At 72.4% G+C, this 115,343-nt stretch carries 83 protein-coding genes and 3 pseudogenes (2 of these 86 running past the window's edge); 39 read left to right on the top strand and 47 right to left on the bottom strand.

Annotated features, from left to right (window positions below):
• The 5 genes from WMF44_RS23805 to WMF44_RS23785 all read left to right on the top strand — a co-directional run.
• A protein-coding gene (locus tag WMF44_RS23805; protein WP_437301396.1) for a DEAD/DEAH box helicase crosses the window boundary here: on the top strand, nucleotides 1-645 show its end. It extends 1,935 nt beyond the left edge of the window; the window shows 645 of its 2,580 coding nt (coding positions 1,936-2,580); its start codon lies beyond the left edge, outside the window; it ends in the stop codon at nucleotides 643-645.
• Nucleotides 646-741: 96 nt separating this feature from the next.
• Nucleotides 742-2,025 (top strand): AAA family ATPase, encoded by a 1,284-nt coding sequence (locus WMF44_RS23800; protein ID WP_437301395.1) that lies wholly within the window; start codon nucleotides 742-744, stop codon nucleotides 2,023-2,025.
• Entirely contained in the window at nucleotides 2,022-2,603 is a 582-nt protein-coding gene (locus WMF44_RS23795; protein WP_437301394.1) for a hypothetical protein, read from the top strand. Before WMF44_RS23800 ends, WMF44_RS23795 begins: the two co-directional genes overlap by 4 nt.
• 62 nt (nucleotides 2,604-2,665) lie before the next feature.
• Nucleotides 2,666-4,996 (top strand): alpha/beta fold hydrolase, encoded by a 2,331-nt coding sequence (locus WMF44_RS23790; protein WP_437301393.1) that lies wholly within the window; start codon nucleotides 2,666-2,668, stop codon nucleotides 4,994-4,996.
• 94 nt (nucleotides 4,997-5,090) lie between these two features.
• A complete protein-coding gene (locus WMF44_RS23785; RefSeq protein WP_437301392.1) occupies nucleotides 5,091-5,639 on the top strand; it encodes a DUF892 family protein in 549 nt (182 codons plus the stop codon).
• A gap of 175 nt (nucleotides 5,640-5,814) precedes the next feature.
• On the opposite strand, the pseudogene WMF44_RS23780 reads toward WMF44_RS23785, so the two are convergent.
• The 5 genes and pseudogenes from WMF44_RS23780 to WMF44_RS23760 form a co-directional block, all read right to left on the bottom strand.
• Nucleotides 5,815-6,492 (bottom strand): annotated as a pseudogene (locus WMF44_RS23780) (DNA alkylation repair protein); the annotation flags it as partial.
• A gap of 100 nt (nucleotides 6,493-6,592) precedes the next feature.
• Nucleotides 6,593-6,979: a hypothetical protein gene (locus tag WMF44_RS23775; protein WP_437301717.1), complete on the bottom strand. Its 387-nt coding sequence runs from the start codon at nucleotides 6,977-6,979 to the stop codon at nucleotides 6,593-6,595.
• 131 nt (nucleotides 6,980-7,110) lie between these two features.
• Nucleotides 7,111-7,794: pseudogene (locus WMF44_RS23770) on the bottom strand (chemotaxis protein CheB); the annotation flags it as partial.
• The gene (locus WMF44_RS23765; protein WP_437301391.1) at nucleotides 7,682-7,981 is read right to left on the bottom strand and encodes a response regulator; all 300 of its coding nucleotides are present in this window, start codon (nucleotides 7,979-7,981) and stop codon (nucleotides 7,682-7,684) included. The gene WMF44_RS23765 and the pseudogene WMF44_RS23770, both read right to left, overlap by 113 nt.
• Before the next feature lie 181 nt (nucleotides 7,982-8,162).
• Nucleotides 8,163-11,500, bottom strand: a pseudogene (locus WMF44_RS23760) (CheR family methyltransferase); the annotation flags it as partial.
• Between the two features lie 517 nt (nucleotides 11,501-12,017).
• On the opposite strand from WMF44_RS23760, the gene WMF44_RS23755 reads away from it, so the two are divergent.
• Nucleotides 12,018-12,773 (top strand): Uma2 family endonuclease, encoded by a 756-nt coding sequence (locus WMF44_RS23755; RefSeq protein ID WP_437301390.1) that lies wholly within the window; start codon nucleotides 12,018-12,020, stop codon nucleotides 12,771-12,773.
• Nucleotides 12,774-12,852: 79 nt separating this feature from the next.
• Here WMF44_RS23755 and WMF44_RS23750 read toward each other — a convergent pair whose 3' ends face one another.
• From WMF44_RS23750 to WMF44_RS23735, 4 genes are all read right to left on the bottom strand, one after another.
• The gene (locus WMF44_RS23750) at nucleotides 12,853-13,662 is read right to left on the bottom strand and encodes a lysophospholipid acyltransferase family protein (protein ID WP_437301389.1); all 810 of its coding nucleotides are present in this window, start codon (nucleotides 13,660-13,662) and stop codon (nucleotides 12,853-12,855) included.
• Complete coding sequence (locus WMF44_RS23745; protein ID WP_437301388.1) at nucleotides 13,659-17,465, bottom strand: serine/threonine-protein kinase; 3,807 nt, start codon at nucleotides 17,463-17,465, stop codon at nucleotides 13,659-13,661. Before WMF44_RS23745 ends, WMF44_RS23750 begins: the two co-directional genes overlap by 4 nt.
• A gap of 329 nt (nucleotides 17,466-17,794) precedes the next feature.
• Nucleotides 17,795-19,063 carry a hypothetical protein gene (locus tag WMF44_RS23740; RefSeq protein ID WP_437301387.1) on the bottom strand — a complete coding sequence of 423 codons (1,269 nt, stop codon included), beginning with the start codon at nucleotides 19,061-19,063 and terminating at the stop codon, nucleotides 17,795-17,797.
• Between the two features lie 387 nt (nucleotides 19,064-19,450).
• Nucleotides 19,451-19,795: a DUF433 domain-containing protein gene (locus tag WMF44_RS23735; protein ID WP_012236988.1), complete on the bottom strand. Its 345-nt coding sequence runs from the start codon at nucleotides 19,793-19,795 to the stop codon at nucleotides 19,451-19,453.
• 205 nt (nucleotides 19,796-20,000) lie between these two features.
• On the opposite strand from WMF44_RS23735, the gene zwf reads away from it, so the two are divergent.
• The 3 genes from zwf to pgl are packed head-to-tail and all read left to right on the top strand — an operon-like array spanning nucleotide 20,001 to nucleotide 23,415.
• Nucleotides 20,001-21,599 carry a glucose-6-phosphate dehydrogenase gene (gene zwf / locus WMF44_RS23730; RefSeq protein ID WP_437301386.1) on the top strand — a complete coding sequence of 533 codons (1,599 nt, stop codon included), beginning with the start codon at nucleotides 20,001-20,003 and terminating at the stop codon, nucleotides 21,597-21,599.
• A complete protein-coding gene (locus WMF44_RS23725) occupies nucleotides 21,596-22,666 on the top strand; it encodes a glucose-6-phosphate dehydrogenase assembly protein OpcA (protein WP_437301385.1) in 1,071 nt (356 codons plus the stop codon). The genes zwf and WMF44_RS23725 overlap by 4 nt, the downstream gene beginning before the upstream one ends.
• A 23-nt stretch (nucleotides 22,667-22,689) precedes the next feature.
• Entirely contained in the window at nucleotides 22,690-23,415 is a 726-nt protein-coding gene (gene pgl, locus WMF44_RS23720) for a 6-phosphogluconolactonase (RefSeq protein ID WP_437301384.1), read from the top strand.
• A gap of 2 nt (nucleotides 23,416-23,417) precedes the next feature.
• On the opposite strand, the gene thrS is transcribed toward pgl, so the two are convergent.
• Together thrS and WMF44_RS23710 are read right to left on the bottom strand one after the other, a co-directional pair.
• On the bottom strand, nucleotides 23,418-25,700 hold the full coding sequence (gene thrS, locus WMF44_RS23715; protein WP_437301383.1) for a threonine--tRNA ligase: 2,283 nt from the start codon (nucleotides 25,698-25,700) through the stop codon (nucleotides 23,418-23,420).
• A 245-nt stretch (nucleotides 25,701-25,945) separates the two neighbouring features.
• A complete protein-coding gene (locus WMF44_RS23710; protein ID WP_437301382.1) occupies nucleotides 25,946-26,989 on the bottom strand; it encodes a glucokinase in 1,044 nt (347 codons plus the stop codon).
• A gap of 199 nt (nucleotides 26,990-27,188) precedes the next feature.
• Here WMF44_RS23710 and WMF44_RS23705 point away from each other — a divergent pair, with 199 nt between their 5' ends.
• The 3 genes from WMF44_RS23705 to WMF44_RS23695 are packed head-to-tail and all read left to right on the top strand — an operon-like array spanning nucleotide 27,189 to nucleotide 32,067.
• Nucleotides 27,189-29,237 (top strand): mechanosensitive ion channel domain-containing protein, encoded by a 2,049-nt coding sequence (locus WMF44_RS23705; protein ID WP_437301381.1) that lies wholly within the window; start codon nucleotides 27,189-27,191, stop codon nucleotides 29,235-29,237.
• Nucleotides 29,234-30,571 (top strand): cation:proton antiporter, encoded by a 1,338-nt coding sequence (locus WMF44_RS23700; protein WP_437301380.1) that lies wholly within the window; start codon nucleotides 29,234-29,236, stop codon nucleotides 30,569-30,571. Before WMF44_RS23705 ends, WMF44_RS23700 begins: the two co-directional genes overlap by 4 nt.
• Complete coding sequence (locus WMF44_RS23695) at nucleotides 30,568-32,067, top strand: cation:proton antiporter (RefSeq protein ID WP_437301379.1); 1,500 nt, start codon at nucleotides 30,568-30,570, stop codon at nucleotides 32,065-32,067. The genes WMF44_RS23700 and WMF44_RS23695 overlap by 4 nt, the downstream gene beginning before the upstream one ends.
• A gap of 12 nt (nucleotides 32,068-32,079) precedes the next feature.
• Here the strand turns inward: WMF44_RS23695 and WMF44_RS23690 are convergent, their stop codons facing one another.
• The 8 genes from WMF44_RS23690 to WMF44_RS23655 form a co-directional block, all read right to left on the bottom strand.
• The gene (locus WMF44_RS23690; RefSeq protein ID WP_437301378.1) at nucleotides 32,080-32,751 is read right to left on the bottom strand and encodes a hypothetical protein; all 672 of its coding nucleotides are present in this window, start codon (nucleotides 32,749-32,751) and stop codon (nucleotides 32,080-32,082) included.
• A gap of 461 nt (nucleotides 32,752-33,212) precedes the next feature.
• Complete coding sequence (gene mltG, locus WMF44_RS23685) at nucleotides 33,213-34,499, bottom strand: endolytic transglycosylase MltG (RefSeq protein ID WP_437301377.1); 1,287 nt, start codon at nucleotides 34,497-34,499, stop codon at nucleotides 33,213-33,215.
• Nucleotides 34,500-34,605: 106 nt separating this feature from the next.
• Nucleotides 34,606-36,171 (bottom strand): vWA domain-containing protein, encoded by a 1,566-nt coding sequence (locus tag WMF44_RS23680; protein WP_437301376.1) that lies wholly within the window; start codon nucleotides 36,169-36,171, stop codon nucleotides 34,606-34,608.
• Between the two features lie 45 nt (nucleotides 36,172-36,216).
• Nucleotides 36,217-38,736, bottom strand: a complete 2,520-nt coding sequence (locus WMF44_RS23675; protein ID WP_437301375.1) for an NAD(P)-binding domain-containing protein — start codon at nucleotides 38,734-38,736, stop codon at nucleotides 36,217-36,219.
• Nucleotides 38,720-40,456 (bottom strand): DUF4215 domain-containing protein, encoded by a 1,737-nt coding sequence (locus WMF44_RS23670; protein ID WP_437301374.1) that lies wholly within the window; start codon nucleotides 40,454-40,456, stop codon nucleotides 38,720-38,722. The genes WMF44_RS23675 and WMF44_RS23670 overlap by 17 nt, the downstream gene beginning before the upstream one ends.
• Nucleotides 40,438-43,509, bottom strand: coding sequence for a vWA domain-containing protein (locus WMF44_RS23665; protein WP_437301373.1), 3,072 nt, complete (start codon nucleotides 43,507-43,509; stop codon nucleotides 40,438-40,440). Before WMF44_RS23665 ends, WMF44_RS23670 begins: the two co-directional genes overlap by 19 nt.
• 305 nt (nucleotides 43,510-43,814) lie before the next feature.
• The gene (locus tag WMF44_RS23660) at nucleotides 43,815-46,112 is read right to left on the bottom strand and encodes a cyclic nucleotide-binding domain-containing protein (protein WP_437301372.1); all 2,298 of its coding nucleotides are present in this window, start codon (nucleotides 46,110-46,112) and stop codon (nucleotides 43,815-43,817) included.
• Nucleotides 46,113-46,186: 74 nt separating this feature from the next.
• Complete coding sequence (locus tag WMF44_RS23655) at nucleotides 46,187-46,324, bottom strand: hypothetical protein (protein WP_437301371.1); 138 nt, start codon at nucleotides 46,322-46,324, stop codon at nucleotides 46,187-46,189.
• 318 nt (nucleotides 46,325-46,642) lie between these two features.
• On the opposite strand from WMF44_RS23655, the gene WMF44_RS23650 reads away from it, so the two are divergent.
• A complete protein-coding gene (locus tag WMF44_RS23650; RefSeq protein ID WP_437301370.1) occupies nucleotides 46,643-47,461 on the top strand; it encodes a hypothetical protein in 819 nt (272 codons plus the stop codon).
• A gap of 181 nt (nucleotides 47,462-47,642) precedes the next feature.
• Here the strand turns inward: WMF44_RS23650 and WMF44_RS23645 are convergent, their stop codons facing one another.
• Entirely contained in the window at nucleotides 47,643-50,879 is a 3,237-nt protein-coding gene (locus WMF44_RS23645) for a serine/threonine protein kinase (protein WP_437301369.1), read from the bottom strand.
• The gene (locus WMF44_RS23640; RefSeq protein WP_437301368.1) at nucleotides 50,876-52,102 is read right to left on the bottom strand and encodes a serine/threonine protein kinase; all 1,227 of its coding nucleotides are present in this window, start codon (nucleotides 52,100-52,102) and stop codon (nucleotides 50,876-50,878) included. The genes WMF44_RS23645 and WMF44_RS23640 overlap by 4 nt, the downstream gene beginning before the upstream one ends.
• Before the next feature lie 229 nt (nucleotides 52,103-52,331).
• Between WMF44_RS23640 and WMF44_RS23635 the strand changes: the two genes are divergently transcribed.
• The 5 genes from WMF44_RS23635 to WMF44_RS23615 all read left to right on the top strand — a co-directional run bounded on the left by WMF44_RS23635 (nucleotide 52,332) and on the right by WMF44_RS23615 (nucleotide 55,479).
• Complete coding sequence (locus tag WMF44_RS23635; RefSeq protein ID WP_437301367.1) at nucleotides 52,332-52,925, top strand: hypothetical protein; 594 nt, start codon at nucleotides 52,332-52,334, stop codon at nucleotides 52,923-52,925.
• A gap of 72 nt (nucleotides 52,926-52,997) precedes the next feature.
• Entirely contained in the window at nucleotides 52,998-53,231 is a 234-nt protein-coding gene (locus WMF44_RS23630) for a hypothetical protein (RefSeq protein WP_012236968.1), read from the top strand.
• Nucleotides 53,232-53,508: 277 nt separating this feature from the next.
• A complete protein-coding gene (locus WMF44_RS23625; RefSeq protein WP_437301366.1) occupies nucleotides 53,509-53,703 on the top strand; it encodes a hypothetical protein in 195 nt (64 codons plus the stop codon).
• A 276-nt stretch (nucleotides 53,704-53,979) separates the two neighbouring features.
• Nucleotides 53,980-54,672, top strand: a complete 693-nt coding sequence (locus WMF44_RS23620) for a DUF2914 domain-containing protein (RefSeq protein ID WP_437301365.1) — start codon at nucleotides 53,980-53,982, stop codon at nucleotides 54,670-54,672.
• Between the two features lie 18 nt (nucleotides 54,673-54,690).
• A complete protein-coding gene (locus WMF44_RS23615; RefSeq protein WP_437301598.1) occupies nucleotides 54,691-55,479 on the top strand; it encodes a hypothetical protein in 789 nt (262 codons plus the stop codon).
• A gap of 54 nt (nucleotides 55,480-55,533) precedes the next feature.
• On the opposite strand, the gene WMF44_RS23610 is transcribed toward WMF44_RS23615, so the two are convergent.
• The 6 genes from WMF44_RS23610 to WMF44_RS23585 form a co-directional block, all read right to left on the bottom strand.
• Nucleotides 55,534-56,577 carry a hypothetical protein gene (locus WMF44_RS23610; protein WP_437301364.1) on the bottom strand — a complete coding sequence of 348 codons (1,044 nt, stop codon included), beginning with the start codon at nucleotides 56,575-56,577 and terminating at the stop codon, nucleotides 55,534-55,536.
• The gene (locus WMF44_RS23605) at nucleotides 56,577-57,608 is read right to left on the bottom strand and encodes a hypothetical protein (protein ID WP_437301363.1); all 1,032 of its coding nucleotides are present in this window, start codon (nucleotides 57,606-57,608) and stop codon (nucleotides 56,577-56,579) included. The genes WMF44_RS23610 and WMF44_RS23605 overlap by 1 nt, the downstream gene beginning before the upstream one ends.
• Nucleotides 57,605-59,032 carry a serine/threonine-protein kinase gene (locus tag WMF44_RS23600; RefSeq protein ID WP_437301362.1) on the bottom strand — a complete coding sequence of 476 codons (1,428 nt, stop codon included), beginning with the start codon at nucleotides 59,030-59,032 and terminating at the stop codon, nucleotides 57,605-57,607. The genes WMF44_RS23605 and WMF44_RS23600 overlap by 4 nt, the downstream gene beginning before the upstream one ends.
• 303 nt (nucleotides 59,033-59,335) lie before the next feature.
• Nucleotides 59,336-60,193: a 1-acyl-sn-glycerol-3-phosphate acyltransferase gene (locus tag WMF44_RS23595; protein WP_437301361.1), complete on the bottom strand. Its 858-nt coding sequence runs from the start codon at nucleotides 60,191-60,193 to the stop codon at nucleotides 59,336-59,338.
• A gap of 527 nt (nucleotides 60,194-60,720) precedes the next feature.
• Nucleotides 60,721-61,572, bottom strand: coding sequence for a formylglycine-generating enzyme family protein (locus tag WMF44_RS23590; RefSeq protein WP_437301360.1), 852 nt, complete (start codon nucleotides 61,570-61,572; stop codon nucleotides 60,721-60,723).
• 378 nt (nucleotides 61,573-61,950) lie between these two features.
• Entirely contained in the window at nucleotides 61,951-63,366 is a 1,416-nt protein-coding gene (locus WMF44_RS23585; RefSeq protein ID WP_437301359.1) for a hypothetical protein, read from the bottom strand.
• A gap of 129 nt (nucleotides 63,367-63,495) precedes the next feature.
• Between WMF44_RS23585 and WMF44_RS23580 the strand changes: the two genes are divergently transcribed.
• Nucleotides 63,496-64,347: an MBL fold metallo-hydrolase gene (locus WMF44_RS23580; protein ID WP_437301358.1), complete on the top strand. Its 852-nt coding sequence runs from the start codon at nucleotides 63,496-63,498 to the stop codon at nucleotides 64,345-64,347.
• A 39-nt stretch (nucleotides 64,348-64,386) separates the two neighbouring features.
• Here the strand turns inward: WMF44_RS23580 and WMF44_RS23575 are convergent, their stop codons facing one another.
• A complete protein-coding gene (locus tag WMF44_RS23575; RefSeq protein ID WP_437301357.1) occupies nucleotides 64,387-65,142 on the bottom strand; it encodes a DUF192 domain-containing protein in 756 nt (251 codons plus the stop codon).
• Between the two features lie 66 nt (nucleotides 65,143-65,208).
• Here WMF44_RS23575 and WMF44_RS23570 point away from each other — a divergent pair, with 66 nt between their 5' ends.
• A complete protein-coding gene (locus WMF44_RS23570) occupies nucleotides 65,209-66,006 on the top strand; it encodes a peptidylprolyl isomerase (protein WP_437301356.1) in 798 nt (265 codons plus the stop codon).
• 61 nt (nucleotides 66,007-66,067) lie between these two features.
• Here WMF44_RS23570 and WMF44_RS23565 read toward each other — a convergent pair whose 3' ends face one another.
• Nucleotides 66,068-67,048 (bottom strand): lamin tail domain-containing protein, encoded by a 981-nt coding sequence (locus WMF44_RS23565; RefSeq protein WP_437301355.1) that lies wholly within the window; start codon nucleotides 67,046-67,048, stop codon nucleotides 66,068-66,070.
• A gap of 235 nt (nucleotides 67,049-67,283) precedes the next feature.
• Between WMF44_RS23565 and WMF44_RS23560 the strand changes: the two genes are divergently transcribed.
• Together WMF44_RS23560 and WMF44_RS23555 are read left to right on the top strand one after the other, a co-directional pair.
• Nucleotides 67,284-67,745 (top strand): hypothetical protein, encoded by a 462-nt coding sequence (locus WMF44_RS23560; protein WP_437301354.1) that lies wholly within the window; start codon nucleotides 67,284-67,286, stop codon nucleotides 67,743-67,745.
• On the top strand, nucleotides 67,736-69,403 hold the full coding sequence (locus tag WMF44_RS23555) for a putative metal-binding motif-containing protein (RefSeq protein ID WP_437301353.1): 1,668 nt from the start codon (nucleotides 67,736-67,738) through the stop codon (nucleotides 69,401-69,403). The genes WMF44_RS23560 and WMF44_RS23555 overlap by 10 nt, the downstream gene beginning before the upstream one ends.
• A 58-nt stretch (nucleotides 69,404-69,461) precedes the next feature.
• Here WMF44_RS23555 and WMF44_RS23550 read toward each other — a convergent pair whose 3' ends face one another.
• The 8 genes from WMF44_RS23550 to truD form a co-directional block, all read right to left on the bottom strand.
• Nucleotides 69,462-70,448, bottom strand: a complete 987-nt coding sequence (locus WMF44_RS23550; RefSeq protein WP_437301352.1) for a hydroxymethylglutaryl-CoA lyase — start codon at nucleotides 70,446-70,448, stop codon at nucleotides 69,462-69,464.
• Between the two features lie 32 nt (nucleotides 70,449-70,480).
• Nucleotides 70,481-71,920, bottom strand: coding sequence for an amidophosphoribosyltransferase (gene purF / locus WMF44_RS23545; RefSeq protein WP_437301351.1), 1,440 nt, complete (start codon nucleotides 71,918-71,920; stop codon nucleotides 70,481-70,483).
• A 257-nt stretch (nucleotides 71,921-72,177) separates the two neighbouring features.
• Nucleotides 72,178-72,864 (bottom strand): hypothetical protein, encoded by a 687-nt coding sequence (locus WMF44_RS23540; protein WP_437301350.1) that lies wholly within the window; start codon nucleotides 72,862-72,864, stop codon nucleotides 72,178-72,180.
• A gap of 116 nt (nucleotides 72,865-72,980) precedes the next feature.
• Complete coding sequence (locus WMF44_RS23535; RefSeq protein ID WP_012236950.1) at nucleotides 72,981-73,454, bottom strand: cyclic nucleotide-binding domain-containing protein; 474 nt, start codon at nucleotides 73,452-73,454, stop codon at nucleotides 72,981-72,983.
• A gap of 68 nt (nucleotides 73,455-73,522) precedes the next feature.
• Entirely contained in the window at nucleotides 73,523-74,542 is a 1,020-nt protein-coding gene (locus WMF44_RS23530; protein ID WP_437301349.1) for an energy transducer TonB, read from the bottom strand.
• Nucleotides 74,543-74,561: 19 nt separating this feature from the next.
• The gene (locus WMF44_RS23525) at nucleotides 74,562-75,065 is read right to left on the bottom strand and encodes an ExbD/TolR family protein (protein ID WP_437301348.1); all 504 of its coding nucleotides are present in this window, start codon (nucleotides 75,063-75,065) and stop codon (nucleotides 74,562-74,564) included.
• Nucleotides 75,065-75,832, bottom strand: coding sequence for a MotA/TolQ/ExbB proton channel family protein (locus WMF44_RS23520; RefSeq protein WP_012236947.1), 768 nt, complete (start codon nucleotides 75,830-75,832; stop codon nucleotides 75,065-75,067). The genes WMF44_RS23525 and WMF44_RS23520 overlap by 1 nt, the downstream gene beginning before the upstream one ends.
• 59 nt (nucleotides 75,833-75,891) lie before the next feature.
• A complete protein-coding gene (truD, locus tag WMF44_RS23515; protein ID WP_437301347.1) occupies nucleotides 75,892-77,154 on the bottom strand; it encodes a tRNA pseudouridine(13) synthase TruD in 1,263 nt (420 codons plus the stop codon).
• 148 nt (nucleotides 77,155-77,302) lie between these two features.
• On the opposite strand from truD, the gene WMF44_RS23510 reads away from it, so the two are divergent.
• Nucleotides 77,303-78,094 carry an SUMF1/EgtB/PvdO family nonheme iron enzyme gene (locus WMF44_RS23510; RefSeq protein WP_437301346.1) on the top strand — a complete coding sequence of 264 codons (792 nt, stop codon included), beginning with the start codon at nucleotides 77,303-77,305 and terminating at the stop codon, nucleotides 78,092-78,094.
• 43 nt (nucleotides 78,095-78,137) lie between these two features.
• Here the strand turns inward: WMF44_RS23510 and WMF44_RS23505 are convergent, their stop codons facing one another.
• Together WMF44_RS23505 and WMF44_RS23500 are read right to left on the bottom strand one after the other, a co-directional pair.
• A complete protein-coding gene (locus WMF44_RS23505) occupies nucleotides 78,138-78,461 on the bottom strand; it encodes a hypothetical protein (RefSeq protein ID WP_437301345.1) in 324 nt (107 codons plus the stop codon).
• A 49-nt stretch (nucleotides 78,462-78,510) separates the two neighbouring features.
• A complete protein-coding gene (locus WMF44_RS23500) occupies nucleotides 78,511-80,070 on the bottom strand; it encodes an HAD-IG family 5'-nucleotidase (RefSeq protein WP_437301344.1) in 1,560 nt (519 codons plus the stop codon).
• Nucleotides 80,071-80,383: 313 nt separating this feature from the next.
• Between WMF44_RS23500 and WMF44_RS23495 the strand changes: the two genes are divergently transcribed.
• Both WMF44_RS23495 and WMF44_RS23490 read left to right on the top strand, forming a co-directional pair.
• A complete protein-coding gene (locus WMF44_RS23495) occupies nucleotides 80,384-81,382 on the top strand; it encodes a ferritin-like domain-containing protein (protein ID WP_437301343.1) in 999 nt (332 codons plus the stop codon).
• 203 nt (nucleotides 81,383-81,585) lie between these two features.
• On the top strand, nucleotides 81,586-83,445 hold the full coding sequence (locus WMF44_RS23490; protein ID WP_437301342.1) for a response regulator: 1,860 nt from the start codon (nucleotides 81,586-81,588) through the stop codon (nucleotides 83,443-83,445).
• A gap of 18 nt (nucleotides 83,446-83,463) precedes the next feature.
• Here WMF44_RS23490 and WMF44_RS23485 read toward each other — a convergent pair whose 3' ends face one another.
• Nucleotides 83,464-84,282, bottom strand: coding sequence for an SDR family NAD(P)-dependent oxidoreductase (locus WMF44_RS23485; protein WP_437301341.1), 819 nt, complete (start codon nucleotides 84,280-84,282; stop codon nucleotides 83,464-83,466).
• Between the two features lie 334 nt (nucleotides 84,283-84,616).
• Complete coding sequence (locus WMF44_RS23480) at nucleotides 84,617-84,931, bottom strand: Mpo1-like protein (protein ID WP_012236939.1); 315 nt, start codon at nucleotides 84,929-84,931, stop codon at nucleotides 84,617-84,619.
• A gap of 104 nt (nucleotides 84,932-85,035) precedes the next feature.
• Between WMF44_RS23480 and WMF44_RS23475 the strand changes: the two genes are divergently transcribed.
• The gene (locus WMF44_RS23475) at nucleotides 85,036-87,072 is read left to right on the top strand and encodes a sigma 54-interacting transcriptional regulator (RefSeq protein WP_437301340.1); all 2,037 of its coding nucleotides are present in this window, start codon (nucleotides 85,036-85,038) and stop codon (nucleotides 87,070-87,072) included.
• Between the two features lie 75 nt (nucleotides 87,073-87,147).
• On the opposite strand, the gene WMF44_RS23470 is transcribed toward WMF44_RS23475, so the two are convergent.
• A complete protein-coding gene (locus WMF44_RS23470) occupies nucleotides 87,148-88,689 on the bottom strand; it encodes a Glu/Leu/Phe/Val family dehydrogenase (RefSeq protein WP_437301339.1) in 1,542 nt (513 codons plus the stop codon).
• Nucleotides 88,690-88,902: 213 nt separating this feature from the next.
• Nucleotides 88,903-89,709 carry a hypothetical protein gene (locus tag WMF44_RS23465; protein WP_437301338.1) on the bottom strand — a complete coding sequence of 269 codons (807 nt, stop codon included), beginning with the start codon at nucleotides 89,707-89,709 and terminating at the stop codon, nucleotides 88,903-88,905.
• Nucleotides 89,710-90,894: 1,185 nt separating this feature from the next.
• Between WMF44_RS23465 and WMF44_RS23460 the strand changes: the two genes are divergently transcribed.
• From WMF44_RS23460 to WMF44_RS23430, 7 genes are all read left to right on the top strand, one after another.
• Nucleotides 90,895-93,315: a right-handed parallel beta-helix repeat-containing protein gene (locus WMF44_RS23460; protein ID WP_437301337.1), complete on the top strand. Its 2,421-nt coding sequence runs from the start codon at nucleotides 90,895-90,897 to the stop codon at nucleotides 93,313-93,315.
• A gap of 760 nt (nucleotides 93,316-94,075) precedes the next feature.
• Nucleotides 94,076-95,794: an ABC transporter substrate-binding protein gene (locus tag WMF44_RS23455; protein WP_437301336.1), complete on the top strand. Its 1,719-nt coding sequence runs from the start codon at nucleotides 94,076-94,078 to the stop codon at nucleotides 95,792-95,794.
• Between the two features lie 48 nt (nucleotides 95,795-95,842).
• A complete protein-coding gene (locus WMF44_RS23450) occupies nucleotides 95,843-96,820 on the top strand; it encodes an ABC transporter permease (RefSeq protein ID WP_012236933.1) in 978 nt (325 codons plus the stop codon).
• Nucleotides 96,821-96,841: 21 nt separating this feature from the next.
• Nucleotides 96,842-97,798: an ABC transporter permease gene (locus WMF44_RS23445; RefSeq protein WP_437301335.1), complete on the top strand. Its 957-nt coding sequence runs from the start codon at nucleotides 96,842-96,844 to the stop codon at nucleotides 97,796-97,798.
• Nucleotides 97,788-98,747 (top strand): ABC transporter ATP-binding protein, encoded by a 960-nt coding sequence (locus WMF44_RS23440; protein WP_437301334.1) that lies wholly within the window; start codon nucleotides 97,788-97,790, stop codon nucleotides 98,745-98,747. Before WMF44_RS23445 ends, WMF44_RS23440 begins: the two co-directional genes overlap by 11 nt.
• A gap of 2 nt (nucleotides 98,748-98,749) precedes the next feature.
• On the top strand, nucleotides 98,750-99,808 hold the full coding sequence (locus WMF44_RS23435) for an ABC transporter ATP-binding protein (RefSeq protein ID WP_437301333.1): 1,059 nt from the start codon (nucleotides 98,750-98,752) through the stop codon (nucleotides 99,806-99,808).
• 181 nt (nucleotides 99,809-99,989) lie between these two features.
• Nucleotides 99,990-101,381: a GH1 family beta-glucosidase gene (locus tag WMF44_RS23430; protein WP_437301332.1), complete on the top strand. Its 1,392-nt coding sequence runs from the start codon at nucleotides 99,990-99,992 to the stop codon at nucleotides 101,379-101,381.
• 171 nt (nucleotides 101,382-101,552) lie between these two features.
• On the opposite strand, the gene WMF44_RS23425 is transcribed toward WMF44_RS23430, so the two are convergent.
• Together WMF44_RS23425 and WMF44_RS23420 are read right to left on the bottom strand one after the other, a co-directional pair.
• Nucleotides 101,553-102,737, bottom strand: a complete 1,185-nt coding sequence (locus tag WMF44_RS23425; protein ID WP_437301331.1) for a GspE/PulE family protein — start codon at nucleotides 102,735-102,737, stop codon at nucleotides 101,553-101,555.
• Entirely contained in the window at nucleotides 102,734-103,804 is a 1,071-nt protein-coding gene (locus WMF44_RS23420) for a CAP domain-containing protein (RefSeq protein ID WP_437301330.1), read from the bottom strand. Before WMF44_RS23420 ends, WMF44_RS23425 begins: the two co-directional genes overlap by 4 nt.
• A 146-nt stretch (nucleotides 103,805-103,950) precedes the next feature.
• Between WMF44_RS23420 and WMF44_RS23415 the strand changes: the two genes are divergently transcribed.
• The 5 genes from WMF44_RS23415 to WMF44_RS23395 all read left to right on the top strand — a co-directional run bounded on the left by WMF44_RS23415 (nucleotide 103,951) and on the right by WMF44_RS23395 (nucleotide 111,017).
• Complete coding sequence (locus tag WMF44_RS23415) at nucleotides 103,951-104,946, top strand: DMT family transporter (protein WP_437301329.1); 996 nt, start codon at nucleotides 103,951-103,953, stop codon at nucleotides 104,944-104,946.
• Nucleotides 104,947-104,997: 51 nt separating this feature from the next.
• A complete protein-coding gene (locus WMF44_RS23410; RefSeq protein ID WP_437301328.1) occupies nucleotides 104,998-106,011 on the top strand; it encodes a zinc-dependent alcohol dehydrogenase family protein in 1,014 nt (337 codons plus the stop codon).
• Between the two features lie 161 nt (nucleotides 106,012-106,172).
• A complete protein-coding gene (gene nagZ, locus WMF44_RS23405) occupies nucleotides 106,173-107,279 on the top strand; it encodes a beta-N-acetylhexosaminidase (RefSeq protein ID WP_437301327.1) in 1,107 nt (368 codons plus the stop codon).
• Nucleotides 107,276-108,559, top strand: a complete 1,284-nt coding sequence (hutI, locus tag WMF44_RS23400; protein ID WP_437301326.1) for an imidazolonepropionase — start codon at nucleotides 107,276-107,278, stop codon at nucleotides 108,557-108,559. Before nagZ ends, hutI begins: the two co-directional genes overlap by 4 nt.
• 55 nt (nucleotides 108,560-108,614) lie before the next feature.
• Nucleotides 108,615-111,017, top strand: coding sequence for a Tex family protein (locus tag WMF44_RS23395; protein WP_437301325.1), 2,403 nt, complete (start codon nucleotides 108,615-108,617; stop codon nucleotides 111,015-111,017).
• Between the two features lie 169 nt (nucleotides 111,018-111,186).
• Here WMF44_RS23395 and WMF44_RS23390 read toward each other — a convergent pair whose 3' ends face one another.
• Nucleotides 111,187-112,053 (bottom strand): alpha/beta fold hydrolase, encoded by an 867-nt coding sequence (locus WMF44_RS23390; protein WP_437301324.1) that lies wholly within the window; start codon nucleotides 112,051-112,053, stop codon nucleotides 111,187-111,189.
• An 821-nt stretch (nucleotides 112,054-112,874) separates the two neighbouring features.
• Between WMF44_RS23390 and WMF44_RS23385 the strand changes: the two genes are divergently transcribed.
• Nucleotides 112,875-113,945, top strand: coding sequence for a formin (locus WMF44_RS23385; RefSeq protein ID WP_437301323.1), 1,071 nt, complete (start codon nucleotides 112,875-112,877; stop codon nucleotides 113,943-113,945).
• Between the two features lie 242 nt (nucleotides 113,946-114,187).
• Here WMF44_RS23385 and WMF44_RS23380 read toward each other — a convergent pair whose 3' ends face one another.
• Nucleotides 114,188-115,343: the 3' portion of a hemolysin family protein gene (locus WMF44_RS23380; RefSeq protein WP_437301322.1), read on the bottom strand. 188 nt of this gene lie beyond the right edge of the window; 1,156 of the gene's 1,344 nt are visible here — the last part of the coding sequence; its start codon lies off the right edge, out of view — the gene reads right to left on this strand; it ends in the stop codon at nucleotides 114,188-114,190.

The following is a 115,343-nucleotide window of genomic DNA, read 5'->3' as shown; positions in this document are numbered from 1 at the left end:
TCGTTCAGCGAGTACATCCGGGAGTACAACCTGGAGCGGGCGGAGGGGCTGCTCCTCAGGTACGTCTCCGAGGTGTACAAGGCGCTCGTCCAGACGGTGCCCGAGTACGCGAAGGACAGCGACACCATCGACATGATCGCCTATTTCCGGGCGCTCATCCGCGGCGTGGACTCGAGCCTGCTCGACGAGTGGGAGCGGCTGCGCGACCCGTCGTTCCAGCCGCGCGCGGCGGCGCCGGGCGGCGCCGTGGAGCAGGCCGCGTTCGACGTCACGCGGAACGTCAAGGAGTTCACCGTGCTCGTGAGGAACGAGCTCTTCTTCTTCCTGCGCGCGCTGGCCCGCCGCGACTACGAGGTCGCCGCCGAGATGGTGGAGGGGGAGGAGGCGCCCTGGACGGCGGATCGGCTGGACGAGGCGCTCCGAGGCTACTACGCGGAGCACGCCGCGATCCGCACCGATCCGGCGGCCCGGAGCCCGAGCAACACGATCATCCAACCCGCCGAGGACGGCGGCTCCTGGGTCGTCCAGCAGATCATCGCCGATCCGGAGGACCACAACGACTGGATGCTCGACTGCAAGGTGGATATCGATCGCTCGCGCGAGGCGGGGCGGCCGGTCATCGTGCTCCGGCGCATCGCGAGCTGACCGAGAGCGAGCGGCAGCGCTGGCGGGGATCGACCATCGCATGGGATGCTCCAGGGCCGAGACGGAGCAACGCGCGGAGAAGGGTAGGGTTGAACGATGCTGAGGCGGGTCCGCCTGGTACGGTTCAAGAACTTCGAGGACGCGACGCTCTCGCTGGGTCCGTTCACGCTGCTCGTCGGGGCGAACGCGGCGGGGAAGAGCAACGTGCGCGAGGCGCTCCGCTTCCTGCACGGGGTCGGGCGTGGGTACACACTGGCAGAGATCTTCGGGGGCAAGTACACGGCCGGCGAGCGGCAATGGGACGGGCTGCGCGGTGGCGTGCGGGAGGCGAGCTTCCGGGGGGCGGGGAGCTTTGTCCTCGAGGTGGACATCGATCTGGCCGTCGAGGGGGGTGATGTCCATGATGCGGGACGATACTCCATCGAGGTGGAGATAGCTCCGCTGCCACGGGTTGCCTCGGAGTCGCTTCGCTCTGGCGGGACGAGCCCCATCCTCGTTTACGAGGCACGACCGTACCGCAATACGTCGGGAGGACAGCTGTCGGAACAGCTGATCATCACGGTCAATGATCCCGACTCGATCGAGGGGCCCGACTCCTGGATACAGTCCGAGCGCTCGGATGCTCCCGCGCTGACGAGGCTCCTTGGCGAGCCCCCTGACGCCGTCATCAGCGCCGAGCGCGCGCTCGGGTCGATGCGCTTCATCGACCTCGCTCCCGCCGCCATGTGTCAGCCGAGCGTTCCGGGACAAGCCAACCTCTCCGATCGTGGGGAGAACCTGTCCTCCGTCCTGCAGACCCTTTGCTCGCGCGAGGACACCAAATCGGAGCTCCTGCACTGGCTCCGCGCGCTGACGCCGATGGACGTGGTCGATCTGAAGTTCCCAGCGGATCTTCGCGGGCAGGTGCTGCTCGTCCTCGTCGAGAAGGACGGGACCGAGCTGTCCGCGTACAGCGCCTCGGAGGGCACGCTGCGCTTCCTCGGCCTCCTCGCCGCCCTCCTTTCACCGGAGCCGACGCTCTTCTTTCTCGAGGAGATCGAGAGCGGCCTCCACCCGAGCCGGCTGCGGCTCCTGCTCGACCTCATCAGCGCACGGGCGCGCGACGGCCGCGTCCAGGTCGTCGCGACGACGCACTCGCCCGCGCTCCTCGCGCAGCTCGACGACGAGCTCCTCGCGCACGCATCGCTCGTCTACCGGCTGGAGGGAGAGCCGTCCGGTCGCATCGTCCGCCTCGTCGATGTCCCCGACGCGGAGCGCGTCCTCCGCGGCCACGATCGCGGTGATCTGCTGGCGTCGGGGTGGTTCGAGGACATGATGGAGTTCGCCGCATCCCCGAGGGAGCCCACGAAGCGAGCTTCTCCCGAGGAGAGCGGGCCGTGAACGTCTTGATCATCCCCGAGGATTCACGCCGGGACAAGGAGCTGCTCAGGCCCATCATCCAGGCGCTCATGGCCGAGCTGGGCAGGCCCAAGGCCAAGGTTCGCGTCTGCGAGCAGCCGGTGCTCGGCGGTGTAGGGGAGGCGCTCAAGTGGGAGCGCATTCACAAGATCCTCGATCGCTGGGGAGGCCAAACCGATCTCTTTCTGCTCCTCGTCGATCGCGATGGTGCGCAGAACGCCGGGCGGCGAGCCGCCCTCGATTCGTTGGAGCAGCGGAGCGCCGCCGTGCTGGCGGAGGGGCAGGCTCTGCTCGGCGAGCTCGCGATCGAGGAGATCGAGGTCTGGGTGCTCGCGGGGCACAACCTCCCCTCGGAGTGGAAATGGCTCGAAATTCGCGCCGATGCTCACCCGAAGGAATCCTTTTTCGCGAGCTTCCTGACACAGCACCGCAAGATGGCTGCTGATGCTGCTGGCCGGGCTATCGTCGCGGAAGAGGCGGCGCGCTCGATACGACGTATCCTCCAGCTCTGCCCGGAGGACCTCGGGCGCCTCGCCGCGCGGATCCGCGCGCGGATCTGACCCGGACGACGCGGCCGGCAGCACTGTTTGACATCTCGGCGGCAGCGGGAGAGATAGCGGACATGCGAAGTCCGCTGCTCCCCGCTCGCTGGTGGTCGCTCTCCGTTCTCCTGGCCGCCGCCTGCGCCCCGCCCACCGGCTCGTCCCCGCCGAGGGCCGCCTCGCCCGCCAAGGCCGCTTCGCCCGCCAAGGCCGCCGCGGCGGTGAAGCAGGCCGCCTCGCTCGAGAAGACGCGCATCGCCGGGCCGGAGGCGAGCCGGATCACGTACGCCCACCTCGGCCGGCAACCGCCGCTCGGAGCGCGGCTGCCCAGGGCAATCCAGTATGCGCCCGGCGGCAAGCTGATCACCTACCTCCAGCGGCAGGCGGACCGGCCGGAGCAGGCGCTCTTCGCCTTCGACACCACATCGCGCGAGACACGGCAGCTCGTCGCCTCGGGCGACCTGCTGAAGGACGCGAAGCCGCTGTCGCGCGAGGAGGAGCTCCGCCGCGAGCGACAGCGCATGTTCTCCAGGGGGATCACGGCCTATTCGTGGGCGAAGCGGGCAGAGGTGCTGCTCATCCCCTTCGGCGGCGACCTCTTCTTGCGCGACGCGCGCGACCCGAAAGGGGCGATCGCGCGGCTCACCGACACGCCCGCGCCGGAGATCGATCCGAAGGTGTGCGACGGCGGCGAGCGCGTGGTGTTCGTCCGCGGGCGCGAGCTCTTCATGGTCGACGTCGCCTCGCGCCGCGAGACGGCGCTGACCCGGGGGGCGCCCGAGGGGGTCTCGCGCGGCCTGAGCGACTTCAACGGTCAGGAGGAGTTCGATGAGCCGAGCGGCTTCTGGATCTCCCCCGGCTGCGACCGGGTGGCTTACCTGGAGGTCGACGAGCGAGAGGTCGAGAAGGTGCCAGTCCTCGGCTTCCGCGACGGCAAGGAAGATCTCATGATGGCGCGTTACCCGCGCGTCGGCGGCAAGAACCCCCGCGTCCGGGCGGGCATCCTCGATCTCGCCACCAGGAAGACGACATGGCTCACGTGGAAGGGCGGCGATGGCGAAGGCGAGCGCTACCTCGGCCGGTTCGCCTGGGCGGAAGACGGCAAGGCGCTCTGGCTCCAGACCCTCTCGCGCGACCAGAAGCGCCTCGCGCTCCTCCGCGCGAGGCCGCGCTCGGGCGAGGCCGCCGAGGTCGTCGTCGAGACCTCGCCGACGTGGGTGGACTTCGCCGACATGCGGCTCCTCGAGCGCTCGCCGAGGTTCCTCTGGTCGACCGCCGAGGGCGGCCACCACCACCTCGCGCTGCGGGACGCCGGCTCGGGCGCCGAGCTCGCGCGGCTCACCGCGGGCGACTGGGACATCACCTCGCTCCTTCCGCCGGACGAGGAGCGCGGCCTCGCGCGCTTCGTGGCGACCAAGGACGGCCCGACCGAGCGCCACCTCTACGCCGTGCCGCTCGCGGGCGGCGAGCTGAAGCGGCTCACGTCCGACCCGGGGATGCACCAGATCACCGTGGATCCGAGGGGACCGGGGTACGTCGAGCTCCACGCGGCCCTGGATCGCCCGTGGAAAGGGGCGGTGAGGGGCGCGGACAACGCCGAGCTCGGCGCGCTGCCGGCGCCCGTGGACCGCGAGCTCGCGGAGCTCGAGCTGCGCGCCCCCGAGATCGTCGAGGTGCGCGCCGCGAGCGGCGACACGCTCTACGGCGCGCTGCTCGCGCCGCGGAGGATCGAGCCCGGCCGCCGCTATCCGGTCGTGGTGAGCGTGTACGGGGGGCCCGGCGTCCAGACGGTGTTCAACTCGTGGTCGCCCTGGCTCCTGTGGAATCACCTCGCGGACCGCGGGGTGGTGGTGTTTCAGCTCGACAACCGCGGCTCGGCGAACCGCGGGCGCGCGTTCGAGTCCGCCATTTACGGGCGCCTCGGCGAGGTCGAGCTCGCCGACCAGATCGCGGGCCTCGATTTCCTGAAGACGCTGCCTTACGTCGACGCGGGCCGCGTGGGGATCTACGGCCACAGCTACGGCGGCAGGATGGCGCTGGAGGCGCTCCTCATGGCGCCGGACCGCTTCCACGTGGGCGTCGCGGGATCACCGGTGAGCGACGATCGGCTCTACGACACGGGCTACACGGAGCGGTACATGGGTCTCCTCGGCAAGGAGGCCGCGCGGTACGAGGCGACCGATCTCACGAGGCGCGCGGGCAACCTGCGCGGGAAGCTGCTCCTCATGCATGGGCTCATGGATGAGAACGTGCACTTTGCGCACACGGCGAAGATGATCGAGGCGCTGATGGCCGCGGACAAGCGGTTCGACACCCTCGTGTTCCCGGGCGAGCGGCACGGCTACCGGTCGCCGGCCGCGAGCCATTACGCGAACCGCGCCATCGTCGAGTACCTGACAGAGCACCTCTGATCGCCGCGCGCCGCGCCCGGCCGGCGCGCTGCCCGCCGCGCAGGCGCGGCGCGCGGCGGCCTGCGAATCGCATGCGCCCCGGTCGGAGGCATCCATGAAGAAGCTTGCACAGACGAACAGGGACAAGGCCATCGACCTGCTCAGCGAGCGGCTGACCTTCGAGCGCGCAGGCGTCAAGCTGTACGACTCCATCGTGGAGAAGATCGGCCGCGCGGCCGATCCCCTCCTGATGACCCGGCTCGGTCAGCTCAAGGAGCACCGGGACCAGGAGAAGGAGCACGAGGAGTGGCTCGAGACGCAGATCCGCGCGCTGGGCGGGGACGCGCACGCCGAGACGGACATGTCGCGGCTCGTCGCGGTCGAGTCGCGGGGCATCGAGCAGATCGTGCTCGACGGGGACATGAACCCGACCCACCTCTTCCACGCGCTGCTCACCGCGGAGCTCGTCGACAACGCCGGCTGGCAGCTGCTGCTCGAGCTCGCCGACGAGGCGGACGACAGCGAGGCGAGGCAGGCGTTCCGGCGCCGCCTGCACGAGGAGGAAGATCACCTGATCTTCACGCGCAAGGTCGTCGAGCGGCTCACCCGCAAGGAGCTGCTCGGGCCGCCAGGCGAGCTGTTCACGACGGCGCACCCTGTGTGATCCAGCGCCGGACGGCGCGTGTGGCGGAACTGGCGGGCTAGGCTCGCTTCGCGGCGGCGGCCTTGGCGGGCTTCGCGGCGGCCTTGGTGGGCTTCGCGGCGGCCTTGGCGGGCTTCGCGGCGGCCTTGGCGGGCTTCGCGGCGGCCTTGGCGGGCTTCGCGGCGGCCTTGGTGGGCTTCGCCGCCGGCTTCCTGGCCCAGATGCTCTCGATGTAGGCGGTCGCGTCGGGCGTCTTGCAGCTCGTCTCGCCGTGGTCGATCTCGACCTTGCCGATGCGCCGCGCGGCCGTGAGCGCCGTGCCGCGCAGCGGCTCGTTCCTCCCGCCGATGCTGATGAGCGCGCTGTTCATCCCCTCGCGGGCGCGGTTCTTCGCCCGGTGGATCGACGCCTCGATCACCGAGAGCCGCTCCTCGAACACGCTGTCGGGAACCGACGGGTCCTCGGTCGCGAGCAGGCCGAGGAGCGTCCAGCCCGCGCGGCCAATCCACTCGTCGCTCGACGCGGTCCAGCGCGCCATCGCGTCCCGGGCGAACGGCGTCTTCAGCGCGACGCGCTTCATGAGCAGGTCGATGAGCAGCGGAGAGCGCAGGCCGTCGAGCCACGCCTCGAGCTTGTCCCAGGTGAAGCGCTCCGGATCGGCGATCGCCACCGCCAGCGTCCTCGCGTCGCCGTTGCCCGTCGCCCACAGCGCCTCGGCGAGCTCGTGGTCGCGCTTGATCCGCTTCTCCAGCGCGTTCATGTGGGCGAAGCTCACGCCGAAGAGCGGATCGGTCATCCCGTGGCGCCGGTACACCTTGCGGTTCTGCTCGGTGCCGAGCCGCTCCAGCTCGCCCATCACCTTGGCAAAATCCATGGGCCACACCTAGCCCTTCTGGCCATCGTGCGCCACGGCGCGCTCGCCCCGCCGCGCCCTCCGCGGCGCCGCGGCCTCGGCCCGCTCCGCGAGCGGCCGCTCACCCCGTCGGCGGCAGCCGCCCCCGCGTCGGGCTGGCGCTCCTTGTCGGCCCGTTGCCCTCACCGGTGCCCAGCAGCGCCCGGCGCACCAGGGCGCCCCGCTCCTCGGCCACCCGGACTCGCTCCTCGTAAAGGGCCAGCAACAGCGGCTGGTTCCGCTCCGCCGCGCGCGCCGCCATCCGCCGCGCCAGCGCCGCGCTGTCCTCGATCGTGCGGAGCGCGATCCACAGCGCCGCGTCGAGCGCCGAGGCCTGCTCGTCCTCCAGGCCCTCCGGAGAGTAGCGATGGCCGACCTTGCACCTGAACTGGAGCGTCGCGCCGTCGTCGCGCCGGACCAGGTTCCCGCCGCACCCCGGACAGGTGAAATCGCTCTCGATCGCATCCACCGTCGCCCCCCTGTCGCCGATCGCCGCTCTGCCGGGGCTCCACCGGCCTCCTGCTGCACCAGATCCATGAGGAGCGGCGCCAGCTGCGCCAAGGGGACACTGTGGTCCACCGGGACGTTGTCGAGCGCGCTCTGCGGCATCTCCGAGAACAGGGCGTCTTTCGGATCCTGGACCACGGCGATGCCGCCGTAGCGCTTCACATCCATGAGCCCGGCCGTGCCGCAGTCGCGCATGCCGGAGAGGACGACGCCGATCACGCGGTTGCCGTACGCCGCCGCCGCGGTCCTGAACAGCGGGTCCACGGCCGGCCTGTGCCCGTTCTCGCGCGCGCTGTGCACCACGCGCACCACGCCATCTCCGAGCAGGAGATGGTTGTCCACCGGCGCGACGTAGACCCGCCCTCGCTCGATCGGCTCGCCGTCGACCGCCACCCCCACCTGCAGCCGGGTCGACCGCCCGAGGATCGTGGCGAGCATGCGCCGCGCCGTCGGCGGAAGGTGAAGGACCACGAACAGAGACGCTGGCAGTTCGGCAGGCAGCCCCCGAGAAGCACGATCAGCGCCTCCACGCCTCCAGCCGACGCCCCGATCGTGATGATGTCCGGTTCCGGCACAGTGCGCCTCGCTGAGGAGAGGGGGAGAAGCGAAGCAGACGAGAAGACGAGAAGAAGAGGAGAGGCGCGGCCCCGCTCGCAGGCGCCGCCTACGAAGGCGGGCGGACCACCCGCGCCATGGTGGAGAGGAGCACACCCATGCTCGCCGGCTTCTGGATGACGGCCGCCGCCGAGAGCTGCTCGGCCGCTGTCCGGAGATCATCGGGCGTCCGCGCCGAGAAGAGCACGATGGGCGGCCGATCCGACACGCCCCGCAGCCGCTCGATCAGCTCCTCTGTCGTCGCGCCGGACACGGTCAGATCGAGCAACGCGGCGTCGTAGCGCCGCTCCGTCAACGCGGCGATCGCCTGGTCGGCGGTCTCGGCCGACTCGACGGCATAGTCGGCCATCCCCAGCAGCTCCCGGAGCATGTTGCTCGAGTCCAGGTCGTCTTCCACCACCAAGATCGTCCCCTTCATGGGCCTGGTCCCTTCCGCAGCGCCGCTCGACCGGCCGCGCGCGAGCGCAGGAGAGCGGCGTCGATTCAGCGCATCCGTCGTGTGCTTGTCGGTCCTCGATCAGCGGCAGCCTGACCGTGAAGGTCGCCCCCTTGCCTTCCGTGCTGCGCACAAAGATCTGGCCGCCGTGCGCCCTGATGATCTCCCTGCAAATGAAGAGCCCGAGGCCCATGCCTCCGCCGGAGGGGTGGCCGCCTCTCTCCACCTGGTAAAAGCTCGAGAACAGGTGAGGCAAGTTGGCCGCGGCGATCCCCGGGCCGTAGTCCTCCACGTCGAGCTCGGCGCCCCCGCCTGCGCGCCGCAATCGCACCTCGACCTGGGGGGTGCCGTTCGCGTGCTTGAAGGCGTTGACGATCAGGTTCATGAGGACCTGCTCCAGGCGCGCGGCGTCGCCCTTCACCACGAGCGGCTCCGCGGTGCCGGGGGGCAGCACGACGTGGATCTTCGGCGTCGCCGAGAGCGACTGGGCGCCCTCGGCGGCGCTCGCGACCAGCGGGACGAGGTCCACGTCCTCGAGCTGGAGCTCGAACTTCCCGGTCTGGATGCGGCTCGCGCTCACGAGATCGTCGACCAGCCGCGCGAGGCGCTCGCTCTGGTTGCGGGCGAGCGAGGCGAAGCGGTGAAGGCGTGCGTCGCCGTCCCTGGGGAGCAGGCTGAGCAGCATGTCGAGGTAGCCGTGAAGGGGCACGAGCGGCGTGCGGAGCTCGTGGCTCGCCATCGCGATGAAGCGATCCTGCAGCTTGCGGAGGCTCCGGTCCGTGATGTCGCGGAGGACGATCACGCCGCGCTCGGCCGTCTCTGCGGGGCGCGGGCTGCCGGTGGCGATGGGCTGGCCGGTGGCCTCGAAGTGCCGGCTCGCGCCGCCCGGGCCGGGGATGGAGAACTCGATCTGGAACTTCTCGCCTCGCGCGGCCCGCTGCTCCGGCGCGTCGTGGGCGGGCAGCAGCCGGCCCTTGTCGTCCATCGCGACCGGCCGGCCCTCACCGAACATCGTGAAATACGCGTCGTTCGTGAGCACCGGACGCCCGGCGCCGTCGACCACGAGGAGCGCGTCGCCCATGCTGTGCAGGATCGCGGAGAGCCGCGCCCGCTCGTTCTCGATCGGCGCGGAGAGCTCCTGGATCTCGCGGCTCCTCGCCTCGAGATCGGCGTTCGTCGTGTTCAGCTCCTCGATCGTCGCCTGGAGCTCCTCGTTGACGGTCTCCAGCTCCTCGTTGGTCGCCTGGAACTCCTCGTTCAGCGTCTCGACCTCCTCCATGGCGGCCTGCGCCTCCTCGGTGGAGACCATCAGCTCCTCGTTGAGGGCGCGGAGCTGCTCGTGCGCCGACGTGAGCTCCTCGTTGGCCCGGAGCAGCTGCCGGTTCTGCTCCGAGAGCCGCCGGATCATCAGCCTGTCCGCCTCGCCGGCGCGCTCCGCCTGCGCGCGCGCGGCGGCCTGCGCGTCGAGCTCGGAGCGCAGGCGAGCGAGCTCGGCCGCCGTCCGATCGAGCTCCGCCCGGAGCCGCGCCCCCTGGGCGATCGCGTCGTCGCTGGCCTCCCGGCGCCGCACGGCCGCGGTGACGTCCTCGATCACCAGCAGCGCGACGGCGAGCTTGCTCGGGTCGAGCTCGATCTGGGGCACGACGCAGGAGAGCTGGATGGTGGTCCGCTCGCCTTGCGGCGTCGGGTCAAGGGCGATCTCGATCGGGTCCCGCGCCTCGCCCCGGAAGGCGGCGTCGATGGCGTCGAGCAGCGGCCGGTGGGGGATGACCTGCGCCAGGTGCACGAAGTCCTGCCCGAGCGCCGTGCCGTGGATGCCGAGCAGGCGCCGCGCGGCGAAGTTGATCTCCAGGATGTCGTAGCGGCTGTCGATGACCACGATGCCCTGGCGGAAGCCCGAGAGCAGCAGGTCGATGGACAGGCGGGCGCGCGGCTGCTCCCTGAGGGGCCGCATGTTCATGAGGGGGCTCTTGCCGCGGGGAGCGCGCCTGGGCAGCACGGGGGGGAGGGAGGGACCGGGGGGGATGAGGATGCGCTCGCCGCGGCGCACGTAGATCTTGTAGTGGATGTCGTTGGGGACGAAGTACTCGCTGAGCGGGCTCGTCGTCTCGGCCTTGCCGAGCACGAGGTAACCGCCTTCTCGCAGGGAGAAGGCGAAGAGGTGCAGCGTTCGGCGCTGGAGGTCGCTCGTGAAGTAGATGAGCACGTTGCGGCACACCACCAGATCGAGGTGCGGGAAGGGCGCGCGCTGGCCGAGGTCGTGCTCGCCGAAGACGGTGAGGCTGCGGATGCGCTTCTTGACCTGGTACTGGCCGTCGACCGCGACGAAGTAGCGCTCGAGCAGGTCGTGGGGCAGGTCCTCGACGGCGCTCGCCGCGTAGATCCCGCGTCGGGCGAACGCGATCGCCTCGCTGTCGACGTCGGTCGAGAAGATGCGGACGTTGAAGGCGTCGAGCTCGTCCCCGAGCAGCTCGCTGACCAGGATGGCGAGCGAGTACGCCTCCTCGCCGGTGGCGCACCCGGCCGACCAGATCCGCAGCGCCTTGTTGTCGCTGCGGGCGTGGGCGATGAGCCCGGGCAGGATCACGTCCCGGAGGTGCGCGAAGAGATCGGGGTCGCGCATGAACTCGGTGACCTTGATCAGGAAGCTGTTGATGAGCCGCGGGAGCTCGTCGGGGTGCTCGGTGAGGTGCTGCCCGTAGGCCTCGATGGACTCCGTGTTCGTGGCCGCCATCCTGCGCCGGAGCCGGCGCAGGATGGTCGCCTGTTTGTACTTCCTGAAATCGATCCCGCTCCGCTCGCGCACGAGATCGAGGAGCTCCTGGAGCCGCTTCTCGTCGTCCGCGGGGGGCTCGATGTACGTGCCCGCGAGCAGATCGTTGAGGATGGGCCCGATCCGATCGAGATCGGCCACGATGTCGACGGTGCTCGGGGCCAGCGACTCGGGCATGCCCGGGAAGCTCGCCGTCTGGGGAATCTCGATGATGACGGTGCCGCCGCCCTTTTTGACGTGGAGGGCGCCGGCGCTGCCGTCGGAGCCGTTGCCGGTCAGGATGACGGCGACGAGGCCCTCGCCGAAGACCTCCGCCGCGGTGCGGAAGAGCATGTCGACGGACGGCTTGGGTCGATCGGTGCTGTCGGGCCGGAGCCGGAGCTCGTGGTCGCTGATCTCCACGTCGCGCCCCGAGGGCACGACATCAACGACGCCGTCCTCGAGCGGGAGACCGTGGCGACGGTGCGGACGGGCAGCGCGCTGCGGCGGGCCAGCACGTCGACGAGGTGGCTGGGCCGCCGGGGGTCGAGGTGCTGGGCGATCACGATCGGCGCCGGGAATGGAGCCCTGAACGTGGAGACGAGCGTGCTGAGGGCCTGGATCCCGCCCGCCGAGCAGCCGATCACCACGAGCTGAGGTTTGATGCGGGGGTCTGCCATGAGTCTGTAATGAGCTCTTATATACGAGAATCTCAGGACGGATGAGGTGCGACGGGGCGGTTATGGTCAAAATATGGTCAAAAAATAAGGGCGCTCCTGAGCCTGGTGCAGCGCTTGGTCAGGCGCGTGTCCGGCGGGCGCGGCGGTGTCGCGCCTCCGGAGGGGATTCGAAGAAGGACGAGAATTCACTGACAGCCGCAAGAGGATGGAGTGAAGAGCTCGCGATTCGCCAAAAGAGCTCGTGATTCGCTCCAGGAGCTCGCGACTCGCGGGCCGCCCTTGTTGGCCATTGCGCGCTCGTCCCGAATTTTGTCATGCAGAGTTCTTCCGGGGGGCGCCTGTCGGCGCGGCGCGGGGGCGAAAGGCGCAGACCGCGCCGGGGGCGTCGGGCCGTCGGTCGCCCTGGAATCGTCACGGAGCTCCGTCGCGGCCGGTGTGGGGCCGTGGTACGGGGGGCCCTCCGCGAGGCGTTCGACCGCGAGGGCGACGAGCGGTACTCTCCCTGGAGGAGCGACGCATGGCCTTTCAGAGCGACACCTCGTTCGTCCCGATCCCGCCGCCCGGCGAGGACGAGCTGCCGTACGACGACGGGGAGCCGATGGAGTCCGAGCGGCATCGCAAGCAGATGGACCTCCTCATCGAGGCGCTGGATCTGCTGTGGAAGGAGCGCGACGACGTGTACGTCGGCGGCAACATGGCCGTCTACTTCAGCGAGCTCCAGGCAAAGAAGAACGACTTTCGCGGGCCGGACGTCTTCGTGGTGCTCGACACGGTGAGGCGCGAGCGCAAGTCCTGGGTCGTCTGGCAAGAGGACGGAAGGACGCCCGACGTGGTGATCGAGCTGCTCTCGGAGAGCACCGAGAAGGTGGATCGCACCGACAAGATGCGGATCTACGCGAAGCTGCTGCGCGTGCCCGAGTACTACCTGTTCGATCCGTTCACCGGCGTCCTCGAGGCCTACGCGCTCGATCTCGCCACGATGGCGTACGCGCCCGTGGCACCCGGCGCCGGTGGCGACGTGGCGAGCCCGCGGCTGCACCTCGGGCTCGGCGTCCGCCGCGGCACGTACCACGGCCTCGAGGCCGACTGGCTGCGCTGGCTCGACCCGGAAGGGCGCGTGGTGCCCACGGGCGAGGAGCAGGCGCGGGCCGCGGAGGAGCAGGCGCGGGCCGCCGACGAGCGGGCACGCGCGGCGCAGCACGAGGCGACGCTCCTCGCAGCGCGGCTGGCCGAGTACGAGCAGCGGTTCGGCAAGCTGCCCGGCGGCGGCTAGCTCTGGTCGGAGGCCGCCGGGAGCCTCCCGGGAGAGCTGAGGCTCGACCCGGAGGCTCTGGACCGCCGTGATGCCCGCCTCATCGACGCTGTTCGGGGTGTTCCGGGCGAGCGGCCGCCTCGCCTCCGTCCTGGAGCGCCTCCGGCAACGCCGACGCCACGGCGGACCTGCACGCCTCCATCGCGGCGTGCAGCGCCTCGAGCGACGCCCCCGGCGGGTCGAGCGGCGGGTGCACCACGACCCGCACGACGCCGGGCGCGGCGGCATAACGTCCCTTCGGCTGCAGCGCGCCCGCGCCGTCGATGGTCACCGGCAGGACGCGCGCGCCCGCGGCCGAGGCGGTCCGGAACGCGCCCAGCCGGAAGGGCAGGAGCCGGCCCGTCGCGCTCCGCGTTCCCTCGGGGAAGAACATCGTCGACCACCGCTGCGTCACGTTGCGCTGCGCCTCGCCGAGATCCACGAGCGCGCCGCGGGCGCGCCCCCGGTCGACGGGCGTGTGGCCGTACAGGCGCATGCCCCAGCCCAGCACCGGCACGCGGAACAGCGCGCGCTTCGCCAGGAACCGGAGCGGCGTGCGCCCCTGGAGCACCACGAGCAACGCGAGGATGTCGAGCGTGCTCTGGTGGTTCGCCACGATCACGTAGCGCTCGCCCGGCCGCGCGTTCTGGACGCCCTCGGCCTCGATGCGCACGCCGACGAGCCAGAGCGCCCCGCGCGCCCACACGACCGAGAGCCGATCGTGCATCCGCTGCCGGGGATCGAAGGGGAAGCAGAGCAGCCCGACGGGGAGCAGCACCACCAGAAACAGCATCGCCCAGGTGTGGGCGAGCGCCGTGCGCACGACCTCGACAGGGCCGGCCGGCGCGGGCCGCGCAGCCTCCGCCGTCACTTGGCGACCGGCGGGGCCTCCGGCCCGTCGAAGCGGGGGACGAAGCCCTCCACCGAGGCCAGCGTCTCCAGCAGCGTGACGTGGCGGAGGCGCGGGATCGCCACGATCGTCGGCCCGCCGAGCTCCTCCTCCGGGACCGCGATCGTCGCCGCCGCCGCGAGCTCCGCCACCGTCGCGCCCACGATCTGCGTCGTGCCGACGTTGCACGGGCCCGCGCTCCGGACCTCGCGCGGCGGATCGGCCCAGTACGCCCGCGGGTGGCCCTGGAACGCCGCCTCGGCCGGGACGCGCGGCCAGAACGTCGGATCCGTCAGGCCGAGCTCCTCGACGAGCGCCGCGCGCTCGGCGCGGACGCCGCGCGCAGCCCCCCCGTCGCCCAGCGCGTCGAGCGCCTCGGCGTGACGCTCGAGCGCCGTCACCAGCAGCGTCCGGTTGCCCGACACTCGGATGAGATCGAGCGTCTCCCGGCCGTACGCGGCGAGCTCGCCGGCCTGGCCGGCGCCGCTGGCGCCCTCGGCGAGCAGCGCCAGCGCGTGCATCCGGCCGACCCGGCCGAGGCTCACGGCGTACGCGTCGCCCGTCCCCGCCGAGCCGATCTCGATCGCCCGCTCGTAGGCGGCGAGCGCCTCGCGAAGCAGGCCCTGCACGAAGTACACGTCGCCCAGGTACCCCTCCGCCCAGCCGCGCCCCATGCCGATGCCCAGCACGCCGCTCAGGTTGACCGCGTTCGCGATCAGCACGCGGGCCCGCGTGAGCTGGCCCATGTGGAACTGGTGCCGGCCCGCGTACATCGTCCCCATGTACAGGTAGAGCCCGCTCAGGCCGTGCTCCTCGGCGTACGAGAGCAGCTGCGCCGTCGACCGGACCCCGAGATCCCAGTCGAACCGGCCCTCCGCGAGCACCGCGTGGTAGAACCACGTGCCGAGCAGCCGCACCGGGTCGCGCAGGCGCTCGGCGAGGCGCGCGGCGTCCGCGGCGTTCTGCTCGGCCTCGGCGTAGAAGCCGGACTGGCTCAGCGCGACGCAGAGGATGCCGCGCGAGTGGCAGAGCTCGACGTACTCGCCCGCCGCCTCCGCGAGCTCGCAGCCGCGGCGGAGCGGCTCGGTCGCCGGGCCCACCTTGCCGGCCGCGCACAGCGCGCGCCCGAGGATGTTCGCCGGCAGGCACTGGTACGGGCGCAGCTCCGGGCTCGCGCCGATCGCCTCGAGCGCCTTGCGGCTGTGGGCCACCGCGTCGGCGAACTCGCCCCGCACGTAGTGCACGCGCGACAGCGCGCTGGAGAGGGCCGCCGTGACGAGCGGCGTCTCCGGCAGCGCTCCCTGCGTGCGGCGGAGCAGATCGAGCGGCTCCGCCGTGCTGCCGAGCAGGCACGCCACGCGCGCGAGCTCGTGCGCGCAGCGCGCCCTGAGCTCGATCCGCGCCGGGTCGAGCGGCAGCCGCTCGAGCAGCGCGAGCGCCTGCTTCAGCCGGCGGCTGGCGCCGTGCGGATCCTGGAGCCGATCGGCCTCGCTCGCCGCGAGCAGGTACGTCGACGCGGCGCGGTCGAGCTCGCCGGCGCGCTCGACGTGGTGCGCGAGCGTCCCCGGATCGCCGCCGCGCAGCTCGATGCGCCGCGCGATGCGCCCGTGGTAGTCGGGGCGCTCCTTAGGCGGCACGCGGGCGGCGAGCTGCTCGCGCGCCGCGTCGTGCGAGAACGACGCGAGGCCCCCGTCCTCGCCGAGGCAGACGTAGTGCGCCGCGGCGTCGCGCAGGGCGCTGTCGACCTCCGCCGGGTCGAAGAGCCCGAGCTCGACCAGATCGTCGCGCAGGAACTGGCGGCCGATGAGCGCGGCGACGCCGAGGACCTGGACCGTCGTGGGATCGAGCGCGTCGATGCTGCGCGAGAGGACGTCCGAGACCGACGCGGGCGCGAGGTAGTGCGCGTCGGCGCGGGAGATCTCGAGCGCGCCGCTCCGGCTGCGCTGCAGGAAGCCCTCGGTCTCCATGTTGCGGACGACCTGGATGTTGAAGAGCGGGTTGCCCGCGGCGAGCAGCGGGACGCGGCGCACGAGCTCCTGGACGAGGTCGTCCCCCGCGCCGCGGCCGAGCGCGGAGAGGAGCGCCCGGTTCGCCTCGGGCCGGAGCGGGCCGAGGTCGAGGCGCTCGACGTCCTTCCACGCGAGCCACCCCGCCGCGCGCGGCGTCATCGGCGACGAGCCCGGGCCGCGCAGCGCGGACGAGCCGGGCGGAGGCAGCGACGAGCCGGGCGGAGGCAGCGACGAGCCGCGCGCGAAGGGCGGCCGCGCGGTGGCGAGCAGCAGCACCGGCATCTCGCCGAGCTGATCCGAGAGGCGCAGCAGCACCTCCTGCGTCGCCTCGTCGGCCCAGTGCACGTCCTCGATCGCGAGGACGACCGGGATCTCCTCGGAGATCGCGCCGAGCAGCCGCAGGATCAGATCGGCGATCCAGCGCGTTCCGCCCGGGCCGATGGCGCCGCCCTCGTCGGCGAGCCCGACCGCGCGCGTCAGCTCCGGCACGAGCCCCCGGAGGAGGGCGGCGTCGTCGGCGATGACGAGGCTCACCAGCCGGCGGATGCGCGCCGCCCGGCTGTCGCCGTGCCGCTCCAGCCAGAGCGCGATCTGCGTCAGCGCCTCGCGGATCGCGGAGTAGGGCACGAGCCCGGAGAGCTCCCTGCACCGGCCGTACGCGACGATCGCCGTGCCCGCCTGCTCGGCGCTCCGGAGCAGCTCGGCGACGAGGCGGCTCTTGCCGACGCCCGTGTCGCCGACCACCACGGCCGGCCGCGGCTCGCCGCGCACCGCGCCCTGGACGAGCTCGATGAGCCGCCCGAGCTCCTGCTCGCGGCCGACGAAGGGCGCGTCGTGCGCGTCGTCGAAGGTCTCCGGCGCGGCGGCGTCGCGCTCGGGCGCTTCGTCCTCGGCCCCGGCCGGGGGCTGCGAGGTGCCGTGGAGCGTGACGTAGTAGAGCTCCTTGAGCCGCGCGCAGAGCCGGGCCGCGCTGGAGAAGCGCCGCGCCGGGTCGCGCTCCAGGAGCTCCTCGACGAGCGCGACGACGGGCGCCGGCGTCTCGGGCGCCGCGTGGGCGAGCGGCACGAGCGTGCCGTAGACCTTCTGGTTGATGACGCTGTTGACGGTGCCGTCCGAGAACGGGAGCCGGCCGGCGAGCAGCTCGTAGAGCATGACGCCCACCGCGTAGAGGTCCATCCGGGGGCTCGGGCGCCCGAGCGCGCCCCGCTTGAGGCACTCGGGCGCCAGGTACGCGATGGTGCCCGCGTTGACGCGCGTGTGCTCGGGCTGGAAGCTCACGGTGAGCGTCGCCAGGCCGAAATCGAGGATCTTGAGCCGGGGCTCGTACGGATCGGTGAGGACGATGTTGCTCGGCTTGAGGTCGAGGTGCAGGACGTTGAGCGCGTGGCAGTGCGCGAGCGCCTCGGCCACGCGGCGCGCGATGCGCAGGGCCTCGATCGTGTCGAGCGAGCCCATCCGCGCGAGGTACCGGTCGAGCGTCTCGCCCTGCACGAGCTCCATCGCGAGGTAGAGGCCCACGCCGTCCAGGACGCCGTAGGAGGAGAGCTTGACGAGCGAGGGGTGGCGCAGGCGGAGCAGCGCCTCGATCTCGTTCTGCTGGGCGAAGAGCTGCCCGGCGTTCTGGGCGCTCACGTCCTTGAAGATCTTGATGGCGGCGTCGTTTCCGGCCCCGTCACGGCCGCGGAACACGGCGCCGAAGCCGCCCTCGCCGAGGCGATCCTCGATCGTGTACTCGCCGATCCTGGCGCCGCGCTCGATCAAGGGATCGCCGACCATCGCTCCTGCCCTTCCGAGTACCCCGTCATCGTTCGCCGACGCACCATGATACTCCGGACGAGCGCCGCGACAGCGCGCAATGGCCTGGCAACCTCCCGAAGGCACGCCGCTTTGACGGCTTGCCGCATCGCGGCTGTCTGGCCAAGAAACCTGCCGGCAACGTTGGACGGCGCATCCGGCGCCGATCTCGGCCATCATGCCCCGCGGCCGGAAAGGTGAGCTCGCATCCAGATTTGCGCCGAGGGCCCGGGTTCGGCGCCTGAAATGACGACGGCGGCAGCCCCCAGGAGGGGACCGCCGCCGCGTCCGCGCTCAGGCCGCGCCGGGGATCAGGTCCCGCCGCTGGCCGAACCGCTCGCCGAGCCGCTGACGCTCGCGCTCGCCTTGATGTTGACGTCGATCGAGGCCGTCGCGCTGGCCGACGCGTCGACCGCGGCCGCGACGCAGGCGACCGCCTTGCCGCCGGCCTTGAGCGCCACGTCCTTCACCTCGACGCCCGCCTTGCCGACGCCGGACACCGCCGCCGCCAGCTTCTTGCCGGAGCCGAGCTGCACCTTCGCGATCGCCGGGAGCGACGTCCGGAGCGCGGCGACGAGCTTCTGCGCGTCGGCGTTCACCTTGCCGTTCGCCACGATGCGGACGTTCGGCGCGTCGCACTTCGCCTCGCCGGCGGTCTTCGCCGTGCACTGCATCTGGCAGCTCGGGTCGACGCTCGGGGGCTTGAACTCGCCCGAGCACTTCGGCTCCTTGATCTCGGCGCTGCAGCCGCCGGAGCACGAGCCGGAGCACTTCGCCGCGGCCTTGACCTCGCAGGAGCCGGAGCAGCTGCCCTCGCAGGTGCCCGAGCACGACCCCTCGGCCTTGGCGTCGCACTTGCCCTCGCAGGTGCCGGCGCACGCCGCGCCCTTCGAGTCCTTGCCGTCGCACTTGCCGTCGCACTTGCCGCCGCAGGTGCCCTTGAAGCCGACGTCGCACTTGCCCGAGCAGCTCGCGTTGCAGGTGCCGGTGCACGCCGCGCCGGCCTCGACGCTGCACTTGCCCTTGCACTCGGCGTCGCACTTGCCGCTGATCTCGCCGCCCTCACAGCTCGCCTCGAGCTTGCCGGGCTGCACCGGCGAGCCGCACTCGCCGAGGCACGTCTGCATGGCGGTGATGTCGGCGTAGCACTTCGGCGGATCGATCTGGACGGTGATCTTCGCCTCGGCGTTCGCCTTCACGGCGGCGTTCACCTTGGCCGAGACCGCGCCGCAGACCTTCTCGGCGCCCTTGCCGCCGCTCGGATCGGCCTTGAGCTCGGCGTCGCTCATGCCGAGGTCCTTGCCGAGCTTGCCGCACGAGGCGATGAGGTCCGCCTCCATGGCGACGGTGAGCTTGTCGAGCGACGCAGCCGCCTCGAGGAAGCCCTTGATCTTGCCCTCGACCTCGGCGCCGCCGTCGAACTTCAGGTTCGCGATGCCGCCGTTCTTCATCTCGTCGCAGCCGCCCGCGGCCGACGCCAGGTCACCGGCAGGGCCGGGCAGGCTGTCCGCGCCGGGGAACCCCTTGCCGCCGCAGTTCACGAGGAGAGGCGAGGCCAGCCCGAGAAGGGCCACGGGCATCGCAAACAACTTCCATCGATTGACGCTCATCTCAGAATCCCTCCGGCACCTCGATCGGTACCCCATGGAGCGCGGACCCTACACCAGCAGCCGCGACCTTGAAAGCTGGGACAGCCGCGATCCTGCGCGACGGTCACTCGCAACGCCGAGCAGCCCCGCACTGCGGGCTCCAGCGACGGACGGCCCTCATTGCCCCAAGTCAGGATGGCTGTAAAGAATCAAGCTGAGCTCATCGCGCGGGGACGGCGGTCCGCATCGCAGGTGGCGCGGGGCGTTTCACCTGGATATATCGCGCGAGGCGCTACCCCTGGCGCACGGCATTTCGCCCGCGGCGCACTGCGCCTCGCGCGCCCCGTCCCTCGCTCGCCGCGCCCTCTCGGGCGCCGCTCACTCGTCGTCCTCGTCGAAGGGGAGGTTCAGCTGGGCGAGCGGGCGCGCGCCGACCGTGGGCCCGCCCTGCTTCTTGAAGAGCAGCTGCTCGCGCGCGATGTCGGCCTCGATGAGGTCCTGGTTGTCGTACGCGAACGCGAGCGCGTCGAGCACGCGCGCCGGCCCGAGGTTCGGGTACCGCTTGAGCAGCGTCTCCACCGACGCGCCGCCGCGGTGCCACGCCCAGAGCCGCCGGACCGGGACGCGCGACCCGAGGACGTGGGGGCTTCCGGCGAGCACCTGGCTATCGCATCGCACGTGGGGGTGGGGGACGCGGATTCGCGGGAGCACCGGCGCGGCCATCGCGCGGAGGAGCCTAGTACCGGTCGCGATCGGATGGAAGGGCGCCGCGAGCCGGCGGGCACGCTCGGCGCGGGCGCCGGGCTGCGCGGGCGCTGAGCTCTCGCATCGTTCCGCCCGCGCCCGCGCGCGCGATCGGGACTACCCTACGCCGCGGAGGCGCGCGAGCATCGTGCCCGTCGTCGTCACCGACCGGAGCTCACCCACCATGACCCAAGCCGAGAAGAACCCGCTTCGCGAAGGGATGCCCGAGGAGCGCACCGCCTCGCCGGCCGCGCTCGTCATCTTTGGCGCCTCGGGCGACCTGACGCGGCGCAAGCTGCTGCCCGCGGTCTACAACCTGACGCTCAGCCGGCTCCTCACCGGCGGCTTCGCCGTCGTCGGCGTGGCGCGGCGCCCGAAGCCGGATTTCGCGAAGGAGATGCGCGAGGCCGTCGGGAAGTACTCGCGGCGCCCGCTCGAGGAGGCGACCTGGAGCGAGCTCGAGAAGGGGATCAGCTACGTCCAGGGGGCGTTCGACGAGGCCGAGACGTACACCCGGCTCGCCGCGGAGCTCGAGCGGCTCGACGCCGAGCGCGGCACCCGCAAAAACCGGGTCTTTTACCTCGCCGTCGCCCCCGACCAGTTCGCGCCCATCGTGCGCGGCCTGCGCGCGGCGAACCTCGTCGCGCCGCCGTCGCACGAGAAGGGCGCGCCGTTCCAGCACGTCGTCGTCGAGAAGCCGTTCGGCGAGGATCTGGAGAGCGCCCGCGCCCTCAACCGCGACCTGCTCGCCCACCTCGCGGAGTCGCAGATCTACCGGATCGACCACTACCTCGGGAAGGAGACCGTCCAGAACCTCCTCGTCCTGCGGTTCGGCAACACGATCTTCGAGCCGCTCTGGTCGCGCCAGCACGTCGATCACGTGCAGATCACCGTGGCCGAGGAGATCGGCGTCGAGGGCCGCGGCAAGTTCTACGAGAAGGTCGGCATCACGCGGGACATCGTGCAGAACCACGCGCTCCAGCTGCTCACGCTGGTCGCGATGGAGCCGCCGTCGTCGTGGGACGCGGACGCGGTGCGCGACGAGAAGGTGAAGGTGCTCCGCACGCTGCGGCCGATCGCGGGCCCGGACGCGCTGTCGTCGACGGTGCGCGGGCAGTACGGGCCCGGCATGGTGCGCGGCGAGAAGGTGCCCGGCTACACGGAGGAGCCGGACGTCGCGAAGGACTCGGCGACGGAGACCTACGTCGCGATGAAGCTCCACCTGGACAGCTGGCGCTGGGGCGGCGTGCCGTTCTACCTGCGCGCCGGCAAGCGCCTGGCGAAGCGGGTGGCCGAGGTGGTGCTGCACTTCAAGCCGCTCCCGCACGGCCTGTTCAAGGGCGCCCCCGGCGCCACCGAGGAGCCGAACGCGCTCGTGATGCGCCTCCAGCCCGACGAGGGCATCTCGCTCCGCTTCGCGGCGAAGATCCCGGGCGGCGGCATCGCGATCCGCGGCGTCACGATGGATTTCCGGTACGGCGCCGCGTTCGGCTCCAGCACGCCCGAGGCGTACGAGCGGCTCCTGCTCGACGCGTTGCGCGGCGACGCCACGCTGTTCACGCGCGCCGACGAGGTCGAGGCGCAGTGGGGCTTCGTCGATCCGATCTTCGAGGGGTGGCGGACGCAGAGCGCGCCGATCGCGCGCTACGCCGCGGGCAGCTGGGGCCCGCCGGAGGCCGACGCCCTCGTCGAGCCGTCGTCTTCTGACGATGCGCACGTGCGCGCTGTGTGCGGGGCCGGCGACGGGGGGAAGGCCCCGGAGCGGGCGTGGAGGCGGCCGTGAGCCGCGTCGCCGAGGTCATCAAGCGGGTCGAGTCGGAGCTCGCCGAGTTCTGGTCGGCGCCCGACGAATCGCGGGCGGAGCCGGCCCCGAAGACGCGCGCGTCGACCCTCAATTTCGTGGCGGTGGGGAGCCGCGCCGAGGTCGAGCGCCTGAAGGAGCAGGCCGAGGACCTCGCCGAGACGCACGCGGGCCGCACCCTGCTCATCACGCTCGACGACCGGCTCGACCCGCTGGGCGTCCAGGCCGACTGGTCGGCCACGTGCCGCCGCGCCGGCGAGGTGCCGATCTGCTACGACCGCGTGGAGCTCACGCTCGGGGTGGCCGCGGCCGAGCGCGTGGCCTCGGTGGTGAGCGCGCTCACGATCTCCGACGTGGCCGTGATCGTCGAGCTCGCGCCCGGCGCGCCGAACGTGCTCGGCGACGCGCTCGCGCCGATCTGCGATCGGCTGGTGTTCGACTCGGCCGAGACGTGCATCGAGCGCATCGCGGAGGTCGCGCGCGGGACGAGGGCGCCGCTCGCGGACCGGGCGTTCGTGCGGACGTTCTCGTTCCGCGAGCTCGTGGCGCGGTTCTTCGACGACATGCCGGAGGCGTGCCGGGCGATCCGGCGGGTGGAGATCGCGCGCAGCGCGGGGGCGAAGCCGGATCCGGCGGCGCTGTTCCTCGGCTGGATGGGCTCGCGGCTCGGCTGGACGTTCGAGTCGCGGGGGCCCGCGCCGTCCGGCGGCGGCGTTGTCGGCCGCGCCCGCGGCGCGGACGGGGCGCCGATCGAGATCGCGCTGATCGACGGGCCGCCGCCGGCGGACGCGCAGGCGTGGCGGCGGCTCGACGGCGTGCGCCTGTGGACGTCGCTGCGCGGCGAGCCGCTGGCGCTCGGCTGCGTGCGGCTCGACAAGGCGCCCGGCACGGTGCGGTGGACGATGGAGGGGGCGCGGTCGGCGGAGCACCTGCACCCGCTCGGCTACCGGGACGAGACGTGGGTGCTGGCGAAGACGATCGACTCGCTGGAGGGCGATCGGCTGCTGCGCGAGGCGGTGCTCGCCGCGGCGAAGTGGAGCGCCCTTTGACGAGGGCCGAGAGGAGGACCGAGATGAACGGTGGTGAGGAGACCCTCGTCGCGGCGGACGCGGCGGAGCTCTCGCGGCTCGGGGCGGAGCTCATCGCGCGCGCCATCGCGGCGGCGGTCGACGCGCGCGGCGTCGCGCGCGTCGCGCTGTCGGGCGGGAGCACGCCTTCGGAGGCCTACCAGCGGCTCGCGGCGATGTCGCTCCCGTGGGCGCAGACCGAGTGGTTCTGGGTGGACGAGCGCGCGGTCGCGCCCGATCACCCCCGCTCGAACTACGGCGCCGCGCGCCGGGATCTGGCGGCGGCCCCCATCCCGGAGGAGCGCTTCTTCCGCATGGAGGGCGAGTCGCCGGACCTCGCCGGGGCCGCGGCGCGGTACGAGCGGCTCCTGCGGGCGCGGTTCGGGGTCGCGTCGGCGGTCTCGTTCGACGTGATGACGCTCGGGATCGGGGACGACGCGCACACGGCCTCGCTGTTCCCCGGGACGGGGGCGGCGGGCATCGAGGACCGCCTGGTCGCCGCGATCCCGGCGCAGCCGGACAAGGGGCTGGAGCCGCGGCTGACGCTGACGGCGCCGGTGATCCAGGAGGCGCGGCTGAAGGTGCTCCTGGCCCGCGGGGCGGGCAAGCGCGGGGTCGTGGCGCAGGCGAAGCGGCCCGGCCCGGCCGACGAGGTGCCGGCGCGGGTCGTGCGCGGCGGGCCCGGGCGCCTCGTCTGGCTGCTCGACGCCGCCGCCGCGCCGGCCGGGTAACGTCACGTCACGACGGGGATCGCGCACTGCTCGCGCAAGAACTCGGCGAGCGCCTCGGTCTTCATGAAGCCGCGGTCGCTCCCGTCACGCAGCCGGACGGTGGCGCCCTTGGCCTCCACCTCCTTGTCCCCGATGACGAGCATATGCGGGATCTTCTCGACCTGCGCTTCGCGGATCTTCGCGCCGAGCTTCTCCGAGCTCCGGACGAAGCCCGCCCGGATGCCGTGAGCGCGCAGCGCCTGGGTGACCTGCTCGGCGTGGTCGTTGTGCTTGTCCGACACCGTGACGACGCGGGCCTGCTCCGGTGAGAGCCACGCCGGCAGGGCGCCCGCGTGGTGCTCCAGGAGCACGCCGATGAACCGCTCGATCGAGCCGAGCAGCGCCCGGTGGAGCATGATCGGCTGCTCGAGCTCTCCCTTGGCGTTCACGAACCCGAGCGTGAAGCGCTCGGGGTTGTTGAAGTCGTACTGGAGCGTCGAGCACTGCCACCTTCGCTCGAGCGCGTCGACCAGCTTGATATCGATCTTCGGCCCGTAGAACGCGCCGCCGCCCGGGTCCACCGTGTACTCGAGGCCGAGGGCCTTGAGGGCCCCCGCGAGGGTGCTCTCGGCCTTGGCCCAGTCCTCCAGGCCGCCGACGTACTTCTCCGGCCGCGTCGAGAGGTTGATGTCGAACTGCTCGAACCCGAAGGTGCGGAGCATCTTCAGGATGAAGCGGAGCACGCGGTGGATCTCCTGCTCGACCTGGTCCGCGCGGCAGAACAGGTGCGCGTCGTCCTGGGTGAACCCCCGCACGCGCATCAGGCCGTGCATGACGCCCGCGGCCTCGTACCGGTACACCGTCCCGAGCTCCGCGAGGCGCATCGGGAACTCGCGGTAGCTCCGCGTCCGGCTCTTGACCATGAGGATGTGAAACGGGCAGTTCATCGGCTTGCAGCAGTAGTCGTGGCCGTCCACCGACATGGGGGAGAACATCCCCTCCCGGTAGAAGTCCCAGTGGCCCGAGGTCTTCCACAGGTCCGCCTTGGCGATGTGCGGCGAGTAGACGATGTCGTAGCCCTCCTCGAGGTGCATCTTGCGCCACTGGTCCTCGATGATGGTGCGCAGGAGCCCGCCCTTCGGGAGCCACATGACGAGGCCGGCGCCGATCTCCTCAACGAAGTGCGGCTCGAAGTGCACCTCGACGTCGGCGTCCTTCCGTGCGCTCACCGCGGCCCTGAAGGCGCTCTTCGACTCCTGCGCCGCCGCGCCGCGGAGCCGGACGTGCAGGCGCGGGCGCGCCTCGTCGCCGCCGCCCGCGCCGCCCGCGCCGCCCGCGCCGCCCGCCGGCGCCTTCGGCGCCTCGCCGAACTTCACCGTTCGCCGGAGGGTCCGCCCGGGGAACGCCGAGGCCGCGGCGCCGAGGGTGTGCTCCACGAGCGCGCGGTCGAGGGGCGCCTCCGCGTCCACGCCGACGTAGAGGTCGATCTCGTCCTTCTCGGAGTACGCGTGGGAGTCGTAGCGCTCGGAGACGAGGTAGAGCTCGAGATCCCGCCCGAGCGTCCTGTGATCGCGCTTCTTCGCCTCCTCCAGGCGGCGCACGTACTTGTCGAGGTCGTCCTTGTTGGGGAACGCCACGCCGCGCACGCGCTGGAGCGACTGCTTCGTGGCGTCGGCGCGCCAGTAGGCCGCCGAGGACGACGTGATCTTCAGCCCCTTGATGAACCCCGCGTGGGGCAGGTGCGGACCGCGGCAGAAGTCCACGAACTCGCCGCAGCGGTAGATCGACACGCTGTCCTCGGGGATCCAGGACAGGATCTCCGTCTTGTAGTCGTTCTTCTGCCCGAGCCCCTCGAAGACGCCCAGCGCGTCCTTCTTGGGGACGAGCTGCCACTCGAACTTGATCTTCTGCTCGATGAGCTTCTTCACCTCGGCCTCGATCATCTCGAGGTCGGAAGGGGTGAAGGTCCGACCGGCAACGTCGAAGTCGTAATAGAACTCGTCACCATGGTTCTTCGGGCCCATCGTGACCTTGGCGCCCGGGAACAGCCGCAGCACGGCCGTCGCCAGGAGGTGCTCGGCGGAGTGGTTGATCGTGTCCCTGCCCTCGGGCGTATCGGCTTTCAGCAACTCCAGCTTCGCGCCGTCCCGGAGGGGCACGCGCAGGTCCTGGATCTCCCCGTCGACGCGCGCGACGACGACGGCCTCGGCGAGCCTCGGCGAGATGGCCCGGGCGGCGTCGAACGCCGTGGTGCCCTCCTCGAGCGCGAGGACCTTCCCATCAGGTAGAACGACCGAAGTTGCCATGACGTGACCTTCTTTTCTCTTTCCCCCGACTGTACGAGCGTCAGGTGTGCCGGTCTTAAAGCACCATGGCACCAACGTGTCAACGCCGCGAGGCCGCGCGCGGCCGCTCGATTCGCGCTCAATTTGCGCTCGATTCGCGCTCGATTTGCGCTCGATTCGCGCTCGATTCGCGCTCGACTCGATAGGAGGCATGGAGTCGCGCGCGCGACTCCATGCCTCCGTCATGGGCGCGAGGACACGGGGCGTCAGGGCCTCCGGGCCGCCGCGCGGGCCCGGGGCTGCTCCGCGGCGGCGAGCTCTCTGGCGACGGCGAGCGCGCCCCGCACGCCGACCAGGGGATCGGTGATCACCGCGACGGGCACCTCCTCGAGGAGCGGCGTGAGGCGCCCCTTCTTCACGAAGGACTTCATGAACAGCTCGCGCCTCTGGGGGACGAGGTTCCTCGCGATGTTCCCGAGCACGAAGACCCCGCCGAGCGCGAGCTCGCGCAGGGCGAGGTTGCCGGCCTCGGCGCCGTAGATCTCGACGAACAGGTCGACCGCGCGCGCGGCGGGCCGGAACGCGCGGGCGAGCCCGAGCTCGGCGATCGCCGCGTTGCGGTCGCCCTCGGCGAGGCGGCGCTCGATCGCGCGCGGCACGCGGGCGGCGCGGGTGAAGAAGTCGAAGAGGGCGCCGAGCCCGTCGCCCGAGAGGACCCGCTCGTAGCTCACGTGGTCCGGGTGGCGCTCGGCGAGGAACTGCCACAGCTCGACCTCGACCGCGGAGCGCGGGGCAAAGTCGGCGTGACCTCCCTCGGTCGGGAGCGTGACGTGGCGGGCGCCATTCCAGAGGAGCCGGGCCTCGCCGAGCCCCGTGCCGGCGGCGATGACGGCCACGTTGTTCCCCTTCGGCCGCGGCCTGCGCTCCGTGAGCGGCTCGATGGACGCGCGGGCGACGTGCAGGCAGCCCGTGGCGCCGACGACGAGGTCGTTCACCAGGAGCACGCGCGCGATCTTGAGCCGGCGCGACAGATCGCGCTCCGCGAGGCGCCAGGGCAGGTTCGTGACGGTGGCGACCTGGTCCTTGATGGGGCCCGCGACGCCGAGCACGGCGACGGCGGGGTGAGGGGCGTCGCTGCGCACGAGGAACGGGAGGGCGATCTCCTCGAAGCTCGCGTGGTCGCGGCTGCGGAAGACGGCCTCGGAGAGGGGCCGGCCGCCGGAGGCGCCGTAGAGCGCGAGCCGGGTGTTGGTGCCTCCGATGTCGCCGACGAGCAGCGACGGGGCCCCCGATCTGTTGGTCCTTGCCACGCGGGCGCCCTGCCAGCGCCGTGCCCCGGCGGCAAGGCGATCGAGCATCGAGCGAGCGCGGAGATCGAGGATTCCGGGCGGGCTCGAGCGCGCTCGAGCGCCCGGAGGCGACGACGCGCGGCTCGCGGGCCGCCTGCCGAGGCCGTTTCACGTCCTGCGCCGCTTGACCGGCGGCCTGCCTCCAGCCGAGAGTGCCTGCGTGCAGCGGCTGTTCCCCGCGCTCCTGGTCGCGCTTGCCGGCCTCATCGCTCCCGCCGGCGCTGCGTTCGCCGGGCCGGCGCAGGCCGCGTCCGCGCCGTCCCAGGCTGCGCGCGCCCCCTCGCAGGCCGCGCCCGCGCCCTCGCAGGCCGCGTCCGTCCCCTCGCGGGCCGCGCCCGCGCCCTCGCGGGCCGCGTCTGCGCCCTCGCGGGCCGCATCTGCGCCCTTGCGGGCTGTGCCCGCGCCGTCGCAGACCGCGCCCGCCGCCTCGCAGACCGCGGCCGCGCCCGCCCCCTCGCGGGCTGCGCCCTCTCCCTCGCAGCTCGCGCCCCCGCCGGCCTCGTTCGAGCCCACGCAGCCCGCGCCCCCGCCGGATTCTTCGGTCCAGCCGCCGCTCGTACAGGTCTTGCCGCCGCCCGCGGAGGCGCCTCCGGCGTCCGCGCAGGTCGTGCTGGCGCCCGCCCCGGTCCCGCGGCCTCCCGCGCCGCGGCCTGCGCCGGTCGCGCCGGCGTCCGCGCTGGTCGGGCCGCCGGCCCCCGCCCCTGACCAGGGCGAGCCGGTGGCTCCCGACCCCCCGCCGCCGCCCCCCGTGGTCGAGCAGCCCGAGGCGCGCGTCGAGCTGCTCGGCAGGACGGTCTTCGCCGTCCGCGTGCACCGGGGCAGCCTCTCTCCTCCGGAGCGCGCCCGTGAGGCGGCGCGCGTGCTGGAGCGCGCCGCCCAGGAGAAGGCGCTCCCCGAGATCCGCGTCGACGAGCGGGACGGCGTGGCGGTCGTCTACGTCGGCGATCGCCCGCTCGTCTACCTCGGCCCCGAGGACGCGGCGGCGGCGGGCCACCCCACGGTCGCGGCCCACGCCGCCGCGGTCGCCGGCACGGTGCGCGACGTCCTGGCCAAGGAGCAGAGCCGGAGCCGCCTCGCGACGAGCGTCTTCTCGTTCTCGCTGCTCGTCTTCTCCGGGCTGATCGCGCTGCTCCTGCTCCGCAAGGTCGGCGAGCTCGTCGAGCGAGGGCGCGCCTGGGTCGCCGAGCACCCGGAGCGGCTCCCGGCGCTGCACGTCCGCGGCATCGAGATGCTCCGGCCCGCCGCGTCGCAGGGCGCGCTCTCGGTCGCGCTCGGCGCCGCCGGCGTCCTCGTCCGGCTGGGCATCGCCTACATCTGGATCCTCTTCGCGCTGTCCCTGTTCGCCTCCACGCGCGGCACCAGCGAGAAGCTCACCGGCTTCGTGCTCGCGCCCCTGTCGGAGCTCATGGGGCGCATCGCGCGGAGCGTCCCGGTGCTCGTGCTCGCGATCCTCGCGACGCTCGCGGTCATCGTCCTCATCCGCTTCGTGGGGCTGTTCTTCGGGAGCGTGGGCCGGGGGGAGACGTCCCTCGGGTGGCTCCCGTCCGAGCTCGCGGTCGCCACGGGCGTCCTCGTCCGCTTCGGCATCCTCGTGGCCGCGCTGCTCCTCGCGGCCCCGCTCATCACCGGCACCGACGAGGGGGCGCTCACGCGGATCGGCTTCGTCGTGCTCGCGGCGGCCGGGCTCGCCAGCACGCCGCTCATCGCGTCGGCGGCCGTCGGCCTCTCGGTCATCTACGGGCGGCGCCTGCGCGTCGGCGACGTCGCCGACGTGGGCGGCCGCGCCGGGCGGGTCCGCGAGCTGACGCTGTTCGAGGCGCGCCTCGAGGACGAGGACGGCTGCGTCGTGCGCGTGCCGCACCTGCTCAGCCTGTTCCACCCGACGCGCATCCGCGGCCGCCCTCCGATCGTGGCCGTCGAGATCAGCGTCGACCCCGCCGCCGATCTCGATCGGGTGCGCGAGCTGCTCCTGAAGACGGGCTCGGGCCTCGGCAGCCGCGCCCGCGCCGCGCTCGTCGCGATCGACGAGGGGGGCGCTCATTTCCGGGCCACGATGGCCTGCGACGGCGACGACGTGCGCAGCCGCTGGCTCACCGCGGTCGCGCAGGCCCTCGTCGCCTCGGACATCCGGCTCGGGCGCGCGCCGGCGTCCTCCGGCGCCGCGAGGCGCGCCGCGCCCGCGCCGGTCGACCGGAGCGCCGCCTCGTGAACGCCATCTGGCTCCTGATGGGGCTCCTCGTGCTGTCGTACCTCGGCAGCTCGCTCGTCAGCGGCCGCGTGCTCCGGGGCATCGGCCTCCCTTCCGGCGCCGAGTACGTCGTGCTCGGCTTCGTGCTCGGGCCCTCGGCGCTCGGGCTGCTCGAGCCCTCGTCGATCGCCGCGTTCGAGCCCGTGGCGGGCGTCGCGCTCGGCTGGCTCGCGGTGGTCGTCGGCCTCGACTTCGGCTTCGTCGGCAGCCGCCGCGTGCGGCCGTCCCGGATGGCGCTCTGCGTGCTCATGAGCCTCCTGACCGGCGGCGCGGTGGCCGCCGCCGTCTGGTCCGCGGCCGCCCACGTCGCTCCCTCGCTCGATCGCGGCGATCGCGTGCTGCTCGCGGCGGGCGTGGGCGCCGTCTCCGCCGAGACGACGCGGCACGCGGTGCTGTGGGTCACGCAGCGCTACAGCGCGAGCGGCAAGCTCTCGGACCTCATCGCCGACATCGCCGACTGCGACGATCTCGGCCCGCTGCTCATGATGGGCGGCGCGTTCGCGCTCGTCCCGCAGGCGACGGTCCAGTGGCCGATCCCGTTCTGGGGGTGGACGGTCGTGACGGCGCTCATCGGCGTGGTGCTCGGGCTCATCGCGGTCGTGCTCCTCGGGAGCGATTTCCGCCTGATCCAGAGCTGGGGCGTGCTGCTCGGGGCCTCGCTGCTGACGATGGGCACGAGCGCCCGGGTCGGCCTGTCGCCGCTGTTCGCGGCGTTCGCGATGGGCGTGACGATCGCCGCCTTGTCGAGGCACCGCGACGAGATCGTCGCCATGGTCGCGCCGACCGAGCGGCCGGTCATCCTGCCGGCGCTCCTGCTCGCGGGCGCGCACGTGAACCCGAAGGCGGCGCCGTTCCTGCCCTGGATCGTGGCGATCGCGCTCGGGGCGAGGCTCGTGGGCAAGCTCGCGACCGGGCTCGTCTTCCGCGTCGTGTCGCCCGACGCGCGCGAGACGTCGCCGTGGCTCGGCCTCGGGCTGCTCTCGTCCGGCGCGGTGGCGATGAGCGTCGGCCTCGCCTTCGCGCTGCGCTTTCCGGGCCCGGTCGGGCACACCGTCCTCTTCGCCGCGGCGGCCGCGGCCGTGTTCGGCGAGCTCGTCGGGCCGCAGACGCTCCGCGCCACGCTCCGCAAGGCCGGCGAGCTCGCCGCGCCCGATCGGGAGTCGCTCTACTTCGGCCGCGGCCTGGCCCGCGCCGGGCGCGACGCCGCGCCGGGCGATGGCGGCGAGAGGGGCGGCCCGCCGTCGCCCGCGGCGCAGCGTGGGGGAGGGATGAGGAATGAAGAGGTGTCGCCGTGAGCGCTGCAGCACTCCCTGACGTCGAGCCTGCCTCGCCCGCGTCGCCTGCCTCGCCCGCGTCGCCTGCCTCGCCCGCCGGCCCGGCCGCGCCGGCCGATCCGGTCGCGCCCGCCGAGCAGCAGGGCGCGCCCTCCGCGCGCCACCACGGGTCGGCCCCCAAGGGGCCGCTGAACCACCTCACGCACGCCGTCGCGCTCGTGATCCTGTTCGGGCTGCTCTACGCCACGACGCGCGCGGTCCCTCACGAGCAGGGGCCCGCGGGGGCGGTCGCTTCGATCGGCTTCCTCCTGCTCGCGGGCACGCTCGCGAGCGAGCTCGTCGAGCCGCTCCGCCTGCCGCACATCTCGGGCTACATCTTCGCGGGCATCATCGCCGGCCCGCACGTCTTGAAGCTCGTCGACCACCACGCCGTGGAGGAGATCTCGCGGGTCAACACGCTGGCGCTGGCGCTCATCGCGCTCGCGGGCGGCGCCGAGCTGCGGATCGACATCGTCAAGAAGAGCCTGAAGAGCATCCTCCTGCACAACCTCGTCCAGACGGCGCTCGTCTTCGTGGCGATGACGGGCGTCTTCTACGCGGCGCGCTCGCTGGTGCCGTTCGCGGCCGAGCTCTCGACCACGGCGGCGTTTGGCGTGGCCGTCCTGTGGGGCGTCATCGCGGTCACCCGCAGCCCCTCGGCCGTGCTCGGGATCCTCTCCCAGACGCGCGCGACCGGCCCCGTCGCGATGCACACGCTCGCGTTCGTGATGACGTCGGACATCATCGTCATCGTCGTGACGGCGGTCGCGCTCTCCACGGTGCGGCCGCTCATCGAGCCGGGCGCGACGATGTCGATGCACGAGATCGAGCTGCTCGGCCGCGAGATCCTGGGGAGCATCTCGATCGGCACGACGCTCGGCCTCGCGCTCGCGGCCTACATGCGGCTGATCGGCCGCCAGCTCATCCTCGTGTTCGTGGCGCTCGGCTTCGGCGCGACGGAGGTGCTGCGGTACCTCCGCTTCGACGCGCTGCTCGTGTTCGTGGTGGCCGGCTTCGTCGTCGCGAACCTGTCGAAGCAGGGCGAGAAGCTGGTGCACGCGGTCGAGGACGCCGCGAGCGTGGTGTTCGTGCTGTTCTTCGCGACGGCCGGCGCGCACCTCGACCTGCCCCTCTTGCGGCAGATGTGGCCTGTCGCGCTGCTCTTCGGCGTGTCGCGCGCCCTGGTGACGTGGGTCGCGAACCGCATCGGCAACCGGCTGGCGGACGATCCGCCGCTCTTGCGGCGGTGGTCGTGGTGCGGGCTTGTCTCGCAGGCCGGGCTGACGCTCGGGATCAGCCTGACCATCGAGCGCGCGTTCCCGAGCCTCGGCGCCGGCTTCCGCGCGCTCGTCGTCGGGTGCGTGGCGCTGAACGAGGTGTTCGGCCCGATCCTCTTCAAGTACGCGCTCGACCGCGCCGGCGAGACGGCGGTCGAGGCCTCGCGCGGGTCGCTGCCGAACCTCGGGCGCCACGGGTGAGCCGCGGCCCTGTCACGGGGTGAACCGGAGCGAGTAGCTCACCACGGTGGGGCCTTTCCTGGGCTTCAGGAAGTCGATCTGCTCGAAGACGCCGACGACGCACTTCGTGAACGCCTGGCCCTTGAGCGCCGTCCGCGGCTTGCGCACCTCGGCCTTGCCGCCGTCCTTCTCGATGCGGAGATCGATGCCGAAGTCGCCGCCCCTGGTCGGGTCCTCGGCGAGCGCGAAGCAGCGGCGGAACTCGTCGAAGTGGGGCGCGACCGAGCGCTTGATCGGCTCCTTGGTGAAGTCGTCGTGCGGGCCGCCGCCGATGTGCATGCCGATGTTGGCGACCTTGACGTTCGGGAGCGGCCCGGCGTCGGCCGGCGCCGCCGCATCGGGCGCGGCGCCGGCGGCAGGCGCCGCGCTGGCGGCAGGCGCGGCGCTGGCGGCGGCGGTCGTCGCCTCGGCGGCGGGCGTGGCGTTGGCGGCCGCCGGTGCTGCACTGGCGGGGGCAGCGCTGGCGGCGGGAGCGGCGCTCGGGCCCGGAGCGGCGGGGTCGGGGGGAGCTGACGGCGCGGCGGTCGCGGAGGCGGCCTGCGTCACTTCGGCCGCGGGCGCGGTGCGGGGCGAGCAGCCGGCGACAGCGGCAGCGAAGGCGAGGGGAGCGGACAGCGCGAGGAGGAACGGAGCGGGGCGGCGCATGATGGCGCGCGAATCTACACGGCGGCGCGCGCAGATCCAGGAAGCGGGGCGCGGCGCGAGCGCGGCCGAGGCAACGCGAGGAACGACGATCCGATCGCTGCGCGCGGAGAGCCGCCGTGATGCGCATGAGGGACTCCGTTGCCTGAGGGAAGGGGTCCGTCGCGCGCGAAGGCTTCCGGCACCGGCGCGAAGGCTTCCGGCGCCGGCGCGAAGGCTTCCGGCGCGCTCCGGAAGCTTCCGGCGCGGGGCGGGATGCGGAATTTGCCGGGAAATTCGTCCCCCGGCGGGCGCCGGATGGCGCCGACGGTGCGGCCGGCGCCGCTAAGTCCGCGAAATCTCGTGCTCCGGAACGCGCGGGAAGGCTTCGTTCCCGCGACGGAAGCTTCCAGAGCGCGTCGGAAGGTCTCCGGCGCGCGCCGGAAGCCGTAGTTTGTGTGCTGGATTGCGTTCGTGTCCCGCGCCTAGGGCGCCGTCGCGTCCCGGCGCTTCTGCACGGCGTTGTTGTGGTCGTCCAGGCTCTCGCTGAACCGGTGGCGGCCGCCGCCCGCGGCCACGAAATAGAGGTACTTCGTCGCCGCGGGCGCCAGCACGGCCGCGATCGACGGCGCCCCAGGGTTGGCGATCGGCCCGGGCGGCAGCCCCGGGTGCGCGTAGGTGCTGTAGCGGTTCTTGGGATCCCGCACCACGGCGGGCGAGGGTTTGCCGCTCCACTCGGCGCACGACGGCGCCTCCTCGGGCCAGGCGACGCAGCCGTAGAGCGCCGTCGCGTCGGACTGCAGCCTGCGAGAGCGGAAGCTCGGATCGAGGAGCCGGTTCAGGAACACGCTCGCGATGAGCGGCCGCTCCTCCTCGACGACCGCCTCCTTCTCGATGATGGAGGCCAGCGTGAGCACCTCGCGGCGACCCCAGCCGAGCGTCGCCTGGAGCGCCGCGAGCCCGTCCTTGCCCTGCGCCGCGAGCGCGCCCCACCGCCGGTCGGACTCGGCGACGAGGCGCCGCGCCACGTCGCGCGCGTCGGTGTCCAGCGCGATCTCGTACGTCGCCGGGAAGAGGTACCCCTCCGCGCTCTCCGCGCCCACGGCGCCGCCGCGCTCGATGCCGAGCGCGTCGAGGAACGCGCCGTCGGCGGTGGCCGCGAGGAACGTCTTCCGGCCGGCGATGCGCAGCTTCTCCAGCCGGGCGGCGATGTCGAAGCGGCTGAAGCCCTCGGGGATCGTGAGCTTCGCCGTGGGGCGCCCCTCCGCGCGCGCGAGCAGCTGCCGCAGCTCCCGCGGCGTCGCGCCCTCGAAGAGCAGGTGAGGGCCCGGCACGAACGCCTCGGTGCCGCCGGTCGCGCCGAGGTAGAGCGCCATGGCGCGCTCGCTCTCGACGAGCCCCTCGGCCGCGAGCAGCGCGGCCGCCTCGCCCGCGTCGAGCCCGTCAGGCCAGTTGATCTCCACGACGCGCCCCCGGTCCGGCGCCCTCGCGCGCCCGAAGCCGAACACAAGCGCGAGGAGCGCGGCGCACGCCACCGCGACCGCGGCCGCGAGCCCGAGGAGCAGCGCGCGCCCGGCCCGGGGCTGGGCAGGTCGTCGCGACGCCGGCGAGCGCTGCCCCGCGGCGCGCGCGCGCCGCGCGGGGGTCGCCTTCCGGGTCGACGGCGGCTCGCGCGGCGGCGAGCCCTGCGCGCCGTCGCCACCCGTCCGGCGGTTGCCGTCGCCACCCGTCCGGCGGTTTCCCGGCCGGCTCGCCCTAGGTCGAACGCCCACCGCCGGGAGTCAAAACCCGAAAGCCCGACGCGTGTCAACGCCCCGCGCCGCCGCGGGGCAGGGGCCGGAGCGCGCCGTCCGCGCCGCCCGCGCCGAGCGCCGCGCGTCAGCGCGCCAGATCGAAGGCCTCCGCCTCGTTGCGGCGGACGGCGCTCTTGCCCTGGCGGGACTGCGCCGGGGCGGGCCGCGGCGGCGCCGCCGCCGGGGCCTGCGCGAAGCCGCCCGGCCCCGCGGCGGTGGCGGGCGGCGGCGTGGCGAACGCCGGCGGCGTGGCGAAGTCCGTGCCCGCGCGCTCCAGCGCGGCGAGCTGGCCCTCGAAATCGGACGCCACGTCCTTCGCGCGGTTCGCCGGGGCGCTGCGCTTCGCCTTGTCGGCCGCCTTCTTGAGCGACGCCTGCTGCGCGTCGAGCTTGCTGCGCGCCTCGTCGAGCCGCCCCTGCTCGAACAGGAAGTTGGCCTGCTTCAGCGCCGCCGCCGTCTCGCTGCGCTGCACGCGCCCCGCGACGAGCGCGTCGAGCTCGCTCGCGTCGGCGTCGCGGTCCGCGATCGCGACGCCGAGCTTGCCCACGCACCGCGCGTCGGTCCTGGCGACGAGGTCCCGGTAGGTGAGGCCCACGTCGGCGACGGGGGCGTCGTCGCCGGGGCCGCCGAGGCCGCCGAGGCGCACCTTGAGCAGGACCGTCTTCACCTCCCCCGCCGCGAACGCGCCGAGCGGCACGATGACCTGATCGCCGGCCCGCCGGAACGAGCGATCGAAGACCCTGTCGAGCTCCACGCCGGGCGCGAGGTCGATCGCGAGCTCCGCGCCGCTCGCGACCGACGCCGTGAGCTGCTCGGCCTCCGCCTCGAAGATGCGCGCGAGCGCGGCGTCGTTCTCGACGAAGTAGTGCCGGCCGTTCGAGTCGAGCGCGATCGCCGACAGGATCTTCTCGTTGTAATCGACGTCGACCCCGATGGTCGTGATGGCGACGCCGCGATCGCGCGCCCGCTGCGCCATCGCGCGGAAGCCGGGGACGTCGCGGACCCCGTGGTTGGCGTCGCCGTCGCTGAGGACGAGCATCCGGCTCACGCCGGCGCTCGTCTGACCGAGCAGCGAGAGGCCCTCCTCGATGCCGCACGAGATGCACGTGTCGCCGCCGAGCGAGATGCCGCGGACGCTCGCGAGGATGCGGCCGCGCGTGTCCGGCCCGACGGTGGTGGGCGGCACGACCACGCTGGTCCTCGTGTCGAAGGTGACCACCGACACGACGTCGCCGTCGTTCATGCGGCTCACGGCGGTCGTCGCCGCCTGCACGGCGTTGGTGAGGCGGGTGCCCTTCATCGAGCCGGAGCGATCGATGACGAGCGAGAGGTTCGCCTGCGCCTGCGACCTCGCGGGCGCCCCGTCGCCGCGGACCTCGAACATCAGGAACGTCTCCTGCGCCGAGCGAGGCAGGCGCGCGTGACCGACGCGCCCTTCGAGCATCAGCCTCGATCCGGTGGTGAAGCGGCTCGGATCGACCGCCGCCACGGCGCCGCCCGTCACCTCGGGGACCAGGCGGGGCGGCTCGGTGATCACCTCCGGGACCGCCGTGACGGAGCTCCCGCCCCCGGACGGAGCCAGGGAGTAGACGGAGAGGCTCGTGAACATCATGCCGAGGGCGGAGAACAGGGCGACGTGGGTCGGCTTCATGGCTCCTCCAGAGAACGGCCTGGGCCCCCCGAGCTTACGATGGACTCACGGCGCGGGGACCGCGGGCGTGGTCCCTTGTACGTCGCCGAGCTCGGAACGATCTGAGGGCTCCGCGGTCGGCCGGACGCCGGCGGCGCGGAGGGCGCTCCACGGCGGGATGCTCCCGATCAGGACGAGCACGGCGTCGCAGGGGTGCGCCCGGGCCCCCGAAGGCGACGCGAGGGTCGCCACGAGCGCGCCGCCCGGATCTGCGGCGAGGGCGGAGACGTCGGTCTCGAGCAGGAGCGAGAGGCGGGACGCCGCCGCAAGCCTGCGTAACTCCTCGATGTTTCGGGTCTTCCCGCGGCGGAACCCGGCGCCCCGGTAGACGACGGTGACGTCGGTGGCCGGCTGGCGGGACAGCGCGATCGCGGCTTCCATGGCGACATCGCCGAGGCCGACGATCAGCACGCGGCTGCCGGCGAGGCTCCGGGCGTCGGCGAGGTGGTAGTACACCCGACCTTCCACCTCGGCGGGCAGCTCGAACGGAAGCCGGCGCGGCGAGCCGCGCTGGCCGATGGCGAGCAGCACGCGCCGCGCACGGCGCTCGGTGCGCGGTCCGCCCTCGCGCGGCTCGGTGACGACGACGAAGCCGGCCGTCGCGTCGACAGCGTCGACAGCGGGCGCGCCTCTGCCGGCCGTCGCGCCGACGGCGGGCGCGCCGGCGCCGGCCGCGCGGGCGACCGACACCATGCGGGTGTCCTGCAGGATCGGGAGCCGCTCCTTGCGCACGATGCGGAGCCAGTGGGAGAGCAGCTCCTCCTTGGTCGACTCCTTCAGCCACAGCTTCCCGGTCATCGGCAGGTCGAGCGGCTGATCGAAGACCAGCTTGCCGCGCGGGAAGCTCTGGATGCTCTGCGCCACGCTGCCCTGCTCGATCACCTCGAACGAGAGGCCGAGCTCCCTGGCGCGCAGCGCGGCGCTGATCCCGGCGGGCCCTGCGCCCACGATGATCAGATCGAGCTCCTGACCGCTCGCGCCGCGCGGGCCGGCCTGCCGCAGGTCCTCCGCGATGCGCGTCGCGGCGTGCGCGCCCTGGTGGATGGCGTTCTTGATGAGCGGGAGCCCGGTGACGTCGCCGGCGAGGTGCAGGCCCGGCACGTCGAGGCTGCCGAGGTCGTCGCCGAGGCGCGGGCGATCGGCGATCGGCGCGCCGCCCTCGATGGTGAGCGACCCGTTGGGGCAGCGCTGCTCGCACAGGGTGAGGCCGCAGCACGCCTCGGGGCGGGCCACGACCGCGACGTACTTCTCGACGGCGAGCACGTCGTACGGGCACGCGTCGACGCACGCGTAGCAGCCGAGGCAGGTGGTCGTGTCGATCCGGGGCAGCCGCACGCGCGCCGCGGGGCGGAGCATCGCCTCGGCCGCCGCGGCGTCGCGCCCCGCGCCCCGCGCGCGCTGGTCGCGCAGCGCGCGGCGGCCGCGGGAGCCCGCGAACGCCAGCGCGCCGGCCGCGAGCCCCGCGCCGAGCCAGAGCAGCGCGCGCGCCGGCGTCGCGGCGCCGCCCGCGGCCGCGCCCGTCACGACCGGCATGGCCGCGGCCGCGTCGCGCGCTGCGTCCCACGCGAGGGCGCGATCCTCCGTGTGCTGGCCGCTGCAGACGCCCCCGCTGACGGCGCCCGTGCCGGGGCCGCTGCCCGCGCTCGTTCCTGCGCGGCGGCCGCTGCCGCCTATGCCGCCGCGGCCGGCGCCGATGCCGCCGCTGCCGGCGCCTTGCGCTGAGCCCTCGGGGAGCGCCGGGCGGTGCTCGTCGAAGCAGGTGATCGGCCGGGCGTCGCCGAGCGGCGCTTGCGCCGCGACGAGGCAGCGCGCGATCGGGTCGCGCGGCGCGCCGAGATCGTGGCACGGCGCGCAGCTGCCGGCGGTCACGATCGGGACGGTGGCCAGCTGGCTCGGGCGGAAGGCGGAGCTCGCGAGCTCCACCTCGGCGCCCGGCGCGAAGCGCAGCGGGGGCCTCGCCGGATCGAACACGACGCCCTGATCTCCGCGGTGGATGGGGTGGCAGGTGGCGCAGCTCAGCGCGCCGCTCGCGAGCAGCTGCCCGTGGCTCCTGCGGGTGGAGCCGTGGGCGCCGTGGCAGCCCACGCACACCTGGTCGAGCGGGCGCGCGGCCGTCCGGCCCCCTCGCGCGTCGTCGGGCTCCCGCGCGCCCTCGGTCGCCTGCTCTGCATGGCACGACGCGCACGCGAGCCCCGCGCGGGCGTGGGGCAGCGAGAGCGGCCCCGGCGCCGCGTGCCCCCCCGCCGGCGGGAAGAGCAGCGCCGCCGCTCCGGTCGCGACGGCGCCCGCCAGCGTGGCCGGCAGGACGCCGCGGAAGCGGGTGACGTCGGACGTCGACTCGGCGCGGCGCGCGGCCCGCCCCCGCACGACCTCGCGCGGCTGCGCGGCGCGCTGGCGCGGATCGGACAGGTCGGCGCGGTAGAGCGTCCTCGAGGCGTCGGGAGCGCGCGCCGCCTCCTCCGCGGCGCCGCCGGACGGCGCATCGTTCCGGCTCTTCCCGCCCGACGGGCTAGAGGAGCGTGACATTCAGTCGATAGAAGAAGGTCGCGTCAGGTACGATGTCCGCGGCCCTGATTTTCACGTAGACCGTGCCCGCGGCGAGGTCGCTGACCGAGGCGAAAGAGCAGTAGCCGACCCCCGCGTCGTCGTCGGACGCGAGCACGGTGGACCCGTCGCCGCCCAGGATCTGCACGAACGTGTCGAGCTGCCCGTTCGTGCACGCCCCGGTGTCGCCGTCGTCGATGTTCACGGCCAGGGTCGAGCGCGGCCCTGGCACGCTCACGGCGATCACGTCGACGTCGCCCGCCGGAGCGATCTCCGCCATCCACGGCGCGGCATACGGATTGGCCTGCGCGGAGGTGTTGTTGGGCTCCGTCTCGCCGAGCTCGAAGCGGCAGGCGGCGCTGCACCCGTCGCCGGGCGCCGTGTTGCCGTCATCGCACTGCTCGCCGGCGGTGCGGTCCCCGTCCCCGCAGACCACGGGGACGAGCGTCACGTCGAGCCGGTACGGGAAGGTCGGCACCGCCGCGCCGCTCCCCGCCCGCACGCGGACATAGTAGTCGCCCGCCGCGAGCCCGGGCGCGACGGCGCGGGCGCAGAGGCCGGTCCCCCCGTTCTCGCTGAGGACGAGGCGCGCGCCGCTGTGGTCCAGGATCTCGATGGCGCTGTCGAGGCGGCGATCGAGGCAGTCGGAGCCCGTGATGTCGGCCGTCTCTGCGACGAGGTCCACGGGGCCGTCCGGCACCGTGACCAGCACGATGTCCTCGTCGTCGGCCGGGTCGATGGCGGCGTAGAACGGCGCGGCGTGGGGGTTCGCCGTGGCGAGGGTGCCGTTCGGCTCGACCTCGGTCGCGTCGAGCCGGCACTCGTCGGTGCAGCCGTCGTCCGGCTGGCCCAGCGCGTTGTCGCACTCCTCCGTCGGGTCCTGGATTCCGTCGCCGCAGACCGTCTCGCGGCTCCTCACGGCGAGGTTGAACGCGCCGGTCTGTCCCTCGTCGGTCCCGGTGACCACGACGGTGAACGCGTCGCCCGCACGGACGGGCACCGTGAGCCGGTGATCGATTCCCGTGCCGGCGCTCACGGGGCCACACGCGCGCTCCGTCCCGTCGCGGCAGGTGCCTCGCAGCAACGCGACGAGGGCGGCGTCGGCGCGCGGGGTGAGCACGACGTCGAGGAACCCGGTCGTCGTCGCGGTGAACGTGTAGGCGACCCCGGGGGCTCCCAGCGTGCACTCGCTCTCGACGACCGCGTGGCCGGTCGTGTCGCCGGTGACGAGCGCGGGGTCCGGGAGCGCCACGGGCGCGGCGCACAGGTCCGCGCACGCCGCATCACACGCCGTGTCGTCGCAGTCGACGCTGAGATTGCCGTCGTTGTCCCGGCCGTCCTGGCAGACCTCGACGCCGGAGCAGCGCGAGGTATCCATTCTGCAGGCGGGGCTGCACCGGAGCTCGCCGCTGTCGAACCCGAGGCTTCCGCAGTCGGCGCCCCGCAGATCGGAGCCGTCGCACAGCTCGCCCACCTCGGCGACGCCGTTCCCGCAGTCGCCGGGGGCGCCGCCCCCGCCGCCTTCGTCACCGCCGGCGCCCGAGCCGCCGCCGTCCTCGCCTCCGCCGGCGGCCGTGCCAGAGGACGCCGAGGGCCGCGGCGATCGCCTGTCATCGTCTCCGCCGCACGCCCCGGCGACGCCCGCGGCGGCGCAGAGCAGGGTGACCGCCGCGACGCCGCGCCTCATTCGGTATCCGGACATGAATAGGTGACCTCCCAGTCCTGCACTTGAACGCCTCCCCCGCCGGTGCTCGTCGGATTGAGCGTCATCCGGACCTCCAGGTAATCCTGCCGCGCGTCCGGCAGCTCCCCGAGCACGTCGAAGAGATCGACCGCGCACGGCGGCGCCGAGGTCTCGTCGCACACCCGGGTGTCGGTCGGCGTGGCGTGGGCCGTGGCGGCGAGCCGCACGGTCGCCGAGCCGAGGTCGGCGGGCGTGTCGGCCGCGCGCACGTAGAACTCGACGCTCGAGTCGCCCGGGGTCGCCGTCCTGTACCGGAGGAAGCCCCACTGGACCTTCGTTCCCGGCGGGCAGACGCCCTGGTACCGCTCCCAGCTCGTCGGGAGGGACGTGAGGCCCGTGGACTCGCACGGCACGATCGCCCGGACCTTGCCGCCCGGGTTCTCGCGGACGGTGTCGCAGGTTTGCGGGCACAGCTTCACGCGCGTGCTCGCCGCGTCGGCGAAGTACCAGCCGTTGCCGCACGTGCTGGCCTCGGCCACGTGGGGCAGGGTGGTCTGCGTGCCGGCGCTGTCCACGTGGACGACGGACACCTGGGTGGGATCCGCGGCCCCGGCGACGGGGACCGTGACGTCGCAGGGCAGCGCGTCGCCGCGGATCGAGGAGAGCGCGTCGCGGAGTCCGGTCTGCAACGCCGTGCCGGTGCTGAGGTTGTAGGCCAGCCCGCCGCCCCGATCCGCGATGAGGCTGATGATCTGCGAGCTCGAGTCGCCGAAGCCGACCGCGTGCACGCGGACGCCGTGGTTCTGGAAGGCGTTCCCCGCCAGGTTCGCGATGCTGTTGGGGGCCGTGATGCAGGGAGAGGGGACAGAGGGGATGCCGTCGGTGATGAACACGACCCCGACCTCCTCCTCGGGATGGGCGTTCTTGTAGTTGATCGCCCAGGTCGTGGCGCCGTTCAGAGCCGGGTACATCGGCGTGTTGCCGGCGGCGGTCGTGGAGTCGATCACGCTGATCAGCGCGAGCTCCTGCTGATCGAACGGCGCCGGTTCGGCGGTCAACCGCCGCGCCATGCTGCCGTCGAACGGAACGATCGGCAGGGCGCAGCCGGAGGACTGGCAGACGCCCAGAGTGTCGCTGCAGGGGCCCGGGTTGTCGTACGGCCAGAACCTGAACGCGATGCCGAGCCCGGCCGACGCCGGATCCTGGAAGAACGCCTTGAGGGCGTTGGTCGCCGGTATCCACCGGTCGTTGGAGACATCGACACCCGTCCCCGTCACGACCATCGAGCCGGACCGGTCGAGCGCCACGAACAGGGTGACCGGCCTGACCGTCGAGACGCTGGCGGTCGCGATGCAGCCAGGGGACTCACACATGGCCGATTGATAGATGCTCCCGTTGTTGGCGCACTGGCACTCGGTGATCTGCCCGGCGCCCGGCGGGTTGACGAAGAGCTCCATCCCATCCGTGAGGCCGGTGCAGCCGGTGACGCTGATGCACTCGCCCGGCGCGATCGGCTGCGCCGTCGTGCACGCGAGGGTGCCTCCGGTCGGATTGCACGTCCCGACCCGGCTCGGGGCCGAGGAGGGGAGCTGGCCCGCGCCCGCGGGGTACCGGTAGATCTCGATGCCCGCGGGGGCAGCCGTGGTGCCGCGGTTGCAGACGGGGACCGTTCCGCCGCAGGGCACGCCTATCGTGAGGTCCGGGTCGCTGCAGGCGGGGTCCGTCTGGTTCGGCAGGTAGGATTTGCAGAGGCCTTGCTGGGGGCAGTCCTCCCCGCAGACGCTCTCCACGAGGTCGACGCAGCTCTCGGTCCACTCGGTCAGGCAGCAGCTCGGCCGCACCGCGCAGACATTCTGGACGCACGTGTTGCAGCTCGCGCTCAGCCTCGGGCCCGTGTAACACTTGTCGTGCGCGCAACCCATATCGGTGTCGCAGTTCGCGCCGCAGATCGACTCGGCGAGGCCGACGCAGCTCGCGTCCCAGATCGGGGGCGGTCCGCCGCACGTCTTGCCGGGGCACTGGGTGGGGACGAGGGCGGCGCACGCTGGGCCCCAGACCCCCTGGCATCGGGTGCTAGTCCAGGTGGTTCCCGGGGGGCAAGCGCCGGAGGTGGGCAGGCTGCACCTGCCGCCGGCCAGACACACGCTGCCCGGCCCGATGAGCGCCTCGCAATCCGCCGCGGGGCAGTTGATCTCGCAGCAGAGCGGGTTCGCCGCGCAGATGCTCGCGATGCACGGGTCCCCGCAGGTCGGGTTCATGCCCGTCGCGGCCACGGAGCTGCCGGTCGACTGGCAGGCGTCGCGCGCGCAGTTGCTCGGCACGAGCGTCTGGGTGCAGCAGCTCGACTGCGCTTGGCAGACCTTCGTGACGCAGCCGCTGCAAGTCGATAAGAGCGACACGCCGGTCGCGCAGACATCGTGAGAGCAAGCGCCGCTCGCGGGGTTATCGCAATACTGGTCGAACTGGCAGTCTTCGCCGGTCGTGCAGGGCTGGTGCGTCCCCTGCCGCGCCACGGACTCGGGGAGCTCGTTGATGTCGCCGACCGACCATGAATACGTGACGCCGGTCGACGAGAGGTCGATCGGGCCGCCGTCCGGCGTCTCCTCGAACGACTGGCACGTCGGGTCGCACGGGTTGGTCGCGCACAGGCCGCCATCGGAAGCCACCGAGTTGGCGAGGGGGCGCCAGCCACCGCTCTCGCCGCTCCCGCCGGGCGCCGCCCCGAACGGCGATCGCTTCATGGTGATCGTGCCGTCGCAGGCGCCGAAGTGCCCGTCCTCACACCGCCGGATCCCATCCATGCACGTCAGCACGCCCTCGTGCTCGCCGACGGTGATGTGACACTCCACCTCGTCGCCGTCGGTGCACGGGTCGCCAGTCCCCGGCCCGGCGTCGGGCCCGCTCGTCCCGTCCTGCGGGCCCGGCGGGCCCATCCCATTTTCGCTGCACGCGGCGGCGATGAGCGCCGAGGCCGCAAACAGCGTGACGAGCAGCAGCGCTCTCGGCGCCCACACCTCGGCGGAGCCTGATCGGGAGAGCGCTCCCATCCACTTGGTCGAGGGACCAGCCATCGGCTTCTTCACCTTCCACTAGGGTGCTGTGGGGAAAATTGTACCTGGGCGCAGAAGGCAAAGTCCAGGCCTCTCGCCCGCGCGCGGCGGGACGCGTGAAACGCGGTAGCAACGCGCCGCGCGCGGTTCCCGCGAGCGCGCCGGGCGCCGGGCGTCGCTGCCGGCGACGCACAAAGAAATGCTGCGCCTTGCAATTGTTTCATAGCGAGTGCGACCGGCGGCCGATGATTCAGCGCGCGCCGCGGCTGTGGGTGTGAGGAGCGCCGTGTGTGCGCCCGGCCCGGCGCGCGCCGCGCGTCCCTCGCTCATCGGGGCACGCTCGTCGCTGTGATCGCGTGGAGCACGAGCAGCGCGACGGCGACGCCGAAGGTGACGATGTGCACCGGCAGGCCTGCGCGGAGCGCGCGGAGGAGCCCGCGCTGGGCCGGGAGCGCGCGCAGCTCCACGGCGATGCGGGTGAGCTCGGACAAGCCGGCGAGCCGCTCTGCGCCGCGCCCCTCGAGGACCGCGTCGATGCGGGCGCGCAGCGCGCGTTCCTCCTCGGCCAGCCCGCGCCCCGAGGCGAGGAGCGCGAGCGGGCCGAGGGGGTTTCGCAGGTAGGGCAGCAGGATCTTCTCGACGAGCTTCTTCACGAGGTCGCTGCGCCCGCTCACCGCGCGGTAGAAGCGGTCGAGGAGCTCGCGGCGGGCGGCGTCGAAGTCCTCGGGGAGCGCCGCGGTGCGCTCGATGCGCGCGAGGCGCCGCGGTGCGAGCCGGTAGGCGGTCGCCGTGAAGCCGCCGGCCGCCGCGGTCGCCCAGAAGACCAGGTGCAGCGCGGCGCCGAGCGTCGGCCGGCCGGACCGCGGCCACGGCGCGTGCGCGAGCGCGAGGCCGGCCGTGACGAGGCCGATCGCGAGGTGCCCGGACAGGTGCGGCCGCAGCCGGCTCCGCACCGGCGCGGCGTCGCCGGCGTCCGCGGGCGCGCGGCGGCCGGCGTCCGCGGGCGCGCGGCGCACCCACAGCCATCGCGCCGCGCGCTTCGGAACGGCGTACAGGAGCAGCAGCGCCATGCCCGCGGCCGCGGCGACGCCGGCCGCCCAGGCGGCGCCCTCCCCCGGGCGGGCCCCGCCGTCCGCCTGCGCGAGGAGCCCCGCCGCCCCGATCCCGACCGCGGCGAGCGCGCTCCCGGCGAGCAGCGCCGCATCGCTTCGCGGCGCGGCGGCAGCGCGCTCCTGCTCGCGCCGCGCCCCGCCGAGCAGGTCGCGCACGTCGGCGATCTCCTCCGCCGGGTTGATGCGGAAGATCGACCCCGTCGGACAGGCCTTCACGCACGCGGGGCCGTCATGATCGCGGCAGAGATCACACTTGACGGCGATGTCCGGGAATCCGGCGCCGCCCGGGCGCGGCGCGGACGCCGGGCGCGGCGCGATGGCGATGTTCTCCCACGGGCACGCCTTCGCGCAGGCCCCGCAGCCCGTGCAGAGCGCGTCCCGGATGAACACCTCACCCCCCGTGTCCTTGCCGATCGCGCCTGTCGGGCAATCGATCATGCAGGCCGGGCTCTCGCAATGCTGGCAGGAGTTCGGCAGGAGCAGGCTCTGCGGCGCCTCCGGCCGAACGGCGTGCCCGCTGCCCTCCGCGACGCGCGCGAGCACCTTGTCCCCACGGCGGACGAGCCGCGACACCCCGTGGACGTCGGCGCACGACCACGCGCAGTGGCCGCAGCGGGCGCACGTCTCCAGGTCGATGACCAGCAGCGACCGCGCGACCTGTAGCCGGTAGAGGTCCCGGAAGACATGCGCGGTGACGTGGCGCGCGTGGCCGGCGACGACCGCTTCCTGGGCCGCGTGCTGCTCGCCGGCGATGCGGCGGAGCCGAGGGATCAGGTCGGGGTGCTTGCGCGCGAGGGCCGCGAACGCCTTCGAAGGGACGGACAGGAGCGTGGCCGGGCCGCTCGCCACGGCGCTCGCAGCGCGGCAGCGGCCCTCGTCGAGCTCGACATCGCCGAAGAAATCGCCCCGGGTGAGGTAAGCGCGCACATGGATCCTGTCGCCGTCCTCGGTCTGGATCTGCACCATCCCCTCGGCGATGAGCCACAGCTCGGTCGCCGGATCCCCGGCGCGATAGACGGCTTGCCCGCGCTCGAAGCGCCGGTGGCTCACGGCGTCGAGGAGGATCTCGATGTCTTCCGGATCGAGGTCGCGCGTGAAGGCGAGGGTGCCGAGGAGGTCGCGCGTCGCGCTTCTCCGCAGGGCGCGCTCGAGCCTCTGGGCGACCTCGGCCCCGCCGGAGCGGCCCGTGGCGCGGCGGAAGAGGTGGACCGGGATCTCGGCGACCACGCTCGGCGCGAGCGCAACCGCGGTGGTCCGGCGCGGCGTGCCCACGACCGCCTCCTCGCCGAGGAGTTCGCCCTGGGCGGCGGCGCGTACCTCGGTGTCGCGGTCGTCTCCGCGGCGCCTCGCGTGGAGGCCGATGCGCCCGGAGGCCACGACAAAGAAGGCGTCTCCCGCGTCGCCCGCGCGATAAACGACCTCGTCAGGGGCAAGTGTGAGGAGCCTTCCCGCCTCGGCGAGCTCGCGTCGGGCGCGCTCGTCGAGCCCCCGCAGCAGAGGGGCATCGAACACTCCTGCTGGCCATGTGTGGCTTTGGTGAAATTCTACGCCGCGCGCGCTGCCGTGTGTGTGGTCTGATGAGGGCATCAGCAGCGCTCCCGGTCGCCGCGCAAGGCCAGCGCCAGCCGCGCCGCGGCCGCCGCGCCGATTTCGAGGCCTGCGCCGGCCCGCGTTGCCAGCGTAGCAGGCGCGGCAGGAGGCCCCTGGGTCATGGCGCAGGACATCGTCGCTCTATACCACCTCGCATCCGCGGTCTCGAGGGACGACATGGTCTTACTTCATGGTTAAAAAAACGCCACAATACGCCAAGCCACGCCAAGCCACGCCAAATAACGCCATAACACGCCAAAGAAACGCTGGAGCGCCCGAAAAAACCTTGACACCTAACCCGATTATAGGGAATATCCATCCTGCTAGACTCGGCATCTTGAGCGCCAGGGTTCGTTTCGGGGTTCAGCAAGAAATGACTAGCATCTGTTCCTGAGTGCACATGCAAGGTCATTCGAAATCTACGAGGTAATATGAGCAGGCGCACGACGAGTTTGGCTGTTGCATCCCTGGCCGCGGCATCGTTCATCACGCTTGGTTCGGCGTCCGCGAGCGCCAAGGACCACACGGACTGGGCCCTCGAGTACGTCGATCGCGCGACCAGCGACGTGTGGGGCTCCGACCCCTGCCAGCTCGACTGGACCACCATGACGGGCAAGGTCAAGGCCGCGTGCTTCTTCACGCTGACGCTGGCGAAGGCGAAGGGATACACGGACCAGGATTTCCTCGCCATGTGGGGGATGAAGAGCCCCACGTCGAATTACTATTTCGACCTGATCGACACGAGCCCGCCGGTCGGCGGTGCCCCTCCCGTGGGCGAGACGTACTTCCGCCGCGTCGACAGGGCGATTGACATCCAGAAGGGCGACATCTTTGCCGTCGGCGCCGTGATCGACCCTGGCGAGGATCCGAATAGTGAGGAAGATGATACGGTGGTCTACGCCGGCCACACGATGATGATCACGGGCGCGCCGACGGTGATCCTCCCGCAGGTCAATCCGCGCTACTCGGGGACAACGCAGTATGCGGTGCCGATCGTGGACTCGACCAACTCGACGCACGGCTGCAACGCGGCGTACCCGGACAGCCGCTGGACCGGCACGTGCAAGGACGGCTACGGTACGGCGGGCGCCGGGACGGGCTTCATCCGCGTGTACACCGACTCGCTGACGGGCGTCATGCTGGGTTACACGTGGAGCGTCACGTCGTCGATGACGAGCTACTACGCGCCCTCGAAGCGGCCGTACCGGATTGGCAGGTTGTTCAAGTTGCCTGCGCCGCTCCCGACCGAGCCGCCGCCGCCCCCTCCCTGATCTCCTGACACGTTCTTTCTGAGCGTGGCGAGCTGAGCTACCCAGCCCCCGAACAGCGAACCCCTTACCCCGCAGGCCGGGGTAGGGGCTCGCCCCTTTTTGTCGGCCGTCATGTCGAGTCCCCTGGTTCGCCGGCCGGACCACCGCGCGCCCCGCCGACCCGTCGCGGAGACCTCGGGCGTTATGGGATCTCGACCTCGGCCCGCGCGAGCTCGACGATCTCGAGGCGTTCAAGCATCGCGTCGGTGACCAGCGGGCCGGTCGGCCGCAGGCCGCGCCGCGCCTGCTCCCGCTCGTACGCGGCGAAGGCACGGATCAGGAACGGGGGAAACGCCCGGAAGAGCAGCCTCGCCTCGGCCCGGAGCGGGCCGCGCCGCTGGCCGGTGCGGAGATCGTAGGTGTACCGGATCGGCACGCCGGGCGGCACGGAGCGCGTATCGATGATCGCGTCCGGCCCTTTGACGACGCCCCGGCTCGCGTCCAGCGCGCCGACCGGAAAATAGGTCTCGAGAAAGGCGTTCTGCCCCGACAGGTTCGAGCCGCAAGCGCCGGTGTCCAGGTCGTAATCGCCGTCCGTGAACCGATCGGCGTGGTGCAGCCCCTGGCCGGGCCCGGCCTGGCAGGTGCCGTCTGCGGCCACGACGCCGATGCATCGGACACAGCGCAGAAAGCCGTTCTGAAAGTTGATGAGCCCCCGCCCCCGGAACGAGGTGCCGCCGAGCCGTGGGGGTGGGGTCCAGACGGGGACATCAGGCCCGTCGCGCACGTCCGCTCCGAACAGCCCGCCTTGAGCGCCCGCCGGCGCGAAGGGGTTGTTCGCGTCTGGATCGGTGGTCACCCGGGCGAACACCTTGTCTCTCAGATCCTCGTCGGCGCGGTCGATCCGGCCGACCTCGTAGATCACCCGCCCCTCGCCATCCCTCACCACGAGGTGAACCCAGAACTCGCGCTCCTGGCTGAAGCCGGCCGGCACCTTGTGCCCGGCGCCGGTGTTCTCGATCTCGACCGGGATCTCGACGCGATCCCCGGCCGCGCCGGCGCGGCGCGCGGCGCCGAGCTCGAAGCGGAACGTGTGGCGGAGCAAGAGATCGCGGCGGCGGCGCGCGCCCGCCGGAATGCCGTGCACGTCGAGCGACGGCTCATCGATGAGCGCGTCGGGGAACTCGTCCGACAGCGGGACATCCACGCCGGAGAAGTAATGGGTCGCGACGTCCGCCAGAGCGGCGGAGTGATCCGCGATCCGGCCCCGCGGGCGGGCGCCGGGCCTCCGCGGGGCGAAGCGCGTGCCGGGCGGGCACCCGGGATCTCCCGGCGACGCCTGCGCGGCGCCCGCCGCCGGGGCCGCCTCGCAGACGCCCGGGTAGGTGCTCATGTGGCAGTCCTGGCAGGTCGCCGCCGGACGGCCCGCGCGCTCCTCGGACCTCGCCCAGTCCGACCACTCGGTGTAGGCGTTGCGCAGCCGCTTGAAGTGCTCGCCCCGCGCCGCGGCGAGGCTGTCGCTGCCGAAGAGGCGCACGTCGTGGCAAGCCCCGCAGAACTCGCTGGAGCGCAGGTACGCCCTCGCGCTCGCCGACGGGCGACCGTGCACCACGGGCTCGACAGCGCCCGCCGATCCCGCCGGCTGGAGCCCGGCGCGCGCGGCCGCGCCCTGACCCGAGGGGAGCAGCAGCTCCTCGGGGCGGAGGTCGTAGCCGCTGTTCGCGATCCCGAACAGGCCGCGGCCGTCCTCGGGACGCGCGGCGAAGACGGCGCCCGTCACGAAGGACGTCCACGTGGGGTTGCCCTGGTACCCGGCGCGCCCGCGCGGGCCGACCGGGCCGTGCACCTGATGGCAGAAGCTGCAGGAGATCCCCTCCAGGCCGCGCCGGGTGAGCAGGTCGCGCACGGGGAGGCGCGCGCGGGGATCGCCGCCGGCGCGGCCGTCCCACGCGGGCATCGCGGCGTCGAGGTTCTCCGCCGGGCTGTGGCAGTTCACGCACCAGTGCTCGCCGCCCGAGCCGGTGACGGCGACGCCGCTCCGCCCGTCGCGGCAGGCGCGCGCGGGATCGGCCTTGCGCAGGATGCCCGCGCCGTTCGGGCAGTCGGCGGTGCGCCCGACCTGCTCCTCGATGAGGCTCTCCAGCGCGTTGAAGAGCGGGCTCTTCACCGAGTGCGCCATCACCGAGCGGCGCCACTCCGCGGCCTGGCGGCCATGGCACGCCGCGCAGTCCTCCGCCGCCGTCCGCGCCTGCGCGAGCGGCACGACCGGCGCGACGGCGACCGCGCGCGGCGCCGCTGGGCCGGGCTCACCCCGCGAGAGCGCGAGCGCGGCCGACGCGATCAGCGCGCCGGCGCCGAGCGGCGCGATCCGCCACAGCCGCGCCGCGGCGCCGGCTGGGCCGCGCGGCGGGCGGTCGTCGCTCGCGCCGCCCGCGCCGCTCGCGTCGCCCGGGCGCGCGCGATCGCGCGGCGCGGGGCCGGTCCTCGCCGAGGTGGCCGCGCCGGCGCGACGGGAGGTCCGGGCGGCGTGCGCCGGAAGCGCCGGCCGGCGCTCGTCGAGGAACCCGCTCAGCGCATCGGCGATCTCCTCGGCGCGCGGCGGCCGCTCCGACGGGTCCGGATGGAGCAGCCGCAGCGCGTAGCCCTGCAGGCCCGCGGGGAGCGCGGTCGCGACGCCCTCGATGAACGGCGGCGGCTCCGCGCGGGCGGCCTCGCCGAGCGCGTGCCGCAGGCCAGCGCCCGCGAACGGGTGCTCTCCCGCGAGCAGGCGGTAGAGCACGAGCCCGAGCGCGTACCGGTTCGCGGCGCTGTCCCAGATCGCGCCGTCGGCCTGCGCGGGCGGCGTCCAGAGCGGCGGGATCTCCGAGGACACCCGCGCGCCCTCGGCGCGGGGCGCCGTGGCGGCGCCGCGGCTCGCCGACCCGCCGACGAGGGCGGCGACGAGCGCGCTCGCGGGCAGCGTCACGCGGCCCGCGTCGTCCACGAGGACCGCGTCGGGCGAGAGCGGACCGGGGAACAGGCTGGCGCGCTCGCACGCCGCGAGCGCGCGGGCGACCTGGATGGCGAGCCCGAGCGCCTCCTGGAAGGGGACGGGCCCGCGCCGCGCGCGCATCCAGTCCGAGAGGGGCGCGCCCGCGAGCCGCCGCGCGAGCCAGACCCGCGCGCCGTCCGGGCTCGCCGCGGCGGCGCGCTCGCCCTCGGCCGGCGGGGCGACGCCGCCGTCGATGAAGCCGCCGACGCCGGCGCTCCCGAGCGACAGGAGGCGCGCCGCGACGGCCTCCTGGTGCTCGGGCCCTGCCGGAGCGTCCTGGTCCGCCGCGCCGAGCCGCCATAGCTCTTCTCCGGAGCCCGCGCCGCAGCGCCATCGCGCGGCGCAGCCCACGGCCGGGAGGGGCGCGCCTTCCGTGTAGCCTGCCTGCTCCGGCGGCGCTCGCCTCACCGCGCCCCCTCCGGGGCGGCCGGCGTCGCGCTGCTGGCGGGCGGCTCCGGCGCGTCGTTCGTCGAGCGCAGCGCGCAGGTCCCGAGGCCCGCGAGCGCCGACAGCGTCGCGATGATCGCGATCGCGAGCCGGGTCGGGACGTCGCGCGGCCGGTCGATCTGCTCGACGAGCGCGATCGTGTCGGCGCGAGGCGCGTCCGCTCCGCCGGTGACGCGCGCGGCGCCCGGCGAGCTCGCGCGGTCGTCGGCGCGGTGCGGCACGCTCGCGCGGTCGCGATCGCCGGTGCGGTGCGGCGAGCTCGCGCGGTCTCGGTCACCGGTGCGGAGCGGCGCGCTCTCGCGGTCGTGATCGCCGGCGCGGAGCGGCGCGCTCGCGCGGATGCGATCTCCGGCGCGGAGCGGCGCGCTCACCGCCGTCTGGAACGGCTCCAGCCGATCCACGATGTCCTGAGCGAGGTACGGCCGATCCTCGGGCGCCTTCTCGAGCAGCTGGAAGAGCAGCTGCTCGACGCCGCGGGGCAGCCCGCTCCGCACGTCGTCGCCGAGCGGCGGCGGCTCTGCCGTGCATTGCAGGTTGAGCAGCTCCCGCGGCGACGCCGACTGGAACGGCGGGCTGCCGGAGAGCGCCTCGTACAGGATGAGCCCCAGGCAGTAGAGATCCGAGCGGTGATCGATGGATCGCGCGTCGATCTGCTCCGGGCTCATGTACTGCAGGGTGCCGACGCTCTGCGTGTTGGTCTGGTTCATCGCCTCCACGACCTTGGCGATGCCGAAGTCCATCACCTTCACGCCGCCATCCCGCTGCACCATGATGTTCTCGGGCTTGAGATCGCGGTGGATCACCGGCGGCTGCTGCCCGTGGGCCGCCGCGAGGGCGCTCGCCACGCTGGCCGCGATCCGCACCGCTTCCGGCCAGGGAAGGCGGCCGGCGGCGCCAAGGACGGACCGCAGCGTCTGGCCGTCCAGGTACTCGAGCACCATCACGAGCTCGCCGGAGGCCTCGATGCTGGCGAGGCTCCGGACGATGTTCGGGTGCTCGAGGTGCGCGAGGATCTGCATCTCGTTCAGGAAGAGCCGGCGTCCCTGCTCGCTCCGGGCGAGCTCGGGGCGGAGCACCTTCAGCGCGACGCGCCGGCGCGACAGGCGCTCCTCGCCCTCGTAGACCTTGCCCATCCCGCCCTCGCCGACGAGGCGTCGAACGAGGTACTCGCCGATCTGATCCATGCGCGCCGTCTCCTCTCCCTCTCCCTGACCGGGGCGTCTCTTCTACGTGCGAGCAGGGCCGATGGCTTACACTCGAGCCCGCGCCCGGATCGCGGCCGGGCCCCTCCAGCGCGCGCGACGTCCCCCGCTCGGGCGGCTCGTCGCCCGAGCAGAGGATCGCGGTTCCCTGCCGCGCGCGGTATCGAAATCTTGCGCCTCGATGGAGGGCGCGGTGGTAGAACCGCCCCCCATGCTCCCACGCCGGGTGTCGTTCGCTCGGGCGGCGATGATGGCGCTCGCTGTCTCGGCCTGCTCGAGGACCCCGGCGGAGCCGGAGCCGCCGCCGGTCGTCTCCAGCGCGCCGTCCGCCGCGCGGCTCGCGTGGGACGTTCCGGGGAGCTGGGCCGCGCTCGACGTGCCGCGCGCCGGCCCGCGCAAGGCCCTCTACAAGGTGCCGAGGGCGGCGAACGACAAGGAGGACGCCGAGGTGCAGGTCCTCTCGTTCGGTCTGGGGAGCAAGGGAGACGTCGACGCGCGCTTCGACGAGTGGTTCGCGCAGTTCGATGGCGACGTCGGGGCGAAGGCCAGGCGCGCGTCGCTCGAGGTGCGCGGCATGCCGGTCGAGCTGGTCGAGGTGGCCGGCACCTACAAGATCGCGCTCGGGCCGCAGTCCGGCGCTCGCAAGCGAACGCCCGTGGAGATGGTGAAGGACAACTACCGGCTCGTCGGCGCGGCGGTGAGGACGCCGGATCGCGGAAACTGGTTCTTCAGGATCGTCGGGCCTGACGAGACCGTGCAGTCGGCGCGGTCGGCGTTCCGGAGCATGATCGCGTCCGCGCGGTGAGCGAGCGAGAAGCCGAGCGGCCGCGAGCGCGGCGCTCGCAGCGCGCGCCGAGCACATGATAGGTTGCGCGCCATGGACGACCGAAAGCGAGAGGCGCGCACGCCGGCCGAGATCTTCCGCGTCGAGGCGGAGGCCGAGGCGGAGCAGAGCCGGCTCTGCGAGGAGAGCAAGCACCAGCTCGCCAACCGCTGCCCGGAGTGCGGCAGCCTCGGTAGCATGGAGCTCGTCGACGGGCTCATGCGCTGTATCGATTGCGACGAGGTGGTGGCCGCAACCCGCCAGCTGCCCGGCTTCGGCCGCCGCTGAATCCCTGTCGCGCAGCCGCCTGACCTCCCGCGGAAATCCCGATGAAATCTCAATAGATCCCCGTTGAAATGAAAACCGACGCTTGAGCCTCCGCCGGAGAGAACACACCGGGCGAGGCGCTTTCCAGGTGATTTTCGGTCGGATTCGTGACTATTCTGCGAACATTGGCGTTCTCGCGCCCGGTTCAGTTTTCGCCCCAGACGCGGTGCACGGAAGTTCACTCAGGTTCGCCGGCCGGGGCGTGAACAGCAGGACTGAAGTCTTGAAGGAGTTGGAGATGAAGCGGATCTCAGCGGAGAGCTCGGATCACCCGTCGCGGGAGACAAGCCAGGGATCCCGGGCGAGGACGGCACGAGGCGCGAGCGGGGGCCTGCTCATCCTGAACATCGAAGACAGCGCGATCATCAGCTTCGCCACGACGCCAGAGGGCGAGTCGACCAGCGGTCCACGCCGGTCCCGTCCGAAGCACTGACCCGGAGCGCCGCGAGGCGCCTTGCGGACGTGCGCTCCCACCGGAGCGCCGGCACATCGCGACGCGGTGCTGCCACACATCAGGATTTCCCTGATGAGATCTCGGAACCTCGGGATGGCTGCGCCCCGGACCCCACGTCCAGCGTGCGGCGGCGATCCCTCGTGAGCCTGGCGCGCGCCGCCGGGTCGCTGGCCGTCGGGTTGCCGTTTTTTCGCCCCCTCCGCTGAATCGTGGCACCTCGTCGGTGTGGACACCCGGGGAACGACACGGAAAACCATGGTCCTGGCGCTCGCCGCCGCCGCTCTCGGCGGGGCGGGGCTCGGTTGCAGCGATCCGAGCGAGGCGATCGCGCGGATCTCCCGGGAAGAGCTTCCCGCGTTGAGCCGCGCGGCGGAGGGGAGGCCAGGCGGAGGATCCGAGGGGCAGGCGAGCGCGGCGGCGGCGCCGGCGATCCGGGCCGCCGCGAGCGGCGCTGCCGCGGACGAGGGCCGCAGCGACGCAGACCGCCTCGACGCGGCGGACGCGTCGCCCGCCCGCGGCCCGGGTCGGGAGCGCCGCCGCAGGTCGGGCTCGGCTGAGGCGCGCACCGGCGCGGGCGCGGCGCAGGGCGGCGTGGGAGAGGGCGCTCGGGCGCCCGATCTCCAGGTGCTACGGCTCGTCGTCTCGAAGGGCATCGCCGGCCGCGAGCCGACCGAGCCGGCGAGCTCGTTCGCGAGCGCGGAGATCGACCGCCTCTACGCGTTCGTCGAGCTCTCGAACAAGGACCAGGCCACCTCGGAGATCCGCGTCGCCTTCACGCCGCCCGATGGCGGCGCGCCGCTGCGCATCCCCCTCGCGGTCGGCGCGCAGCGGCGCTTCCGTACGTGGGCTGCCACGCGGAAGGCGCGCGCGGCGGGGATCTGGTCGGTGACGGTCAGCGACGCGGCGGGCAAGGAGCTCGCGCGCGCCTCGTTCACGATCACGAAGTAGGAGGCGCCCGTGACTCGCATGTCGTGCTCGCGCTCCTCCGCTCTCCAGGGCGCTCGCCGCGCCGCCCTCATCGCCCTCGCGCTCGCCGCGGGAGGCTGCGTCTCCCGGGCCGCGCCGGCGCCCGAGCCTGTCGGGACACCACGCCCACCTGTCACCGTCCCCGCCCCCGGCGCGCGGGCAGGGTGGTTCGGCTTCTGGGTCCCCGACCGTCCCGCGGCCCGGGTGCTCTCGCTGCACGTCCAGGAGAGCGACGAGGTCGAGCCCCCCGACGCCGAGCCGCCCGCGCGCGCTCCGGCGCCCGGCGTGACGCCGGCGGAGGCCGACGAGGAGCGCCGCTACGTGGTCCTGCCTGGCGTCGAGCTCGCGCCCGCCGTGGAGCAGAAGGTCGCGGAGCTCGCGTCCGCCTACTTCCGGCGGACCGGAAAGGAGCTCGTTGTCACGAGCGGCACGCGGGATCCCGCGCGGCAGGCCGAGGCGATGCACGAGCTCTTCCGGCACGGCGCCGATGTCCTCGGCCTCTACAAGGACAAGACGGCGGCGCGCGAGATCAAGAGCGCCTACGAGGAGGGGCGCTCGGCCGAGCACGCGCCGGAGGCCACGATCGCCGCCCTCGAGCGGGTGATCCGCGCCCAGATCGATCGCGGCGTGTTCATCTCGGCGCACCTCCGGGAGGGCGCCGTCGACATCCGGAACCGGGACATGACACCCGCGGAGAAGCGCGCCTTCCTCGAGGGCGTCGACGAGGTCGGGGGCGTGTTCGCGCTCGAGGAGTCTCGGCCGCCCCACTATCACCTTCAGATCGATTGAGCCCAGGAGGGCTCAGCGGCCGCGCAAGGCGGCCGTCAGGCTGGCGGCTGCGCGTCACTCGTCGTTGAAGCGGACGATCTGCCCCGAACCGGAGTTCGTCCAGTAGACGCCCGTCCCGTCCGCGGCGATGCCTGTCGGCCCGCCTTGATTCGCCGCGATCAGCTCCGGAGCGCCGGCGGCGCCGTCCTTGCGGAGCCGGTAGACGCTCCCTGCCTCCTTGACGGTGATGTAGAGGTAGTCCCCGTACGTCGCGATCCCGGTAGGAGGGCTCGGGAGTCCATCCTTGAGGAGGGGCACCTCGACGTCTCCGTCCGCTCCGCTCCGCGCATACCGCATGACGTTGTCTCCGGTGAGCCAGTAGAGGTTGGCTTCATCCAGCACGAGCAGCCCCGGGTCGGTGAGGTTCGAGAGGAGCTCCTCCACGAGCGGCTCGCTGCTCGTGTCGATGACGGAGAGCGTGTTCTCCGCCGGATCGGTCCAGTAGACGAGGGGGCCGTCGGTCGCCACGCCGCGCGGCTTGCCGCCCGCCTCCGTCAGGTCCCTTCGCGTGCCGCCTCGCTTGGGGACCCACGTGATGCGGTCGGCGTTCGGCCGAGCGCTGTAGACGTTGTCGGCGCTCAGCGCGATCGCCTCCGCGGCGCCGCAGCTGCCCCACAGCAATTCCCCGCCAGCCGCGGGGACCGGCGCTGCTTTCGGTAGCTTCCACAGCTTGTCCCGCTCGTCCCCCTCGGCGCTGACGCATTCGCCTTCGAAGGCGGCGTCGGTGCTCGACCAGTAGACGTGCGTCGCGTCCAGCGCGATCACATCGGGCACCTCGCTGGAAGGCGCGAGCAGATCGACGACCTCCCACTCATCCTTGATCTGCCTCCGGAGCGCGCCGCCCGTGGAGCTCCCCTGCGCCCCGTCGCTCCGCCCGTTGGTCCAGTAGATCGCCTCCTCGTCGAGCGCGATGGCGCGAGGTTCTGCCTGGTTCTGGGCGATCACGAGCAGCGGGATCACCTGGCGATCCTCGAGCCCCGCGATCTCCGCGCAACCGTTGAGGCCCGGTGCGAGCGCGGCGAGCGCCAGCGTCACGGCAGAGCCCTTCGAGCTTCGCATCACCAATGGCCTCCGAGCACCACGCGCCCCCCGTCCGATGCGACGCTGGGCGCGACCCACACGCGGTCTACCGTGGCAGCCTGCTCCGGCGAACGAGGCGACATCAGCACCATCGCGACGCCGGCCCCGAGGCACACAAGCCCGGCGCCGAGCGCGATGTTGGAGACCATCGCGGTCGTCCGGGCGCTCTCGTTCGCCTCGACGTCCGCGCGGCTGCAGCGGAAGCTGCCGCTGCACCCCTCCTCGACATCCCCGGCTTTCTGTATCGTCATCACCCCGAACACCGCCCCCACGCCGATCCCGGCGATCCCGACGCCGCCAGCGACGAAGCCGAGCGCGCGCATCGGGTTGCCGGTCGCCTCGGGCTTCGCGGCCTCCGGACGGGCAGGCGGCGGGGCAGGGGGAGCCGCCTTCGCCTCCTGAACGGCGACGTCCGCGAGCGGCGGGATGGTCACCCGCGTCGTGCTGGGCCCGGGGTCGAGCGTCACCCGCTGCGACCAGGGCTGCTTGCCCGGCGCCTTGGCCTCGATCGTCGCCGTGCCCGGATCCACGGGGATGCCCGAGCCCGTGGCCGCGGCGGCGCTCAGCTCCTTGCCGTTCAGCGTGATCGTCATCGCAGGAGCCGCCTGCGCCGCCTGCGCCGCGTCGAGGACGAGGCGCGTCAGCCTGGCCTCCAGCTCGGACGCGCGCTTGGCCGCGAACTGGGCGCGATCCTGCTGCCCGGCGCTCGCCGCGAGCGAGGACGCCTCCGTGAACTCGGCCCATGCGCTGGCCGTCTTGCCCTCTTTCTCGTGGCAGACCGCCAGGTTCAGCAGCGTCCCGACCGTGGGATCCACGCGCTGGCTCTCTGCGAGCTTCGGGCAGGCCTCCTGGAGCTTGCCCTCGTCCATGAGCCTCTTGCCGTCCTGGAACAGCCCCTCGGCGAGCGCCTTGTCCGCCGCGGTCGGCTGCGCCAGGAGCGGTGAGGTCAGGCTGGTCCCACAGAGCAGCGCGAGCCATGCGCCCGCGTGTCGCGCTCGTAACGATCTCAATGGCGGCTCCTCAGCATCTCGTCCTCGCTGATCGACCTCGGCGGTCTCGGCGGGTGGCCCGGCTTGAGCGGCGCTCCGGAGGCGGTCGCCTTCGGGCGCGCGTCGGCCGCAGCGCTGCCCGTGGGAGCCGCGCTCGGCGCAGGGACCGGCGGCGCCGCCGGGCTCGACGCCTCGGTCGTGGCGCTGGCGGTCGCGGCCGGAGCGCCCGGCGCTGCAGCGGGGGACTCGGGCCCGAGCGCGTCGACCGCGGCGCGCTCGGGCTTCTGTGACACGGCGGCGCCCGGCGCCTGCGGCGCCACGCGCACGCTCGCGAGCAGCCACACGCCCGCCCCGGCCGCGCTGGTCAGCAACGCGGCCACGCCGGCGGCGACGAGCAGCCTGCGCCGCGAGCGGCGCCGGTTGCTCGTGTGCGACCATGACGCGCCGGACAGCCTGTCGCTGTCCTCGGCCGCCCTCGAGTTGAGCAACGTCTGTCCGGCCGGCGACGCCGCGCCGATCGCGCTCTGGATGCGCGAGGTCGAGAGCTTCGCGAAGCTCGACCCGAGCGGCTCGAGGGCCTGCGCGAGCTTGCCGACGTTGGCGTACCGCTCGCTCACGTCGCGCTCCAGGCAGCGCGAGACGATCCGCTCCAGCGTGGCCGGCGCGTCGCTGCGCTTGTCGCGGAGCCGCGGCACCGGCTGGTGCAGGATGTTCGCCATCACCGCGGCGACCGTCTCGCCCTGGAATGGCGGCTCGCCCGTCACCAGCGTGTAGAGCAGCACACCGAACGACCAGACGTCGGCGCGCCCGTCGACGGTCCTCGGCGCCATCATCTGCTCGGGCGACATGTACCCGGGCGAGCCCATCACCTGCTTCGTCGACGTGAGCCCCGGCTCCGCGGGCGAGTCGAGGCCTTGCCCCTTCGAGATGCCGAAATCGAGGACCTTGATGTGCCGTGTGCCGTCCGCGTGCTCGGCGAGGAACAGATTCGAAGGCTTGATGTCCCGATGGACGACGCCGGCCGCGTGCGCCTCGGCCACGGCCTCGAGCGCCTGCAGCACGTAATCGACAGCGTCCTGGATGGACAGCGGACCGTGGGTATCGATGACCTGCTGGAGATCGAGCCCGGTCAAGAACTCCATCACCATGAAGGGCACGCCGGTCTCGGTGGTGCCGACGTCGAACACGCGCGCGACGTGCTCGCCCGACAGGCGCGCCGCCGTCCGCGCCTCCCGCAGGAAGCGCGTGACGGCCTCCTGGTTTGCGAGGGCGTCCTGGCGCAGGATCTTGATGGCGACCTTCTGGTCGAGATGCTCGTTGCGCGCCGCCAGCACGACGCCCATTCCGCCGATGGCCACGACCCGCTCGACGCGGTACTTGGCTGCGATGAGCTCTCCCGGCTGGGCCAGCGGTGCGAGGAGCTGCGCGGTGCGGTCGGGGGTCACGGCTGGCGTTCAAGCCTACATGAACGGACTCGGTTTTCCGAGCGCCGCGCGAGGCCCAGCGCCCTTTGTCGCGCGCCCGCTGGTTTTGGAGCGCCGCCCGCCGCCCGCTCGGGCCATGGGCGCGCTCCGGACCTCACCGCGCGCCACGGCGCCGCCATTCTCCTGCGGTTCGCCTGTCAACCACGCAGCCGATCAACCACGCGGAAAGAGACCACGCGGCCCATCAACCACGTGGCCCATCAACCACGTGGCCCATCAACCACGCGGCCCATCAACCACGCGGCCCATCAACCACGCGGCCTATCAACCACGCGGAAAGAGACCGTGCCTGCCCGCCGCGCGGAGCTCGTCGAGCCCGGCCTCCATGCGCGCGACGATCCGCGCGAATGCGCGCTCGACCTCGTCCGGGTCGCTCGCGGCCTCTCTCGGGAGCCCGAGGTGCAGCGGGCGGAGCACCCTCGTGTGGATCTTCACCGGCAGGGGCACATGGGGGATCGGGATGCCGACGATGAGCCCCCACGGCAAGGCGAGGCCGAGCGGCGCGACGTTCGAGCGCGCGAGCTCGGGGAGGCGGAGCCACCTGGCCAGCCTGCTCCCATCCGTGGCGATGTAGAGGGACTGGTGCGCGCCCACGCTCACGATGGGCACGATCGGCACGCCCTCGCGGATGGCGAGCCGGACGAAGCCGCGGCGCCGGCCGAAGCGGATCGAGTACTGCGCCGAGGTGGGCTTGCACGCGTCGAGATCGCCGCCCGGGAAGACCAGGACCGCCGCGCCGCGGGCGAGCGCTCGCCGCCCGTTCTCCGGGCTCGCGGCGATGGCGCCGCAGGCGTTGAGCCAGGCGCCGGCCTTCGGGACGTTGAACGGGAGGTCGTGCATCAGCCCGTAGGACGGCCGCGAGGGCCCATAAAGGCGCCAGAACGCCGTCATGTGGCAGTACATATCGGGCATTCCCGTCATCGCGTTGTGGTTGCTCACGGCGAGGAAGGGGCCGTCGGGCAGCTGCTCTTCGAGCTCTGTCTCGCAGCGGAAGTAGTCGTCGTAGAGGAAGCCGAGCAGCGGGAGCACCCGGGCGATGAACGCCGGGTCGCGCGCGTCGAGATCATCCGGGCGGGCGCGCCCGCGGCCCTTGAGCGCGAACGCCGCGATCGCGTCCTTCACGAGGTCAAGGCTGGGGCGAGGCTCTCTCGGTAAGGTCAGCACCGTTCACGGTGCCCTAGCGTGCGGTCGAACCGAGGGGAAGCGGTTCGTTCAGGACGCCTGCCGCGAGGCCTCGGCGCTGGATCGCGTCGGCCACCCCCGGCGCGCCGCTTGCGGTCGCGCCGAACGTCCAAGACGCGCCGCTTGCGGTCGCGCCGAACGTCCAAGACGCGCCGCTTGCGGTCGCGCCGAACGTCCAAGACGCGCCGCTTGCGGTCGCGCCGAACGTCCAAGACGCGCCGCTTGCGGTCGCGCCGAACGTCCAAGACGCGCCGCTTGCGGTCGCGCCGAACGTCCAAGACGCGCCGCTTGCGGTCGCGCCGAACGTCCAAGACGCGCCGCTTGCGGTCGCGCCGAACGTCCAAGACGCGCCGCTTGCGGTCGCGCCGAACGTCCAAGACGCGCCGCTTGCGGCCGCGCCGAACGCCCGCTGCGCGCCGCGCGCTCAAGCCGCGCGCGTGTGGGCCGGATCGCCGCCGCCGGCTGGCTCACTCGACGTCACGGCAGCACCGGAAGCCGGTCTCGTAGTAGCGGAACCCGTCCCCGTGCGCCGGGTTCGTGGAGCCGCACCGCGGCTTCGCGCCGCCGAAGCAGGCGGACCAGTAACAGCCCTTGAGGACGTGAGGATACTCGTTGACGTGGTATCGGGTGCGCACCACCCACTCCTCGACGTTTCCCGTCATGTCGTGGACGCCGAACGCGCTCGCGCACCCGGGTCGCGAGCCGCTCGGCTCGGCCTGGTACAGCGCCTGGACCTCGGCCAGCGCCTCGTCGGAAGGCCAGGAGCCGAGCGCGCCCTCGTCGGGCGCTCTCCACGTCTTGTTGTCGTTGCAGCGCTCCGCTTCGTGGGTGTTCCCGTACGGATAGACGAACGCCTCGGGGCCCTGGCACGCCGTGTCCCACTCGTCCTCGGTGCAGAGGCGCTTTCCGCGCGCTTCGCACCAGGCGCGCGCCGAGACGGCGCTCTCCATGACGAGCGGCAGGGCGCCTTCCACATTCGGCGCCTCGAAGCGATCGACGCAGTATCCCTGGACCTCCGCCATGTCGGGCGGGCAAGGCGCCGGGGGCGTCGTGTCGAGGGGGAAGTCCTGCTCGTCGGTTCCGCCGCTGCCTCCCCCGATGCCGCCTTCTCCGGAGCCCCCGCCGTCTCCCGCGCCGCTGCCTCCGCCCGATGTCACGGAAGCCGACGAGGAGGACGAGGACGACGCCGCCGCGCCCCCGCCGCCCGCGCTGTCGTCCATGCCGGCGCCGAGACCGCCGTCGCAGGCAGCGCTGACGACCGCCACGAGCCCTAGCAGCGAGGTGAGCAGAGCGGCGAGGGGCAGAGCTCCAGAGCGCATTGCGGGCTCCTCATCGAACAACGTGTCAGGGCGGCCGTCGCGCGTCGAGCGTGCGCCGCGCTTCCCGTGCTCCGCGCCGTGGTTCATCGCGTCAGATCGTCCTCGACATCGACATTCGTCCTCCGCCTTCCTCTCTCACCGATCCTCGCGGCGCTCGGACGGAGTCCAGCCGCAGGGGGCGGCAGCGCGCGACAGGGGTGCTCGGAAGCGAAAGCGCCGGGAAAAAGCAGTTCAACCGTCGAGCCACGACGGGGTACATTGAACGTCAGGATGGGAAAATTCCATGCCTGTTCGCTTCGTTGGTGAGGTGCCGGCGCTCTTCTCCCGGGATTCTTGTTTGGATCCGGGTCGCGGGACCTGGCGCGGCCGAGCTATCCGCTAGAAGCGGAGCTTACATCGGAGGATCGCGCTCGGCGTGACGCGCGCGGCGGTCAGCCGGCTCGCGCGCGCGTCGACGCGGACCTGGACCGCCACCGAGCCCGCGAGCGCGCGGTTCACCAGGTCGCGCGCGAGCAGCCCCACGGCGCCGGTCAGGTGCGACATCGCGGCAGAGCCAGCCAGGAGCGAGCAGGGGATGGATCCAGATAGATCCATCGCGATCGCGGCGTCCGCGCCGTTGCGCTCGACGGTGCCCGTTCCTTTGAGCTTCAGCGCGCCGGCGGCGACCTCCACGCCGCTCAGCGCGACGCGCTGGCGGTCCGCGGAGAGGCGCGCGTCCGCCTTGACGGTCGTTGTGTTGCCGAAGAGGAGCCCGTCGAGCTCCTTGGGGTGGGGCAGGGTGAAGCCCTTCACCGTGAGCGCGATCGGCCCTTCGAGCGGCGCCTTGGACAGGGCGGTCCGGTCCGCCCCCTCCGCGAGCCGCAGCTCGAGCGTTCCGGCGACGACCATCGTCGAGGCGCCGACGTCGACGCCGAGGAGCGCGCCCACGGCGGAGAGCGGCGTCGGCGCGAGCTCGATCGAGGCGCTCGGCGAGGGGCGCGGCCGGAGCTCGGCCCTGAGCGGCGCGGAGACGACGTCCTCGCCGCCGAGGCCCAGGGTGATCGACGCTGCGCCGATGGACCAGGCGATGTCGGTGCGCGCGATCTCCTTGCCGGCGACGAGCACGCGAGCCTGCTTCAGGACGCCGAGCTCCGGCCGCGGCGCGCCGGGCGGCGCGGCCGCGCCCTCGACCGGGGCGGCCGCGCGCCGCTCGAGGGCGCCGTCGGCCAGCGCGAGCACCTCCGGTCCGCCTTCGTGATCCCGGAGACCCAGGCGGACGCGGCCCGTGGTGAGCGGCAGCGCCGCCGCGCGCGGGCCGTACTGCGCGACCCACGCCGGCAGATCCTCCAGGGCGTCGGTCCCCACGAGGGTGAGCTCGACGCCTTCCGTCGCGATCCGCGCGGGCGAGAGCCCGCGCAGCTCGATGGTGGCGCGCGCGACGGTGCCCGAGATCCCGCGCACCCCGAGCAGGGAGAAGCGGCCGTCGCGCAGGCGGATCGAGCCGAGATCGACGTCGATCTTCCCGGGATCGAGCGCGACGCCGCGCGCGCGGGCCTCGGCGATGATGCGCCGGCGGAGCGCGGGAGGACCGAGCACGACGAGCGCGGCGACGGCGGCCGCGACGACGGCGACGACCACGAGCGCCGCGATCAGGGCGCGGCGGCGCCGCTTGCCGCGCGCGCCTCGCGGCGCATCGTTGTCGCCGGGGGCGCGCGGCGCACCGCCGCTCTCGCCGGCGGCGCGCGGCACGGCGAGCGGCACCTCCGCGTCGGTGTCGGGGGAAGAGGCTGAAGCGGGGCGAGGGGAGGGCGCCACGACGTGGGATCCCTGTAGCGTCGTTCGGGCGCGGTCGCGAGCGCTTCGCGCGGCTCCGCGCTTGCAGCCGGGCCCTCGCCTGCGCTACGGCTCACGGAGCCGCCTGTAGTCCGGTCCCCGGAGCCCGGTATGAAGATCACCATCATCGCGAGCGGGAGCGGAGGCAACGCGACGCTGTTCGCTTCCCGCGGCACGCGGGTCCTCGTGGACGCGGGCGTCGGGCCGCGGGTTCTCGAGCAGTGCCTCTCGGCGGCGGCCGCGGGCGGCGCGGACGGCAGGCTGCTGCCCGACGCGATCGTCATCACACACGCGCACGCCGATCACGTCGGCGTGGCCGCCAGGTACAACAAGAAGCACAAGATCCCGATCTACGCCTCGGAGGCGACCGCGCGCGCGGCGGAGCTCGGCGATCCCGAGCGCGTCCGGGCCTTCTCGTCGCGCGAGCCGTTCGCGGTTGGCGCGCTCACCTTCTTGCCGACGCCGCTGCCGCACGACGCGGCGCAGGTCGCGCTCGTCGTCGACGACGGCGCGCGGCGGGCCGCGCTCGTGACGGATCTCGGCGAGGTCCCTCCGGGGCTCCTGGAGCACGTCGCCGGCTGCGACGTGGTGATGCTCGAGTCGAACTACGACGCGGGGTTGCTCGAGGCCGGCCCGTACCCGCAGCACCTCAAGCGCAGGATCCGCTCGGCGCGGGGCCACCTGGCGAACGCGCAGGCGTGCGAGCTGCTCGCGGCGCTGCCCGGCGGCACGCACACGGTCGCGCTGATGCACCTCTCCGAGGTCAACAACCGCCCGGAGCTCGCGCTCGACGCCGCCCGCGACGCGCTCGTCGGCCGGCGCACGCGCCTCGTCGCCGCGCCGCCTCGGGGGCCGCTCGTCCTCGACGCGGCGGCGCCGCCGGCACCTCCGCCCGGCGCGGCGCGCTCGTCGCTCGGGCCGCCGGCTCCCCCGCGCCAGCTCGGTCTGTTCACCGGGATATAGAACGACGCTCCGGCCGAGGATCCGCCGCTCGGGCGCGGGTCAGATCCCCTCGAGCCGCACCTTCTGGCCCGCGACGACGCCGTGGCGCCGCGCCCAGCCGGCGTTCAGCTCGAGGACGTACGTCGACGGACATCCGACGTCGAAGGTCGAGTCGGTGAGCGTCGGGGTGTTCTCCTCGATACCGACGATCGTACCGTCGCTGTCGATGAACAGCATGTCGAGCGGGATGCACGTGTTGTGCATCCAGAACGAGTGATTGTTCCGCTGCTGGAAGACGAAGATCATCCCGCGGTTCTCCGCCATGCTCGTCCTGTACATGAGGCCGCGGGCGCGCTCTTGCTCTCTCCTGGCGATCTCGACGGTGACATCGGGGGCCTTGGCCTCGAGGAAGGTCACCTTGCCGGTCGCGAGCTGGAACGGGCCGGTCGGGTCCTCGGGGCACGCCGGATCCGGGCCGGTGAGCTTTGGAGACGGTCGCTCCGGCGTCGACGGCGTCGGCTGGATGCAGCGGCCGGCGTCCCGCTCCACGGTCGAGGCGGGCGGCGTCCCGGTCGAGGCGGGCGGCGCAACGTCGCCCAAGTTGCTGCTGGGCGTGAGCGGGAGCGGCTCGTCGACGCGGCGCTCGCACGCGCCAAGGGCGATCCCGAGCAGCAGCGCGCCCAGGGCGGGAACGAGCGAGGCGAGCGCGGCGGGGATGGCCAGCGAGGTGGACGTGATGGACGTGATGGACGTGATGGACGTGATGGACGTGATGGACGTGAACGGACGGGTCGCGAGGGCGCAGCGCGAGCTCATGGCGCTTCCTACCACGGCGACGCTCGTCCTTGACCGCCGGACCGCGACGCGGGAAATCGTCGCACGATGAACGCTCGAACCCTCGCCATTCAGTCCATCGCCACCCTCGCCACGCTCTCGGCCCTCGCGGGATGTTCGAAGACCCCCGAGCCCACGGCCGAGGAAGCGCCGAAGCCGAAGACCACGCCTGCGTCGACGGGGCTGGCCGGAGGCAAGGCGGAGACGGCAGCGAAGGAGCGCCCTCAGCCGCAGAAGCGCAAGGTCACCGCGAAGCCGGTCGCCGAGGTCAAGCCCAGCGAGGACGACCCGGTCAAGGGCAAGTGGACGCTCGACGACGCCACCAAGGGGCTCCCGCCGGGCAAGACGTTGACCGCGTCGATCGAGACCGATCTCGGCACGCTGTCCTGCAAGCTGCTGGACGACAAGGCCCCGATCACCGTCGCCAATTTCGTCGGCCTGGCGCGAGGGATCAGGCCCTGGAAGACGCCGGAGGGGACGTGGGAGAAGAAGCCCGCTTACGACGGCACCATCTTCCACCGCATCATCAAGGGATTCATGATCCAGGGCGGCGACGCGAAGAAGAACGGCACCGGCGAGGCCGGTTACGTCATCCCTGACGAGGTCTGGGAGGACGGCAGCCACGATCGCGCGGGGCTCCTGTGCATGGCGAACCGCGGCAAGAACACGAACTCCGCGCAGTTCTTCATCACCGACGCGGCGGCGTTCCACCTCGACAACGGCTACACCATCTTCGGTGAGTGCGGGCCCGAGGAGCTCGTCCACAAGCTGGCCGGCGTCGAGGTCAAGGGAGAACGCCCGGTCACCCCGCCGGTCATCAAGAAGGTGACGATCACCCGGCAGTGATCGGTTCGAGGCGCCCCGCGCCGAGCCCGGGCTCCCGCCGCCCCGCGGCGAGGAGCCGAGCTCACGGGCAATCGTTCTCTTCGCCAGGCGTCGGCGTGGACGCCACGGTGAAGCTGATGTCGAGCCACTCGCTCGTCTCGTCGTGCCCGCTGATGCCGTTGCCTTCGGTCAAGAGCTCGCCGGACTCGAGATCGCTACAGCGGACGATGCTCGACCTGCTGCCGGGGGCCGCGGCCGGCCGCTGGCTGCCGCGCGCGGTGTCATCGGCATAACCGGTCTTGCCTGTCTTGTACACCATCGCCGAGTTCCCCAGCTCCTCGCCCCAGATGACGTAATCGACGTCCTTGAGCGGGCTGCGCTCCGTGCCGTCCCACTCGAAGAGGATCACCATCTCTCCGCCGTCGGTGAGCAGCGCGCCGGATTGCGCCCCGAGGGCGCCGTTCGTGGGCGCGATCATGGGCGGCACGTCCCCCCCCTCGCAGGGGATGACCGTCTCGTCCAGGGCGAAGTCGGCGCACCGCTGGTACTCGAGCTCGAAGCCGTCATCGCTCGCCAGCACGAGGCGCGCGCCCGCCGCGATCATGGTCCCGGGGGGGAACTGGACGAGGAAGTCCGTCCCTGCGCTGCCGGTCGGCGCGAAGGCGGTACCCGTGGTGATGGCATAATAAACGCTGTTGTCCGAAAGGTAGTAGTTGGTGAGGTCGATCTCGGCCTCGGTCGGGTTCCAGATCTCGATGAACTCGCCCGCTCCCGGTCTGACGGCGACCTCCGAGATCAGCAGGTGGCCGGCGGGCTCACCGGGGACCACGCCGCCGCCGCCGCCGTCTCCACCGCCCGCGCCGCCTGCGCCGCCCGCGCCGCCTTCACCGCCGCCGCCGGCCTCACCGCCGCCGCCGCCTTCGCCGGAGCTGCTCGAGGTGGTGCTGGAGGAGCTCGCTCCACCTCCTCCCGCCTCGTCATCGCCGCCGCACGCCATGAGAGGGGCGAGCGCCAGAGGGGGAGCTGCGAGGAGTGCGATGGTGAGCAGGTTGCGCGTGTGCATTGTTGAGAGATACATCAGAGCGCCGGCCAACAGGCAAGTGGGATTGCAGCCTGGGGGAAACGATCCACCGCTCGTCGTGGCGTCAGGACACTGCCATCGCTGCCAAATGCATGGCGGGCGCGCGAGGAATCGATAGCATGGCGACATGCGACGGTGCTCCTCGCTCCTCCTGACACTCCTCTGCGTTCCGCTCCCTGGGCTCGGTCTCGCTGTCGGTTGCGGCCAGACAGTCATCGTGGACGATCCGTCCGCGGACGGCGGGGGCGGCGGCGAAGCCGGCGCTCCGCCCGTCCCGACCGGCGGGGGAGGCGGCTCGGACCCGGGGAGGGACCCGCTCGAAGAGTACGAAGACCCCGGCTGTCCCGACACCGGGCCGCCGATCACCGATTTCGCGTGCGATCCGTACGATCAGTCGAGCGGCTTTTGCGCCTCGGGAGAGGGGTGCTTCATCTACGTGCAGTATCCGGACGAGCCGTGCGGGCAGGAGATCTACGGCGCGTACTGCGCGCCGGCCGGTCCAGGCCGACAGGGCGATCCGTGCAGCGGCGGCAGCCAGTGCGGCGCCGGGTTCGCCTGCGTGGTGACCGGCTCGGGCACCCAGTGCGTCGAGCTCTGCGCGCTCAGCGGCGACGACAGCTGCGATCCGGGGTTCGTGTGCGAGCCGATCGACGTCGCGGGGATGGGCGGATGTCTGTGACGACGTACGCCCTGGGTCGGCGCGCGCGCCGGAAGGCGGCGCTGGCGGCGGCCCTGTTCGGGACGGTTCTCGGCGGCGGGTCGCTCTCGGGAGGGTGCGGGGCGCGGACAGGGCTGAACATCCCGCCGCCCGCGCCGGAGTGCGAGGTGGACGCCGACTGTCCCGGCATCGAGGATCTCTGCAAGCCTGTGTTCTGCCAGCTCTTCGAGGCGGGGCAGCCCGACGGCGGCGCGGCGCCCTCGCCCGAGGGCGCGGCCCCGCGGCGCGGCGGGGAGTGCGTCGCGCTGGAGCCGGTGGATTGTGACGACAGCGATCCCTGCACCAAGGACACGTGCGAGAGCGCGACCGGAGCGTGCGTCTACGGGCCGTCGACGCTCGACATCGACGGCGACGGCTTCCGCGCGGCGCTGCCCGGCACGATCCCTGGCGAGCCGCTCGCGTGCGGCGACGACTGCGACGACGCGAGCGCCGCGGCCTTCCCTGGGGGGATCGAGATCTGCGACGGCGTCGACAACGACTGCGACGGCACGGTCGACAACGGGGCGCGCTTCGTGCCGCTCGACACCGACGCGACCCGCATCTCGGGCGACATCGCGCCGGCCGGCTCCGGCGGGCTCGCCTGGAGCGGGACGTCGTACGCGTCGCTCTACACAGGGACCACGCAGGGCTTCAACGTGTACCGCTCGATGATCAGCGTCGACGGGCGGCCGCTCGCGCCGGGCGAGGAGATCATCACGCCGAAGAACGGCGACGCCTCCGGCGGGCCGATCGTGTGGGTCGGCGATCGGTACGGCGCCGCCTGGCAGGACCGGCGCGACGGCGACTACGAGGTGTACTTCTCCCTGCTCGACGAGAAAGGCCAGAAGGTGGAGGGCGGGGATCGGCGGCTCTCGAGGGCGCCCGGCTTCTCCGTCAACGTGACGCTCGCCTGGAACGACGCGGAGTTCATCCCCGTCTGGCAGGACGAGCGCAACGGCCTCTTCGATCTGTTCGCGCAGCGCATCGACATCGACGGCAACCCGATCGGCGACAACGTCCAGCTCACGGAGGCGTCGAACGGCCTCGGCAACGAGGCGCCCTCCGCGGCGGCCGGCCAGGGCGGCATCGGGGTCGCGTGGTCCACGGGCGACGCGGCCACGCACTTCATCCAGTTCCGGACCTTCACCGCCGAGCTCGATCCGCGCTCGGAGGTCGTCACGCTGACGACCGGCGAGACGGACGCGGTCTATCCGACGGTGGTCTGGAACCGCGATCGCTACGTCATCGCGTGGTTCGACAAGTCGGCGACCCCCAAGGCCATCTACGCGGCGGCGGTCTCGGAGGACGGCGAGATCCTCACGCCGCCCACGCCCATCTCGGACCCTGGGCCCTTCCGCTCCAGGTACCCGTTCCTGCGCCCGCTCGGCGATCGGCTGCTCGCGATCTACTCGGACGACCGCGATCAGAACGACGGCTACGAGCTCTACGCGGTCACGGTCAACGCGGATCTCGCGCCGATCAGCGCGGAGCAGCGGCTCACCTTCGCGCCCCGCGACAGCATCAGCCCGGTCGCGACGTTCGGGCCGGAGGGCGACGTGGGCATCCTCTTCCGCGACGATCGCGAGGGCGGCGAGCACCACGTCTTCTTCACGCGCCTCGGGTGCATCGCGGGCGACTGACGGCGGCCTCGCGGGCCGGGCGCGGCGCGCCGGTCGACGCCGGCCCGGCGCCGCGCGCTCAGTCCCGGGTCGGCTGGCGGCGGAGCCGGAACGGGCCGGCGCGGTGGACCTTGCCCGGGAGCGGGCGGCCGATGACCTGCTCGGCGACGTTCCCCGCCTCGATCACCTTGTCGAGATCGACGCCGGTCCGGACGCCCATCCCGTGGAGCATGAACACGAGGTCCTCCGTCGCCATGTTGCCCGCCGCGCCCGGCGCGTAGGGGCAGCCGCCGACGCCGGCCACCGACGCGTCGAAGTCGCGCACCCCGAGCTCCAGGCCGACCAGGATGTTCGCGAGCGCCGTGCCGCGCGTGTCGTGCATGTGCAGCGCGAACCGCTCGGGCGGCATCGCGTCGAGGAAGCGGCGGACGATGTCGTGCGTCTGCCGCGGGGTGCCGACGCCGATCGTGTCGCCGAGGGAGACCTGGTAGCAGCCGAGGTCGATGAGCCGCTCCGCGATGCGCACGACCCGGGCAGGGTCGACGTCGCCCTCGTACGGGCAGCCCCACACGGTCGAGACGTAGGCGCGCACGGCGAGGCCCGCCTCGCGCGCCGGAGGGACGATCTCCGAGAACACCGAGAGCGTGTCGTCGATCGACTTGTTGATGTTGGCGCGGTTGTGCGCCTCGCTCGCGCTCAGGAAGACGGCGATCTCGCGCAGGCCCACCGCCAGCGCGCGCTCGAGGCCGCGCGCGTTCGGGCACAGGGCGCTGAAGGTCACGCCCCGCTCGGCCGGGAGCGTCCGCGCGAGCTCCTCGGCGTCGGCGAGCTGCGGCACCCACTTCGGCGAGACGAAGCTCGTGATCTCGATCCTGCGGAGGCCGGCGCCGACGAGCGCCGCGATGAGCCGCCGCTTGCCCTCGATCGGGATCATCGCCGCCTCGTTCTGGAGCCCGTCCCGCGGGCTCACCTCGTAGATCGAGACCTCGTCGGCGACGCGGGCGAAGAGCGGCGCCGAGGCGGCGGAGCGATCCGCGCTCTCGTGATCGGCGGTCCCCTCGGTCATCGGAGGACCCTCGGCGCCGGAGCGGGGCAGCGTCAACCGCTCACCATCCGTAGCTGCCGGTTCGGCGCGGCCGGCGTGAAGGGGATCGGGTAGCTCCCGGAGAAGCACGCGTGGCAGTAGCTCTCCGCCGACGGCCGCGCGCCCGAGGCGTCCACGGCGCGCGCCTCGAGAGACCGCACGCTCTCGACGAGGCCCTCCAGCGAGAGGTACCCGACGCTGTCGGCCGTCAGGTAGCTGGAGATCTCGTCCACCGAGTGGCTCGAGGCGATGAGCTCCGACCGCGTGGGCGTGTCGATCCCGTAGTAGCAGGGCCATCGCGTGGGCGGGCTCGAGATGCGGACGTGCACCTCGCGCGCGCCGGCGTCGCGGATCATCTTGACGATCTTCCGGCTCGTCGTCCCGCGGACGATCGAGTCGTCGATGACGACGACCCGCTTGCCCTCGATCACCGCCCGGTTCGGGTTGAGCTTGAGCCGGACGCCGAAGTGCCGGATCGACTGCTGCGGCTCGATGAACGTGCGGCCGACGTAGTGGCTGCGGATGAGCCCCATCTCGAAGGGGGCGCGCGCGCGGTCGGCGAAGCCGATCGCCGCCGGCACGCCCGAGTCGGGCACGGGGATCACGACGAGATCGTCGCCGGGCTCGACGGGCTGCTCGGCGGCGAGGCGCCGGCCGAACGCCTTGCGGACCTCGTAGACGCTCACGCCCTGGATGGTCGAGTCGGGCCGGGCGAAGTAGACGTGCTCGAAGATGCAGAGCTTGCGCGGCTCCTGCGCGAAGGGGAACTCGGAGCGCACGCCGTCGGCGCTGATGATCAGCATCTCGCCCGGCGCGACGTCGCGCACCTTGCGCGCGCCGATGAGGTCGAACGCCGTCGACTCGCTCGCGACCACGTGGGTGACGCCGCTCCCGCTCTCCATCTCGCCCAGGCAGAGCGGCCGGATCGCGCGCGGATCGCGCACGGCGATGAGCTCGCGCTCGGTCAGGAAGAGCAGGGAGTACGCGCCCTCCACCTGCGTGAGCGCCTCCGCGATGCGGTCGCGCAGCTCTTCCTTCTTGCTCATCGCGATGAGGTGGACGATCGACTCGGTGTCGCTCGCGGTCTGGTAGATCGAGCCGCGCGCCTCGAGCCGATCGCGCAGGGCCTCATGGTTCGTGAGGTTGCCGTTGTGCGCGACCGCCAGCGAGCCGCGCGCGTAGTCGACCCCGAGCGGCTGCGCGTTCTTCAGGTGCGAGCCGCCCGCGGTGGAGTAGCGGACGTGGCCGATGGCGCGATCGCCGGGCAGCGTCGCGAGATCGGTCGGAGAGAAGCCGGACTGCACCCGCCCCATGGCGCGGTGACCGAAGAGGCGCTCCCCGTCGCTGCTGACGATACCCGCGGATTCCTGCCCTCGATGCTGGAGCGCGTGCAACCCGAGGTAGGCCATGTTGGCCGCCTCGGGGTGGCCAAAGATTCCGAACACACCGCACATGCCGCCTATCTAGTACGAAAACGGTGCATGACCCACCGTCATGGTGATCCGTCGTCGAGGATGAGGCGGCCGAGCGCCGGCGCAGGATGGAAGTGGACGCTGGTGCGAGATCGGAGCGCAGGCAGGCCTCGAGGGCGCTCCTGCTGAAAAGTAAGGCAGTTAACGAACTTCCGGCGAGCAGAGCGATGAGGCTTCGCCGGATTCCGTCGTGCCCCGCCGCTGGACCGGCGCCTCGCGCGTCGTCCAGGCGGCACCCGTCATTTGGGGATGTTCCAGAGTTTCTCGATAATCTTGGTTTCCATGGCGTCGCCGTGACACGTGCCGCACTCCATGTCCTCCTTGTTCGCCCGGGAGACCTTGTTTTGGTACTCCTCCTCCATGAACGCCTGCAGGGCCTTCTTGTCCTTGCGGTTCAGGACGTGCTCGTTCCCGGCGTGACAGCTGTCGCAGAAGAGGGTTCCGCCGCTCTCGCTGCGGAGCGGCACCACGAAGTTGCGCCACATCTCGCGGGCGATCTTCATGTCCCGCGTCTCTTTCTTGAAGTCGCCCTCGACGTGGCAGCCCTCGCAGGTGTCGTAGCCGAGCGCCTTCTGGAGCAGCGGCATCACCTTCTTCTTCTGCCCCGCCGGGAGCTTCTCGAGCTCGGGGATCTTCTTGAGGTTGATCCCGATCTTCTTCAGATCCGCCTCGAACTTGGTCGTCTGGATCGGCGTCGACTTGGCGGGAGCCCCGTGCTCCTCCTCGTGCTCCTGCGCCTCCGCGGCCTTCTCCGGCTTCGCGGGCTTCGCGCCCTCGGCGTCGGCGGTCGCCTTGCCCTCGTCCGGGCTCGACTCGCCGTCGAAGTCGTTCTTGTCGGCCGCCGTCTCGGGCGGCGGTGTGCTGGGGCCACAGGCTCCTGCGAAGGCGCCCATCCAGAGCGCGAGGGCGAGCGCTGCGTGCTTCATTCTGGCTGCCATAGTCCTCCAAGGAACGTTGAGTTCGAGCCGGACGCCGCCCCCCGTGCGGCAGGCCGCGCCGCGCAGGCGCGCTCCCACGGTCGCCGGGCGATCTGGCCGGCACTCTACTCGAATTTGCCTGAGACGGAGAGGAACGTGAGCTTGTTGTTCGTCTCGCGGAGCCGCTGGACGAGCATCCGGACGACGTTCCAGAGGACCTCGTACGCGAGCTCCTTGTGCAGGAAGAGCAGGTCCTCGAACGCGTCCTTCGACACGGTGAGCAACCGGCAGCGCTCGTGGACGCGCGCGTCGGCGGAGCGGGGGGCCTCGTCGAGCAGCGCCATCTCGCCGAACACGGCGCCCGGGCCGAGCACCGCGAGCGCCTCCTCGCCGATCCCGGCGATCTCTCGGCTGATCCGGACCTTGCCTTCGAGCAGGATGTAGAGCTTGTCGCCCGGATCCCCGTGCTGAAAGATCTTGGTGCCGAGGGCGTGCGTCTCTTCGCTCGCGACGCGCGAGATGAGCTCCAGCGCGGCCGGGGTGAGGCCCTTGAAGAGGGGGACCTTCGAGAGCTGCTCGATCCGTTCGGGGACGATCACAAGCTGCCCCGGAGGATAGCCGAGGCGCCGGGCGTGACGCGAATTTAAAGGGAGCTCGCGGCGAGCAGCTAGCGCGTGAACGTCACCGTGATGGGCGGCGTCGTGGCGGCGATCGGAGCGCCCGAGCGATCTTTGCCGGGGTTGTAGCGACGGCCGAGCGCGCACATGCGCGCGGAGCGACCGAAGCCGTGTCCAGGATCACTGACGACCTTGACCGAGAGCGGGCTGCCGTCGGGGCGCACCGTGACCATGAGGACGACCTTCGCCTGGTCGATCTGGTCGACGTCGGCCTCGGGAGGGAAAGGACAGTTCCAGTTGCTGCTGCCGATCAGCCCGGGCGGCGCGGAACGGTCCGGCCCTGCGGGGGGCGGGGGCGGGACGGGGTCGCCCGTGCCCTTGCCGCCGACGACGCCTCCGACCTTCGCGTTCGGGTTGAACGTGGGGGTCTTCGCCGTGCCCGCGCCGGCCACCTGGCCGTAGCCGACGCCCTGCCCCTCGCCGCTCGCGATCCCCTGATCGGTCATGTCGAGGACCTCGTCCGGATCCGGCTCTTTCGTCAGGACCTTCGAGGCCTCGGCGGCGGCCGGGGGTGGATCGTACGGGTCGTCCTTGGGCGGCGGGGTGTTCGCCTGGGGAGGCGGCGCGACCTTGGGGACGGGCTCGGGCTCGGGCGCCGGCGGCGGCGGCTCGGGCTCCGGCGGCTTGGGCTCCTCGACCTTCGGCGGCGGGATGTCGACCTCGTAGATCGCCCAGAGGTAGTCGTGGATGCCGGTGCGCATCTCCTCGACCACGTGCCGCATGTCGCGCAGCGACCCCGAGACGATGGCCCGGGCCGAGGCCGCGCCGTGGCTCGTGACCGCCAGCGTGACCCCGAGAAAGGCGCCCACGCGCGACGCGCGGTCGCCGAGGGCGAGCACCGCGGCGAGCGGATCCGCGCCGCGCCGGCGATCGCCTGCGCGGGCAGGCGCCGGCGAGGCGAGGGGGGTCGAGGGATCGAGGGCGCCCCCGGGCTCAGCGCCGCTGCGCTTGCCCCGGCGGCGCCCGTCGTGGACCGCCCCCGCGGCGCGATCGCTCGTGACCTGGCTCATAAGGTCTCGCTCGGCGCGCTCACGGCGCGGGGCTCGGGGTTGCGGGCGCAGGGGCCGCCGGGGGAGGCGCGGCGGGGGAGCCCGGCGCCGTGCCCGGGGCCGCGCCGGCCTCGGGCGCGATCGGCGTCACGCCGAACGCGATCTTGGAGACGCCGGCCTGCTTCAGCAGATCGAGCGCGCGGATCACGCGGCCGTGCGGGACCGTCGTGTCGGCGCGGATGACAGCGCGGAGCTCCGGGTTCTTCGCCTGGGCCTCGCGCGCGATCGGCAGGATGGCGTCCTCGCCCGCGAGCTTCTTGCCGTCGGCGAGCGTGTCGCCGTTCGCGTGCAGCTCGAGCCCGAAGATGAGCTGAACCTCCTGCCCCTGCGCCGCCTTCGGCAGGTCGAGGGGGAGCGACTGCGAGACGATGATCTTCGCCGTCACCATGAAGATGATGAGGAGGACGAGGGTGATGTCGACGAGCGGCGTGACGTTGATGCCGCTGATCATCTCGTCATCGTCGTTGCGGCTCGTGGCGGCCATCAGCGCTCCTCCTCGCCCGCGCCGCCCTTCTTGTGCTCGTCCTGCCGCGACGCCCTCGCGGCCTTGCCGCGCGGCTGCTCGACGGCGGCGGCGGGCGCGGCCCCGGCGAACGCCGGATCGATCTTGAGGTGCGCGAGCAGGACGCGCGTCAGCGCCTCGGTGTTGGCGAGCGTCGACTTGATCATGCGCTGGAAGAAGTTGTTCGCGGCGACCGCCGGGATGGCGACCGCGAGGCCGACCGCGGTCGCGACGAGCGCCTCGGCGATGCTCGACATGACCGCCTGCGGCGCCATGGCCTGCGACGTGGCCTGCGCCACCGGCGTCTTCGCCGCCTGGCCGAGCGCGTCGAAGGCGCCGACGACGCCGATGACGGTGCCGAACAGCCCGATGAACGGCGCGTTGTTGCCGAGCGTGCCCAGGTAGGCGAGGCGCCGCTCGAGCTTCATGCGCTGGAGCGCCGCGGCGCCGGCCATGGCCTCCTCGGCCGCCTCGGGCCCCTGGTGCGCCACCGCGAGGCCGGCCGCGACGACCGCCGCCTCGGCCGAGGGCGAGGCGTCCATCCGCCGCCGCGCCGCCTCGATCGAGTCGTCGAGGGACGTCTTGAGGTCCCGCGCGAGGACGGTGAGATCGTCGCGGAGCGACCAGAAGAACCAGGCGCGCTCCAGGATGATGGCGACCGAGACGACGCTGAGGGCGATCATCAACCACATGACCCAGGCGGCCCCGAATCCGACCATGATGCGCTGCAGCCACTCGACGAGGTTCATCTTGTTCCTTGGTGCCTTTCCGATGGGGGGGTGGGGGGGAGCCGCGCTTCGAAGATCATCTACGGGTCGACGGCGGGCTGCCCTTCCTCGACTTCGTCCGCCTCCGGAGGAGGGGCGCTGCCCGTCCCCGGCCTGCCGATGGAGGGCCGGGGGGCGGAGGCGTCGACGAGCCGGAAGACTCGCCCAAGGACGGTCGTCGCGTAGCCGCCCTTCGGTAGCACAAATGAGACGACGATTCCGTGCCGTACATCCGGATCGTCCGCCGCTCCTGGCGTCGTGGCGCTCACCGCCGCCTCCCCGGCGGCCGCCTCCAAGGTGGATACCTCCAGGCCGTCCACCTCCAGGCGCAGCGGGCGCCGCGTGCCTTCTCCGGCGTGGGCGAACGCGTCGAGCCTGCGCGGGTCGCCGATCGCCGCGGTGAGCACCTCGCGCTCCAGCGCGCCCGGGGCGCCCTCGGGCCAGCGCATCTTCCGGCCGAACATCGGGCCCGTCGCCGAGATCGCGAGCGCGGCGGCGCGCGCCTCGGCGTCCGCGAGCTCCGGGCCCTCGAGCGGCACGAGGAACAGCCCGCCGCTGTCGCGCTTCTTGGCGAGATCGCCGGGGAGCACGGCGCTCCAGGTGCCGTCCGCCTCGCGGCGCGCGAGCACCTCGTTGAACCAGAGCGACTGGAGCGCCGAGAAGAGCAGCCGCTGCTCGCGCTTGTCGCGGGGCCCGCGCTCCCGGCCCGCGATCCACGCGAGCGCGCGCTCGGGGTTGTCGCCGTTCCTCCCGAACCGCTGGGGCCCGAACGCGTTCGGCACGCCGGCGCGGCCGATCTCGGCGAGGCGGCGCTCGGCGAGCGGGAGCGCCGCGGGTGCGATGCCCCGGAGCGCGATCCGGAACCGGTTGCCGAGGAGGTGCCCCGGCTTGAGCTTGTTGTCGTGCCGGGCGACCGCGAGGACCTCGATCCCGGGCAGCTCGGCCTTCTCGAGCAGGGGCGCCGGATCCTGCGCGAGGGGGAGCTGGAACGATGCGGTCTGCGTGGTGATCGCGTGCCGGTCCTTCATGCCGGCGAAGCCGGCGCTGCCCGGGTCGGCCCCGAGCGCGAGCGCGATGGCCCGGACCGCGTCGAGCGTGGTGCGCCCCGTCTTGCGGAAGGTCACGAACACGTGCTCGCCGCGGCCGCTCGGCGCGTAAGCGGGGAGCTCCTCGACGATGAAGTCGGCGGGGGAGCTCCGGAGCAAGGCCGTGGGAAGATCGCCGGGCGAGCCCGCGGGCGCGGGGAGGTCGCCGCGCGAGCCCGCGGCCGTGGCGCCGGCGGCGGGCGAGGCGGTGGCTGTCATGGGAGCGCCAGCGTGACCGAAATCGCCCGCTCGTCCAGCGCCAGCAGCGCGCGCGTCCGGGCCCGCCTCCGCCAGCTGCGGCGATTTGCCCGCGGCGCCGGGGATCGGCTATGGCCAGAGGCTCGCCCCGGGCCTGGGCCTCTCCGCGATGCGACCCCCTCTCCCGTCTCACCCCCTCGCGCGCCGGCCCGCCCTGTCGTTCGCGCGCTCGTCGGCCTTCGCCGCGGGCGTCGCGGCGCTCGGCCTCGCGGTCCTCGGGCTACCGAGCCCCCGGACGGCCGCCGCCGCGCGCGCCGCGTGCCCGGCGGGGATGGCCTCGGTGCGCGGGACGTTCTGCATCGATCGCTTCGAGGCGAGCACCGTCGAGCTGCTCTCCGGCGGCGGAAAGCGCCGGCACTCGCCGTTCGAGCCGGTCGGCAAGCTGAAGGTGAAGGCGGTGAGCCGGCGCGGCGTGAAGCCGCAGGCGTACATCAGCCGGGATCAGGCCGAGGCGGCCTGCCGGAACGCCGGCAAGCGGCTCTGCATGGACGACGAGTGGGTCACCGCGTGCAAGGGCAAGCGCGCCACGGTGTTCCCTTACGGGCGCGAGCGGGAGCGCGGCGCCTGCAACGACAGCGGCGTCTCGTCGTTCAACCGCTACTTCGGCCAGGGGGGCGAGGCCCCGCAGTCGGCGTTCACGTGGGCCAACATGAACGACGCCCGCCTGAACCAGCTCCCGGGCACGCTGGCGTCCTCGGGCGCGTTCCGCCGCTGCAAGAGCAGCTTCGGCGTCCACGACATGGTGGGCAACCTGCACGAGTGGACGAGCGCGCCGCGCGGGACCTTCCGCGGCGGCTACTACCTCGACAGCGCCAAGCACGGCGACGGCTGCGAGTACAAGACCACCGCGCACGCGCGCGGGTACCACGACTACTCGACCGGCTTCCGCTGCTGCAAGTGACGCGGCGCAGGCGCGCACGCAGGCCGCGCGCTGCGCCCCCAGGCTACTTGGGGATCGGGGGGCGTGCGCCGCCGCCGCTGCCGGACATGGGCCCCTGCGCGAAGCACTCCTCGTCGCCGGTGTCGACCGTGGTGACGTCGTAGCAGCAGAGCTCGCCGTCGAAATCCCCCTCGCTGTCGATGGAGTCGATGGAGCTCACGCAGCCTGGGTTCTCGAAGAACACGCGCGCCTCGTCGCTCGACGGGCACGCCCCTTCGAGATCGGTCCAGTGAAAGCAGGCCCGCTTGCCGCAGCCGGCGGCGCCGGCGAGGAAGAGGGCGGGGGCGACGAGCGCGACGAACAGCGGGCGGGGGCGGGCGATGCTCATGGCGATCTCCTCATGCGGCGCCCGCGCACCGGCGCGGAGGCCTCGGCGATCAGAGCTCGTGCGGCATCAGGTCGCGCGGGCTCCGGAAGTACTGCAGCGGCGAGTAGGCGAGCAGGTTCGAGACGCGGGACGTGTAGATGCAGGCGTACTCCTCGACCTGATCGCCGAAGCTGGACGTCTCGTTCGCCTCCTTGAGCAGCGAGCCCCAGTAGGGGTGGAAGCGGCGGGCGATCTCGCGCTCCAGCTTGCCGACCTCCGCGTCGACGGCCCGGAGCTGGCCGCGGATGCGCTCGACCGCGCGCTTGGTGCGGCCCCGCTCGGCCTCGTAGAACGACGTCCTGTAGTCGATCTGGACGTGCTCGCCGTTCGCCTCCGCGAGCAGCGGCGCTCCGCCCCCGTTGGTCGCGCCGTTCCTCCTCTGCTGCTCCTCCTCGATCTTGCGGGTGAGGTCCTTGTAGCGCTGCTGGTAGAAGCGCAGCTGGTCCTCGAGCTCCTCGCGGCGCCCCTCGAGCAGGGCGCTCTCCATGTGCTCGCGGCGGCACGACTCGTGGGCGGCGACCTCCGCCTCCATCTCCTGGATGATCATCGCCGTGCGCCACGCGCTCTCCTTCTTGGAGCGGAGGATGTCGCCGTAGATGTGATCGCCGACGTAGAGGACCCGGTCGCCGGAGATGTTCAGGAACTTCTCGAAGTCGTTGAGGTTGCCGCCCTCGTAGATGGCGCCGCGCTCGAGCGGGGCCGTGGCGGGGCGGGGCTCGGCGCCGTCGCGGATGAGGAGCGGGCGGCGCTCCTGGAAGAACGCCGGCTTCTGCGCGGCGACGACGATGACGTCGAAGTAGTGCCGGAAGCTCGGGTACTCCGGCATCGCGTCCCCGAGCAGGTACGTCATCATCTTCTCGGTGAACGGCCAGCGCGAGTTCGTGAGCAAGAAGAGCTTCTTGCCCGCCGAGCGGAACTTGTGGAGCGTCTGCGCCAGGTTCGGGTCGCGCTCGACGAAGCGCGGCAGGTCGGACAGGACGACGTCGAGGATGGTGCCGTCCCGGTGCGCCTCGTCGATGCACTCGCGGATGTCGGTGAACAGCCGCGCGTAGTCGAGCGCGACGCCGCGCTCCTCGAGGGCGTCGACGATGCCGGCGTAGAGCGTGGCCTCGCTCAGCGCGTAGAGCGTGTCGATCCAGTGGTAGCGGGCGGTGTTCGGCCGGATCTTCCGGTGCTGGTAGAGCGACCGGAGCTCGTCCCTCGTGAGCTCCCGGAGGCCGTGGTACCCGCGCTGGACCACCTTGAACCGGTCCATCTTGAGCACGTGGCCGAAGCGCTTGTCGATCAGCAAGCCGCGGATCGGGAAGTGGATCGGATAGCGGAGGCGCCGCAGGATCTCCTCGGGGTAGCCTCGCGCGGCCAGCTTCGTGACGGTCCCCTGGATCGAGAGGTTGTCCATCTCGGTCTGGTTGTAGATCGCCAGGGTGTAGTCCATGTCGAAGCCGACCCAGTCGATCCCCGCCAGCTTGAGGTTGCGGTTGACGAAGACGCGCCGGGTCCGTGGGATGCGCGTGGGCTCGGTCTGGGGATAGAGCCCTCCGAGGGGGAGCTCGAGCTGCTCGAAGAACACAGTGGGTCGACTATGGTATCCCACCCGGAGGGGCGTACAAAGCGCGCCAGGGCGACGACCGACGCCCCCCGGGGTCGTCCGCCCGTCGTCGCCCCTCGTCGCCCGTCGGCCCGTCGATCGAGCGCGCAGGGATCCGTCGCCCCCGAGCGGGCTTCCGCCCTCGGCGCGCGCTCGGGCGCGCCGCGCTCCCGGGTGCGCCGCGCCGAACAACTGCGCTATGGTGCCGCCCGTCCCGTCCCGTCGTGTGCGATCGAGGAGACGGCTCCTCATCCGTCACATCCGTCACATCCGTCACCGACGGGGTCCTTGCCCGATGCTTTTCGCAGCGTCCCAGCCGATCTCCCGCAAGCCCCCCGTCCAGCGCGCCACCTCGTGGTGGCTCAGCATGCTGCGCCGCCGCGCGGAGCGGATGTACGACGAAGAGCTCGACCTCTCCCGGCCGATCCCGTGGGAGAGCGAGGGAGAGCGCCAGGCCGCGATCGCCTTCTTCAACGCCGCGTTCCGCGCCGAGGAGTCCGGCCTCATGCAGGCGCATGCGCTGGCGGCGGAGGTGAGCGGCTGGGACCCCGAGCTCGGCGAGTGCCTGCGGCTCTACGGCGACGAGGAGGGGTGGCACCGCGAGCTGCTCACGAAGTTCCTCGCGCACATCGGCGGCGAGGTCCGGCCCATGGGCCGCGTCACCGGCACCTTTTATCGCCTGTACGGCCGCGCGAAGCGGGTGGAGACGATCGTGCTCACGAACCTCATGTTCGAGACCATCGGCTCGACGACCTACCGCCTCGCGCTGCGGGAAGCCCGGTACCCGGCGGTGCGCCAGATGCTGACGATCCTGACGCGCGACGAGTCGTTCCACGTCCCGCTCAACGTCCACTTCCTGCGCGAGGCCCTGAAGCGCAGCCCGGCCTCGATGCGGATCAGGCTCCGCGCCATCTACACGACCCTCTTCGCGGCGCTGCTCGGGTCGGCGGCAGCGAGCCGCCGGCGCGCGCTCGCCTTCGACAGGATCCCTTTCCAGGTGCTCTCCAGCGCCTACGCCGAGCACCTCGGGCGGCTCTTCGTCCACGAGAGCGACCTCGATTTCGCCCCGCCGGAGCTGCTCCTGCGCCTGTTCGGGCACAGCCGGCGCGCGCTCGCGTCGTCCGAGGACCCGTCGGCCATCAGCGTGCTCTCGGCGGAGGCGGCGGTCGATCGCGAGCGTGTCGTCGTGACGGCGCTCGGAGACGCGCGTCGCCCCCATGGGCCTCGCGAACCGTGGGAGACGCCGCCGAGCGCCCCCGCCGTGGCGCGGGGCGCGGGAGCTGACGGACGCTGACATTGCGTGAATGGCGCGTAGATCACGCGTAAATCACACGTAAATCACACGTAAATCACGCGTGCTTGGCGCGCGCACGGCGCCGAGCGGTCGTCGCGGCGCGCACGGCGAGCTTCTCTCCGGGGCATTGTAAGCAGTACACTCGAAGCTCCGGCGTCGTGGGGCCCGCGTGGGGCGGGCGACCACGGCGTGGCGGGGCGTCGATGGCAGGCAAAGAGCAGCGCCGGAGCGGTCCAGAGAGCAGCCCCGGCACGAGGAGCAGCGAGTCCGCGGAGCGCGCGCTCACGCCGCAGGAGCCAGCCGCGCGGCCATGGGCGCTCGTCCCCGAGGAGGGGGAGGCGAGCGCGGTCGCGCAGATGCGGCACGAGATCCGGACGCTGCTCGGCGGGATCGTCGGGTTCAGCAGCCTCTTGCTCGACAGCGAGCTCGACTCGGAGCAGCGCGCCTGGGCGCGGCGCATCCGGAGCAGCGGCGACGCGGTGCTCTCGATGGTCGACGATCTCATCTCGCTCGACCAGCCGGACGGCCGCGGCCCGCACGTCGATCACGCCGACTTCGATCTGCGGCGGGCGATCGAGGACGCGGCAGAGCTGCTCGGCGATCGCGCGCATGACGAGGGGACCGAGCTCGTGCTCGACGTCGAGCCGGACGTGCCGGCGGCGGTGCGCGGCGACGCCGCGCGGCTGCGGCAGATCCTGCTGAACGTCGTGGCGACCGCGATCGGCGCGGCGCCCCGAGGCGAGGTGCTGGTGCGCGCCGCGCTGGACGCGGCCCGCAACGACGAGGCGAAAGGCAGGATCGACGGCGCGCCCGAGCGAGCGCGCGCGCGGGTGCGCTTCGACGTGCGCCTCGCGGGCGGCGCAGGGCGCGCGGACGGCGCGGAGGCGCCGGGGGCAGCGGGCGCGCCCGGCGGGCGAGCGCGGCCTGCGTCCGGGCGGGACCTCGGCGCGGCGTCCGGCATGGCCGTCGCGAAGCGCCTGGTCGTCGCGATGGGCGGCGAGCTCTGCGAGCCCGCGGACACCGATGCGCGCCGGCATGGGATCTCGTTCGCGCTGCCGTTCGAGCGGCGCGCGCGCGGCGCGGAGCGCGCGCTCATCCCGCGCATCGACCTGCCCGGGAAGCGGGTGCTCGTGGTCGACGACAGCGGCTCGGTGCGTCAGGTGGTGCGAAAGCTGAGCGAGGAGCTCGGGCTCGCTTGCCGCACCTCGGGCAGCGGCGCCGCCGCCCTGGCCGCGCTGCGCGAGGCGGCGGACGCCGGCGCCGCGTACGACATGGTGCTGATCGACCTCGAGCTGGCCGATCTCGACGGCCTGAGGCTGCTCCAGCGCATCAAGGTGGACCCCGCGATCGCGCCCGTCCGCGTCGGCCTCATGACCTACGCCGGCAGGGAGGCGCCCAGCCGCGCCGAGGTCGACTCCGTGCTCATCAAGCCGATCCGGCGCGCGCAGCTGCACTCGAGCCTGCGGCTGCTCGCAGGGCTGCCGCCGGAGCACGTGTCCGCCGGGGCGCGCGCGCACCCGCCGAGGTCGCCGCGAGGGACGGCCTCGTCGAAGCCGCCGAAACAGGACGAGGCCGACCGCGGACGGCGGCCTCCCGGCGCGGCGTCGCGGTCCGGCGCGTACGAGGCCGCCCACCCCGACGGCGCGCCGCCGAGCGTGGAGCTCGCTCCGCCGACCCTGGTCACGCCCTCGCCCCCATCGACGTCGAAGCGCGTCCAGCCCGCCTCCTCGCGGCCGCGGGGCGGGCTGCGCGCCGTCGAGCCCGACGTCGTCACCGAGGTGATCGAGCTCTTCCTCACGGAGGCCCCGACCCGGGTGGCCTCGATGCGCGAGGCCGCGGCGCAGGGCGCGCTCGGCGAGCTCGAGCGGCTCGCCTGGGCGCTCTACGAGAGCGCCGACGCGCTCGCGGCCTCCAGCTTGAAGGAGCTCTGCGCCCGGCTCGATCGCGAGGCGCGCGCGGGGACGCTCGAGAGCGCGACGGAGGCGGTGCGGGCCATCGGCCGGGAGGTCGAGCGCGTGCAGTCGTCGCTCGCCGCGGAGCTCAAGAAGCGGGGGTTCCGGTGAGCCGGGGGGCCCTTCCGTTCAGGTGAAGCCGACGAGCCTCGAGCTCATCTCCCAGAGCCGCGAGGCCGCCTCTGCGTCGGTCGCCATTCCCTTGAGGGGCCTCGCCCTTGTCCGCTCGAAGAAGGCGGGGCTCCCGGCGGGCGCCGTCTCGGCCAGGATCGCGAGGAGGTTCGCGGCCGCCTGCGCCGGCGTCGCGCCCACGACGTCGATCAGCGCCTTGAGGACGCGCGAGGTCCCCTCGAACAGCCCTGAGCGCACGAGGCCAGGGTAGTAGCAGAGCACCTGGGCACCTGTGCCCGAGAGCCTCTCCGCGAGGCGGCGCGCCGAGAGCACGAGCGCGAGCTTCGACCGCGCGGAGGCGGAGAGGAACGAATACGAGCGCTTCGACATGAGATCATCGAAGTCGAGCCGGATGCTGTCCACCGGCGCGACCAGGTTGACAACGCGCGCGTCGCGCGCGGCCTTGAGCCGGTCGAGCAGCAGGTTCGACAGCAGGAAATGCGACAGGTAGTTCACCTGGAACGTCATCTCGAGGCCGTCGGCCGACTCCGCGCGTTCGCGCAGGAACACGCCCGCGTTGTTCACGAGCAGGTGAACGACCCCGCACCGGTCGGCCACCTGGCGGGCCGCCGCGCGCACGGACGCGAGCCGGCCGAGGTCACACTCGACGAGGTTGACCTCGCCGAGCACCTTCAGCGCGGCGAGCTTCCTCGCGCCGTCGGAGCCGGTCCGGCGGCAGAGCACGGTCACCCGGGCGCCCTGCCGCGCCAGCGCGGATGCCGTCGCGAGCCCGATCCCCGAGGTGCCCCCCGTGATCACGGCGACTTTCCCCCTCATGCTCCCCATCCCCCGTCTCCTCGTCCTCGTCCATCTCATCGCCTGCGGCGGGCCGGTCCCGACGCTCCGGGAGCTCGTCGGGACAGAGGCACGGGCGGACGGACGTCGATGCGCCGGCGGGCACGGTGCCTGCCGAGGACCCCAAACAGGAAGAGTCATCGCCCCCGCTGGCGACACAGGTACGACCGTGCGTGCATCACGTCAAGAAAGCTTTGCGCAATGCAGCACAGTGGCAAAGAAAACCATGTTCCAGGTTTTCTGATGCAGGAAGCCGATCTGTCCGCGTCACAGCCGTGCACGTGGACGGCGCCCGGGAAGCGCCTGGCGAGGAGCGTCAGGGGGCGGGCGTCTCCTCGAAGACGCGCAGGCCGTACTTCTCGAGACACCAGAGCACGCCGATGATCAGGCTCCGCTTGTCGTCCACGAACGACGGCTTCTTCCCCTCGAAGCAGTGGCCCGCGAGCTGGAAGCCCCAGCCGGTCGCGAACATCGCGGCCGCGAGCGGGAGGCCGATGAGCGTCGCGCCCACGGGGAAGCTCGCGACGATGAGCGGTATGCCGACCTGGTGACACGCCTGGTTGCGTGGATCCTGGTGGTCTTCCTTGTACCGGCGGAGCACCTGTGTCCATTCGGCGTTGAGACGGAGCATCCGACCTCCTTACCATGCGGACGCCCCGCGCGCGCTTTCGTCGAAGACCGGGGCGTCGCCGCTTCCCGGTTGCCGTTGGGAGGAATGAGGCGTAGTTGGGCAGTGTGAGCGGTTACAGGACCGGCCCCATGGCGACGACCGCGCCACTGTCCATCAAGACAGGGGAGCTCCTCCAGGGTGCGCGCTCGGAGAAGCGGCGTGTGCTCCTGCTCGTCTATCATCATGACGGCGTCGAGATGGCCCCGATGAGCCCCGGCGTCGGCGTCGTCGTCGGCAGGGAGGCCCCGGCCGACGTGGTGATCCGGGACAGGAGCATCTCGCGGCGGCACGCGCGCTTCACGCTCGTGGGCGGCGAGGTCGTTGTGGAGGACCTCGGCTCGCGCAACGGGACGCGCATTTCAGGGCAGCGGGTCGAGAGCGGCGTGGTCAAGGCCGGGGACGAGGTGCTGCTCGGCGGCATCGTCGCGTCGGTCCATGTGCTCTCCGGGGGCGAGATGCCCCCGTTCGGCCTGGAGGGCTCCGACGCGCTCCGCTTCGCGCTCCAGGCCGAGATCGTGCGGTCCAGGTTCTTCGGCCGCAAGTTCGCGCTCGTCGTGGTCCGCTCGCTCGGCGCGCAGGCGAGCCACCTCCGCCACTGGGGGCTCCGCGTGCGCGAGGCGCTGAGGCCCGTCGATCGCGTCGCCTTCTACAGCGCCGACGCCCTCGAGATCCTGCTCCCCGAGGTCACCCCCGAGCTCGCCGAGGAGCTCGCGAAGGCGATCGTCGCGCGCCGCGAGGGCGAGCCCGTGCTGGTCGCGGGGGTCGCCGTGTCCCCCGACGCCGCGACGTCCATCGACAAGCTCATCGAGGTCAGCCACGAGGCGTCGCGGAGCGCCACCCCCGCCGAGCCCGTGCGCCTCGCGCCCCCGGAGGGCGCGCTGGTCTACGTCACGCCGAAGGTCGACAGCACCCGGCCGCCCGACGAGGCGGGCCCGCCGGGCGCGCCGCCGGAGAGCCAGTGGGAGGCCGACGGCCACCTCCTCGCGACCAAGAGCCCGCTCATGCGATCGCTCGTCGAGGTGGCGCTGCGGGCCGCGCGCTCCTCGATCCCCGTGCTCCTGCGCGGCGAGACCGGGACGGGCAAGGAGGTGCTCGCGAGGTTCATCCACGACGGCAGCCCGCGCCGCGGCGAGCCGCTCATCTGCGTGAACTGCGGCGCGATCCCGGCGCTGCTCGTCGAGAGCACCCTCTTCGGCCACGAGCGCGGCGCCTTCACCGGGGCGAGCCAGCAGCACAAGGGCGTCTTCGAGGCGGCCGCCGGCGGCACGGTCCTGCTCGACGAGATCGGCGAGCTGCCCGCGGCAGCGCAGGCCGCGCTCCTGCGCGTGCTCGAGACCAAGCGGGTGACGCGCGTCGGCGCGACGAAGGAGCTGGAGGTCGACGTCCGCGTGATCGCGGCGACGCACCGCGACCTCGACGCGATGTGCGACGCGGGCACGTTCCGGCTCGATCTGCTCTACCGGCTGAACGCGATGACGCTGAACATCCCGCCGCTCCGCGCGCGCCGCGACGACATCGCGACGCTCGCGGCGGGCTTCCTGGCGCAGGCGAACTCGGCGAACATCAGCAGGGTCCAGTCGCTCGCGCCCGAGGCGCTGGCGCTCCTGAAGTGCTACTCGTGGCCCGGCAACGTGCGTGAGCTCCGGAACGCGATCGAGCGGGCGGTGGTGATCGCGGAGGGCGACGCGATCATGGCGCGCGATCTCCCGGAGCGCATCCGCCTGGCGGTGACCTCTCCCAGCTCGCCGCCCACGCCCTCCCGCGCCGTGGGCGTCTCGCGCTCGTCCGAGCCCGGCGTCGCGCCGGCCCTCTCCCAGCGCCCGTCCGAGCCGCTGCCCTCGCGCCCGTCCGAGCCGCTGCCCTCGCGCCCGTCCGAGCCGCTCCCTCCGCGCGCGTCCGAGCCGGGGCAGGCGGCGGCCCCCGCGGTCGGCCTCAAGACGCGTCTGGAGCAGATCGAGGCCGAGCTCCTGCTCGAGGCGCTGCGCGCGTCCGACTGGAACCAGACGGAGGCGGCGCGTCGCCTCGATCTGCCGCTGCGAACGCTCCAGCACAAGATCAAGGTCTACGGCATCAAGAAGCTCGGGTACGGCGTCGCTCGCTAGGTCCGCCCGCCGCCCGCCCGGAGCCCGGCCAGCGGATGGCCTGGCTCCGGCGCCGCCCTCGTCGCTTTGCCGAGATCACTGGGAGAACCCTTCCAGCATGTAGTGCGCCTCGATCCGCTTGAGCGCGAGCACCATCGCGGCGAGCCGCATCGGCAAGCGCTTGCCCAGGACGAGCCCGGTCGAGTCGTGATCTTCCGAGCGGCGCGGCCGGTCCTCAGCGATGTCGCAGATCAGGCGGTAGTTGCTCTTGATGGCGCGCTCCAGCCGGGTGTTCACCTCGCCCTCGGTCCAGTGCTCCATGCGCTTGTTCTGGATCCACTCGTAATAGGAGACGGTCACGCCCCCCGCGTTGCCGATGATGTCGGGGATGACGCTGATGCCGCGCTCCGCGAGCACCCTGTCGCCCTCGGTCGTGGTCGGGCGGTTGGCGCCCTCGGCCACGAGCTTCGCCTTCAGCCGCTCGGCCACCTCGCCGGTGATGGCGTCGCCGAGCGCGGCCGGGATGCAGATGTCCGCGTCCACGCTCCAGAAATCGTCCCGCGCGATCGCCTGGGCGCCGCTGTAGCCGGCGACCGATCGCCGGAGGTTCTGCGGGTTGTCGTTGACGTGCGCCATCAGCGCGCCCACGTCGATGCCGTTCGGGTCGAAGATCGCGCCGTCGGCGTCCTGCACGGCCACGCACCGCGCGCCCATCCGGCACAGGATCTCGGCGGCGGCGGAGCCGACGTTGCCGAAGCCCTGCACGATGAAGCGCGCCCCCGCGAGGGGGGCGCCGCGCTGCGCGTACCACTCCTCGATGCAGTACGCGAGCCCCTGCCCGGTCGCCTTGACGCGCCCCTCGGAGCCGCCGATGCGCACGTCCTTGCCCGTGACGACGCCGCGGTGGTTCACCCGCTCGCGCTCGCCGTCGCTGTACTGGCGCAGGAGCCACGCCATCACCTCGGCGTTCGTGCCCACGTCGGGCGCGGGGATGTCCACGTTGGGCCCGATGAGCTGCTTCAGCCGGTACATGTACCGGAGCGAGATCGCCTCGAGCTCCTCCTTGCTGTGCTCGCGCGGGTCCATGCGAATACCCCCCTTGGCGCCGCCGAACGGGACATCGGCGATGGCGGTCTTCCAGGTCATCTCGGCGGCGAGCGCGTTGAACAGGTCGAGCGACACGGCCTTGTGGAAGCGCAGCCCGCCCTTGTAAGGCCCTCGCGCCTGGTTGTGCTGGACCCGATAGGCCTTGAAGCGCACGAACGCGCCGGGCTGGATGCGGTAAAGGCCCTGATCGGCGAGGCGGATCGTCCCGTCCTGCACGTGGATCGAGCCGCTGCGGAGCGCCTCGGGGCGGAGGATGAGCTTGCCGTTGAAGAGCGGGGTGATCGCGGCCCGGTTCGGGATCACCGACGCAGGGAGCCGCTCGTAGGCCGCGGCCGCCTCTCCGCGGAAGGGGACGAGGCGGTCCTGGAGCTGCGTGGTGATGTAGAAGATGTGCTCGTAGTCGGGCTGCTCGAGCTCCAGCCGGATGCGCGGAGCCAGGCCGATGAGGTCCGCGGCGGTGTGAAACACCACCATGGATTCGCCGAAGATGTTGGTCTCCGGCTCGCGCTCTAGGAGGGGGGCGTCTTCCATCGCCGTATGCTGCCTCGACCGCGCGGCGGGGGTCCAACGTTTCGCGGGCCCCGCGCTCGACGGAGGGCGCCCGCTCTCCAGAGGCCGGTCGACGGACGGGCCGCCCGCCTCGCGGGGAACTCGCGTGACTCTCCCCGCAGGTTCGGGCGGACCATCGTACCGATTCACCACGGCGCGCGGCGGCAGCGTGGCCGTCGCGCCCGGGGAACGACGTCAGGGAAAGAGCGATCCAGGGAAGGCGCCTCCAGGGAAGCCGCCGCCGCAGCACCCCGCGCCGCCGAAGCCGCCGAGCGGCACGCCGAAGCCGCCGGGGAAGCCGAAGCCGCCGTACGGATAGCCGCCCATGCCGAGCGGCCACCCGAAGCCGCCCATGCCCGGGAAGCCGCCGAGGCCGGGGATCCCGCCCATCTGCCCGACGGGGCCGCCGGGCACCTGCCCGACCTGGCCGACGGGGCCGCCGGGGCCCTGGAGCGGGCCGCCGCCCTTGATGGGGCCCTGTCCGATGTCGCCAGGGCCCTGGAGCGGGCCACCGGGGCCCTGGAGCGGGCCACCGGGGCCGCCGAGGCCGCCCTTGATGGGGCCCTGTCCGACGCCGCCGGGGCCCTGGAGCGGGCCGCCGGGGCCGCCGAGGCCGCCCTTGATGGGGCCCTGGCCGATGTCGCCGGGGCCCTGGAGCGGGCCGCCGGGGCCGCCGAGGCCGCCCTTGATGGGACCCTGGCCGACGCCGCCGGGGCCCTGGAGCGGGCCGCCGCCCTTGAAGGGGCCCTGTCCGATGTCGCCGGGGCCCTGGAGCGGGCCGCCGAGGCCGCCCTTGATGGGTCCCTGTCCGATGCCGCCGGGGCCCTGGAGCGGGCCGCCGGGGCCGCCGAGGCCGCCCTTGATGGGGCCCTGGCCGATATCGGTCTTGCCCGGCACCCCGGGCGCGCCGATCAGGCCGCCGCCCCGCGTCTCCTCGTCCGTCGCTTCCTCGCCCTCCAACGCCTGCTCACTCGACGCCACGTCGACGTCAGCCTGGTCCAAGTCGGCCTCTTGCGGAGCCACCGCGTCGACTGCGCACCCGGTCATCAACACAGAAAAGAGCATCGCCGCGTGCGCCATCTTCATATCGATTGAGCGAACCATCCGTCCTCCTTCCATGCCCTGCTACGGCCCTCGGGCCCGCGCCGGCATGTTGAACGGCGTGGAGAGCAGGCTGCGTGCCTGAGTCCTCGTGTGCAGAGCCTGCCGCGTCGGCGACGGCGAAAGTGCATTGTCTGAATCCGCGCCGGGTGAGCGTTCTCCCCGTTTCATCGCGCCGGGGAGCCGCCGCGCCGGCGCGCGCCGATGTGGGAGCCTCTCGAGCGCTGGAGAAAGGCAAATGTCGACGCCCATCGCGGGGCGCCCCCCGCGCGTCGCGCGCGGCGGGACGGCATGAGCCGGGGGGAGGACGACCCGACTTGCGGCTTTATCGCGCTCGGCAAGCCGCATTTCCGAAGACCTGGTCGATCCCTGCAATCAAGGGCTGCAGCGACTCGACATCTGCGCTCGTCGGCGGCGATGTTCTCATCGCTTGCGGCCATCTGGTCACGCCCTGCGCAGCCCACTTCGGCCGACAAGGGCCCTGTGCGGCGCTCCTCCTGGGGCGACCTCGCCGTCGTTGCGCGCCTGTGCCGCGGTCTGCGCCGCGCCGCGCGTCAGCCCGTCGTCCGGCCCGTCGTCCGGAACGACGGCGCGGCCGCCGCCTTCAGCCGCGGACGGCGGGCCCGCGATGCGGCGGGAGCGGCGGCCTTCGCGGGCGTCCCTGCGCCGCGTTCGCCCGGCCCGACGTGGTTGACAGAGGACGTCTGACCGACACGCTCGGCCGCGCGCGAGCCTCGGTGTCAGCGAGGTTCGCGCGCCCACGCCCGGGAGACCCGGCGCGGCGCAGCCGTCCGTGGCGCTGCAGCGAAGGGAACGTCGGCGCGATCACGGCTCCTTTGCCTGGCAGGAGCGCATCTCCCGTTGTAGGATTCATTACGCTAAAGGAGCTCGCGCGGCGCCGCACAGGCGCACAGGTAGCGTCCTCGTCACCCTGGCGCGGGCTCATCGACGATCTCGGGCGCTCGGAGCGCCTGTTCATGAAGGCCACGCGCGGTCTCCGCGCTGCTGCGGAGCTCTGGAGAGCTGTTCGCCCGAGGAGCGGGAGCCCGCGAGGCGCGAGGCTGCGCTTTCCAAGGAGGGGATTGCATGCGCTTCTGCGCGACGCGCGCGGGTTCATCTTGCCTGGCCGCCTGCATCGCGGCCCTGTTGCCGCTTGTCGCGGCGTGCAGCGACCCCTCGGGGAGCTTTGGCGTCCCGCCCGTATGCGAGGGCGTCGCGCCGCGCGCGCCGAGCTGCGCGCCCGGGCACGTCCTCGGCCCCGCGGATGCGTGCATGCCGGTGGGCATCCAGGGGTGCGCCGAGCTGTTCGTGGAGGACGACGGACTCTGTCATCCATCGATGGAGAAATGCCCTGCGGGGACGATCCCGAAGTTCGATGAGGGCTGTGTTCCCGCTGGCATCCCCCGCTGCGCTCCGGAGCTCGCGGGCGACGACGGGCTCTGCAGGCCGGCCATGGCGAGGTGCCCGACAGGCATGTTCGCGACGCCGGAAGCGGGGTGTGTGCCGGTCGACGGCCCCGGCGGCTGCGGGCGCGGGCCGTGGGGGAGCGTCCCGCGCGTGTCCGGGAACGTCTATGTGGATCCGAGCTACTCCGGCGCGAACGGCGACGGCTCCGAGGCGAGGCCGGTCACGACGATCGAGGCGGCGCTGGGGCTCGTCGCCGCCGGCGGGACGATCGCGCTCGCGGCGGGGACCTACGACGAGCCGGTCGTCATCACGAAGCCGATCGTGATCGCCGGCCCGTGCGCCTCGCGCGTGCGGATCCGCGGGGTGAGCTCGGCCGTGCGTCCTCCCGCGATCGTGGCCGTGCTCGACGCAGGGGAGGTGACGCTCCGGGGGATCGAGATCGGCGGAGACGGCGCCGGCGTCGTGGCGACCGGCGCGAGCGCCGTGACGCTCGAGCGCGTTCACATCAAGGACGCCATGCACGCCGGCGTCCTGTCGGGCGACGGCGCCCGCCTCTCGGTGGCGCAGAGCTGGATCGAGGGGACGCGCGACGGCAGCGCAGGGACCGGCATCGGCGCCTTGGCGGAAGCCGGCGGCGCGCTCCTCGTGAAGGAGAGCGCCGTGACGGGCAACCGCGCGGCGGGCGTGGCGGCGCTCCAGGCGGGCGCCACGGCGTCCGTGGTGGGCAGCCTCGTCGAGGGGACCTTGTCGTCGGGGCGCTACCCGGCGGACGGCCAGGGGATCGTCGTGCAGGACGGCGCCGAGGCGTCGATCGAGAGCACGGCTGTCGTTGGAAACCAGCTGTCCGGGATCCTCGTTTCGGCCAGCGCGTCCGCGACCCTCTCCGGCGTCCTCGTCGAGGGGACGAGCCCCGGGAGCTCCGACCCGCCTTACGGCGTCGGCGTGTATGCGGCGAGGCGAGCGCGCGTCGCCATCGACTCGAGCGTGGTCCTCGGCAACACCGAGATCGGCGTCGCCGTCATCGGCGAGGGCAGCGCGGCGACGATGACGCGGAGCCTGGTGCAGGGCACGGTGGCGGCCCCGACCGGGTCGTTGCTCGGCGGATTCGGCGTCGCCGTCAGCCGCGGCGCGGCGATGCGCCTCCACGACAGCGCGGTCGTCCGGAACCGCGGCACCGGGGTTCACGTCGGCGACTCTTCCGCCGAGCTGATCGCCGGCGGCAACCTCATCGAAGGCACCATCGCCGAGGGCGGCTGGGGAGACGGCGCCGGGCTGACGGTGGCGGAGGGCCGGGTGACGCTCGTGTCGAATGCCATTCGCAGCAACGAGGGCACCGGCCTGCTCGTGGGATATGACGGGTCCGAGGCGACCGTGACAGGCAACCTCGTCGAGGGGCATGTCGCGCCGGACCGCCGCGCGCCGGTGGGGCAGGGGATCGTCATCTACAGGGGCGCCACCGCGGTGCTCACGGGCAATGTCGTGAGCGGCAACCGCTCCGTCGGCGTCTTCGCCGGCACGGAGATCCTCGGCAGCAGGGTCGAGATCATCGGGAACCTGATCGACGCCACCGCGGGCGGCGAATCACACGACGACGGTGACGATGACGACGATCACGATGACGACGACGGCGGCGGCGACGACGACAGCACGGGCATCGGCGTCGCCGCCGCGGGGTACGAGATCCGGCTCGCCTCGTCCCTCGTCCGCGGGAGCCGCACGGCCGGCGTGGTGCTGTTCGCCTCCGAGGCGGAGATCTCGCAGACGGTCGTCGACGGGGTGACGGGTGATCCCCGCGCCGCACGGGGCCGACGGCGCGACGAGCTCGTCGCCGACGGCGTCCTCGCGCTCGCCGGCTCCACCGTCGCGCTCGATGACGTGCGGGTGGAAGGCTGTGCGCGCGCCGGCATCCTGTACGACAGGAGCACGGGTCGCCTCTCCCGTGTTCGCGCCCTGGACAACCGCTTCGGGCTGGTCGTGCAGGGCTCGCCCGAGCCTCAGCTGAAGCTGGGTAACGAGAGCGCGTTCCTCGAGAGCTGCACCGCCGACGAGCTCTTCGGCAGCGAGCTCCGCGTGCCAGCGTCCGCTCCCCCGCTTCCATGAAACGCGCTCGCGGCCGCTCGTCTGCCCCGCGCCTGCGCCCGCGCCTCTGCACGAAACATTGATGACATCGAAGGGAGCCTTTCCTGATACGTGGCACTCACGGCCACGGCGGAGAGGACCAGCCCATCAGGCGTCGAGTAGCGGCCCGCACTACAACGCTGGCCGCACCCGACGCTCCGCCCGCGTCCGCCCCTGACGCGGCCTTCCCTCTCTGCCCGCCCAGGGGGTGTCCGCGCCCGTCCTGGGAGGGTTCCCCCGTCCATCGGCGCGAAATTGGAAATTTCTGGTCTTGTAATCGCCTGCGGACGTCTGTATAGACGTGCCCCGGACGCGCGTGGACCGCGGCGCACCTCAGGTGCCTGAACCGACGCAGTCTGTGACGGCTTACTTTCTTGCTGCGGCCATAGAAAATAACAGTGCAAGTGCTTAAGCCATCATTCCTCATGACGCGTGATGACCCCATGAGCACCACATGAGACGGAGTTGCTGCTGCGAGACATGACGCACCACGACATCTCCCTTGAAAACGCGCCTGAGTAAGCGGCGCGAGAACTTGACAGCGACCTCGAATCCCCGTTGACACTGCTGTGCGAAGACGGCTACAGTGCCGATGTCTGGATGCTGGTATGGCGCACTGCGTCGCGGTGTCGAATTCCGGCGAGCCGCTCTGCCGCGTGGTGGCTTCCAGGGAGATTGAGGAGTGGGAGAGGGACGGTGGGCGCTCGGGCGTATCCACGAGGGCCCCGCGAGGAGCATTCTCATGAGGAACTGGTTGTTGCCGCGTCGGACGTTCCTGTTGTCGACGTTGCTGCTTTCGGTCGGTGTCACAGCGGGGTGCGGGAAGACCGAACCGACCAAGCAGTCCGCGGGCGGCGCGAGCACCGCGGGGCCGGGCAAGCCCTCCCCGGCCGCCGACACCTTCCTGACCGTCTCGATCGAGCAGCAAGCGTCATGGGTGCGGAACTTCAATCCTCTGCTCGCATCAGGCAACGTTCGCTGGCCAACCGTCGCTGGCATCTACGAGCCGCTCCTCGTCTACAACACGATGAAGGGCGAGTTCACCCCCTGGCTCGCATCGAAGTACGAGTGGGGTAACGGGAACAAGACGCTCACGGTCACGACGCGGCCCGGGGTCAAGTGGTCCGATGGCCAGCCGTTCACGGCGAAGGACGTCGCCTTCACCTTCGGGCTCCTGAAGAAGCACGTCGCCCTCGACCTGCAGGGCGTCTGGAAGTGGCTGACCTCGGTCGAGGCCAAGAGCGACTCCACGGTCGAGTTCACGCTCACGCGGCCGTACGTCCCCGGGCTCGTCTTCCTCGGCCACCAGCCGATCGTGCCCGAGCACAAGTGGAAGGACGTGGCGGATCCCGTCACGTACACGAACGAGAACCCGGTCGCGACGGGGCCCTTCACCGAGGTGAAGACCTTCCAGAACCAGATCTACGAGCTCGGCCGGAACCCGAACTACTGGCAGCAGGGCAAGCCGGCGATCAAGGGGCTCCGCTTCCCGGCGTACCCGGGCAACGACCAGGCGAACCTGGCGCTCTTGAACGGCGAGGTCGACTGGGCCGGCAACTTCGTCCCGGAGATCGAGAAGGTCTACGTCGGCAAGGACCCGGCGAATCACCACTACTGGTTCCCGCTCGTCGGCAGCACGGTGTTCGTCTACACGAACACGACGAAGAAGCCCCTCGACGACGCGCGGGTGCGCAAGGCGATCAGCATGTCGCTCGACCGCGAGCAGATCGTCAAGGTCGCCATGAACAACTACACGCGGCCGGCGGACGCGACGGCGCTGAGCGACGCGCACGAGCGCTGGCGCAGCCAGAAGACGGTCGAGGCGGGCGACTGGGTCAAGTTCAACGTGGCCAAGGCGAACCAGATCCTCGACGAGGCGGGTTACGCCAAGGGGGCCGACGGCATCCGCGTGAAGGACGGGAAGCCGCTGCGCTTCGATCTCAACGTCGTCACGGGCTGGTCCGACTGGGTGCGCGCGGCGCAGATCGTCACGCAGCAGGTGAAGCAGATCGGCGTCGAGGCCACGCTGAAGACGTACGACTTCAGCGCGTTCTTCGAGGCGCTCCAGAAGGGCACGTTCGACCTGTCGATGGGCTGGTCGAACGAGGAGCCGACCCCATACAACTTCTACCGGGACCTCCTCGGCACCGCGACCGCGAAGCCGGTCGGCGAGACGTCGGCGCGCAACTGGCACCGCTTCGGCGCCAAGCCGGCCGACGGCCTCTTCGAGGCGTTCGAGGCCGCGACCGAGCCGGCGGAGCAGAAGAAGATCATCGAGCAGCTCCAGGAGATCTTCTCCGAGACGGCGCCCTCGATCCCGCTGTTCCCCGGGCCGTCCTGGGGCGAGTACAACACACGCCGCTTCACCGGGTTCCCCAGCAAGGAGAACCCGTACGCGAAGCTGTCGCCCAACAACCCGCCGGAGTACCTGCTGGTCCTCACCGAGCTCAAGCCGAAGTGAAGTTGGGCGTGACCTGATCCGGAGCGCAGGTTAAAAGAGAGAGCTTCTGTGCGTTACCTTCTGCGACAGCTGGGCTTGTACTTCATCGCGGCGTGGGCCTCGCTCACCCTGAACTTCCTCATTCCGCGCGCCATGCCGGGCGATCCAGCCTCGGCCATGTTCGTGCGCTTCCGGGGGCAGCTGCAGCCGGAGGCGATCGAGGCGCTGCGGAAGGCGTTCGGGTTCACGGATGAGCCGCTCTACAAACAGTACTTCACCTACCTGAGCCACATCCTGGTCGGCGATCTCGGCACCTCGGTGGCGCACTTCCCGGCGAAGGTGACGGAGGTCATCGCGACGGGGCTCGGCTGGACGCTGCTCCTGTCGGGTGCCGCCGTGATCGTCAGCTTCGGCCTGGGGACGCTGCTCGGGATCATCGCGACGTGGAAGCGGGGCGGCTGGCTCGACTCGGTCATGCCGCCGGTCCTGATGTTCCTCGGCGCGTTCCCGTACTTCTGGCTCGCGATGGTGTCGCTCTACCTCCTCGGGTTCGTGCTCGGGGCCTTCCCGCTGCGCCACGCCTACAGCGACACGCTCTCGCCCGAGTGGAGCCTGGAGTTCATCGGGAGCGTGCTCTCGCACATGATCCTGCCCGCCCTGTCGATCGTCATCGCCACCATCGGCGGCTGGATGCTCGGCATGCGCAGCGCGATGGTCACCGTGCTGTCCGAGGAGTACATCACGATGGCCCAGGCCAAGGGGCTCTCGCAGTGGCGGGTCATGTTCACCTACGCCGCGAGGAACGCGCTCCTGCCCAACGTCACCGGCTTCGGCATGGCGCTCGGCTTCGTGCTCGCCGGCTCGCTGCTCACCGAGATCGTCTTCTCGTATCCGGGGCAAGGCTATCTGCTCATCCAGGCGGTTCGAAACCAGGATTACCCGCTCATGCAGGGGATCTTCCTCACCATCACGTTCGCCGTGCTGGGGGCGAACTTCCTGGTCGACGTGATCTACGTGTTTCTTGATCCCCGCGCCCGCGGGCGCTGACGGCTGGGTCCAGGAGAAGCGATGGCTGCGCAACAAGGCAACAGCGGGGGCGGCGGCTCCCGTGCGGCGGGGTGGCTCCGCCTGCTCCTCTCGAATCGCAAGGCGATGGTGGGCACGCTCATCGTGCTCTTCTTCCTGCTCCTCTCGCTGCTGGGCCCCTCGATGGTGGGGCAAGATCCGCACGCGTTCGTGGGCATGCCGCACGAGGCTCCCTCCGCCGAGCACCTGTTCGGCACGAACGGCCAGGGGCAGGACGTGCTCGCGCAGACGATCGTCGGCGCGCGGACCTCGCTGGCCGTCGGCTTCGCCACGGGCTTCGCGGTGATCGCGATCGGCGCGGCGATCGGCATGGCCGGGGGCTACTTCGGCGGCTGGATCGACAGCGTCCTTTCGCTGCTCACGAACGTGTTCCTGATCATCCCCGGCCTGCCGATGGCCGTCGTCATCGCGGCCTACCTGCCGGCCGGGCCGATGACGATCCTGTTCGTCCTCGTCCTCACGGGCTGGGCGTGGAACGCGCGTGTGCTCCGCTCGCAGGTGCTCGCGCTGCGCGACAAGGACTTCGTGTCCGCGGCCCTCGTGAGCGGCGAGAGCAGCGCGCGCATCATCTTCGTGGAGATCCTGCCGAACATGACGTCGCTCCTCATGTCCGGCTTCATCGGCGCGACGGTTTACGCCATCGGCGCCCAGGTCGGCCTCGAGTTCCTCGGGCTCGGCGACCTGAGCGCCGTCACCTGGGGGACGAACCTCTACTGGGCGAGCAACAACGCCGCGCTCCTCACGGGCGCCTGGTGGACCATTGTCCCCACCGGCGTGTGCGTCGCGCTGGTCGGGTTCGCGCTCACGCTCATCAATTACGCGATCGACGAGATCTCGAATCCGCGGCTCCGCTCGGAGGGAGCCTGGTCGCGTCTCCTCAGGAGCCGCAAGGTCGCGGCGGGTTCGTCAACGCCGGTGGTGAGGACTCATGGCGCCTAGTCCGCTTCTCTCGGTTCAGGATCTCCGGGTCGAGTTCATCACCCCGACGGGTCCGGTGTGTGCGGTCGACAACGTCTCCTTCGACATCGCCCCGGGCGAGGTGCTCGGCCTCGCGGGCGAGTCGGGGAGCGGCAAGTCGACGGTGGCGATGGCCATCATGCGGCTGCTCCGCCCGCCGGCGGTCATCACGGGCGGGCACGTGTACTTCGCCGGGCAGGACGTCCTGGCGATGAACGAGGAGCAGCTCCGCGCCTTCCGCTGGCGGAAGATGGCGCTGGTGTTCCAGAGCGCGATGACCGCGCTCAACCCGGTGTTGACGATCGGCGAGCAGATCTCCGATCCGATCATCGCGCACGACGGCGTGACGTCCGCTCAGGCGATGGAGCGCGCGGCCGCGCTGCTCAAGCTCGTGAACATCGACTCGTCGCGCCTCAGCAGCTACCCGCACCAGCTGTCGGGCGGCATGCGGCAGCGCGTGGTGATCGCGATCGCGATGGCGCTCAAGCCGCCGTTCCTCATCATGGATGAGCCCACGACGGCGCTCGACGTGGTCGTGCAGCGGGAGATCCTGCAGCAGATCGCCGAGCTCAAGGAGCGCCTCGGCTTCTCGATCCTCTTCATCACGCACGACCTCTCGCTCATCGCCGAGTTCTCCACGCGCATCGCCATCCTCTACGCCGGCAAGCTCGCGGAGACCGCCCGCGCCAAGGACCTCTTCAGCGATCCGAAGCACCCGTACACGCAGGGGCTCCTCGGGTCGTTCCCCTCGGTCCGTGGGCCGCGCCGCAAGCTGCAGGGCATCCCGGGCTCGCCGCCCGACATGCGCAACCCGCCGGCCGGCTGCCGCTTCCACCCCCGGTGTCCGCAGGCCTTCGCGACCTGCCAGAACGAGCTGCCCGTCCTTCGTGAAATCGCGCCCGAGCACCGCGGCGCTTGCCACCTCTACTGACGATGACGATGACGCAACCTTCTGTCTCGCCTGTCCTCGACGTGGTGCGCCTGGGGAAGTACTTCCCTGTCGGCGGCGGGCTGCGATCGCAGCAGCTCCGGGCGCTGCACGACGCATCGTTCTCGCTGGCAGAGCGTGAGGTCATCGCGCTGGTCGGCGAGTCGGGCAGCGGCAAGAGCACGATCGCACGGCTCCTCGCGCGGCTGATGCCGCCGAGCAGCGGGCAGATCGTGTTCAAGGGTCGCGACGTGCTGAAGGAGGAGCCGACCCGCGCCTCGCTCGCTTACCGCGGGCAGGTGCAGATGATCTTCCAGGATCCGTTCGGCTCGCTCAACCCGGTGCACACCATCGGCTACCACCTCGAGCGGCCGCTCCTGCTCCACAACAAGGCGCCCACCCCGGCGATCCTCAAGGAGAAGGTGCACGCGCTCCTCAAGACGGTCGATCTGAACCCGCCCGCGGAGGTCGCGCTCAAGTACCCGTACCAGCTGTCGGGCGGCCAGCGGCAGCGCGTGGCGATCGCCCGCGCCCTCGCGGTGGATCCCAGCGTGATCCTCGCGGACGAGCCGATCTCGATGCTCGACGTCTCGATCCGCATGGGCGTCCTGAACCTGATGGAGAAGCTCAAGGAGGAGCGCGGCATCTCCTACCTCTACATCACGCACGACATCGCGAGCGCGCGCTACGTCGCGGATCGCACGATGGTGATGTACGCCGGACACATCGTGGAGGGGGCGCCGAGCGAGGAGCTGATGCAGCAGCCGGCGCACCCGTACACGAAGCTCCTGCTCTCGGCGGTTCCGGATCCGAACGGCTCGATCCGCGGCGATCTCCCCGCCCGCTCCGGGGCGCCGAAGCTCATCAACCCGCCGCCGGGCTGCCCCTTCGCGGACCGCTGCCCGAGCGTGATGAACACGTGCCGGGAGCAGACGCCGGGGCCTGTCGACGTCGGGTCGGGGCACTGGGTCCGCTGCCACCTCTACGCGCCCGGCTCCGTCATCGCGCCCTCCGCGCTCTACGATCGCACGGTGCCCGCCTCCGTCGAGGCCGGACCTCTCTAGAGCCGCGGCCACCCGCTTCGGATACGGGCCCATCTCGACGTTTTCGGTGCTCAGCGCACAGGAGTGCGCTTCCGCGCCGAAAACGCCGAGCTGGACCCGTCTCCTGTGCGGGTGACCGCCGCTCTGTGACGTTCGTACCGGGCTCAGCTGAAGACCGCTCTTAGGAGAACCACAAAGCGACATGCCGTCTCTGAGATTTCCCGACAATTTCGTCTGGGGGGCCGCGACGTCCTCCTATCAGATCGAGGGGGCTACGAACGAGGACGGCCGCAGCGAGTCCATCTGGGATCGCTTCGCGAAGACGCCCGGTCAGATCGTCGACGGGACCAACGGCGACGTCGCGTGCGACCACTACCACCGGTGGCCTGAGGACATCGCGCTGATGAAGAGCCTGGGCATGATGGCCTACAGGTTCTCGATCGCGTGGCCGCGCATCCTCCCGAACGGCCGGGGCGCGGTGAACCAGAAGGGGCTCGACTTCTACAGCCGGCTCGTGGACGGCCTCCTCGCGGCCGGGATCGAGCCGTACGCGACGCTCTTCCACTGGGACCTGCCGCAGGTGCTCCAGGATCAGGTCGGGGGCTGGCAGCACCGCTCGACGGCGGACGCGTTCGTGGAGTTCGCCGACGTCATCTCGCGGAAGCTCGGCGATCGCGTGAAGAAGTGGATCACGCACAACGAGCCGTGGTGCACGGCGTTCCTCAGCTACGAGAAGGGGATCCACGCGCCGGGCATGCGCGATTTCAAGAAGGCGCTGGCGGTGAGCCACCACCTCTTGCTCTCCCACGGCCTCGCCGTGCCCGTGGTGCGCCAGAACTGCCCCGGCGCCGAGGTGGGCATCACGCTGAACATGAACTACGCGATGCCCGCGTCCCCCAGCGCCGCCGACTACGACGCGTGCCGCCACTACGACGGCTATTTCAACCGCTGGTTCCTCGATCCGCTGTACGGCCGGCGTTACCCGGCGGACATGATCGAGGACTACATCGCGCTGGGCTACCTCCCGCCGGAGGGGCTGACCGTGTGCAAGCCGGGCGATCTCGAGATCATCGCCACCCAGTGCGACTTCCTCGGCCTCAACTACTACTCGCGGGCGGTCCTGCGGAGCAGCAAGGTGCCCGAGGAGCAGAACCTGCCGAGGACGGTGCACGTCGCGCCCCTCTCCGAGCAGACGGAGATGAGCTGGGAGGTCTACCCGGAAGGGCTGCGGCGGCTGCTCCTCCGGCTGCACGTGGAGTACGGCGTGCCGAAGCTCTACGTGACGGAGAACGGCGCGGCTTACTCGACCGAGCCGGACAAGGACGGCCGCATCCCGGACACGCGGCGGCTCGAGTTCCTGCGCGATCACTTCGTCGCCGCGCGGCGCGCGATGGACGCGGGGGCGCCGCTCGCGGGGTACTTCGTGTGGTCGCTGATGGACAACTACGAGTGGGATCGCGGCTATTCGCAGCGTTTCGGCATCGTCTGGGTGGATTACGAGACGCAGCGGCGCATCCCGAAGGACAGCGCGCTCTGGTACAAGGGCGTCATCGCCGCCAACGCGGTCGACGACGGCTCCTCGCAGGCGACCTGACCGGCGACGCGTCAGGCCGAGACGCTGGGCAAGGCCTCCTCCAGAGCGGGGAGCAGGTTCGTGTGATACGGGCTCAGTCGCTAGGCAGGCGAGTGAGGCGTACGAAAGTACGCCGCAGCGAGCCGAACGACGCGAATGAGCCCGTAGCGCACGAACCTGCTCCCCGCTCCGTCACGTCACGCGGAGCACCTCGTCCAGGGAGGTGATCCCCTCCTTCACCTTGGCGAGCCCGGCCTCGCGCAGCGGCACGAGCCCTACCTTGCGCGCGGCGTCCCGGTACGCGCGCTTCCCCGCCCGCGCCTTCACGAGATCCCGCAGATCGTCGTCGAGCTCGAGCATCTCGAACAGGCCCATGCGCCCCCGGTAGCCCGTCATGTGGCATGTCTGGCACCCGACGCTGCGCTTCAGCTCGGCGCCCTCCTCGATGAGGACCTTGTCCTCCTCGCCCGTCACGGCGGTCTCGAGCTCGTACGTCTCCGCGCACTCCTCGCAGAGCTTGCGGACGAGCCGCTGCGCGACCACGGCGAGCAGGGCGTTCGCCACGATCCACGACTCCGCGCCGAGGTCCACGAGGCGCGCGACCGTGTCCACCGCGTCGGAGGTGTGCAGCGTCGACAGCACGAGGTGCCCCGTGAGGCTCGCCTGCAGCGCGATCTGCGCCGTCTCGGGATCGCGCATCTCGCCCACCATGATCACGTCCGGGTCCTGCCGCAGGATCGCGCGCAGGCCCGTCGCGAACGTGAAGCCCTGCCTCGGGTTGGTCTGCCCCTGCGTGATGTCGGCGAACTCGACCTCGATCGGATCTTCGAGCGTGACGATGCTCAGCTCGCTCGTCTTCATGACCTTGATCAGCGAGTAGAGCGTCGAGGTCTTGCCGGATCCGGTCGGCCCGCACACGACGATCAGCCCCGAGGGCCGGTCGGCGAGCCGCTCGAGCCGCGGCAGGTCCCCCTCGGCGAGCCCGAGCTTGTCGAGCGGGATCAGCTGGTGGCTCAGCAGCACGCGCAGCACGAGCGTCTCGCCGTGGATCGCGGGGAACGTCGAGGCGCGCAGGTGGATGAGCGGGTGGCCGTGGAGCTCGAGGCTGAACTGGCCGTCCTGCGGCAGGCGCCGCTCGGTCATGTCCATCCGCGCGAGCACCTTCACGCGCGAGGTGAGCGACGGCGCGATCTCGATCGGGATCTGCCCTTGCGCCACCATCACGCCGTCGACGCGGTAGCGCACGCGGATGCCGTCGCGCTTCGGCTCGACGTGGATGTCGCTCGCGCCCATCGAGACAGCGCGGCGGACCAGGTGATCGAGCACCTTGACCGCGTCGAGCTCCTCGGACGCCGTGGGGGGGCGGCTCTGGCTCATCGCGCGCCTCCCTTGCCGACGACGTCGATCGTGCGGAGCGAGACCATCTTCAGCTCGTCCGAGGGGGGGAACGTGGCCCAGACGCTGACGCCGTAGAGCCCGGGCCGCCCGCGGTCGTCCAGCGGGACCTGGATGTCGAATCGATTGCCGGTCACCTGGAGAGGAATAGGCGTCTTGAAGCCCTTCGGGAAGAACGTCGCGTAGGGGGGCGGGATCGGGTATCCGCCCATCTTGAGCAGCTTCTCCGGCTTGATCGGCTTCCCCGGCTCGACCCGCGAGATCCCGACGCCCGCGATCTTCGCCGGCGCGGCGAGCTCGCCGCTCACCCGGATCCGCTCGCCGATCGTCGCCCGCCTGGGCAGCGGCTGGTACGTGCCGTAGTCGTCGACGAACTCCTGCGCCAGGCAGGCGATGTCGAACCCCTTCGCCTTGGCCAGCCCGACCCCGAGCGAGGTGTGCGACGCTGTGAGCACGTTGCGCCGGTGCCCGTCGGCCGGGGGCCTCTCGTCCATGAAGGCCTGGTGCACGCGCTCGAGGCTCTCCGCGGAGAAGCGCGGATCCGGATCGAGCTCGCGGGGGATCGCGTCGGCGAAGCAGCCGGCGTTCTCCATCGGGAACCCGTCGCCGCCCGCGGCCGTGTAGCGCTCCTCCGGGACCGAGCCGTCGCTGCCCCAGTGGCCGGTGAAGCCGATCCGGACCATGTCCTCGGCGTGCCGCCGCCCCGCGCGCGCCGCTGTCTCGTCCCACCGCACGGGCGGCAGCTTGTGCGCCGCGCGATCGCGGTTGACGAGGCCGAGCACGTACCGCGCCGCCTCCGCGCGGGTCATCCGCTGGCCCGGCGCGGGCGGGGCCTGGGCGCCCTGGGCCTCGCCGCCGGCCTCCACGCCGGCGGCCTTGCCCTCCGAGGGGCGCGCGCTCTCCTCCGCCGCTCCCTCTCTGGCCTTGCCCCCGGAGGGCCCCTCCGCCGGCTCGTTCGCGGCGCTCGCGCCGCACCCGAGCGCGTGGGCGCCCGCGGCGACGAGCCCGAGCCAGAGCGCCCCGGACCGGCGCTCCCGCTGACCATCCATCGCTCCTGTCCTGCTTCTCCTCGTGGCTCCGATGATCGCGCGCATCGTTGCGACCGTAGCGCTTCGATGTCGCGCGCGCACCCGGGAGCGCCGGCGCCTCCGGGCGCACGGCGGCGTGTACGGCGGCGAGGTCGAGGTGGTAATCGATGCGCTACGTGAGCACGTCGTCATCGTCGCAGGGCGCGGTCGCCGCGCACCCGCCCGGGGCCTCCGCGATCATCCTCGCCGCGGAGCGCGAGGGGCGCGCGGCGCACCCGACCGCGGGCGTCCTGTGGATGCTCCTGGCCCAGTCGCTCTTCGCCGCGATGAACGTCCTCGCGCGCCTCTCTTCGGAGCACGCCCCGTGGCCCGAGGTGGCGGCGTCGCGAACGCTGGTGGGCGCGGCCACCGCGCTCGGCGTCGCGCTCGTCCGCCGCGCGCCGCTCTCCGTGGGTCGGGGCGACCGGCGGCTCGCGTGGGCGCGCTCGCTCTGCGGCACCGGGGCGATGCTCTGCGGCTTCTACACGCTCGGCGCGCCGCAGATCGCGCTCGGCGACGCGGTCACGCTCGGCGCGACGAGCCCGATCTTCGTCGCGCTCCTCGCGCCGCGGCTGCTCGGCGAGCGGACGAGCCCGCGCCTCTGGCTCGCGACCTTGCTCGCCTTCGCCGGCGTCGGGCTCGTCGCCGCGCCGAGGCTCGCGATCGCGGGCGAGATCGCGCTCATCGCCACGCTCGGCGCCGTCTTCTCGGCGTTCGCCATGATCTGGCTGCGCAGGATCGGCGCAGGCGGGGAGCGCGCGAGCCCCGAGGCGATCGCGCTGCATTTCTCGCTCGTCGCGAGCGCCGCGATGGTCGCGCTCTCGATCCCGGTCTGGCGGACGCCCGACGCCCTCGGCGCCCTCCTCCTGATCGGGACGGGCCTCGCCGGCGGGCTCGCGCAGCTCGCGATGACGCGCGCCTACGCGCTCGACAGCGCGGCGCGCGTCGGCGCGATCGGGTACGTCGGGGTCGTCCTGTCGCACGTGCTCGCCGCCGCCTGGCTGGGCGAGAGCCCGTCGGCGGACCAGCTGCTCGGGGCGGCGCTCGTGACGGCGGCTGGCCTGTGGCTCGCTTCCCAGGCGCTGCGCGACGCGCGGGGGCCAGGGCGCCGAGCGGCGCGTTGACCGGCCTCCACCCCGCGTGGGATAGCGGATCCCCGCTCAAGGAGGATCTGCATGAAAGCGTTCGCTCTCCAGGGTTCGTTCGGTCTCGACGCGCTTCGCCCGATCGATCTTCCGGATCCTGAGCCGGGGCCTGGGCAGATCGTCCTCCAGATGAGGGCGGCGTCGCTCAACTTCCGCGACCTGCTCGTCGCGAAGGGGCTCTACAACCCGAAGTTCGCGCTGCCGCTCGTCCCGCTCTCCGACGGGGTCGGGGAGGTCGTCGCCGTGGGGGACGGGGTGACGCGGGTGAAGGTCGGCGATCGCGTGAGCCCGATCTTCCACCAGCGATGGATCGACGGGGAGCTCTCCGCGGACAAGGCGCGGGGCGCGCTCGGCGGGGAGCTGCCGGGCGTGGCCGCGGAGCGGGTGCTGCTCGACGCGGAGGGGGTCGTCGCGGTCCCGCAGCACCTCACGGACGAGGAGGCCGCGTCGCTGCCGTGCGCCGCCGTGACCGCGTGGAACGCGCTCTTCGTGGCGAGCCACCTCAAGGCGGGCGACACGGTCCTCGTGCAGGGCACGGGCGGCGTCTCGATCTTCGCGCTGCAGTTCGCCCGGCTCGCTGGCGCCCGCGTCATCGTCACCTCGAGCAACGACGAGAAGCTCGAGCGCGCGAGGTCGCTCGGGGCGTCGGAGACGATCAACTACCGCGCGAACCCCGACTGGGACGCGCCCGCGCGCTCGCTCACCGGCGGCGCGGGGGTGGATCACGTGATCGAGGTGGGCGGCGCGGGCACGCTCGCCCGTTCGCTCCGCGCGGTCCGGTTCGGCGGCCGCGTGAGCCTCATCGGCGTGCTCACGGGCGGCGCGCTGGGGGATGTCGGCCTGTTCCCCATCCTGATGAAGCAGATCACCGCGCAGGGCATCTTCGTCGGATCGCGGGCGATGTTCGAGGGCATGAACCGCGCGATCGCGGCGAGCGGGCTCCGGCCCGTCGTCGACCGCGTGGTCCCCTTCGCCGAGCTGCGCCAGGCGATCGAGTCCATCGCGAGCGGCGCGCACTTCGGGAAGATCGCGATCCGGTTCTGAGGGGGGCCGCGGCGCGTCGCGTCCCTCCGGCGCCGCGGCGTCCCCTCCGGCGCGCCGGCATCCCTCGGAAGTGGCCTCGTCGGCCCAAGTCGTTTACGAGTCGTCTACGAACGGATTCCGCGGCCGGCCGCTCGCCTGCGCCGCGCGAGAGGTGGTGGACGATGCGGCTCGATCTGGAGCTCGAGGTCCTGTGTGGTCAGCTCATCGTGGGCGGCTTCGACGGCGCGGAGCCGCCGGCCCGGTACCTGAAGGCCCTCGCCGAGGGGCGGCGGGGCGGCGCGATCCTGTTCCGGCGCAACGTCCCTGACGTGGCCGCCACGGCGCGGCTCTGCCAGGCGCTCGCCGCGGCGGGCGGCCCCGATCGGCCTCCCTTCATCGGCATCGATCAGGAGGGGGGCCGCGTCACCCGCTTGCCCGCGCCGTTCCTGACGCTGCCGTCGATGCGCTCGCTCGGCGAGCTCGCGGACCTCCCGTTGCTGCGCCGCGCGGCGCGCGCCGTCGCGTCCGAGCTCCGGGCCGTCGGCATCAACCTGAACTTCGCCCCGGTGCTCGACGTCGACTCGAACCCGGCGAACCCGATCATCGGCGATCGCGCGTTCGGCCGCGACCCTGGCGCGGTCGCGCTGGGCGCCGTCGCGTTCCTGGAGGGGCTCCAGGAGGAGGGCGTGCTCGCCTGCGGCAAGCACTTCCCGGGGCACGGCGACACGGCGCTCGACAGCCACCTCGCGCTCCCGACCCTCTCGCACGCGCGCGGCCGCCTCGACGAGATCGAGCTGCCGCCGTTCCGCGCCGCCTGCGGCGCCGGGGTCGCGTCGCTCATGACGGCGCACATCGTCGTCGAGGCGCTGGATCCCGGCGTCCCGGCGACGCTGTCGCGCGCCATCTGCACCGACCTCCTGCGCGGCGAGATCGGCTTCGAGGGGGTGCTCTTCTCGGACGATCTCGAGATGGCCGCGATCGCGGCGCACCACGCCGTCGAGGAGGCCGCCGCCGCGGCGGTCTGGGCGGGCTGCGACGCGCTGCTCGTCTGCCACCGCGAGGACCTGCAGGATCGCGTGCACGAGGCGCTCGTGCGCAAGGCCGAGCGCGAGCCCCGCTTCCGCGAGCGTTGCGCCGAGGCGGCCGCGCGGTGCCTGGGCCTGCGCCGGCGGTGCCCGCCGCGGCCGGCCTCGTCGCCCGCGGCGTTCGCCGAGATCGCCGGCGGGCCCGCGTCCCGGGCGGTGATCGAGGACATCGAGCGGGCGCGCGCCGCGAGGGCGGCGACGTGACGGCGCCGCCGGGCGCCGCGCGAGCGGAGGCCGCGCAGCACCCCGAGCGCCCGTTCGCCATCACCGCGCGCCGGCTGGTCACCTGCGACGCGTCCCGCGCCTCGGCCGGCGATCCCCTCGGCGTCATCGAGGACGCCGCGATCGTTGTGCGAGGCGGCGCGATCGACGCGGTCGGCCCGCGGCGCGAGGTCCTGCGGCCCGGGGCCGGCGCGCCCATCGCGATCGAGGCCGCGGGGGTCGTCACGCCCGGGCTCGTCGACGGCCACACGCACGCGCCCTGGATCGGCTCGCGGGACGCCGAGTACGCGATCCGCATGGCCGGCGGCGACTACGAGGCGATCGCCGCGGCCGGCGGCGGCATCGTCGCGAGCATGCGCGCGGCGCGCGCCGCGACCGCCGGCGACCTCGCGGACACGCTCCGCGCCCGCCTCCGCCGGATGGCCGCGCTCGGCGTGACCGCCGTCGAGGCCAAGAGCGGCTACGGCCTCGACGAGGCGACGGAGCGCAAGCAGCTCGAGGCGGTCGCCGAGGCGGGGAGGGACGCGCGCCTGCCCCGCGTCGTGCCGACGTACCTCGCGCTGCACGCGCTGCCACCCGAGGCCGGCGGCGATCGCGCGGCCTATGCCGCCACGGTGGAGCGCTCCTGGCTGCCCGCCATCGCCGCGGCCGGCCTCGCGCGCTACGTCGACGCGTACATCGACCGGAGCGCGTTCTCTGTCGACGAGGCGCGGCCGGTGCTCGAGCGGGCGCGCGCGCTGGGGCTCGGCGTGCGCGTGCACGTCGGGCAGTTCGCGGACGTGGGCGGCGCCGAGCTCGCGGCCGCGCTCGGCGCCGCGTCGGCCGACCACCTCGAGCACGTCGCGCCGGCGGGCATCGCGGCGCTCGCCCGGGCGGGCGTCGCCGCCGCGCTGCTGCCCGTGGCGAGCTTCACGCTGCGGCAGGAGCCGCCGCCCGTCGCCGCGCTCCGGGCCGCAGGCGTCCCGCTGATCGTTGGCAGCGACGCGAACCCCGGAACGGCGCCGACCGAGAGCCTGCCGCTCGCGCTCGCGCTCGCGGTGCGGCTCTACGGGCTCACGGTCGCCGAGGCGATCCTGGGCGCGACGCGCGAGGCGGCGGCCGCGCTCGGTCTGGGCGGCGTGTGCGGCGCCGTCCGTCCTGGGCTGCGCGCGGATCTCGCCGTGTGGGACCTGCCGCACGAGAACGCGATCGTGCAGCCCTGGGGCGCGCCGCGCGCGCGGGCCGTGCTGCGCGACGGCGAGGTCATCGCGGCGGCGGGCTGAGGCAGACAGCAAGTCAAGCCTGGACGCGCGTGCACCCTGCGCGTATGCCGCGCCCATGACTGAGACGCAGAGCCCTGTCGCTGTCCCGAGCCGCGCGGACAGCTCGTTCGATCCGGTCCCGCTCCTGGCCGCGGAGCTGAGCCTCCCGCGCCAGGGGGTCTCGGCGGTGGCCAAGCTGCTCGCCGAGGGGGCGACGGTCCCGTTCATCGCCCGTTACCGCAAGGAAGCGACCGGCGGGCTCGACGAGGTGCAGATCCGCGCCATCGAGGAGCGCCGCGCCTACCTCATCGAGCTCGAGGAGCGCCGCGCCACGGTGCTCACGGAGATCCAGAAGCAGGGCAAGCTCACCGACGCGCTCGCCTCGAAGATCCGCGCCTGCGGCACCAAGGCCGAGCTCGAGGACCTCTACCTCCCCTTCAAGCCGAAGCGCCGCACGCGCGCCATCATCGCGAAGGAGCGGGGCCTCGAGCCGCTCGCGGATCGCATGTGGTCGCAGCCGGGCGACGGCAGCCCCGAGGAGGAGGCCCGCGCGTTCGTCAGCGCCGAGAAGGAGGTCCCCGACGCGGCGGCCGCCCTCGCCGGCGCGCGCGACATCTGCGCCGAGCGCATCGCCGAGCACGCCGACGTGCGCAAGCTCGTCCGCGAGGCCTACGCGAAGGAAGGCGTCATCAAGGTCCAGAAGAACGAGGAGCACGCGGCCAAGCAGACGAAGTTCGACATGTACGGGAGCTTCGAGGAGCCCGTCGCGAACATCCCGTCGCACCGCTACCTCGCGATCCGCCGCGGCGAGGCCGAGGGCGTCCTCCGCGCCTCGATAGAGCTCGCGCCCGAGCCGCTCGTCCCCCCGATCCACGCCGCGGTGGGGCTGAAGCCGAGATCGCCGTGGGCCGGCGAGCTCACGAAGGCCGCGGACGACGCCGTGAAGCGGCTCCTGCTCCCGGCGGTCCAGAGCGACGTGCGCGTCGACCTCAAGATGCAGGCCGATCGCGCCGCGGTCGACGTCTTCGCCCAGAACCTCCGCGAGCTCCTCCTCGCGGCGCCCTTCGGCACGAAGGCGGTGCTCGGCATCGACCCCGGCCAGCGCACCGGCTGCAAGTGCGCCGTCGTCGACGAGACGGGCAAGCTCCTCGAGCACACGACGATCTACCTGGTCGGGAGCAGCGACTCCCTCGAGCGCGCGCGCCAGGACCTGCGCCGCATCTGCCGCAAGTACCCCCTCCGCGCCGTCGCCGTGGGCAACGGCACGCACGGCCGCGAGACCGAGGCGTTCGTGAAGGACGTGCTCGCGTCGGAGGGGCTGAACGAGCAGACGGCGAACGCCGATCTGCGACCGTCGGAGAAGCTGTTCTGCGTCCCGGTGAGCGAGGCGGGCGCGAGCGTGTACTCGGCGAGCGAGGTCGCGCGCGAGGAGTTCCCGGACCTCGACCTCACGGTGCGCGGCGCCATCAGCATCGCCCGCAGGCTGCAGGACCCGCTCGCGGAGCTCGTGAAGGTCGACCCGAAGAGCATCGGCGTCGGCCAGTACCAGCACGACGTCTACCAGGGCCTGCTCGCGCGGAAGCTCGACGAGGTGATCGAGAGCTGCGTCAACCTGGTCGGCGTCGAGCTCAACACGGCGAGCGCCCCGCTGCTCGCCCGCGTCGCCGGCATCGGCCCGAGCCTCGCGAAGAAGATCGTCGCCCACCGCGACCTGAACGGCGCGTTCAAGAGCCGCAAGGCCCTGCTCGACGTGCCCGGCGTCGGCCCGCGGACGTTCGAGCAGGCGGCGGGCTTCGTGCGGGTCCGGGGCGGGGAGCACCCGCTCGACGCGAGCGCCGTGCACCCGGAGCGCTACGGCCTCGTCGAGCGCATCGCGGCGGACCTCGGCGTGCCGGTCGGGTCGCTCATCGGCGACACGGCGGCGATCGCGCGGATCGATCCGAAGAAGTACGAGGCCGGCGACGTCGGCTCGTTCACGCTGAACGACATCCTGAGCGAGCTGAAGAAGCCGGGCCGCGACCCGCGCGCCACGTTCGAGCCGCCGAAGTTCCGCGACGACGTGCGGACCATGGAGGATCTCAAGCCGGGCATGGAGCTCGAGGGCGTGGTGACCAACGTCACGGCGTTCGGCGCCTTCGTCGACATCGGCGTCCACCAGGACGGCCTCGTGCACGTCTCGCAGCTGGCGGACAGGTTCGTGAAGGACCCGAACGAGGTCGCGAAGGTGGGCGAGAAGATCAAGGTGCGTGTGCTCGAGGTCGACCTCGTGCGCAAGCGCATCGCGCTCACCGCGAAGAAGGGCGGCGCTCCCGCCGGCGCGCGCCCCCAGGCGGGCGGCCCCTCTGCAGGCGGCGACGCGCGCGGCCGCAACGATCGCGGCGACGGCCGCCGGCCGGCCCAGGGGCAGCAAGGGAAGGGGCAGGGGAGCTCGTCGGGCGGCTTCCGCAACAACCCGTTCGCCGATCTGCTCCGGAAGTGATCGGCGCGCGCCCGCCTGGCCCCGGGCCAGGCGGGCCGCGCGGCCGCGAAGCGGACGCTGGGGTTCGGGGCGGAGCCCCGAGGAAACAAAGCTGGTGCCGCCCGCGCGAAGCCGCCGCGAAGCGGCGCCGAAGTCCGGTCATCCCTGACCGGACTTCGGGCGGGCGGCGCTAGAAGCCGTGGTCGGCGAAGAAGCGCTCGATCCGGAGCGACACGAGCTCGGGGAACTCGACCGCGGTGGTGTGGGTCCCGCCGCGGACCACGAGGATCTCCGCCATCGGGATGCGGCGCGCCATCGACTGCGCCAGCGCCCGCGGGGTGAACGCATCGCGATCGCCGGTGATGAGCAGCGTCGGGACGTCGATCTGCTCCAGGACGTGCTCGGCGTCGTGGGCGTCCAGCGCGCGGAGGTTGCTGAAGAGCGCGTCCATGTCGAGCCGGCCGAACGGCTGCACGAGCTCGGCGAACGCCTCGCTGTCGAGCGTCTTGCCGAGCAGCCCCATTCGCTTCAGCCAGAGCACCGCGTCCGGCGGGCCGAGGGGGCTGCGCGTCACCCGGGCCGCCAGCGTGTGAGCGCGCGCCGCGAACGCCACGAACAGCCGCCCGAGCCCCGGCAGCGGCCCCATCGTCTCCAGCGGCCGGCGGTAGGTGCCGTTCAGCAGGACCAGGTTCGCGGCGAACCCCGGGAGCCTGCGGAACGCCTCCAGCGCCACCTGGACGCCCACGCTCCATCCCATCAGCGCGCCGCGCCGGATCCCTTCGACGGCGAGGATCGCCTCCAGGTCGCGGACATGGTTCGCGACCGCGTAGGCGCCCGGAACGTCCGGTGACGGGCGCTTCGACGCGTACATCCCGCGGTAATCCCACGTGATGAACCGGTACTGGTCGGAGAGGTACTCGACCTGCGCCCGCCAGGCGAGGTACGGCCCGCCCAGCCCGTTGACAAGGACCACCGTCTTCGCCCCCTCGAACGGCGGCGGCGTCACGCGGTAGGTGATGTCGGTTCCATCGAAGCTCGTGACCCGCCGGGTCTCCATCCGGAGCGATGGCCGCCGCGGGGGCGGCCCCCGCCGGCCCCCGCTGGAGGCAGGAGGGGGCGGCGCCTGCCGCCCGCCGCTGGAAGGCGAGGGGGGCGCCTCCCGCCCGTCGCCAGAGGAAGCCGCGGGCGGCGCCTGCGGTCTGTTGCCGGTGGATGAAGCTGGCGGCGCCTGCGGTCCGCTGCCGGAACCGGAAGGAGAGCGGAGCCGCGGCGGCCGACCCCCGCCGAACTTGAACGAGACCATGAACCCCCTGCTTCCTACCCGCTCCCTCCGCGGAGGGCCAGCCGCCGGCGGCCGCCCGCAGGATGGGCGGGGGACGCCGGCGCAGACCCGGCGAGGGCGCCGCTGCGGGCCGGCGGGGGCTGCCGTGGGGCCGGGTGGCCCGTGTGGCCTGGCGATCGCCTGTCGAAACACATCCTGCGCCGCGATCGCCATCGCGTTGACATTCCAGGCGGCGCGCCGCTAACGTGCCCGGCGGGTTGTCCGCTCGCCCGGCGCTCCCGTCGTGTTGCTGATCTTGCCCTCCCCGCTCCCATGTCGGTCTGTTGGAGGCCGGCCCGTGTCGTCTTCTGTTGCCGCTCGCGCAGGGGCAGCTCCGGTTCGGGCCGTGGTGGGTCGATTCCCTCGGGCGAGCTGGAGTTTTCAGCGCGAAGTGGTGCAGCGATCCCGTCCTCGAGGAGCCGATGGCTGAAGAAAAGAAGAAGAGCAAAATCGATCTGAAGGCTCGGCTTGGCAAAACGGCGATAGGCGGGGCGCCGGGAGCGGCCGTCCCCCTTCCCATGCCTGGCCCGCAGCCCGGATCGGGGCCGCCTCCCGACATGAACGCGGGCCCGATCGGCGTGCCCTCGCCGCATCCGAGCGCGCGGCCGCCGATGCCCTCCGTGGGGGGCATCGCGCCCCCGCCCGGGATCTCGCCGGGCATCCCGCTGCCTCCGTTCGCGCCGGCGCCGCGTCCTGTGATCCAGACGCCTCCGCCCAAGCCGACGGCCGCCGCGCAGACCATCAAGGTCGAGGTCGGCGAGGAGGTCGAGCAGGAGCGGCGGAAGGCCTCGAAGAAGACGGCGCTCTACGCCGGCCTCGCGGCGATCGTCGGCATCGGCGTGGGCTTCGCCGTCGGCGGCGCGAAGGAGCGCGGCGATCGCGGCAAGCTCGCGGTCGACGGCGCCGCGGCGCTCGCGAAGGACGTGAAGGCCGCGAACGAGAAGATGAAGGAGCTGAACGAGAAGCTCGGCGCCGCCGCCGAGGCGCTCTCGCGCAAGAGCTTCCCCGCGCAGCTCCCGACCGAGCTCGGCGCCATCAACGTCCCGTTCGACGCCACCAACCTCGAGAACAAGCAGATCGGCGGCCTCCCTGGCAGGGTGATGCGCCAGGTGCTCGCCTTCACCACGTCGGTCCAGGATCTGAACAAGACCAAGGACAGCCTCAAGAACCTGCTCAGCGCGGCGCAGGCTCCCGTCGAGAAATCGTGGAAGGAGCAGGATGAGCCGGTGGTGAACTTCTCGGTGGTCTTCCGCCGGGACGGCGACAAGACGCTGGCCGAGCTCGTTCCCAACAAGGCGCCGTTCCCGTTCGGCAAGGACTGGCCGGCGAAGTACACGGTGAGCCGCCTCGAGCGCACGCAGCAGGGCGTGAAGCCTGCCGACAAGGAGGCCACCCGCTGGACGAAGGGTGACATCGCCGGCGGCGACCTGCAGGTCCTCCCGGTCGACCCCCAGACCGTGGCCGCCTTCACGAGCGAGCAGATCGTCTTCAAGCTGCGCGGCGCGATGATCGACATCCGCCAGCTGCTCGAGGGCAAGAAGGACAACCCCGCCGACGAGACGCCCGGCCTCATCAAAGAGGCCGACGATCTCGCGAACGAGCTCCACAAACTCTCCCTCGCCCGCTGAGCGGCACGCGCCCGCTTCGGATACGGGCCCATCTCGACGTTTTCGGTGCTCAGCGCACCGGAGTGCGCTTCCGCGCCGAAAACGCCGATCTGGGCCCGTCTCCTGTGCGGGCGCGCGCCGCTCGGCCGCGGCAGATCTGAAGCACCGCGCGGCGGGCGGGGTGTAGCTGGGTTCGCGATCTGGGGGAGCCGAGGGGAGGGGACGGCGATGGGTCCCCTCCTGCGCGTCGGGTCAGGGGGGCTTCAGGCGGCGCCGCCGGCGCCCATGGCGCGGGGGCGGACGATCTCGACCTTGCCGATGTGACGCTCGTCGCTGTCGCGCACGATGAAGCGCAGGCCGAACTTGCTCACGGCCGTGCCGACCTCGGGCACCTTGCCCACGTGCTGCGTGAGCATCCCGCCGAGAGATTCGTACTTTCCTTCACGGTCGAGCTCGGCGCCCAGGTAGGCCGAGAGATCGCTCATCGATACGGCCGCGTCGGCGACCAGGCGGCCGTCGCCCAGATCCTGGATGGCAGCCCCGTCGTCCGTCTCGTCGTGCTCGTCCCGGATGTCTCCGACGATCTCCTCGAGCACGTCCTCCAGGGTGACAATCCCCGACATCCCGCCAAACTCGTCGACCACGATGGCGAGGTGCTGTCTCCGGCTCTTCATCTCCCGGAGCAGCGAAGAGAGGGGCTGCGACTCGGCGACGAAATTGGCCGGGCTCCGCGTGATCTCCCGGAGCGTCGTGTTCTTGAGCCGGCGCTCCTCGAGGACCTTGAACAGATCCTTCGCGTAGAGGAGACCAGCGATGTTGTCGGTCTGATCCTTGTAGACCGGATACCGCGAGTGCCCGCTCTCGGTGACGATCTCCAGCACCTTCTCCAGCGGAGTGGAGATCTCGATGGCCTCGACCTTGGATCGCGGCACCATCACGTCCCGCGCCGTGAGATCGGCGAACTCGAGCACATTCCGGATCATCTCCGCCGGCTCTCGCCCGAAGAGACCAGAACGCTCGACCTCATCGACGAGGATCTCGACCTCCGCCTCGGCAACCCTCGGATCCGACGGCTGCTCACCATCCCGCGGCCCCAGCTTGGAGCCGATCCAGCCGAGCGGTACGGCGAGCGGCAGCATCGCGATCTCGAGAGGGCGCAAGAAGCGGACCGCCATCGATGCGGCCCGATCGGCGTGCTTGCGGCCCAGCGTGGAGCTGACCTCGTAAAGGGCTCCGCTGAGGACGATGGTGGTCGCCAGCCCGAGATAGAGCGCAGCGCCAGGGACAATCCGCCGGAAGAAGAGGTCGAAGCAGGCGGCCGTCAGGCTGGTCGATACGACCCAGCCGAGCAGGTAGCGGGAACGGAGCTTGGCGTCTTCCTGACGAATCCGCTCGTAGGCGGCCTTCGTGGGGCCCGTC

It is taken from the genome of Sorangium sp. So ce426 (genome assembly GCF_051475585.1).
GTDB lineage: Bacteria > Myxococcota_A > Polyangia > Polyangiales > Polyangiaceae > Sorangium > Sorangium cellulosum_B.
This window is presented reverse-complemented; position numbering and strand designations above follow the sequence as displayed.

What these genes read in the sequence shown, in the direction of transcription:
- nagZ (WP_437301327.1), top strand. Translation starts at nt 106,173, where the DNA reads ATGCGGCTCGATCTGGAGCTCGAGGTCCTGTGTGGTCAGCTCATCGTG.
- WMF44_RS23510 (WP_437301346.1), top strand. Translation starts at nt 77,303, where the DNA reads ATGCGACCCCCTCTCCCGTCTCACCCCCTCGCGCGCCGGCCCGCCCTG.
- WMF44_RS23790 (WP_437301393.1), top strand. Translation starts at nt 2,666, where the DNA reads ATGCGAAGTCCGCTGCTCCCCGCTCGCTGGTGGTCGCTCTCCGTTCTC.
- WMF44_RS23430 (WP_437301332.1), top strand. Translation starts at nt 99,990, where the DNA reads ATGCCGTCTCTGAGATTTCCCGACAATTTCGTCTGGGGGGCCGCGACG.
- WMF44_RS23665 (WP_437301373.1), bottom strand. Translation starts at nt 43,509, where the DNA reads ATGGCTGGTCCCTCGACCAAGTGGATGGGAGCGCTCTCCCGATCAGGC.
- WMF44_RS23440 (WP_437301334.1), top strand. Translation starts at nt 97,788, where the DNA reads ATGGCGCCTAGTCCGCTTCTCTCGGTTCAGGATCTCCGGGTCGAGTTC.
- WMF44_RS23765 (WP_437301391.1), bottom strand. Translation starts at nt 7,981, where the DNA reads ATGGCCGACTATGCCGTCGAGTCGGCCGAGACCGCCGACCAGGCGATC.
- WMF44_RS23390 (WP_437301324.1), bottom strand. Translation starts at nt 112,053, where the DNA reads ATGGAGACCCGGCGGGTCACGAGCTTCGATGGAACCGACATCACCTAC.
- WMF44_RS23590 (WP_437301360.1), bottom strand. Translation starts at nt 61,572, where the DNA reads ATGCGCTCTGGAGCTCTGCCCCTCGCCGCTCTGCTCACCTCGCTGCTA.
- WMF44_RS23630 (WP_012236968.1), top strand. Translation starts at nt 52,998, where the DNA reads ATGGACGACCGAAAGCGAGAGGCGCGCACGCCGGCCGAGATCTTCCGC.
- WMF44_RS23755 (WP_437301390.1), top strand. Translation starts at nt 12,018, where the DNA reads ATGGCCTTTCAGAGCGACACCTCGTTCGTCCCGATCCCGCCGCCCGGC.
- WMF44_RS23625 (WP_437301366.1), top strand. Translation starts at nt 53,509, where the DNA reads ATGAAGCGGATCTCAGCGGAGAGCTCGGATCACCCGTCGCGGGAGACA.
- WMF44_RS23670 (WP_437301374.1), bottom strand. Translation starts at nt 40,456, where the DNA reads ATGTCCGGATACCGAATGAGGCGCGGCGTCGCGGCGGTCACCCTGCTC.
- WMF44_RS23460 (WP_437301337.1), top strand. Translation starts at nt 90,895, where the DNA reads ATGCGCTTCTGCGCGACGCGCGCGGGTTCATCTTGCCTGGCCGCCTGC.
- WMF44_RS23555 (WP_437301353.1), top strand. Translation starts at nt 67,736, where the DNA reads ATGTCTGTGACGACGTACGCCCTGGGTCGGCGCGCGCGCCGGAAGGCG.
- WMF44_RS23395 (WP_437301325.1), top strand. Translation starts at nt 108,615, where the DNA reads ATGACTGAGACGCAGAGCCCTGTCGCTGTCCCGAGCCGCGCGGACAGC.
- WMF44_RS23420 (WP_437301330.1), bottom strand. Translation starts at nt 103,804, where the DNA reads ATGGATGGTCAGCGGGAGCGCCGGTCCGGGGCGCTCTGGCTCGGGCTC.
- WMF44_RS23635 (WP_437301367.1), top strand. Translation starts at nt 52,332, where the DNA reads ATGCTCCCACGCCGGGTGTCGTTCGCTCGGGCGGCGATGATGGCGCTC.
- WMF44_RS23570 (WP_437301356.1), top strand. Translation starts at nt 65,209, where the DNA reads ATGAACGCTCGAACCCTCGCCATTCAGTCCATCGCCACCCTCGCCACG.
- WMF44_RS23385 (WP_437301323.1), top strand. Translation starts at nt 112,875, where the DNA reads ATGAACGCGGGCCCGATCGGCGTGCCCTCGCCGCATCCGAGCGCGCGG.
- WMF44_RS23745 (WP_437301388.1), bottom strand. Translation starts at nt 17,465, where the DNA reads ATGGTCGGCGATCCCTTGATCGAGCGCGGCGCCAGGATCGGCGAGTAC.
- WMF44_RS23565 (WP_437301355.1), bottom strand. Translation starts at nt 67,048, where the DNA reads ATGCACACGCGCAACCTGCTCACCATCGCACTCCTCGCAGCTCCCCCT.
- WMF44_RS23735 (WP_012236988.1), bottom strand. Translation starts at nt 19,795, where the DNA reads ATGGCCGCGCCGGTGCTCCCGCGAATCCGCGTCCCCCACCCCCACGTG.
- WMF44_RS23425 (WP_437301331.1), bottom strand. Translation starts at nt 102,737, where the DNA reads ATGAGCCAGAGCCGCCCCCCCACGGCGTCCGAGGAGCTCGACGCGGTC.
- WMF44_RS23445 (WP_437301335.1), top strand. Translation starts at nt 96,842, where the DNA reads ATGGCTGCGCAACAAGGCAACAGCGGGGGCGGCGGCTCCCGTGCGGCG.
- truD (WP_437301347.1), bottom strand. Translation starts at nt 77,154, where the DNA reads ATGACAGCCACCGCCTCGCCCGCCGCCGGCGCCACGGCCGCGGGCTCG.
- purF (WP_437301351.1), bottom strand. Translation starts at nt 71,920, where the DNA reads ATGTGCGGTGTGTTCGGAATCTTTGGCCACCCCGAGGCGGCCAACATG.
- WMF44_RS23610 (WP_437301364.1), bottom strand. Translation starts at nt 56,577, where the DNA reads ATGCGAAGCTCGAAGGGCTCTGCCGTGACGCTGGCGCTCGCCGCGCTC.
- WMF44_RS23620 (WP_437301365.1), top strand. Translation starts at nt 53,980, where the DNA reads ATGGTCCTGGCGCTCGCCGCCGCCGCTCTCGGCGGGGCGGGGCTCGGT.
- WMF44_RS23680 (WP_437301376.1), bottom strand. Translation starts at nt 36,171, where the DNA reads ATGAAGCCGACCCACGTCGCCCTGTTCTCCGCCCTCGGCATGATGTTC.
- WMF44_RS23740 (WP_437301387.1), bottom strand. Translation starts at nt 19,063, where the DNA reads ATGCCCGTGGCCCTTCTCGGGCTGGCCTCGCCTCTCCTCGTGAACTGC.
- WMF44_RS23520 (WP_012236947.1), bottom strand. Translation starts at nt 75,832, where the DNA reads ATGAACCTCGTCGAGTGGCTGCAGCGCATCATGGTCGGATTCGGGGCC.
- WMF44_RS23785 (WP_437301392.1), top strand. Translation starts at nt 5,091, where the DNA reads ATGAAGAAGCTTGCACAGACGAACAGGGACAAGGCCATCGACCTGCTC.
- WMF44_RS23470 (WP_437301339.1), bottom strand. Translation starts at nt 88,689, where the DNA reads ATGGAAGACGCCCCCCTCCTAGAGCGCGAGCCGGAGACCAACATCTTC.
- WMF44_RS23485 (WP_437301341.1), bottom strand. Translation starts at nt 84,282, where the DNA reads ATGAGGGGGAAAGTCGCCGTGATCACGGGGGGCACCTCGGGGATCGGG.
- WMF44_RS23455 (WP_437301336.1), top strand. Translation starts at nt 94,076, where the DNA reads ATGAGGAACTGGTTGTTGCCGCGTCGGACGTTCCTGTTGTCGACGTTG.
- WMF44_RS23690 (WP_437301378.1), bottom strand. Translation starts at nt 32,751, where the DNA reads ATGCGCCGCCCCGCTCCGTTCCTCCTCGCGCTGTCCGCTCCCCTCGCC.
- thrS (WP_437301383.1), bottom strand. Translation starts at nt 25,700, where the DNA reads ATGGCAACTTCGGTCGTTCTACCTGATGGGAAGGTCCTCGCGCTCGAG.
- WMF44_RS23505 (WP_437301345.1), bottom strand. Translation starts at nt 78,461, where the DNA reads ATGAGCATCGCCCGCCCCCGCCCGCTGTTCGTCGCGCTCGTCGCCCCC.
- WMF44_RS23615 (WP_437301598.1), top strand. Translation starts at nt 54,691, where the DNA reads ATGTCGTGCTCGCGCTCCTCCGCTCTCCAGGGCGCTCGCCGCGCCGCC.
- WMF44_RS23415 (WP_437301329.1), top strand. Translation starts at nt 103,951, where the DNA reads ATGCGCTACGTGAGCACGTCGTCATCGTCGCAGGGCGCGGTCGCCGCG.
- WMF44_RS23640 (WP_437301368.1), bottom strand. Translation starts at nt 52,102, where the DNA reads ATGGATCAGATCGGCGAGTACCTCGTTCGACGCCTCGTCGGCGAGGGC.
- WMF44_RS23525 (WP_437301348.1), bottom strand. Translation starts at nt 75,065, where the DNA reads ATGGCCGCCACGAGCCGCAACGACGATGACGAGATGATCAGCGGCATC.
- WMF44_RS23580 (WP_437301358.1), top strand. Translation starts at nt 63,496, where the DNA reads ATGAAGATCACCATCATCGCGAGCGGGAGCGGAGGCAACGCGACGCTG.
- WMF44_RS23540 (WP_437301350.1), bottom strand. Translation starts at nt 72,864, where the DNA reads ATGAAGCACGCAGCGCTCGCCCTCGCGCTCTGGATGGGCGCCTTCGCA.
- WMF44_RS23655 (WP_437301371.1), bottom strand. Translation starts at nt 46,324, where the DNA reads ATGTCCTGCGCCATGACCCAGGGGCCTCCTGCCGCGCCTGCTACGCTG.
- WMF44_RS23480 (WP_012236939.1), bottom strand. Translation starts at nt 84,931, where the DNA reads ATGCTCCGTCTCAACGCCGAATGGACACAGGTGCTCCGCCGGTACAAG.
- WMF44_RS23435 (WP_437301333.1), top strand. Translation starts at nt 98,750, where the DNA reads ATGACGATGACGCAACCTTCTGTCTCGCCTGTCCTCGACGTGGTGCGC.
- WMF44_RS23495 (WP_437301343.1), top strand. Translation starts at nt 80,384, where the DNA reads ATGCTTTTCGCAGCGTCCCAGCCGATCTCCCGCAAGCCCCCCGTCCAG.
- WMF44_RS23490 (WP_437301342.1), top strand. Translation starts at nt 81,586, where the DNA reads ATGGCAGGCAAAGAGCAGCGCCGGAGCGGTCCAGAGAGCAGCCCCGGC.
- WMF44_RS23800 (WP_437301395.1), top strand. Translation starts at nt 742, where the DNA reads ATGCTGAGGCGGGTCCGCCTGGTACGGTTCAAGAACTTCGAGGACGCG.
- WMF44_RS23550 (WP_437301352.1), bottom strand. Translation starts at nt 70,448, where the DNA reads ATGACCGAGGGGACCGCCGATCACGAGAGCGCGGATCGCTCCGCCGCC.
- WMF44_RS23575 (WP_437301357.1), bottom strand. Translation starts at nt 65,142, where the DNA reads ATGAGCTCGCGCTGCGCCCTCGCGACCCGTCCGTTCACGTCCATCACG.
- pgl (WP_437301384.1), top strand. Translation starts at nt 22,690, where the DNA reads ATGAACGGTGGTGAGGAGACCCTCGTCGCGGCGGACGCGGCGGAGCTC.
- zwf (WP_437301386.1), top strand. Translation starts at nt 20,001, where the DNA reads ATGACCCAAGCCGAGAAGAACCCGCTTCGCGAAGGGATGCCCGAGGAG.
- WMF44_RS23410 (WP_437301328.1), top strand. Translation starts at nt 104,998, where the DNA reads ATGAAAGCGTTCGCTCTCCAGGGTTCGTTCGGTCTCGACGCGCTTCGC.
- WMF44_RS23675 (WP_437301375.1), bottom strand. Translation starts at nt 38,736, where the DNA reads ATGTCACGCTCCTCTAGCCCGTCGGGCGGGAAGAGCCGGAACGATGCG.
- WMF44_RS23530 (WP_437301349.1), bottom strand. Translation starts at nt 74,542, where the DNA reads ATGAGCCAGGTCACGAGCGATCGCGCCGCGGGGGCGGTCCACGACGGG.